At 72.4% G+C, this 115343-nt stretch carries 97 protein-coding genes, 1 tRNA gene and 1 riboswitch (1 of these 99 running past the window's edge); of the genes, 42 read left to right on the top strand and 56 right to left on the bottom strand.

The genetic code is table 11. From position 1 onward, the window contains the following. Positions 1 to 429 precede the first annotated feature (429 nt). Together ACIQTO_RS09500 and ACIQTO_RS09495 are read right to left on the bottom strand one after the other, a co-directional pair. Positions 430 to 1371, bottom strand: coding sequence for an enhanced serine sensitivity protein SseB C-terminal domain-containing protein (locus ACIQTO_RS09500; protein ID WP_360638299.1), 942 nt, complete (start codon positions 1369 to 1371; stop codon positions 430 to 432). A 146-nt stretch (positions 1372 to 1517) separates the two neighbouring features. Then, positions 1518 to 2300, bottom strand: a complete 783-nt coding sequence (locus ACIQTO_RS09495) for an enhanced serine sensitivity protein SseB (RefSeq protein WP_402385125.1) — start codon at positions 2298 to 2300, stop codon at positions 1518 to 1520. Positions 2301 to 2616: 316 nt separating this feature from the next. Beyond that, positions 2617 to 2722, top strand: a riboswitch (glycine riboswitch). Positions 2723 to 2952: 230 nt separating this feature from the next. On the opposite strand from ACIQTO_RS09495, the gene gcvT reads away from it, so the two are divergent. The 5 genes from gcvT to ACIQTO_RS09470 all read left to right on the top strand — a co-directional run bounded on the left by gcvT (position 2953) and on the right by ACIQTO_RS09470 (position 7715). Beyond that, positions 2953 to 4074, top strand: a complete 1122-nt coding sequence (gene gcvT, locus ACIQTO_RS09490; protein ID WP_402385122.1) for a glycine cleavage system aminomethyltransferase GcvT — start codon at positions 2953 to 2955, stop codon at positions 4072 to 4074. An 88-nt stretch (positions 4075 to 4162) separates the two neighbouring features. Next, complete coding sequence (gene gcvH, locus ACIQTO_RS09485) at positions 4163 to 4540, top strand: glycine cleavage system protein GcvH (RefSeq protein ID WP_402385119.1); 378 nt, start codon at positions 4163 to 4165, stop codon at positions 4538 to 4540. Between the two features lie 139 nt (positions 4541 to 4679). Continuing rightward, entirely contained in the window at positions 4680 to 5948 is a 1269-nt protein-coding gene (gene glyA, locus ACIQTO_RS09480; RefSeq protein WP_402385116.1) for a serine hydroxymethyltransferase, read from the top strand. Positions 5949 to 6093: 145 nt separating this feature from the next. Next, positions 6094 to 7461 (top strand): L-serine ammonia-lyase, encoded by a 1368-nt coding sequence (locus ACIQTO_RS09475; RefSeq protein WP_402385114.1) that lies wholly within the window; start codon positions 6094 to 6096, stop codon positions 7459 to 7461. 110 nt (positions 7462 to 7571) lie between these two features. Then, positions 7572 to 7715, top strand: coding sequence for a hypothetical protein (locus ACIQTO_RS09470; protein ID WP_402385111.1), 144 nt, complete (start codon positions 7572 to 7574; stop codon positions 7713 to 7715). Positions 7716 to 7786: 71 nt separating this feature from the next. On the opposite strand, the gene ACIQTO_RS09465 is transcribed toward ACIQTO_RS09470, so the two are convergent. Next, positions 7787 to 9061 carry a helix-turn-helix domain-containing protein gene (locus ACIQTO_RS09465; RefSeq protein WP_402385108.1) on the bottom strand — a complete coding sequence of 425 codons (1275 nt, stop codon included), beginning with the start codon at positions 9059 to 9061 and terminating at the stop codon, positions 7787 to 7789. Positions 9062 to 9259: 198 nt separating this feature from the next. On the opposite strand from ACIQTO_RS09465, the gene ACIQTO_RS09460 reads away from it, so the two are divergent. Then, positions 9260 to 9463, top strand: coding sequence for a hypothetical protein (locus ACIQTO_RS09460; RefSeq protein ID WP_402385105.1), 204 nt, complete (start codon positions 9260 to 9262; stop codon positions 9461 to 9463). 18 nt (positions 9464 to 9481) lie between these two features. Then, a complete protein-coding gene (locus ACIQTO_RS09455; protein WP_402385102.1) occupies positions 9482 to 9685 on the top strand; it encodes a hypothetical protein in 204 nt (67 codons plus the stop codon). Positions 9686 to 10122: 437 nt separating this feature from the next. Here the strand turns inward: ACIQTO_RS09455 and ACIQTO_RS09450 are convergent, their stop codons facing one another. Then, a complete protein-coding gene (locus tag ACIQTO_RS09450) occupies positions 10123 to 11622 on the bottom strand; it encodes an MFS transporter (protein WP_402385099.1) in 1500 nt (499 codons plus the stop codon). Between the two features lie 139 nt (positions 11623 to 11761). Here ACIQTO_RS09450 and ACIQTO_RS09445 point away from each other — a divergent pair, with 139 nt between their 5' ends. From ACIQTO_RS09445 to ACIQTO_RS09410, 8 genes are all read left to right on the top strand, one after another. Beyond that, complete coding sequence (locus ACIQTO_RS09445; RefSeq protein WP_402385097.1) at positions 11762 to 12484, top strand: TetR/AcrR family transcriptional regulator C-terminal domain-containing protein; 723 nt, start codon at positions 11762 to 11764, stop codon at positions 12482 to 12484. A gap of 182 nt (positions 12485 to 12666) precedes the next feature. Beyond that, positions 12667 to 13191: a hypothetical protein gene (locus ACIQTO_RS09440; RefSeq protein WP_402385094.1), complete on the top strand. Its 525-nt coding sequence runs from the start codon at positions 12667 to 12669 to the stop codon at positions 13189 to 13191. Between the two features lie 180 nt (positions 13192 to 13371). Continuing rightward, the gene (locus ACIQTO_RS09435) at positions 13372 to 13602 is read left to right on the top strand and encodes a Scr1 family TA system antitoxin-like transcriptional regulator (protein ID WP_402385092.1); all 231 of its coding nucleotides are present in this window, start codon (positions 13372 to 13374) and stop codon (positions 13600 to 13602) included. Further along, a complete protein-coding gene (locus tag ACIQTO_RS09430; RefSeq protein ID WP_402385089.1) occupies positions 13599 to 13859 on the top strand; it encodes a DUF397 domain-containing protein in 261 nt (86 codons plus the stop codon). The genes ACIQTO_RS09435 and ACIQTO_RS09430 overlap by 4 nt, the downstream gene beginning before the upstream one ends. 228 nt (positions 13860 to 14087) lie before the next feature. Beyond that, positions 14088 to 14966 carry a hypothetical protein gene (locus ACIQTO_RS09425; RefSeq protein ID WP_402385086.1) on the top strand — a complete coding sequence of 293 codons (879 nt, stop codon included), beginning with the start codon at positions 14088 to 14090 and terminating at the stop codon, positions 14964 to 14966. A gap of 66 nt (positions 14967 to 15032) precedes the next feature. Next, positions 15033 to 15392, top strand: a complete 360-nt coding sequence (locus ACIQTO_RS09420; RefSeq protein ID WP_402385083.1) for a type II toxin-antitoxin system RelE/ParE family toxin — start codon at positions 15033 to 15035, stop codon at positions 15390 to 15392. A gap of 62 nt (positions 15393 to 15454) precedes the next feature. Beyond that, positions 15455 to 15865: a helix-turn-helix domain-containing protein gene (locus ACIQTO_RS09415; RefSeq protein WP_402385081.1), complete on the top strand. Its 411-nt coding sequence runs from the start codon at positions 15455 to 15457 to the stop codon at positions 15863 to 15865. Next, the gene (locus ACIQTO_RS09410) at positions 15865 to 16305 is read left to right on the top strand and encodes a hypothetical protein (RefSeq protein WP_402385078.1); all 441 of its coding nucleotides are present in this window, start codon (positions 15865 to 15867) and stop codon (positions 16303 to 16305) included. Before ACIQTO_RS09415 ends, ACIQTO_RS09410 begins: the two co-directional genes overlap by 1 nt. A gap of 425 nt (positions 16306 to 16730) precedes the next feature. On the opposite strand, the gene ACIQTO_RS09405 is transcribed toward ACIQTO_RS09410, so the two are convergent. From ACIQTO_RS09405 to ACIQTO_RS09390, 4 genes are all read right to left on the bottom strand, one after another. Then, a complete protein-coding gene (locus ACIQTO_RS09405) occupies positions 16731 to 17288 on the bottom strand; it encodes an ATP-binding protein (protein ID WP_402385075.1) in 558 nt (185 codons plus the stop codon). 117 nt (positions 17289 to 17405) lie between these two features. Next, positions 17406 to 18659 carry an Ig-like domain-containing protein gene (locus tag ACIQTO_RS09400; protein ID WP_402385072.1) on the bottom strand — a complete coding sequence of 418 codons (1254 nt, stop codon included), beginning with the start codon at positions 18657 to 18659 and terminating at the stop codon, positions 17406 to 17408. A 188-nt stretch (positions 18660 to 18847) separates the two neighbouring features. After that, positions 18848 to 20062, bottom strand: a complete 1215-nt coding sequence (locus ACIQTO_RS09395) for an Ig-like domain-containing protein (protein WP_402385069.1) — start codon at positions 20060 to 20062, stop codon at positions 18848 to 18850. Between the two features lie 252 nt (positions 20063 to 20314). Further along, positions 20315 to 21556 (bottom strand): Ig-like domain-containing protein, encoded by a 1242-nt coding sequence (locus ACIQTO_RS09390; RefSeq protein WP_402385066.1) that lies wholly within the window; start codon positions 21554 to 21556, stop codon positions 20315 to 20317. 252 nt (positions 21557 to 21808) lie between these two features. On the opposite strand from ACIQTO_RS09390, the gene glgX reads away from it, so the two are divergent. From glgX to ACIQTO_RS09370, 4 genes are all read left to right on the top strand, one after another. Beyond that, the gene (gene glgX / locus ACIQTO_RS09385; protein WP_402385063.1) at positions 21809 to 24034 is read left to right on the top strand and encodes a glycogen debranching protein GlgX; all 2226 of its coding nucleotides are present in this window, start codon (positions 21809 to 21811) and stop codon (positions 24032 to 24034) included. 101 nt (positions 24035 to 24135) lie between these two features. Next, positions 24136 to 25956 carry an ABC transporter ATP-binding protein gene (locus ACIQTO_RS09380; protein ID WP_402385061.1) on the top strand — a complete coding sequence of 607 codons (1821 nt, stop codon included), beginning with the start codon at positions 24136 to 24138 and terminating at the stop codon, positions 25954 to 25956. Then, the gene (locus ACIQTO_RS09375) at positions 25953 to 27839 is read left to right on the top strand and encodes an ABC transporter ATP-binding protein (RefSeq protein WP_402385058.1); all 1887 of its coding nucleotides are present in this window, start codon (positions 25953 to 25955) and stop codon (positions 27837 to 27839) included. The genes ACIQTO_RS09380 and ACIQTO_RS09375 overlap by 4 nt, the downstream gene beginning before the upstream one ends. Positions 27840 to 27946: 107 nt before the next feature. Continuing rightward, positions 27947 to 28699, top strand: coding sequence for a class I SAM-dependent methyltransferase (locus tag ACIQTO_RS09370; RefSeq protein ID WP_402385055.1), 753 nt, complete (start codon positions 27947 to 27949; stop codon positions 28697 to 28699). 75 nt (positions 28700 to 28774) lie between these two features. Here ACIQTO_RS09370 and glgP read toward each other — a convergent pair whose 3' ends face one another. Further along, the gene (gene glgP / locus ACIQTO_RS09365; RefSeq protein WP_402385052.1) at positions 28775 to 31501 is read right to left on the bottom strand and encodes an alpha-glucan family phosphorylase; all 2727 of its coding nucleotides are present in this window, start codon (positions 31499 to 31501) and stop codon (positions 28775 to 28777) included. Positions 31502 to 32550: 1049 nt separating this feature from the next. Between glgP and ACIQTO_RS09360 the strand changes: the two genes are divergently transcribed. The 7 genes from ACIQTO_RS09360 to pyk all read left to right on the top strand — a co-directional run bounded on the left by ACIQTO_RS09360 (position 32551) and on the right by pyk (position 45796). Beyond that, positions 32551 to 34506 carry an alpha-1,4-glucan--maltose-1-phosphate maltosyltransferase gene (locus ACIQTO_RS09360; protein ID WP_402385255.1) on the top strand — a complete coding sequence of 652 codons (1956 nt, stop codon included), beginning with the start codon at positions 32551 to 32553 and terminating at the stop codon, positions 34504 to 34506. After that, the gene (gene treS / locus ACIQTO_RS09355; RefSeq protein WP_402385049.1) at positions 34503 to 36227 is read left to right on the top strand and encodes a maltose alpha-D-glucosyltransferase; all 1725 of its coding nucleotides are present in this window, start codon (positions 34503 to 34505) and stop codon (positions 36225 to 36227) included. Before ACIQTO_RS09360 ends, treS begins: the two co-directional genes overlap by 4 nt. A 239-nt stretch (positions 36228 to 36466) precedes the next feature. Continuing rightward, on the top strand, positions 36467 to 37954 hold the full coding sequence (locus ACIQTO_RS09350; RefSeq protein ID WP_402385046.1) for a phosphotransferase: 1488 nt from the start codon (positions 36467 to 36469) through the stop codon (positions 37952 to 37954). Further along, a complete protein-coding gene (gene glgB / locus ACIQTO_RS09345; RefSeq protein ID WP_402385252.1) occupies positions 37951 to 40530 on the top strand; it encodes a 1,4-alpha-glucan branching enzyme in 2580 nt (859 codons plus the stop codon). The genes ACIQTO_RS09350 and glgB overlap by 4 nt, the downstream gene beginning before the upstream one ends. A 346-nt stretch (positions 40531 to 40876) precedes the next feature. Next, entirely contained in the window at positions 40877 to 43063 is a 2187-nt protein-coding gene (gene pta, locus ACIQTO_RS09340) for a phosphate acetyltransferase (RefSeq protein WP_402385044.1), read from the top strand. Beyond that, a complete protein-coding gene (locus tag ACIQTO_RS09335; protein ID WP_402385041.1) occupies positions 43060 to 44274 on the top strand; it encodes an acetate kinase in 1215 nt (404 codons plus the stop codon). Before pta ends, ACIQTO_RS09335 begins: the two co-directional genes overlap by 4 nt. A gap of 94 nt (positions 44275 to 44368) precedes the next feature. Continuing rightward, positions 44369 to 45796: a pyruvate kinase gene (gene pyk / locus ACIQTO_RS09330; RefSeq protein ID WP_402385038.1), complete on the top strand. Its 1428-nt coding sequence runs from the start codon at positions 44369 to 44371 to the stop codon at positions 45794 to 45796. Positions 45797 to 45869: 73 nt separating this feature from the next. On the opposite strand, the gene ACIQTO_RS09325 is transcribed toward pyk, so the two are convergent. The 4 genes from ACIQTO_RS09325 to ACIQTO_RS09310 all read right to left on the bottom strand — a co-directional run bounded on the left by ACIQTO_RS09325 (position 45870) and on the right by ACIQTO_RS09310 (position 50518). Continuing rightward, a complete protein-coding gene (locus ACIQTO_RS09325) occupies positions 45870 to 47351 on the bottom strand; it encodes a hypothetical protein (protein WP_402385035.1) in 1482 nt (493 codons plus the stop codon). Continuing rightward, positions 47348 to 48022 (bottom strand): DUF6114 domain-containing protein, encoded by a 675-nt coding sequence (locus tag ACIQTO_RS09320; protein ID WP_402385033.1) that lies wholly within the window; start codon positions 48020 to 48022, stop codon positions 47348 to 47350. Before ACIQTO_RS09320 ends, ACIQTO_RS09325 begins: the two co-directional genes overlap by 4 nt. Positions 48023 to 48149: 127 nt before the next feature. After that, entirely contained in the window at positions 48150 to 48815 is a 666-nt protein-coding gene (locus ACIQTO_RS09315; RefSeq protein ID WP_402385031.1) for a DUF6230 family protein, read from the bottom strand. A gap of 707 nt (positions 48816 to 49522) precedes the next feature. After that, on the bottom strand, positions 49523 to 50518 hold the full coding sequence (locus tag ACIQTO_RS09310; RefSeq protein WP_402385029.1) for a tetratricopeptide repeat protein: 996 nt from the start codon (positions 50516 to 50518) through the stop codon (positions 49523 to 49525). A 367-nt stretch (positions 50519 to 50885) separates the two neighbouring features. Here ACIQTO_RS09310 and ACIQTO_RS09305 point away from each other — a divergent pair, with 367 nt between their 5' ends. Next, a complete protein-coding gene (locus ACIQTO_RS09305) occupies positions 50886 to 51581 on the top strand; it encodes a TetR/AcrR family transcriptional regulator (protein WP_402385026.1) in 696 nt (231 codons plus the stop codon). 83 nt (positions 51582 to 51664) lie between these two features. On the opposite strand, the gene ACIQTO_RS09300 is transcribed toward ACIQTO_RS09305, so the two are convergent. The 3 genes from ACIQTO_RS09300 to ACIQTO_RS09290 form a co-directional block, all read right to left on the bottom strand. Further along, positions 51665 to 53350 carry a methylmalonyl-CoA mutase gene (locus ACIQTO_RS09300; protein WP_402385024.1) on the bottom strand — a complete coding sequence of 562 codons (1686 nt, stop codon included), beginning with the start codon at positions 53348 to 53350 and terminating at the stop codon, positions 51665 to 51667. A 267-nt stretch (positions 53351 to 53617) separates the two neighbouring features. After that, positions 53618 to 53959, bottom strand: coding sequence for a DUF3817 domain-containing protein (locus ACIQTO_RS09295; protein WP_402385021.1), 342 nt, complete (start codon positions 53957 to 53959; stop codon positions 53618 to 53620). A 100-nt stretch (positions 53960 to 54059) separates the two neighbouring features. After that, positions 54060 to 54587 (bottom strand): MarR family winged helix-turn-helix transcriptional regulator, encoded by a 528-nt coding sequence (locus ACIQTO_RS09290; RefSeq protein WP_402385018.1) that lies wholly within the window; start codon positions 54585 to 54587, stop codon positions 54060 to 54062. A 499-nt stretch (positions 54588 to 55086) separates the two neighbouring features. Here ACIQTO_RS09290 and ACIQTO_RS09285 point away from each other — a divergent pair, with 499 nt between their 5' ends. Further along, positions 55087 to 56727: a M4 family metallopeptidase gene (locus ACIQTO_RS09285; RefSeq protein WP_402385015.1), complete on the top strand. Its 1641-nt coding sequence runs from the start codon at positions 55087 to 55089 to the stop codon at positions 56725 to 56727. Positions 56728 to 57142: 415 nt separating this feature from the next. After that, positions 57143 to 58756, top strand: a complete 1614-nt coding sequence (locus tag ACIQTO_RS09280; RefSeq protein ID WP_402385013.1) for a M4 family metallopeptidase — start codon at positions 57143 to 57145, stop codon at positions 58754 to 58756. 108 nt (positions 58757 to 58864) lie between these two features. Here the strand turns inward: ACIQTO_RS09280 and ACIQTO_RS09275 are convergent, their stop codons facing one another. Next, positions 58865 to 59197 (bottom strand): DUF3817 domain-containing protein, encoded by a 333-nt coding sequence (locus ACIQTO_RS09275; protein ID WP_402385010.1) that lies wholly within the window; start codon positions 59195 to 59197, stop codon positions 58865 to 58867. Positions 59198 to 59461: 264 nt separating this feature from the next. Here ACIQTO_RS09275 and ACIQTO_RS09270 point away from each other — a divergent pair, with 264 nt between their 5' ends. From ACIQTO_RS09270 to ACIQTO_RS09255, 4 genes are all read left to right on the top strand, one after another. Continuing rightward, positions 59462 to 60100, top strand: coding sequence for an AIM24 family protein (locus ACIQTO_RS09270; protein ID WP_380577728.1), 639 nt, complete (start codon positions 59462 to 59464; stop codon positions 60098 to 60100). Continuing rightward, complete coding sequence (locus ACIQTO_RS09265) at positions 60100 to 60750, top strand: AIM24 family protein (RefSeq protein WP_402385006.1); 651 nt, start codon at positions 60100 to 60102, stop codon at positions 60748 to 60750. Before ACIQTO_RS09270 ends, ACIQTO_RS09265 begins: the two co-directional genes overlap by 1 nt. A 257-nt stretch (positions 60751 to 61007) precedes the next feature. Beyond that, positions 61008 to 61814, top strand: coding sequence for an AIM24 family protein (locus ACIQTO_RS09260; RefSeq protein WP_380577769.1), 807 nt, complete (start codon positions 61008 to 61010; stop codon positions 61812 to 61814). Positions 61815 to 61853: 39 nt separating this feature from the next. Then, positions 61854 to 62369 (top strand): MarR family winged helix-turn-helix transcriptional regulator, encoded by a 516-nt coding sequence (locus tag ACIQTO_RS09255; protein ID WP_402385003.1) that lies wholly within the window; start codon positions 61854 to 61856, stop codon positions 62367 to 62369. 93 nt (positions 62370 to 62462) lie between these two features. Here the strand turns inward: ACIQTO_RS09255 and meaB are convergent, their stop codons facing one another. Together meaB and ACIQTO_RS09245 are read right to left on the bottom strand one after the other, a co-directional pair. Continuing rightward, complete coding sequence (gene meaB / locus ACIQTO_RS09250) at positions 62463 to 63419, bottom strand: methylmalonyl Co-A mutase-associated GTPase MeaB (RefSeq protein ID WP_402385001.1); 957 nt, start codon at positions 63417 to 63419, stop codon at positions 62463 to 62465. A 71-nt stretch (positions 63420 to 63490) separates the two neighbouring features. Further along, positions 63491 to 64699: an acetyl-CoA C-acetyltransferase gene (locus ACIQTO_RS09245; RefSeq protein ID WP_402384998.1), complete on the bottom strand. Its 1209-nt coding sequence runs from the start codon at positions 64697 to 64699 to the stop codon at positions 63491 to 63493. 257 nt (positions 64700 to 64956) lie between these two features. Between ACIQTO_RS09245 and mce the strand changes: the two genes are divergently transcribed. The 3 genes from mce (at position 64957) to ACIQTO_RS09230 (ending at position 71545) form a co-directional block, all read left to right on the top strand. Then, complete coding sequence (gene mce, locus ACIQTO_RS09240) at positions 64957 to 65409, top strand: methylmalonyl-CoA epimerase (RefSeq protein ID WP_402384995.1); 453 nt, start codon at positions 64957 to 64959, stop codon at positions 65407 to 65409. A gap of 515 nt (positions 65410 to 65924) precedes the next feature. Next, positions 65925 to 70508, top strand: coding sequence for a hypothetical protein (locus tag ACIQTO_RS09235; RefSeq protein WP_402384992.1), 4584 nt, complete (start codon positions 65925 to 65927; stop codon positions 70506 to 70508). A 107-nt stretch (positions 70509 to 70615) separates the two neighbouring features. Continuing rightward, entirely contained in the window at positions 70616 to 71545 is a 930-nt protein-coding gene (locus ACIQTO_RS09230) for a cellulose-binding protein (RefSeq protein WP_218201876.1), read from the top strand. A 221-nt stretch (positions 71546 to 71766) separates the two neighbouring features. On the opposite strand, the gene ACIQTO_RS09225 is transcribed toward ACIQTO_RS09230, so the two are convergent. Both ACIQTO_RS09225 and ACIQTO_RS09220 read right to left on the bottom strand, forming a co-directional pair. After that, entirely contained in the window at positions 71767 to 72087 is a 321-nt protein-coding gene (locus ACIQTO_RS09225) for a hypothetical protein (RefSeq protein ID WP_380576516.1), read from the bottom strand. Next, entirely contained in the window at positions 72084 to 72878 is a 795-nt protein-coding gene (locus tag ACIQTO_RS09220) for an alpha/beta fold hydrolase (RefSeq protein WP_402384988.1), read from the bottom strand. Before ACIQTO_RS09220 ends, ACIQTO_RS09225 begins: the two co-directional genes overlap by 4 nt. 92 nt (positions 72879 to 72970) lie before the next feature. Between ACIQTO_RS09220 and ACIQTO_RS09215 the strand changes: the two genes are divergently transcribed. Together ACIQTO_RS09215 and ACIQTO_RS09210 are read left to right on the top strand one after the other, a co-directional pair. Further along, positions 72971 to 73990: an ABC transporter ATP-binding protein gene (locus tag ACIQTO_RS09215; protein ID WP_402384985.1), complete on the top strand. Its 1020-nt coding sequence runs from the start codon at positions 72971 to 72973 to the stop codon at positions 73988 to 73990. Position 73991: 1 nt separating this feature from the next. After that, a complete protein-coding gene (locus tag ACIQTO_RS09210) occupies positions 73992 to 74759 on the top strand; it encodes an ABC transporter permease subunit (RefSeq protein ID WP_402384983.1) in 768 nt (255 codons plus the stop codon). 46 nt (positions 74760 to 74805) lie between these two features. On the opposite strand, the gene ACIQTO_RS09205 is transcribed toward ACIQTO_RS09210, so the two are convergent. Beyond that, entirely contained in the window at positions 74806 to 75129 is a 324-nt protein-coding gene (locus ACIQTO_RS09205; protein WP_402384980.1) for an ATP/GTP-binding protein, read from the bottom strand. A gap of 228 nt (positions 75130 to 75357) precedes the next feature. Between ACIQTO_RS09205 and ACIQTO_RS09200 the strand changes: the two genes are divergently transcribed. Continuing rightward, positions 75358 to 76665: an LLM class flavin-dependent oxidoreductase gene (locus tag ACIQTO_RS09200; RefSeq protein ID WP_402384977.1), complete on the top strand. Its 1308-nt coding sequence runs from the start codon at positions 75358 to 75360 to the stop codon at positions 76663 to 76665. Between the two features lie 144 nt (positions 76666 to 76809). Here ACIQTO_RS09200 and ACIQTO_RS09195 read toward each other — a convergent pair whose 3' ends face one another. Beyond that, a complete protein-coding gene (locus ACIQTO_RS09195) occupies positions 76810 to 77202 on the bottom strand; it encodes an SCO5389 family protein (RefSeq protein ID WP_329489629.1) in 393 nt (130 codons plus the stop codon). A 485-nt stretch (positions 77203 to 77687) separates the two neighbouring features. On the opposite strand from ACIQTO_RS09195, the gene nucS reads away from it, so the two are divergent. Continuing rightward, a complete protein-coding gene (gene nucS / locus ACIQTO_RS09190) occupies positions 77688 to 78347 on the top strand; it encodes an endonuclease NucS (protein ID WP_380576510.1) in 660 nt (219 codons plus the stop codon). A gap of 10 nt (positions 78348 to 78357) precedes the next feature. Here the strand turns inward: nucS and ACIQTO_RS09185 are convergent, their stop codons facing one another. From ACIQTO_RS09185 to ACIQTO_RS09165, 5 genes are all read right to left on the bottom strand, one after another. Then, positions 78358 to 80661, bottom strand: coding sequence for an ATP-binding protein (locus tag ACIQTO_RS09185; protein WP_402384973.1), 2304 nt, complete (start codon positions 80659 to 80661; stop codon positions 78358 to 78360). Between the two features lie 216 nt (positions 80662 to 80877). Beyond that, positions 80878 to 81222: an STAS domain-containing protein gene (locus ACIQTO_RS09180; protein WP_402384970.1), complete on the bottom strand. Its 345-nt coding sequence runs from the start codon at positions 81220 to 81222 to the stop codon at positions 80878 to 80880. Positions 81223 to 81588: 366 nt separating this feature from the next. Further along, entirely contained in the window at positions 81589 to 82458 is an 870-nt protein-coding gene (locus tag ACIQTO_RS09175) for a 3-hydroxyacyl-CoA dehydrogenase family protein (protein WP_402384967.1), read from the bottom strand. 187 nt (positions 82459 to 82645) lie between these two features. Beyond that, the gene (locus ACIQTO_RS09170) at positions 82646 to 83296 is read right to left on the bottom strand and encodes a response regulator (protein WP_402384964.1); all 651 of its coding nucleotides are present in this window, start codon (positions 83294 to 83296) and stop codon (positions 82646 to 82648) included. Next, positions 83293 to 84504 carry a sensor histidine kinase gene (locus tag ACIQTO_RS09165; RefSeq protein WP_402384962.1) on the bottom strand — a complete coding sequence of 404 codons (1212 nt, stop codon included), beginning with the start codon at positions 84502 to 84504 and terminating at the stop codon, positions 83293 to 83295. Before ACIQTO_RS09165 ends, ACIQTO_RS09170 begins: the two co-directional genes overlap by 4 nt. A 158-nt stretch (positions 84505 to 84662) precedes the next feature. Between ACIQTO_RS09165 and ACIQTO_RS09160 the strand changes: the two genes are divergently transcribed. After that, positions 84663 to 85253, top strand: a complete 591-nt coding sequence (locus ACIQTO_RS09160) for a hypothetical protein (protein ID WP_402384960.1) — start codon at positions 84663 to 84665, stop codon at positions 85251 to 85253. A 43-nt stretch (positions 85254 to 85296) separates the two neighbouring features. Here ACIQTO_RS09160 and ACIQTO_RS09155 read toward each other — a convergent pair whose 3' ends face one another. The 26 genes from ACIQTO_RS09155 to ACIQTO_RS09030 form a co-directional block, all read right to left on the bottom strand. Then, entirely contained in the window at positions 85297 to 85869 is a 573-nt protein-coding gene (locus ACIQTO_RS09155) for a cob(I)yrinic acid a,c-diamide adenosyltransferase (protein ID WP_402384958.1), read from the bottom strand. A gap of 229 nt (positions 85870 to 86098) precedes the next feature. Further along, positions 86099 to 86599, bottom strand: a complete 501-nt coding sequence (locus tag ACIQTO_RS09150) for a DUF2550 domain-containing protein (RefSeq protein WP_030302766.1) — start codon at positions 86597 to 86599, stop codon at positions 86099 to 86101. A gap of 148 nt (positions 86600 to 86747) precedes the next feature. Continuing rightward, positions 86748 to 87131 carry a F0F1 ATP synthase subunit epsilon gene (locus tag ACIQTO_RS09145; protein ID WP_402384955.1) on the bottom strand — a complete coding sequence of 128 codons (384 nt, stop codon included), beginning with the start codon at positions 87129 to 87131 and terminating at the stop codon, positions 86748 to 86750. Positions 87132 to 87315: 184 nt separating this feature from the next. Further along, a complete protein-coding gene (atpD, locus tag ACIQTO_RS09140) occupies positions 87316 to 88761 on the bottom strand; it encodes a F0F1 ATP synthase subunit beta (RefSeq protein WP_402384952.1) in 1446 nt (481 codons plus the stop codon). 2 nt (positions 88762 to 88763) lie between these two features. After that, positions 88764 to 89678, bottom strand: a complete 915-nt coding sequence (locus tag ACIQTO_RS09135) for a F0F1 ATP synthase subunit gamma (protein ID WP_402384950.1) — start codon at positions 89676 to 89678, stop codon at positions 88764 to 88766. A 32-nt stretch (positions 89679 to 89710) separates the two neighbouring features. After that, positions 89711 to 91285: a F0F1 ATP synthase subunit alpha gene (atpA, locus tag ACIQTO_RS09130; RefSeq protein WP_402384948.1), complete on the bottom strand. Its 1575-nt coding sequence runs from the start codon at positions 91283 to 91285 to the stop codon at positions 89711 to 89713. A gap of 151 nt (positions 91286 to 91436) precedes the next feature. Next, positions 91437 to 92252, bottom strand: a complete 816-nt coding sequence (locus tag ACIQTO_RS09125) for a F0F1 ATP synthase subunit delta (RefSeq protein WP_402384945.1) — start codon at positions 92250 to 92252, stop codon at positions 91437 to 91439. Next, positions 92249 to 92809, bottom strand: a complete 561-nt coding sequence (locus tag ACIQTO_RS09120) for a F0F1 ATP synthase subunit B (RefSeq protein WP_380576496.1) — start codon at positions 92807 to 92809, stop codon at positions 92249 to 92251. The genes ACIQTO_RS09125 and ACIQTO_RS09120 overlap by 4 nt, the downstream gene beginning before the upstream one ends. Before the next feature lie 34 nt (positions 92810 to 92843). After that, positions 92844 to 93086 carry an ATP synthase F0 subunit C gene (gene atpE, locus ACIQTO_RS09115; RefSeq protein ID WP_030302757.1) on the bottom strand — a complete coding sequence of 81 codons (243 nt, stop codon included), beginning with the start codon at positions 93084 to 93086 and terminating at the stop codon, positions 92844 to 92846. Positions 93087 to 93175: 89 nt separating this feature from the next. Then, complete coding sequence (atpB, locus tag ACIQTO_RS09110) at positions 93176 to 93988, bottom strand: F0F1 ATP synthase subunit A (RefSeq protein ID WP_402384940.1); 813 nt, start codon at positions 93986 to 93988, stop codon at positions 93176 to 93178. A 285-nt stretch (positions 93989 to 94273) separates the two neighbouring features. Next, a complete protein-coding gene (locus ACIQTO_RS09105) occupies positions 94274 to 94717 on the bottom strand; it encodes a hypothetical protein (RefSeq protein ID WP_402384938.1) in 444 nt (147 codons plus the stop codon). 310 nt (positions 94718 to 95027) lie between these two features. Continuing rightward, entirely contained in the window at positions 95028 to 96383 is a 1356-nt protein-coding gene (locus tag ACIQTO_RS09100; RefSeq protein WP_402384936.1) for an MraY family glycosyltransferase, read from the bottom strand. Between the two features lie 132 nt (positions 96384 to 96515). Next, complete coding sequence (glyA, locus tag ACIQTO_RS09095; RefSeq protein WP_402384933.1) at positions 96516 to 97820, bottom strand: serine hydroxymethyltransferase; 1305 nt, start codon at positions 97818 to 97820, stop codon at positions 96516 to 96518. Between the two features lie 163 nt (positions 97821 to 97983). Next, entirely contained in the window at positions 97984 to 98628 is a 645-nt protein-coding gene (locus ACIQTO_RS09090; protein WP_380576522.1) for a protein-tyrosine-phosphatase, read from the bottom strand. Positions 98629 to 98657: 29 nt separating this feature from the next. Continuing rightward, positions 98658 to 99305: an L-threonylcarbamoyladenylate synthase gene (locus ACIQTO_RS09085; RefSeq protein ID WP_402384931.1), complete on the bottom strand. Its 648-nt coding sequence runs from the start codon at positions 99303 to 99305 to the stop codon at positions 98658 to 98660. A gap of 160 nt (positions 99306 to 99465) precedes the next feature. Then, on the bottom strand, positions 99466 to 100332 hold the full coding sequence (gene prmC, locus ACIQTO_RS09080) for a peptide chain release factor N(5)-glutamine methyltransferase (protein WP_402384928.1): 867 nt from the start codon (positions 100330 to 100332) through the stop codon (positions 99466 to 99468). Positions 100333 to 100392: 60 nt separating this feature from the next. Beyond that, positions 100393 to 101469, bottom strand: coding sequence for a peptide chain release factor 1 (gene prfA / locus ACIQTO_RS09075; protein ID WP_402384926.1), 1077 nt, complete (start codon positions 101467 to 101469; stop codon positions 100393 to 100395). 125 nt (positions 101470 to 101594) lie between these two features. Continuing rightward, positions 101595 to 101816 carry a 50S ribosomal protein L31 gene (gene rpmE, locus ACIQTO_RS09070; RefSeq protein ID WP_402384925.1) on the bottom strand — a complete coding sequence of 74 codons (222 nt, stop codon included), beginning with the start codon at positions 101814 to 101816 and terminating at the stop codon, positions 101595 to 101597. 159 nt (positions 101817 to 101975) lie between these two features. Then, on the bottom strand, positions 101976 to 103121 hold the full coding sequence (locus ACIQTO_RS09065) for an LCP family protein (protein WP_402384922.1): 1146 nt from the start codon (positions 103119 to 103121) through the stop codon (positions 101976 to 101978). A 126-nt stretch (positions 103122 to 103247) separates the two neighbouring features. After that, positions 103248 to 105356 (bottom strand): transcription termination factor Rho, encoded by a 2109-nt coding sequence (rho, locus tag ACIQTO_RS09060; RefSeq protein WP_402384920.1) that lies wholly within the window; start codon positions 105354 to 105356, stop codon positions 103248 to 103250. Positions 105357 to 105959: 603 nt separating this feature from the next. Beyond that, positions 105960 to 106895 carry a homoserine kinase gene (thrB, locus tag ACIQTO_RS09055; RefSeq protein ID WP_402384917.1) on the bottom strand — a complete coding sequence of 312 codons (936 nt, stop codon included), beginning with the start codon at positions 106893 to 106895 and terminating at the stop codon, positions 105960 to 105962. Positions 106896 to 107233: 338 nt separating this feature from the next. After that, positions 107234 to 108418: a threonine synthase gene (gene thrC, locus ACIQTO_RS09050; RefSeq protein WP_402384914.1), complete on the bottom strand. Its 1185-nt coding sequence runs from the start codon at positions 108416 to 108418 to the stop codon at positions 107234 to 107236. Positions 108419 to 108426: 8 nt separating this feature from the next. After that, entirely contained in the window at positions 108427 to 109719 is a 1293-nt protein-coding gene (locus ACIQTO_RS09045; protein ID WP_402384912.1) for a homoserine dehydrogenase, read from the bottom strand. 137 nt (positions 109720 to 109856) lie between these two features. After that, positions 109857 to 111248 carry a diaminopimelate decarboxylase gene (gene lysA / locus ACIQTO_RS09040; protein ID WP_402384909.1) on the bottom strand — a complete coding sequence of 464 codons (1392 nt, stop codon included), beginning with the start codon at positions 111246 to 111248 and terminating at the stop codon, positions 109857 to 109859. A gap of 87 nt (positions 111249 to 111335) precedes the next feature. Continuing rightward, positions 111336 to 112991: an arginine--tRNA ligase gene (argS, locus tag ACIQTO_RS09035; RefSeq protein ID WP_402384907.1), complete on the bottom strand. Its 1656-nt coding sequence runs from the start codon at positions 112989 to 112991 to the stop codon at positions 111336 to 111338. Positions 112992 to 113064: 73 nt separating this feature from the next. Beyond that, positions 113065 to 113493 (bottom strand): response regulator transcription factor, encoded by a 429-nt coding sequence (locus ACIQTO_RS09030; protein ID WP_402384904.1) that lies wholly within the window; start codon positions 113491 to 113493, stop codon positions 113065 to 113067. 157 nt (positions 113494 to 113650) lie between these two features. On the opposite strand from ACIQTO_RS09030, the gene ACIQTO_RS09025 reads away from it, so the two are divergent. Then, positions 113651 to 113722, top strand: a tRNA-Arg gene (locus ACIQTO_RS09025). 169 nt (positions 113723 to 113891) lie between these two features. On the opposite strand, the gene ACIQTO_RS09020 is transcribed toward ACIQTO_RS09025, so the two are convergent. Together ACIQTO_RS09020 and ACIQTO_RS09015 are read right to left on the bottom strand one after the other, a co-directional pair. Beyond that, positions 113892 to 114887, bottom strand: a complete 996-nt coding sequence (locus tag ACIQTO_RS09020; protein ID WP_402384902.1) for a trypsin-like serine peptidase — start codon at positions 114885 to 114887, stop codon at positions 113892 to 113894. 150 nt (positions 114888 to 115037) lie between these two features. Continuing rightward, on the bottom strand, positions 115038 to 115343 hold the final stretch of the coding sequence (locus tag ACIQTO_RS09015) for a carbohydrate kinase family protein (RefSeq protein ID WP_402384900.1). The gene runs 621 nt beyond the window's last position; the window shows 306 of its 927 coding nt (coding positions 622-927); the start codon falls outside the window, past its right edge; its stop codon occupies positions 115038 to 115040.

Here is a 115343-nt window from a genome sequence, read left to right as displayed (position 1 = left end):
TGACAACCGAGAGATGCCCAACTGTGATCTGTTGGCATGCACCCCCGAATCCTCGGCATATCGCTCTTCACATAGCTGTTACATGCATGTCAAGAGGCTGCGCAGAACCAGCCGGAAATCCGCCCGGAAAACACCAGGTCCGGCTTGACGAATCGTCAAGCCGGACCTGGTGAAGGCTTTTGGGCGCATGTACCCGAACTACCCGTTGTCGCGCCGTGAACACCCGAACTGCCCGTCCTCACGACCGGCGTCCGAAGTGCCCGTAGTTGTGACACGAACGCCCGAAGTGCCCACGATTGCGACCCGAACACCCGAACGCCCGGACTGCCCGTAGTCGTACCGCGAACGCCCGAAGCGCCCGCGGTCGCGCCGGGGCGTCCGATCGCCGCGCCGGGGCGTCCGATCCGCGCGCCGGGTCAGCTCCCCGGGTCAGCGCCCCGGGTAACCGGGCCACGGCTGCTGGGGCGGCGGCTGCTGCCCCGGCCACCCCGGACCGGGCGGCTGGGTGCCGTAGCCGTACGCCGGCCCCGTCTGGGAGGCGTACGGCGGCGGCGGCACCGGCGGGTACGGCGCCGCCTGCGAACGGCCGTGGCCGCCCGCCTCGCGGTCGTAGAACGGCCGCGCGTTGGCCCGCATCCAGAGCGCCACCGGGTCGTACTCGTCCCCCATGGCCACCGTGGACACCGCCAGGCCCTCCGGCGCGACCGCGATCGCGCGCTGCATCAGCGCCCGGACGGCCTCCACCGTAGGTGGCGAACTCTCGTACAGCTCCAGGCCGATGGCCAGGTAGGGCTCCCCCACGGAGGGCTGCACCCAGGCCCGGCGCAGCGCCTTGACCGCCCGCACCTCGACCGCCTGGCGCTCCAGCAGCGCGAAGAACTGCTGGGCCGGCAGCTGCGGTTCGCTCAGCTTCAACGGGCCGGCCGGCAGCCGGTCCAGGCCGGCCGCGATCCGCCGCAGGTCCGCCCAGGGCACCCCGACGCCGCCGCCGGGGGCGTGCGGGTTCAGCCAGAGGCCCCAGCGGGTGCGATAGAGCGAGGCGGCGATCTCGCGCCCCGAGATCACCTCGTGCGCCCGCGCCCAACCGGACGCCGCCAGCTGCTCGGGCGAGGTGACGGCCGGCGCGTAGCCGTGGCCGCTGATCTCCATGTTCCCGTACTGGGCGTCCGCGCTGCCCGGCGTCCCGTGCCAGAGCAGCATCCAGACCTGCCCCGCGGCCAGCGCGTGCAGCAACGCCTCGTACGCCTCCCAGCGTTCCGGCGCGACCTCGCGCAGGGCGTGCTCCAGCGCTCTCGGATCCGCTCCGGGGCGCCCGGCGGGTGCCTGGCCCCAGGGCCCCGGTGCACCGCCCGCTACCGCTCCCGCACTCATGCGCCCACCTCGCTGCGCCTCTTCTTCTCTCACCTGCCGCCGGCCCGGCGGTCATCTGCAGGCACCCTATGGGGCGCCACCCACCACCGCCACGCCGACGTGCCCGGCTGTGCCCTCCGACCCGCTGCCGGGCGGGGCGGAACGCGTCACATCCGGGTGTAGAACGGCTGTACCCGGTTGAGCAACCACTCGACCACGGGATCGTCCGCGAGGTCGAGCAGTACGAGGTGGACGCCGCCGGGCAGCGGGGCGGTTCCCAGCGCGCGGCCCAGGGCCTCGTTCACGGCGGCCGGCTCGGCCGGGCCCACCGGGTCGAGCTGGACGCCGACGAACATCACCGTCGGCTCGCCCTCGACGCTGGCCAGCGCCCGCCTGGCGGTCAGGACGCCGGGCAGGGCGGACAGTTCGTACCGGCAGGCGGCCAGGAAGGCCTCCGGGTCCTCGCCCGGTACCGGCTCGCGCAGCGCCACCCGGCCGCCGGTCGCCGCCTCCGGGGCCTCCCAGCGGTCCTCGCGCGGCCCGCGCCGCAGCTCCGCGACGCCCTGCGGCGGCACCGGGATGCCCACCGGCGCGTCCGGGTTCACCGCGATGCCGACCCCCAGCGGCAGCCCGCGGGCGAACTCCCAGGCCGGTGCGACCGCGAAGGCCATCCCGGGCACCTGCTGCAGGAACACCTCCTGCGAGGAGAAGACCGGGACGTAGGGGTCGCCGGCCAGCTCGATGACCGGCAGGTCCAACGCCTGCCCCTGGGGGTCGCCGCCGGCCGGCAGCGGGATCCACACCTGGCTGCGGGCCAGCACCTCGATCACCCGGGGGGTCGCGCCCGGATCGCCGAGCGCGGCGGTGAGCACCTGCTCCAGCTCGTTCGCGGGCCATCCGCCGCCCGGCGGCGCCGCCTCCGGGCCGCCCCACCCCTGCTGCTGCTCCACCGGGTACCCCATGTGCCGCTGTACCGCCCTCTGCTCGCCGACGCCGAGCAGCCTAGCGGGCCCGCGCGCGGAGCCGCGGCGCGCGCCGGTGCCCGGCCCCGGGCACGGGGCGGGGGTGGGGACGAGGGCTGGGACGGGGCCGGCCCGGGGCGGCCGCGGAGGCGCCCGGGCCCGGCGGCGGGGGCGGCGGCGGGGCCGCCCGACGGACCGGTCGAAGGCCAGGCGCGGGGCCCCTCTCCCGTCTTCCGCCGGGACGTGCCATGATGTCCGCGTCTCGGCGTATTCCCACCGGGGCCCTAACTCCATACCGGCCGCTCGAACCCGCGCGGGAGAGTCCGGAGTGCCCCGAGAGGCGGCACAGCCGGCGCCGAAGGAGCAAGTCCTCCCCGGAATCTCTCAGGCCCCCCTACCGCACGGGTTAGGCATTTCTGGAAAGCGGCGCACGGCCCTGTCGCGCGCCCACCCACGGTGCAAGCCGCCATGCTGTCCTGTTAGCGCTGTCAAGCGCGCGGGTCCGTGTGCGGTGAAGCTCTCAGGTACGACGACAGATGGGGAGACCCAGCCGCCGCATGCCCGCGCGCAGGCTCGGTCCCCGAGCGGGACCGGTCCGGCGTGCGCACACCTGAGTGCCCAGACCGAGGAGTTCCAGGCCATGTCGTCCCTCCGCCTCACCGCGCTCGACGCGCAGCACCGCGCCCTCGGCGCGACCATGACCGACTTCGCCGGCTGGGACATGCCGCTGCGTTACGGCAGCGAGCGCGAGGAGCACCTCGCCGTCCGCACCAAGGCCGGTCTGTTCGACCTCTCCCACATGGGCGAGATCACCGTGACCGGCCCGCAGGCCGGCGCGATGCTGGACCACGCGCTGGTCGGCTTCGTCTCCGCGCTCGGCGAGCTGCGCGCCCGCTACACCATGATCTGTGCCGAGGACGGCGGCATCCTGGACGACCTGATCGTCTACCGCCTGCGCGAGGACGCCTTCCTGGTCGTCGCCAACGCCTCCAACGCCCAGTTGGTGCTGGACGAGCTGATCGCCCGCGCCAAGGGCTTCGACGCCGTCGTCACGGACGACCGCGACACCTACTCGCTGATCGCCGTCCAGGGCCCGGAGGCCACCGCGATCCTGGCCGACACCACCGGGGCCGACCTGCCCGGCCTGAAGTACTACGCGATCCTCCCGGCCCAGGTGGCCGGCCGCGACGTGCTGCTCGCCCGCACCGGTTACACCGGCGAGGACGGCTTCGAGATCTTCTGCAACCCGGGCGACGCCGCGCACATCTGGACCGCGCTGACCGAGGCCGGCACCGGGCGCGGGCTCGTCCCCTGCGGCCTGTCCTGCCGCGACACGCTGCGCCTGGAGGCCGGCATGCCGCTCTACGGGCACGAGCTCTCCACCGACCTGACCCCGTTCGACGCCGGCCTCGGCCGGGTGGTCCGCTTCGACAAGACCACCAACGAGGGCGCGTTCGTCGGCCGCAAGGCCCTGGAGCAGGCCGCCGCCGCGGCCGAGGCCAACCCGCCGCGGGTGCTGGTCGGCCTGGTGTCCGAGGGCAAGCGCGTCCCGCGCGCCGAGTACACCGTGGTGACCACCGACGGCGAGCCGATCGGCCGGATCACCTCGGGCGCGCCCTCCCCCACCCTGGGCAAGCCGATCGCCATCGCCTACGTGGACGCGGCGCACGCCGCCCCGGGCACCACCGTCGCGGTGGACGTGCGCGGCAAGCACGAGCCGGTGCAGGTCGTGGCGCTGCCGTTCTACAAGCGCGCCCGCTGAGGCCCGCTCTTCCCGAAGATCCACGTCGAAGCCGTCCGTCCGGCGGCCCGCTTCGTCGTACCCGCTTCCCATCCTGGAGAATGACGCCATGAGCAACCCCCAGCACCTGCAGTACACCAAGGAGCACGAGTGGCTGACCGCCGCCGAGGACGGTGTCTCCACGGTCGGCATCACCGCCCACGCGGCCGACGCCCTCGGTGACATCGTCTACGTGCAGCTGCCCTCCGTGGGCGACACCGTGACCGCGGGTGAGACCTGTGGCGAGCTCGAGTCCACCAAGTCGGTCAGCGACCTGTACTCGCCGGTCACCGGCGAGATAGTCGAGGTCAACCAGGACGTCCTGGACGACAACTCGCTGGTCAACAGCGCCCCCTTCGAGGGCGGCTGGCTGTTCAAGGTGCGCGTCGAGGCCACCGACGAGCTGCTGAGCGCCGACGAGTACAACGCCCTCACCAACCCGGCCTGAGCCGGCCGTTCGGGGTGGCCGCAGCGCGGCGGCCGCCCCGGCCACCGGGCCGCCCCCGCCCTCCCGTCGCCCACCGCCACCCCGCACCGGGGCGCGCCACGCGCGGCACCTCCTTCTCTCCTCCCGGGAAGACCACACCATGACGGTTCTCAACCAGTCCCTGCACTCGCTCGACCCTGAGATCGCCGCCGCGGTCGACGCCGAGCTGCACCGCCAGCAGACCACCCTGGAAATGATCGCCTCCGAGAACTTCGCCCCGGTGGCGGTCATGGAGGCCCAGGGCTCGGTGCTGACCAACAAGTACGCCGAGGGGTACCCCGGCCGTCGTTACTACGGTGGCTGCGAGCACGTCGACGTGGTCGAGCAGATCGCGATCGACCGGGTCAAGGCCCTGTTCGGCGCCGAGCACGCCAACGTCCAGCCGCACTCCGGCGCGCAGGCCAACGCCGCCGCGATGTTCGCGCTGATCCAGCCGGGCGACACCATCCTGGGGCTGAGCCTGGCCCACGGCGGTCACCTGACCCACGGCATGAAGATCAACTTCTCCGGCAAGCTCTACAACGTGGCCGCGTACCACGTGGACGACAAGACCGGCCAGGTCGACATGGCCGAGGTCGAGCGCCTCGCCAAGGAGCACCAGCCGAAGCTGATCATCGCCGGCTGGTCCGCCTACCCGCGCCAGCTGGACTTCGCCGCGTTCCGCCGGATCGCCGACGAGGTCGGTGCCCTGCTGATGGTCGACATGGCGCACTTCGCCGGCCTGGTCGCCGCGGGCCTGCACCCCAACCCGGTGCCGTACGCGGACGTGGTCACCACCACCACCCACAAGACCCTGGGCGGCCCGCGCGGCGGCGTCATCCTCTCCAAGGCCGAGTGGGCGAAGAAGATCAACTCCGCGGTCTTCCCCGGCCAGCAGGGCGGCCCGCTGGAGCACGTGATCGCCGGCAAGGCCGTCGCCTTCAAGGTCGCCGCCTCGGAGGAGTTCAAGGAGCGCCAGCAGCGCACCCTGGACGGCGCCCGGATCCTCGCCGAGCGGCTGCTCCAGGCCGACGTGGCCGAGGCCGGCGCCTCGGTGCTGTCCGGCGGCACCGACGTCCACCTGGTCCTGGTCGACCTGCGCAACAGCCAGCTCGACGGCCAGCAGGCCGAGGACCGGCTGCACGAGGTCGGCATCACGGTCAACCGCAACGCCATCCCGAACGACCCGCGCCCGCCGATGGTCACCTCCGGCCTGCGCATCGGCACCCCGGCCCTGGCCACCCGCGGCTTCCAGGCCGAGGACTTCCGCGAGGTCGCCGACATCATCGCCGAGGCGCTCAAGCCCGCCTTCGACGAGACCGTCGCCGCCGCGCTGAAGGCCCGGGTCTCCGCCCTCGCCGAGAAGTACCCGCTCTACCCGAACCTGTGATTCGGCTGTAGGTGACCGGCCTCACCCTGCCTGGTCACCTGGGATTCCGGGGCACCGCGCACACTGGACAGTGCGCGCGGTGCCCCGTTCCGTGTCAGCACCCCGCCTGCAAGTCCTTCCACGAGACCAGACAAGGACGTCCTCCGTGGCCATCAGCGTCTTCGACCTCTTCTCCATCGGCATCGGCCCGTCGAGTTCCCACACCGTCGGCCCGATGCGCGCCGCCCGGATGTTCGCCCGCCGCCTGAAGTCCGAGGACCTGCTGACCGGGGTGGCGAGCGTCCGCGCCGAGCTCTTCGGCTCGCTGGGCGCCACCGGACACGGCCACGGCACCCCGAAGGCCGTCCTGCTGGGCCTGGAGGGCCACTCGCCCCGCACGGTCGACGTCGACCAGGCCGACGGGGACGTCGAGCGGATCACCGCCGAGAAGCGGATCCGGCTGCTCGGCACCCACCCGATCGACTTCGACCCGGGCAGCCAGCTGATCCTGCACCGCCGCCGCTCGCTGCCCTACCACGCCAACGGCATGACCCTCTGGGCCTTCGCCGCCGACGGCAGCACGCTGCTGGAGAAGACGTACTACTCGGTCGGCGGCGGCTTCGTCGTCGACGAGGACGCGCTCGGCGCGGACCGCGTGAAGCCCGACGACACCATGCTCAAGTACCCCTTCCGCACCGGCGACGAACTGCTCCGCCTCAGCCGCGAGACCGGCCTGTCCATCTCCGGCCTGATGCTGGAGAACGAGAAGGCCTGGCGGAGCGAGGAGGAGATCCGGACCGGACTGCTGGAGATCTGGCGCGTCATGCAGGAGTGCGTCCGCGCCGGGATGTCCCGCGAGGGCATCCTGCCCGGCGGCCTCAAGGTCCGCCGCCGCGCCGCCTCGGGCGCCCGCGCGCTGCGCGCCGAGGGCATCGGCCCGGCCAACGCCATGGAGTGGGTGACCCTCTACGCGATGGCCGTCAACGAGGAGAACGCCTCCGGCCGCCGCGTCGTCACCGCCCCGACCAACGGCGCGGCCGGAATCATCCCCGCCGTCCTGCACTACTACCTGAACTTCATCCCGGGCGCGGACGAGGACGGCATCGTCCGCTTCCTGCTCGCCGCCGGCGCGATCGGCATGCTCTTCAAGGAGAACGCCTCCATCTCCGGCGCCGAGGTCGGCTGCCAGGGCGAGGTCGGCTCCGCCTGCTCGATGGCGGCCGGCGGCCTCGCCGAGGTCCTCGGCGGCTCCCCCGAGCAGGTCGAGAACGCCGCCGAGATCGGCATCGAGCACAACCTGGGCCTCACCTGCGACCCGGTCGGCGGCCTGGTCCAGATCCCCTGCATCGAGCGCAACGGCATGGCCTCGGTCAAGGCCGTCACCGCCGCCCGGATGGCCCTGCGCGGCGACGGCCGGCACCACGTCTCCCTGGACAAGGCGATCAAGACCATGAAGGAGACCGGGGCCGACATGAAGATCAAGTACAAGGAGACCAGCCGCGGCGGCCTCGCCGTCAACGTCATCGAGTGCTGATTTCAGCAGCCCTGACCTGGGCAAATGAGTTCCTCAGGCTTCCTCGTGGCGGCGTCTTCGCGACGCCACGGTGGACGACGCCGACCGCGTGACCCGACGGAGGGACAGCAGTGGCGATCGAGGCGGAGCTCAAGGCTGTGGTGGGCGACCCGGAAGCGGTCCTCCGATCTGTGCTCGCCTCGCTCGGCATCACGGAGGACGACCTGACCACCGAGCAGTACACGGACGCCGTTGCCGCTGCCCGGCCGGCCTGACCTGAGCACGATGAGCGCCTCGCCCGAATCCGGGCGGGGCGCTCAGGGGCGGAGCAGGGCGATCACCGCGGCTACGAGACTCCTGTCCGTGCGGCGAGCTCCCGCACACCGGCCACGGTCACTGGCGCGTAGAGCAGGTCCGCTGTCAGCGCCCGCAGAGCTGGCCGGCGTACCTCCTCCGGGGCGACCTGCTCGGTGAATCGCAGCGACGCGAACGTACGACGGTGGTCGCCGAGGGAGTGCCACATGCGGGCGCAGTCAGTGCCGTATCGGGCCCGGCGCTCGGCCGTCGGCAACTGCCCCGGCACGGTCCGCGCCGCGTACGGCACACCCTCGTCGGGAGTCCCGAGTGCCGTGTGCACGCCGATCCAATACAGGTCGGCCTGCGCACTGGTGGCATCGACCGTGAACAACTGGGTTCGCGGCCGGGGACCACTCGACGCCAGGCGGACGACCGCGAGCTCCGCCTCCGCCATGAGGTCGAGGGCGTCACCTCGACGCTGACCACACGCGGCCGTGTAGGCGGCCGTCATCAGCAACGTCGTCGCCACCGCCCGGGACGTGTCATCCGGGGTCTGGGTGAGTGCGTCAGCGGTGCGGCGCAGAAGGTCAACGGCAGCGGCCGGACGCCCGGCACGCCGCATCGTGATCGCCAGGACCCGGGCAGCCTCACCCTGGACGACCGGGTCGCCGCTGGCCTGGGCTGCGGCCAGGGCCCGATCCGCCGCCGGCCAGGCGATGTCCGAATGACTTTTCAGTGCCAGCTCGGTCGCCAGCACCCAGGCTCGTGCGACGCAGGCGTGCGCCTCCTCGCGGGCCCGGCCGGACACCGCCTCGCGGGTCGCCTGGGCTGTGCCCAGCAGGCTGGGCAGGGAATCGCCGAGATCCTGGTACCGCGACGCCGTGAACTGATCGCGGGCCAACGCCAGCGCGGTCCTGAGCTGCCGCACCGACGTGGGCGCCGACGCTTCCGGCGAGTACAAGGCCCCGACGATCCGGGACGACGCGTCCGGGCGCCCCGCAGCAATCGCCGTCGACGGGAGCACCCCGGCCCCCGCCGCCGCTACGCCGGCCACGAGCAGCTGCCTGCGGAGCATGGCGTCCTCCTGATCCGGAATCACATCCCGTGCCAGCGTAGCCGGTGCACCCACGCTGACGGCGTCACGCGGCAGGTCCAACGCTCGGGCGATCAACAGGAGTGGCTGCTCGGCGGGCCGCAGCAGGCCGGCCTCAACTCGGCTGATCGCGGACGCCGAGTACCCACACGCCCGGCCCAGTTGGGCCTGGGTCATCCGCTGTGCACACCGGGCGGCCCTGATGACCGTCCCAAGCTGACGCTGATGCACGGGTCCGCCCTTCGCCTGCACGGGCCGGCCACCCTACCGACCCGACGGCACCTGCGGGCAGGGCGTGCACAGGGTGTGCGGGGCACGCACGCGGCGTGCGAGAGCGCCCCGAGGGCCTCCACGGAAGGGCCACCACCCGGTTCGCTGGTGATGCCCGGCCGGCGCACCTCTGCCACACCACACCGAGGAGACGACGCCATGAGCGCCATCCTGCTCGACAAGCCCAGCACCGAGGCCCAGCTCGCCGAGAAGCAGCCCGCCACCACCCCGGCGCCCAGTACCCTGCTGAAGCGGGTCGACGAGGCGAGCGCCCGTACCTGCCCGGTCTGCGGATCGGGCGCCACCTACCAGACGATGGACGGCCGATGGGGCTGCACCCAGTGCGGCGCCACCTGGGCCTGACGCTCCGAGGAGGACCCGATGGCGAACTGCGCGCAGTGCCACACCGCTGAAGCGGCAATCGAGGATCTCGACGTGCAGCCGCCGACACCGTGGTGCCTCGGGTGCGCCACCGCCCTCGTACGCGCCGGCGATCCAGTGGTCAACTACCGCGCGCTCGACGGTCAGGGTGAGTACGGCCGCATCCTGGCCGGTGGCAGCACCGCAGTACTGCCGTTTCGCTGACGGACATGACAAAGCGCCCTCGCCCGGCCATAACCGGGCAGGGGCGTGGTTGCTCGGGGACGGAGCAGGGCGATCACGACGACGACGGTGCCGGCAGCTCGTCGTCGGGGTCCGGGTCGGAGCGGAGCCGGCGTGGCAGCAGTCTGTCGACGGCGGACAGGGCCATCACGCGGGTGAGGCCGGCGGCCACGGCCAGGCCGACGCCGGGCGTCGCCTCCGGGATGCCGGAGGCCTCATGACCGGCCTGCGCGCCACCATGCGGAGTCCGTCCTCGCCTTCTGGCAGACCCCCGTGGAGCAGCTCCCCGTCCACTGGCCCGAGGCCCACCGCCGGCTGACCGGGCAGCAGGTCAGCCGACCCGCCGGCTCCTGGCGACCGCACGACGAAGGCCGGCGCCCCCGATCCGGGGCGCCGGCCTTCGTCGATTCCGGGCGGGGTCAGACGGCCGGCTCGGCCTCCACCGCCGGGACGTCCACCTGGTCGGCCTTCGTGTCCCGCATGACCAGGGTGGCGACGACGGCGGCCGCGAGGACGCCGATCGCGCTGATGGTGAAGGTGGTCGACATCGAGGAGGTGAAGGCCTCCCGGGCGGCGTGGACCAGGGCGGCGTCGCCGTGGGAGGCGGCCAGGGCGTCGCCGATCGAGCGCTTGGCCTGCTCGGAGCTTCCGGCCGGCATCTCCTGGGCGAACCGGCTGGAGAGCAGGGAGCCGAGGATGGCGATGCCGAGCGCGGTACCGGCCTGCTGGATGGTGTCGTTCAGCGCGGACCCGACGCCGGCCTTGTCGGTGGGGATGGTGCCCATCAGGGCGCCGACGGCGGCCGGCATCGCCAGGCCGGCACCGAGGCCGAGCAGGCCGAGGGCGACGGCCGGCACGGTGAAGCCGCCGTCGGCGGAGACGGTGGTCAGCAGGCCGAAGGCGGCGGCCATGATCAGCATGCCGACCAGGATCGGGGCGCGGTGGCCGGTCTTCGCGACGAGCCCGGCACCGGCGCCGTTGCCGATCAGCGCGGCGACGGCCAGCGGGACGAAGGCGAGGCCCGCCTTGACCGGGGAGTAGCCGAGGACGAACTGCAGGTACTGGGTGAGGACGAGGAGCAGACCGCCGTTGCCGATCTGGACGAGGGTCAGCGAGAGCGAGCCGCCGCTGAAGTTGCGGTGCTTGAACAGGACGAGCGGGACCATCGGGGCGTCGGTGACGTTCTCCCAGACCACGAACCCGGCCAGGGCGACGACGGCGATGACCAGGGTGACGAGGGAGCGGCCGCCGAAGGCGCCGTGCTGCGGGATCTCGATGATCCACCAGATCAGGGCGGTCATACCGGCGGCGGACAGCACCGCGCCCAGCGGGTCGGCCTTCTGCCAGGGGCCCTTCGACTCCGGCATCAGGGTGAGGCCGGCGACGACGGCGAGGGCGACGACCGGGACGTTGATGAAGAAGATCGAGTGCCAGGAGAAGTGGTCGATCAGGACGCCGCCGAGCACCGGGCTGCCGACCAGGCCGAGCATCGACACCGAACCCCAGGCCGCCATCGCCTTGCCGCGCTCGTCCTCCTCGAAGACGGTGATCAGGATCGAGAGGGTGGACGGCATGATCAGCGCACCACCGACGCCCATCGTGATCCGGGCCGCGATGACCTCACCGGGGTTGGTGCAGTAGGTCGCGGCCAGCGAGGCGGCCCCGAAGAGCAGCAGGCCGATGATCATCACCTTGCGGCGGCCGAACCGGTCCCCGAGGCTGCCGGAGGTGAGCAGGAGCCCGGCGAACACCAGGACGTAGGAGTCCAGGATCCACTGGATGTCCTGGGTACTGGCGCCGATCGACTCCGTCATGGACGGGACGGCGACGGTGAGCGCCATGCTGTCGATGACCAGGACCAGCGTGCTGAGGCAGAGCACGACGAGGATCCACCAACGACGTGGGTTGCGGGCTTCCATGACTTTCCCCTCCGAGATGCGCACGCTGTTCGTTCGCTGCGCACACTGTACGCAGAGCGGAACAGTGTGCGCAACAACGTGCGCCTGTACGCTTGGCGCGCACGGTGTACGCAGGACAGCCCGCGAAGTGGAGGACCTCATGGCCGCCAAGGCGAACCCGATCCCGTCCGTATGGACCCGGCAGCACCGCGAGGTCGAGCAGCCGGCGCTCAGCCGGACGGCGATCGTCCGCGAGGCGGTCGCGATGCTGGACGCCGACGGCGTCGAGGCGCTCAGCATGCGCAAGCTCGGCGCCCGCCTGAACGCGGGCGCGACCTCCCTCTACCGGCACGTGGCCACCAAGGACGAGCTGATGGAGCTCGCGGTGGACGAGGCCTTCGGCGAGATGACCGTGCCGCCCGCCGACAGCGCCGACTGGCGGGCGGCCGTCACCGCCGCCGCCGAGTCCTTCCGCACGACGACGCTGCGGCACCGCTGGCTGGCCACCGTCCTCGGCCAGGCCGGCCTCGCCTACCTGGGCCCCAATCTGATGGCCTACTCGGAGCGGATGGCCGCCCTGTTCACCACCGCCGGCCTCCCCGAACCGGAGCGCGCGATCGAGACCGTGCTCTCCTACGTGATCGGCATGAGTACGACGGAGGCGGCCTGGCTGACCACCATCGCCCGCTCCGGCGTGAGCGAGGCCGAGTTCATCGCCCGCCTGCTGCCCACCGCCCAGCAGGCCGTCGCCGGCACCGAACACCTCGCCACCGCGTACGACGCCGTCCAGGGCGTCGACCCGGCGGAGCTGCGCGACTCCAAGTTCCACTACGGCCTGGAGGTCGTCCTGGACGGCCTGGCCCTGCGCCTGCCGCGCACGTAGCGGACCGCGAGGCGCGGGGCGGAGTCGGGGCCGGGAACGGAGGGCGGGGTCGGGGCGGGCGCGGCCGGAAGCGGCCAGGACCCCCGCCCCGACGCCGCCACCTGCGGGTTCGGGCCGCACCCCCCGACCGGCTCCCCGAAGCCCTGGAGACAAAGCCGGGAATGGTTCGTATCCTCGGCCGCATGACACTCTTCCGAATCCGCAGGATCGCATCAACTCTCGCGTTAGTCCTGGGAGTTGGTATCGCCATGATCAGCACCCCGGCATCCGCCGCCGAGACCTACGGCCACACCTACGTGGTGGACCGGCACACGGCCGGCAGCGGGGACACGCTGACCGTCACCATCTCCCTCACCAACACCGAGTCCACCGACCTCTCCTTCGCCTACGAGTTCGTCCAGCCCGCCTGGCCGCTGAACGAGACCCACGGCCTCATCCAGGTGACCGCCTGCGGCGGGGACGTCGCCGACTGCACGATCGGCGAGATGACCGCCGCGTTCCACCCCCGCCTGCCGATCGCGCCGGGCGACACCCGGACGATGACCATGACGATCAAGGTGATCGAGCGCGCTCCGGGCACTGGGCAGCTGAAAGTCAACTGGGCCACGTACAGCTACTACGAGTACGGCCCCACCAACCCCCAGCTGCACCGGGAGCTCAACGCCTACGGGTACGGCCCCGAGCTGGAGACCCTGGTCACCTACTAGGAGCGGTCCCGGCTCACGCCGCCGGACCCGCCTGCCCGGGCTCCGGCACGCCCCCGCGCTCCCCACCCCGCCACCTACTGCCGCTCGGCCACCGTGCCCCAGGCCGCGGCCGGCCGCAGCCGCTCTCACCCAGCCGGACAGCTGAGCCGCAACCGGCCCCCTCCTGCTCGCGCGGGCCAGATGACCTCCCACCGTGTGCCACGCCGTGGCACACGGTGTGGCACACGGGTGCTCCTGGAGGGGCCCGACCACGGCCGGCGTGCCTACGTCGAAGCCCAAGACACGGGAGCCCTCTACAGCGACGCCGAGAAGGTGAGCACACTCACCCAGCGCTATGGAATGATCCGCATGCAGGCCCTCGGAGCCGATGAGTCTGTTGCCTTCATCCGAAGAGTGGCGGGAGGGCTATGAGCGCCGAACTCGCGTGGTTCAAGTCCAGCTACAGCAACGACCAGGGTGACGCCTGCGTTGAGGTAGCCGCCTCGTGGACCAAGTCCAGCTACAGCACCACCGATGGCGGCGACTGCGTCGAGGGCGTCGCCTCCCCCCGCACCGTCCACGTCCGCGACTCCAAGGACCAGGCCGGCCCGCAGCTCGCCTTCTCCCCCGCCGCCTGGGCCGCCTTCCTCGCCTTCGCGCCCGAAGCTCAGGCCCCGGCGGTCGAGTGACTCCCTGAAGGAATGGGGGGTAGCCCCTACCCACCCACCCCCAAGTACCGCCCCGGCCAGCCCATATGACTTATCGTCACCGATCGCCACAGCCCGCGCACGCCGTGTAGCGTGCGCAGCAACGAATCAACCCCCGCCGGTGCGACAACACCAACGGGGGTCTGACCGGCACGATCGAAAGCAGTCGATCCTGTGGCTACCCACGACTTTAGCGCTGCCCTGCCCTCGATGGCGTCTCCTGGCTACGGAAAGCGCTCCGCGCCGGACCAACAGCCACACCGCGCCCAGGACTTCGCACACCTGCCCGGCCGTGAGGCGTACCTCGCCAGTCTGATCGACCGGCTACCCGAAGGCGCCGCGATGGACGCCAAGACCCTCGCCCGCGAGCAGCCCCACTACGGCCAGCAGGCCGTCCGCACCGCCCTCAACAGCCTCTCCGTCGCCGGCCATCTGCGCCGGGTCCGCGAGCGCGTCGACGGCGACCGCACCCAGTGGGTGTTCCGCACCTACTTCTCCCGGACGGCCCGGGACGACGCCTGGTGGTCCCGGTTCCTGACCGGCGGCGACATCGACACCGAGAGCGACCCCGACCCGGAGCAGGTCCCCCCGGAGGAGCGTCCGCACCCCCGGGCGGACCGGTCACCCGCCTACCGGACCCTCGCCGCGCTCGGGTTGACCGAACCCCGGCTCGCCCTCTCCGCCCGTGAGTGCGACTCCCTCGAACCGCTCGCCGCCCAGTGGCTCGCGCGCGGGGCCGGTGCCGCCCACCTCGTCACTGCCCTCACCGCCGGTCTCCCGCCCACCGTGCACAGCCCGGCCGCCCTGGTCCGCCGCCGGCTGGTCGACAAGTTGCCGCCCGAGCGCCCCCGGGAGCCCGCACCGGCCCCCGCCACCACCCGCGTCCTGGAGTGCACCGACTGCCGCACCCCGAGCCGCCCGCAGGCGCTCCTCGGCGGCCTCTGCCGGGCCTGCCGTCCGGGCGCCGCCACCGCGGCCCCGCCGCCCGCCCGGCTCTCCCCCCAGGCGGTGCACCGGCACGCCGCCCGGGTGCGCGGCGCGGTCCGCACCGCCGGCCGCCCCAACCGGTCCGCGCTGCACGAGCGTTGATTCCCCCTTGACCTCCGCCCGCCTACACTGCCGATCAGCACACGATCGGAGCGGGGGTGGGCGGCGTTGAACACACGGGAGTGGTCCTTCTACGAGGGCGCGGACGGCTCGACGCCGCTGGTCAAGGACCTGCAGAAGGCCAGGCTCGCCACCCACGAACGGGCCCGCCTGTTCGTCCTGATGAACCGGGTCAAGGAGCGGCAGACCCTGCCGGGGGACGTCAAGGACCTCGGCAACGACCTCCTGGAGGTCCGGCTCACCGGCGATCACCGCACCTTCCGCCTGCTCTTCGCGGAGGAGTCCGAGGGGCTGGTGCTGCTCGCCCTGTCGTTCTTCCAGAAGAAGTCCCAGAAGACCCCGCCGAACGAGCGCGGCGCCGCCGAGCGGCGGCTCAAGGAGTGGCGGAACCGACCGAGGAGCGGGTGAGTTCCCGGTTCGCGATATCGGTTTCGGGCGATAATGTGAGAGCACCCTGAGGGAAGGCGGCCATGGCACCCACGTTGCACGATCTGCTCGACCTCGACCCGGACGATCCCCGCGTCGCCGCGAGCCTGGACGACGCCCGGGCCTACGCCGAACTCGTGGAGACACTGGTCGTGGCCCGCAAGAAGCGCGGCCTGACCCAGCGCGACGTGGCGGAGCTGATGGGCACGTCGCAGTCGACGATCTCCGAGTTCGAGCGGGTGGGCGGCGACGCCCGCTACTCGACCCTCCAGCGCTACGCCCGCGCGGTCGACGCCCGGCTGCACACCATGGTCGACCACACCGCCGCCGACCTGACCCCCGCCTGGAAGCCCGCACCGGTGGCGGTGCAGGTCCGGGTGGCCGTCCGGGAGCGGACGCCGCAGGCCCGCCCGACGGCCTGGGGCGACGACGCCCAGCGGTCGGTGACCGTCTGATGGCCGGCACCCCCACCCGCCGCGCGGTCCGGCGGTTCAGCAGCCTCGACGAGCTCACCGCCGCCACCGAGCTGGAGGACGTCTCCTTCCTGGAGGTGTCCGGCCGCCGCCTCTTCGACCAGCAGGAGCCCCGCACCGAGGCCGACGCCCGGACGACGCTCTCGGTCTGGCTCCGCGAGGGCGACGACGGGACCACCCTGGAAGTACGGTGCCGGCTCGAACTGGGGAGCGTGCAGGCGGACTTCGTGGTGGACGCGGCGGCCGCGTTCACGCTCGGCGCGCCGTTCGAGCTGTCGGCCGAGCTGCAGCAGCAGTTCGTCGACCGGATCGGCGTGACGGTGCTCTACCCGTTCCTGCGGGAGGCGCTCCAGGGCAGCGCGGCGAAGCTCGGCGTCGACGCCCCGCTGCTCTCGCTGCGCGGGCCCGGCCAGAGCACCTGACGGCCGCCGGCCGGAGCGCCCGACAGCCGCCGGGCGGAGCGCCCGGCCAGGCCGCTGTCACATCGCCTACACCACTCGCGCATGAATAATCTCAGGCAACAGCGTTAACCTATGCAAAATCCAAAGGTGAACTAGGTTACAAACCTTGAAATCAAAGCCAGCCGGTTTGCCCACATGCTGAGATCCATGCGATAGTCGAGATGTCCGACGGCGGGCGTCAACGAATCGCCGCGGACACTCGGACTACGGCCCGCCCGACCTGGCACGGCCGTCACCCATCGCGCGGGCACGCACCCCCTTGGCCGGCGCGATGACTTGCAGGGGCCCCCACGCACCGGACCACGGTGGATCGGGGGCCCTGCGTGTTTTCCGGCCGCGGACGCTTGCGAAACGGCCTCGGGAACAGCCCCGGAGGCCGACCCGCCTCAGTGCCGCTCGCGCACCTTCAGCTCGAACCAGACGCCCTTGCCGCGCGGCAGCAGATCGGCGCCCCAGCGGTCGGCGAGGTCGTCGACGACCTTGAGCCCGCGCCCGAACTCGTTGATCGGCAGCGGCTCGGCCAGGATCAGGCAGGGCAGCGCCCGCGAGGAGTCCCGCACCTCGATCCGCAGCCAGCCGGGTTTGCGCGACACCTGGAGGCCGATGGTCCGCCCGGCCGCGTGCCGCACCGCGTTGGCCACCAGCTCGCTGGTGAGCAGCTCGCCGACCTCCAACTGCTGGTGCAGCTCCCAGGACTCCAGTACCGAGAGCACCAGCCGACGGGCCACCGGCCCGGACTCCGGCCGGGACGGCAACCGCATCTCGCCCGGCGTCGACTGGTCGCACAGCCTGCCGTAGTACATCCGCTCCAGCTCCTCGGAGCTGAGCCGCTCCAAGGCCGCCAACGCGTCTTGGAAGCACATCCACGATGCGTCAGCAACCAAGCTGGACCCAGGAAGTGATGACTGATCTGTTTCGCCCCAACCCGCCATGCGGTCCATCATTGCGGAACGCAAGCGGCCGCGTACGGACAATGAACAAACGATCACCACCCGTTCGGCATATGCCGCGTGCAACCCGGGCCGGGTCCGCGTCAAGCCCGGGTTGCCGCAAACCGGCTCCTACCAGGCACTCCAGTCCAGGTTCCAGCCGCTGAGACCGTTGTCCGGAGCGACCTTGCCGCGCGAGGAATTCTGTACGGTGACGATGTCGCCGATCAGCGAGCCGTCGTAGAAGGTGCCCGCCGAGGTGCCGCCGCCGCCGCCCTTCACGTCCTTGAGGCCGACGCAGCCGTGGCTGACGTTGTCCTCGCCGAAGGCGTCGCTCCAGTAGTTGCCGTGCACGTACGTGCCGGACGTGGTCAGCCGCATCGAGTGCGGCACCTGGAGGTCGTACGGGTCCCCGGTCATCCCGGGCATGCTGCTGGACTGCATCCGCACCACGCCCTCCTTGGACATCACGACCATGGTGCCGTTCCAGGTCGGGTGCTCCGGCGAGCCGGAGGTGATCTCGATGACGGAGCTCTTGCCGTCGTTGACCACCGTCATCAGGTGGGTCTTGGCGTCAACCGACGAGATCTGCGATCGCCCGATCGTGAAGGGCTCGTCCCGGTCCACGCCGCCGTAGACGCCGGGGGCGATCTCCACGTTCTTCAGCCGGTAGTGGACGGTGACCTTGGTGCCCGGCTTCCAGTACGCCTCGGGGCGGAAGTCCAGCCGGCGGTCGCCGAACCAGTGGCCCTTCACCACGGTGCCGTTGTCGGACTCGAAGGTGATGCCGGTGGCGACGGCCTCCTTGTTCTTCACGTCCTTGTCGAAGTCGACCGAGACGATCATGCCGACGCCGTAGGTGGCGTTGTCCTCGACGTTGTCGCTCGCCTTCGCCTCGCGCTCGGGCGTCAGCGTGGTGAAGCCGCTGTCGGCCGTGGCGACCACGCCGTTGCCGTCCGCGGCCATCGCGCTCACCTGGTAGGCGGTGCCGACCGCGAGGCCGGCGGACGGCACCCAGCTGGCGCCGTCGGCGGCGATCGCCCCGGCGACCTCCTTGCCGCTCCGGTCGCTCACCTTGACCGTGGTGAGCCTGCCGCCCGCCACCGCGACCTTGAGCGCGCCGCTCGGGGCGACGTCCACCGCGCCGTTCTTCGGCTGGATGTCCAGCACCGCCGTCGACACCTTCGGAGTCGCTGCGGCCGGAGCCGTGGCCGGCGCCGCCCCGGAGCCCGGTGCCGAGGCGCTCGACGCGGCCCCCGCGGCCGCGCCGCCGCCCAGCTCGGCCTTGGCCGCGCTCCCGCCGCCCCCGCCACCGCTGCACGCGCTGGTCAGGACCAGCGCGCCGCCGATCAGACCGGCGGCCACCACTGTGCGTATCGACCTCATGTCGACTCCCCTCCCGTTGATCCCGCACGATCACGACGGGACTCGACAGATACACGCGGCAATCACCGGAAAGGTTGCGCCATTCGAGCGGCTTTCGCCCGGGAACGACGATCGGCCCGACCCCAACGAGTGAGGATCGGGCCGGTCGTCGTCGTACCGGGAGTACGGGGGCTACCGCGGGGTAGGGCCTACCAGTTGGCCCAGGCGATGTTCCAGCCGCTGAGCCCGTTGTCGGGCGCGACCGTCTTCTCCTTCGAGTTCACGACCTTGACCACGTCGCCGATCATCGAGTCGTTGAAGAACTTGCCCGCGACCGAGGCGTCGCTGCCGTCCTTGGTGTCCTGCATCGAGATGCAGCCGTGGCTGGCGTTGGTCTTGCCGAACGGGTTCGCCCAGTAGTTGCCGTGCACGAAGGTGCCGGAGTTGGTCAGCCGCATCGCGTGCGGGACGTCCGGGATGTCGTACTCGCCGCCGAGACCGACGGTCTGCGAGTTCATCCGGGTGACCTTCTCCTTGCTGGAGACCACCATCACGCCGTTCCAGGACGGGTTCTTCTCGTCGCCGAGGGTCACCGGCACGGTGTGCGGCTGGCCGTCCCGGACCACCGTCATCTGGTGCGTCGCGGAGTCGGCGGTGGAGACCTGGGAGCGGCCGATGGTGAACGGCTCGTCCTTGTCCACGTCGCCGTAGACGCCCGGGGCGACCTCGACGTTCTTCAGCCGGTACTTGATGGTGACCTTGGTCCCGGGCTTCCAGTACTCGGCCGGGCGGAAGTCCAGCCGCCGGGCGCCGAACCAGTGGCCCTTGACCTCGGTGGCACCGTCGGCCGTCTCGAAGGTGATCCCCTTGACGACGGCTTCCTTGTTCTTCACGTCCTTGTTGAAGACCACCGAGACGATCATGCCGACGCCGTAGGTGGCGTTGTCGGTGATGTTGTCGTTGGTGGAGATCTTCTTGTCGGGCGTCAGCGTGGTGAACGAGGTGGTGGACGCGGCCACCAGCCCCTCGGCGTCCTTGGCCTGCGCGCTCACCTTGTAGATCATGCCGACGGCGAGCGGCGCGCTGGGCTTCCAGCCGGTGCTGTCGGCCGTCATCGCCCCGGCGACCGGCTTGCCCTCCTTGTCGGTCACGTCGACCGCCGTCAGCGTGCCGCCCGCGACCGACACGTTGAGCGCGTTGGTCGGCGAGACGTCCTGCGCGCCGTCCTTCGGGTCGACGGTCAGCACCGCGGCCGAGGTCTTCGGCGTCGCCGAAGCCTGGCCGGGCGCCGGAGTGCCGCCGGCACCCGCCGTCGCCGCCGCGTCCCCGCCGCCGCTCCCCCCGTCGCTGCCCTTGTCGTCCCCACAGGCCGCAGTGAGCAGCAGCACCCCGCCCATCGCGAGCGCGACCGCAGTGCGGCGCATCCGACGGCTGGTGGTGGTCGTGCGTATCGCGGCGTCGGCCGCCCTAACCGGCTTCACGGTTTCTCCCCTCCCGGTGTCCATCCAGATGGACGCGCGTCTGCCCGGACGGGTTGCACCGGACCGGCGATCTTTCGCGCCGGGCTTCGGCGCGGCAAGCAGGATAGCTGGGCCGAATGAGTGAATCCGGGGGGACGTGCGGCGGATCACAGGTGGAACAACGGTGAAGATCTTCGGGAGGGGGCCGCCCCGTGGTCAGCGCTCGACGGCGCTGCCGGCGATCCACTGGCCCCAGGGCAGGTTCCAGCCGTTGAGCCCGTTGCTCGGCGGGACGACGTCCCCGGTGGAGGCCTTGACCTCGATCACGTCCCCGGGGAGGGAGTGCTCGAACAGCCAGCCCGCCGGGGTCTCCTTGCCCGCCCCACCCTTGGCGTCGGCCAGGCCGATGCAGCCGTGGCTGGTGTTGGCGGTGCCGAACACCCCCGGGTCGGCCCAGTAGTTGCCGTGGATGAAGGTGCCCGAGGTGGTCAGCCGCATCGCGTGCGGGACGTCCTTGATGTCGTACTCGTCGCCCATCCCGACGGTCTGCGAGTTCATCCTGGTCACCCGGTACTTCTCGGAGACCACCAGCACGCCCCGGTAGGTGGTGTGCTTCGGGTCCCCGCCGGACACCTTGAGCGTGCGCACCACCTTGCCGCCCTCGCCGGCCCGGACGGTGAGGGTGTGGGCGTCCAGGTCCACCGTGGAGACCTGGGCCCGCCCGATCGTGAACCGGACGTCCTTGGCCTGGGTGCCGAACTCGCCCGGCGCGCCCTGCACGTCCTTGAGCCGCAGCGCCACCGCGACCTTGGTGCCGGCCGCCCAGTACGTCTTCGGCCGGACGTCCAGCCGCTGGCTGCCGAACCAGTGCGCGGCCAGCTCGACCGGCGGGTCGGCCGTCACCGTCACCGCCTTCTCGACGGCCGCCCGGTCGGTGATCGGCCGGCTGAAGCGCAGCGAGACCGGCATGCCGACGCCGACCGTGGAGCCGTCCTCCGGGGTGAAGAAGGCGACGAAGGTGTGCGCCCGGGCCACCGTCGAGAACGCGGTGTGCTGGTTCGCCCTCTGCCCCTGCTCGTCCTCGGCCACCGAGTCCAGCGTGTACGCGGTGCCGAGCGGCAGCGGGCCGTCCGGCATCCAGGTCGCGCCGTCCTCGGCGACCGTGCCGGCCACCTCGGTGCCCTTGGCGTCGGCCAGCCGGACGGAGATCAGCCGCCCCTGGGCCACCGAGACCCGGACCGGGCCCTCCGGCGGGACGTCCTGGGCGCCGTCGGCGGGCAGCGCGGTGATCGCCGCCCGGGAGGGCGGCGGCGGGGCCGTGTGCCCCGGGGTCGCCGCGTCCTCGCCCGGTCCCTGCGCCGCGCCGCCCCCGGGGCCGCCGCCGCACCCCGTCAGCACGGCCAGGCACCAGCCCAGCGCCGCCGCACGCCGTGCCCAAACCCGTACTCGGGGCCTCATTCCGGGGCCTCCCGCCATTTCCGTCCGATACCCCGGACAACGAGGGCAATCCCGGCGGGACACGCGGACGCCCGGGTGAATCCCACCCCGGCGGCCCACGGCGGCCGGCGGGCGCCCGCCGCGCACGCCCGGTCGCCCCGCCCCCGGCCGCCATCCGCCGGTAAGCCGTCGTTCAGCGGCTTCCGATCAGCAGGATCAGGGAAGGAGAAGGTGAACGGGGTCCGGGACACCCCGCCCAGGGAGGGTGCGGCCATGGCGTCAGGGCAGGAGCTGGGAGCCGGAGTGCGGCCGCGGGGTAATGCCGGCACCGAGCCGCCGAGGCCCGGCACCGAGCCACCGTGGCCCGGCAGCTGGCAGCCGCTCGGCGCCCGCTTCCGCACCGACGCCCAGGGCCGCCAGGGCACCAACTTCGCGCTCTGGGCGGCCGGCGCCGAGGCCGTGGACCTCTGTCTCTTCGACGAGGACGGCCGGGAGAGCAGACACCGGCTGACCGAGCAGAACTTCCAGACCTGGCACGGCTTCCTCCCCGGTGTCCGCCCCGGCACCCACTACGGCTTCCGCGTCCACGGCCGCTGGGACCCGTGGACCGGCGCCCGGTGGAACCCGGCCAAACTGCTGCTCGACCCGTACGCCCGGGCCGTCGACGGCTGTTACACCTCCCACGACTCGGTCTGCTCCGCCGTCCGCAACTGGCCCGAGGCCGATGTCGCCGACACCGTCCGGGACAACCGCGACTCGGCGCGCTACGTGCCCCGGTCCGTCGTCGTCCACGACGACGACGACTGGTACGACGACCACCGCCCCAAGACCCCCTGGGCGGAGACGGTGCTGTACGAGCTGCACGTCCGCGGCTTCACCATGCGCCACCCCGAGGTGCCCCCGGAGCTGCGCGGCACCTACGCCGGCCTCGCCCACCCCGCCGCGATCGCCCACCTCACCGGGCTCGGCGTGACCGCCGTCGAGCTGCTGCCGGTGCACCAGTACGCCGGTGAGGACCACCTCCAGGCCCGCGGACTGGGCAACTACTGGGGGTACAACACCGTCGGCTACTTCGCCCCGCACGCCGGGTACTCCGCCTCGGGCGGCCGCGGCGGCCAGGTCGGCGAGTTCAAGCGGATGGTGCGCGCGCTGCACGCCGCCGGCATCGAGGTCGTCCTCGACGTGGTCTACAACCACACCGCCGAGGGCGCCGAGCTGGGCCCCACGCTCTCGCTCCGGGGCATCGACAACGCCGGGTACTACCGCCTCCCGCTGAACCGCCCCCGCGGCTACGCCGACTACACCGGCTGCGGCAACACCCTGGACACCCGCCGCCCGCAGGTGATCCGGCTGATCACCGACTCGCTGCGGTACTGGGTCACCGAGATGGGTGTGGACGGCTTCCGCTTCGACCTCGCCGCCGCGCTCGCCCGCGGCGGCGACGGCGTCGAGATGGACCACCCCTTCCTCGCCGCCGTCTCCCAGGACCCGGTGCTGAGCCGGGTCAAGCTGATCGCCGAGCCCTGGGACGTCGGCGCGGGCGGCTACCAGGTCGGCGGCTTCCCCCCGCTGTGGGCCGAGTGGAACGACAAGTACCGCGACACCGTGCGGGACTTCTGGCGCGGTGCCCGCCCGGACGTCCGCGAACTCGGCTACCGGCTCTCCGGCTCCTCCGACCTCTACCAGCGCGGTGGCCGGCGCCCCTACGCCTCGGTCAACTTCGTCACCGCGCACGACGGCTTCACCCTGCGCGACCTGGTCTCCTACAACCGCAAGCACAACGAGGCCAACGGCGAGGCCAACCGGGACGGCACCGACGACAACCGGTCCTGGAACCACGGCGTCGAGGGGGAGACCACCGATCCGGCCGTGCAGGCCCTGCGCCTGCGCCAACTGCGCAACCTGATGGCCACCCTGCTGCTCTCCACCGGCGTCCCGATGATCACCGCCGGGGACGAGTTCGGCCGCACCCAGCTCGGCAACAACAACGCCTACTGCCAGGACAACGAGATCAGTTGGCTGGACTGGTCGCTGCTGGCGGACGAGGGCTGGGCCGGGCTGCGCGACCTCACCGCCCGCCTCGTCCGGCTCCGCCGCGCCCACCCGGTGCTGCGGCAGCGGGCGTTCTTCTCCGGCCGGGCCGCCGCGCCCGGCGGCCAGCCCGACCTGGCCTGGTTCACCCCGCGCGGCAAGGAGATGACCGAGGCCGACTGGTTCGCCCCGACGGCCTGCCTCGGGATGCTGCTGTCCGGCGCCGCGATGTCCGAACGCGACCAGCACGGGCGCCCGTTGCGCGACGACAGCTTCCTGCTGCTGCTCAACGCCGGCCCCGATCCGGTGGCCTTCACGCTGCCCGGCGAACCCTGGGCCGCACCGGAGGCGGCGTACGAGACGGTGCTGGACACCGCCACCGAGGAGGCCGGTCCGCTCCCCCCGCCGGACACCGCGCTGCTGGCCGGCCGCTCGCTGCGACTGCTGCGCACACCGGCCCCCCGGTGACCCCGGCACCCCACCGGCCCCCCGCACGAGTGGCCGGTTCTCGCCGACAGGTGCGAAAAACCTGATGAGAAATGACGGGTCCCCGACCTACGCTCACGGCGATGGCCGAGAACCAAGCCCCCGCCCCCACGCCCGCCCGCCGGTCGACGGTCCGCTCACTGCTGCGCCTGTGGCCGTACGCCCGCGTGATCCGCTGGCGGCTCACCACCGCCGTCGGCGCGGCGCTGCTCGCCGCGCTCAGTGTGCTGCTCGTCCCGATCGTTCTCGGCCGAATCGTCGACGGGCCGATCACCGACCACGACCTCGGCGCGCTCTGGCCGCTGATCGGCCTGCTGCTCGCGCTCGGCCTCTTCGAGGCGGCCCTGTTCTACGCGCGCCGGGTCATCCTGGCCAAGCCGCTGGCCGCGGTGGAGACGGCGATGCGCGGCGACCTCTTCGCCCGGCTGCAGCGGCTGCCGATCTCCTTCCACGACCGCTGGGGCTCCGGCCAGCTGCTCTCCCGGGCCACCGCCGACCTGTACACCATGCGGCTGTTCCTGGCCTTCCCGCTGGTCTTCCTGGTCGTCAACACGGCGACCTTCCTCGCGGGCACCGCGCTGATGTTCACCCAGGACTGGCGGCTGGCGCTGATCGTGCTGCTGCCCGCCGTCCCGCTGATCGTGCTGACCCGGCGCTTCGAGGCCGGCTACTCCGGCGCCGCCCGCCGTGCCCAGGACCAGAACGGCGACCTCGCCACCGTCATCGAGGAGTCCATCCTCGGCATCCGCATCCTCAAGGCCTTCGGCCGGCACCGGTCGATGGCCGAGCGGTTCCGCGCCCAGGCCCGTGACCTGCGCCGCACCGAGCTGCGCAAGGCCGGTCTGCTCGCCAACCTCTGGGCGGTCATCGTCGGCCTGCCCGAGCTGGCGCTCGGCTGCGCGCTCGCGGCCGGCTGCTACCTGGTCGCGCACGACGAGCTGAGCACCGGCACCCTGGTCGCCTTCCTCTCCACCGCGCTCGCGCTGCGCTGGCCGGTCGAGTCGCTCGGCTGGCTGCTCGCCTACGCCAACGAGGCCGCCACCGCCACCGACCGCTTCTTCGAGGTGCTGGACGAGCCCGAGCCGGCCGACGACACGGACCCGGACACCACGGCCGCCGCCGCCACCGCGCGGGGCACCACCCCCGACGGCATCCGGCTCACCGGCGTCCGCTTCCGCTACCCGGACGCCCCGCCCGGCACCCCCGACCTGCTCCAGGGCATCGACCTGCACATCCGCAGCGGCGAGACGATGGCCCTGGTCGGCGCCACCGGCAGCGGCAAGACCACGCTCACCGCACTGCTCCCCCGGCTGTACGAGGCCACCGCCGGCACCATCACCCTGGACGGCCGGCCCGTCGCCGAGCTCTCCCGGGAGCGGCTGCGCGAACTGGTCTCGGTCGCCTTCGAGGAGCCGACCCTGTTCTCGGCCACCGTCCGGGAGAACGTCCTGATGGGCGCGCCCGGGGCCGGGCCCGACCGGCTCGGTGCCGCGCTCGCCACCGCCCAGGCCGACTTCGTCGAGAAGCTGCCCGGCGGGGTCGAGACGGAGGTCGGCGAGCAGGGCCTGAGCCTGTCCGGCGGCCAGCGCCAGCGGCTCGCGCTGGCCCGCGCGGTGGTCGGCGCCCCGGCCTTCCTCGTCCTGGACGACCCGCTCTCCGCGCTGGACGTGCACACCGAGGCGCTCGTCGAACGGGCCCTGCGCCAGGTGCTCGGCTCCACCACCGCGCTGGTGGTGGCCCACCGGCCGAGCACCGTCCTGCTCGCCGACCGGGTCGCGGTGCTCGCGGACGGCCGGATCGAGGCCGTCGGCACCCACCAGGAGCTGCTGCGCACCTCGGCGCGCTACCGCGAACTGATGTCGGGCGAGGCCGCCCTGGTACCGGAGAGGGGCCCCGCCCGATGACCACCACGATCGAACCCGCCGAGAAGTCCGGGAAATCCGCGACCGGCCCGAAGGCCACGACGGCCGTGCCGGAGGAGGAGCTCCCGCCGCCACCGGCCGACGAGGAGGACATCCCCGTCCCGCCGGGCGCGCCGCGCGAGCTGCTGCGCTCGCTGCTCGGCCCGCACCGGGCCCGGGTCACCGTCGCGATGGTGGTGATCCTGCTCCAGCAGGCGGCGCTGCAGTCCGGCCCGCTGCTGGTGGCGATCGCGATGGACCGGGGCATCCCGGCCCTGCGCGACCACGACGCCGGCCCGCTGGTCGCGGTGATCAGCGCCTACCTCTCCTTCGCGCTGCTGAGCACCGTGCTGCAGTGGGCCTTCATCAAGATCAGCGCCCGGATCAACCAGGACATCCTGCTGGACCTGCGCGGCCGGATCTTCCGGCACGCCCAGCGGCTCAGCCTGGACTTCCACGAGCGGTACACCTCGGGCCGGATCATCTCCCGCGCCACCTCCGACGTGGACGCGCTGCGCGAGCTGCTCTCCGAGGGCCTCCAGGAGCTGTTGACCGTCTTCCTCTCGGTCTTCTACATCTCGGTGCTGCTGCTCGTGATGGACTGGCGGCTCGGCCTGGTCTCGCTGGCCTCCTTCGTCCCGCTCTTCCTGACCGCCCGGTCCTTCCGGCGCCGCTCGCGCCGGGTCTACCGCCGCTCGCGCACCTCGGCCGCCTCGCTGATCGTGCGCTTCACCGAGACCATGAACGGCATCCGCCCCGTCCAGGCCTTCCGCCGCGAGCGGGCCAACGACGCCGCGTTCGCGGTGGTGAACCGGCAGTCGGCCGCCGCCACGGCGGACGGCCTGCTGGAGATCGCCCGCTACGTCGGCCTCTCCCGCGCCACGGCGAACGTCTGGAGCGCCGGCGTGGTGCTGCTCGGCGCCTTCCTGGTCACCGACGGCGCGGTGGAGCTCGGTGTGCTCACCGGGTTCGTGCTCTACCTGCGCCGGCTGTTCGACCCGATCGACCAGCTGGCGATGTTCCTGAACAGCTACCAGTCCGCCGCCGCGGCGCTGGAGAAGATCGCCGGCCTGCTCGCCCACGAGCCGACCGTCGCCGAGCCCGTCGAGCCGAAGGAGCTCCCCGAGACGCCGGCCGGCTCCCTCGCGAAGGGCCGCGAGGTGCACTTCGACGGGACGCGCTTCGGCTACCGCTCCGGCAAGGAGGTGCTGCCCGCCTTCGACCTGGTGCTGCCGGCCGGCCAGACCGTGGCCGTGGTCGGGGCGACCGGTGCGGGCAAGTCGACCGTGGCCAAGCTGCTGGCCCGCTTCTACGACCCGAGCGGCGGCCGGATCACCCTCGACGGGGTGGACCTGCGCGACCTCGCCACGCCCGAGCTCCGCCGCGGGGTGGTCATGGTGACGCAGGAGTCCTTCCTGTTCTCCGGCACCGTCGCGGAGAACATCGCGATCGGCCGGCCGGGGGCCACCCGCGAGGAGGTCGAGCAGGCCGCACGGGACATCGGCGCGTACGAGTTCGTCGCCGCCCTGCCGGACGGCTTCGACACCGACGTGCGCAAGCGCGGCGGCCGGATCTCGGCCGGCCAGCGCCAGCTGGTCGCCTTCGCCCGCGCGCTGCTGGCCGACCCGGCGGTGCTGATCCTGGACGAGGCGACCAGCTCGCTGGACGTGCCGGGCGAGCAGGCCGTGCAGCGGGCGATGCGCACGGTGCTGGCCGGGCGGACGGCCGTGATCATCGCCCACCGGCTCTCCACCGTCGAGATCGCCGACCGCGTCCTGGTGATGGAGCAGGGCCGGATCGTCGAGGACGGCACCCCGCAGGAGCTGATCGACGGCTCCGGCCGCTTCGCCGAGCTGCACCGGGCCTGGCGGGACAGTCTGGTCTGACAGCCCCGACAGGTAAGAGTCACGAGGCCCTTTCGTCCATTACCGAAAGGGCCTACCGTGGACCTCGGACCCACCGGCCCCCGGGCCGACGACCGAGGGAGCGGGACGTGACCGACCGGACGCACTGGCAGGGCTGGCAGCGCAGCTGGGACCGCCAGCAGGAGTGGTACCTGCCCGACCGCGAGGAACGGTTCCGCACCATGCTGGACGTGGTCGAGGCCGTCACCGGCCCCGCGCCGCGCGTCCTCGACCTGGCCTGCGGCACCGGCAGCATCAGCGAGCGGCTGCTCGCCCGGCTGCCCGGCGCGGTCAGCGTCGGCGTCGACCAGGACCCGGCGCTGATGGCCATCGCCCGCGGCCTCCTGGCCGACGAGCCCCGCTTCACCCTGGTGACCGCCGACCTCACGGACCCGGACTGGGCCGCCCGGCTCCCGCCCGGCCCGTACGACGCCGTGGTGACCGCCACCGCCCTGCACTGGCTGCGCACCGCCGACCTCGTCCGGCTCTACGGGGACCTCGCCGAACTGATCCGCCCCGGCGGGGTCTTCCTCAACGCCGACCACGCCCCCGAGTCGTCGATCCCGCTGCTCACCGCCGCCGACGAGGCCTTCCAGCAGCGCCGCCAGGAGCGCGAGCGGGGCGAGGGCGTCCTCGACTGGGCCGGCTGGTGGGCGGCGGCGGCGGCCGACCCGCTGCTCGCCGAGCAGGTCGCCGCCCGCGACACGATCTACGGCTCGCACGCCGCCGGCGCGTCGCACCCCGCCGACTGGCACACCGCGCGGCTCGTCGAGGCCGGGTTCCGCGAGGCCGGGGTGGCCTGGCGTTCCGTCACCGACGCCCTGGTCGCCGCCGTCCGGTAGGACCCGCCGGGCCGCCCGCGCCCCGGGCGGCCCGGGGTGGTGGGGAGAGCCGGACCGACCGGCCCTCCCCACCGCTCAACGCAGCAGCCCCGCGTCCATCCCCACCGACTCGGCCGGCAGGGCCACCAGGCCCAGCTCGGCCGGCGAGGCCAGCAGCGGATGGGCCGGCAGCACCCGGACGGTGTACCCGAACGGGCCGGTCCGGCAGAGCTCCAGCGAGCCCTCGTACCGGGTGCGCCCGTCGAGGTCCGGCCCGCTGACCGGCTTCAGGGCCAGCAGGCAGGCGTCCGAGATGCCGTCCGACTCGTCCACCCGCCCCGAGACCGCCTGCACCTCGACGTCGCCGGGCTCCAGCGCGCCCAGCGCGACCTGCACCCGCAGCGCCAGCGAGCTGCCCAGCTCCTGTGCCTCGTCCGGACACTCCGCCTCGACGTGCTCGACCCGGACGGCCGGCCAGGCCTCCCGCACCCGGGCCTTCCAGGCGGCCAGCGCGCGCGCCCCCGCGTACGGGACCGCTACTCGCCCGCTCGCCTCCGGTCGCTCGGCTCCGGCCGCCGCGAGCTCCCGCTGGGCCAGCGCCGCCGGGGTGTACAGCCGCTCGACGTACTCACGGACCATCCGCCCGGCCAGCACCTTGGGCCCGAGGGTGACCAGGGTGTGCCGGACCATGGCGATCCAGCGGTGCGGCAGCCCGTCCGCGCCCCGGTCGTAGAACCGGGCGGCCACCTGGTGCTCGATCAGGTCGTACAGCGCGGCGGCCTCGATGTCGTCCCGCCGCTCGGCCTCGCCGCTCTCCGGGTCGAGGACACCGCCGGTCTCGTCGGCGGTGGGGATCGCCCAGCCGTTCTGGCCGTCGTACCACTCGTCCCACCAGCCGTCCAGGACGGACAGGTTGAGGCAGCCGTTCAGCGCGGCCTTCATGCCCGAGGTGCCGCAGGCCTCCAGCGGGCGGAGCGGGTTGTTCAGCCAGACGTCGCAGCCCGGGTAGAGGTGGCGGGCCATCGCCATGTCGTAGTCCGGCAGGAAGACGATCCGGTGCCGGACGGCGGGGTCGTCGGCGAAGGCGACCATCTGCTGGATCAGCCGCTTGCCGCCGTCGTCGGCCGGGTGGGCCTTGCCGGCGACCACGATCTGCACCGGCCGGGTGGGGTTCAGCAGCAGGGCGCGCAGCCGCTCCTGGTCGCGCAGCATCAGGGTGAGCCGCTTGTAGGAGGGCACCCGGCGGGCGAACCCGATGGTGAGCACGTCCGGGTCGAGCACCGAGGAGACCCAGCCGAGTTCGGCCTCGCCCGCGCCGCGCTGGCGCCAGGAGGCACGCAGCCGCTGCCGGGCCTCGTCCACCAGCTGGGCGCGCAGGCTGCGGCGCAGCTCCCAGATCTCGGAGTTGCCGATCCGCTCCAGGCCCGTCCAGCGCTTGGCGTCGCCGGTGGTCATGGCGTCCTCGGCGCGGTCGGCGCCGATCTCGGCGGCGCCGAGCCGGACGACCGCCGGATCGATCCAGGTCGCCGCGTGGACGCCGTTGGTGACCGAGGTGATCGGCACCTCGGCGGCGTCGAAGCCCGGCCAGAGCCCGTTGAACATGGACCGGCTGACCTCGCCGTGCAGGGTGGAGACGCCGTTGGCGCGCTGGGCGAGCCGCAGGCCCATCGCGGCCATGTTGAACAGCTTCGGATCCCCGCCGCGCCAGGTCTCGGCGCCGAGCGCGAGCACCTGCTCGGCCGGGACACCGGGCAGCGCGGCGTCGCCGCCGAAGTGCCGGGCGACGAGCTCCCGGTCGAAGCGGTCGATGCCGGCCGGGACGGGCGTGTGGGTGGTGAACAGGGTGCCGGCCCGGACGGCCTCCAGGGCGGCCGCGAAGTCCAGGCCGGGCTCGGCCGGACCGTCGGCGATCAGCTCGCGGATCCGCTCGACGCCCAGGAAGCCGGCGTGGCCCTCGTTGGTGTGGAAGACCTCGGGGGCGGGGTGGCCGGTGAGCCGGCAGTAGGCGCGGACCGCGCGGACGCCGCCGATGCCGAGCAGCATCTCCTGGAGCAGCCGGTGCTCGCTGCCGCCGCCGTACAGCCGGTCGGTGACATCGCGCTCGGCGGGCGAGTTGGCCTCGATGTCGGAGTCGAGCAGCAGCAGTGGCACCCGCCCGACCTGGGCCCGCCAGACGTGCGCGGCGAGCGTGCGGCCGCCGGGCAGGGCCAGGTCGATCCGGCAGGGCGCGCCGTCACTCTCCCGGAGCAGCGTGACGGCGAGTTCGTCCGGGTCGAGGAGCGGGTAGCGCTCCTGCTGCCAGCCGTCCCGGTTGAGCGACTGCCGGAAGTACCCGTGCCGGTAGAACAGCCCCACCCCGATGATCGGGACGCCGAGGTCACTGGCCGCCTTGAGGTGGTCGCCGGCCAGGATGCCGAGCCCGCCGGAGTACTGCGGCAGCGCCGCGGCGATGCCGTACTCGGGCGAGAAGTAGGCGATGGCGGCGGGTTGCGAGCCACCGGCGACCGGTTGGTCGAGGCCGTGCTGGGCGGCCTGGTACCAGCGCGGGCCGGCCAGGTACTCCCGCAGGTCGTCGGCGAGGTCGCCGAGTCTGCGCAGGAACCGGCGGTCGGCGGCGAGCGCGGCGAGCCGGGCGGCCGGCACCTCCCCCAGGAGGCGCACCGGATCCTCCCCGGTGGCCGCCCAGACCTCCGGGTCCACGGACCGGAAGAGGTCCCTGGTCTCGGGGTGCCAGGACCAGCGCAGGTTGAGGGCCAGCTCGTGCAACGGCTGGAGTTGTTCGGGCAGGACGGTGCGGACGGTGAATCTGCGGATTGCCTTCACGGCGTGAAGCGTAGCCCCGGCGACTGTCATGATGGTGCGTCAAGTGGGCTATTGAGCCTCCGTTCGGCCTATTGATGAGATCGCATTCGGCGCATTGGGCTGCACAGGGGGCGCGCGCGGCGCACGTTCCGGCGGAACGCGCTACCAATGCGTGAACACTGCGGAACAGATCCATTTCCACCGGTGGAGCCGCCCCGGACAAAGCCCGAAACTACTGTCGTACCGCTGCAAAAGTCTTGTCGCCGGTGCGACTATGAACCAAGGTCGTGGGAGCTGCGGGGAGTGCGGCGACGGGTGGCGCCCTCCTTGAAGCAGCACGTCCGAATCCTTTTCGCGTTGATCGATTCCCAACCTTCTTAGCCCATTCGGCGCTCACCGCGCACCGACGCGTGTCCTCGAACTCGGCCTGCTCGTTCACGGGTGGGTTGGGTCGCCCAGGGGCGTGCCCCGAGAGGCGCGCGCCGGGACGCGCGCGGGCTCTCGGGCGCCCCTCCAGGGGCTCGGCGGGAGCGGGGCAGGTTGCCGGGGACGGCGGCGCGGGCAGGCTTCCGGTCGCACGTCCTCCCCACCCAGCAGTCCTCCCGGTACTCCCCCCGGCCGGCCGGCCCGCGGGAGCTGCCGCCGATCTCGGGCAGGAGTTTGGCATGCACGGCGACACGCGGGACCAGTCCACACCGGTGGCCGACAGCCACGACGCAGCGGTCGCGGAATCCGCCGGACGGATGGATTCTGACACTCGGACAGACGCGGCGATGCCGGGACCCCGGGGGGCCGGGGCTATCCGTACGGAGCAGCAGACCGAACCGGCCCGACAACCCGGGGCCGAGGAGGACCGGCCGGCGGCACCCCGCGGCCGCGCCACCACGCGCCGCACGACCGCCGCCACCGCCGCCGACACCGAGGCCACCGCCACCGCGAAGGCCGGCCCGACGACCCGCCGGGCACCCGCCCGCACCACGGCCGCGCGCGGGGAGACCGGCCGGAAGCCGGCCGCCCGCAAGACCGCTGCCCGCAAACCCGCCGCCCGCAAGACGACAGAGAGCGACACCGTGATCGGCCGCATCCCCGTCCTGGACGTCAGCCCCCTCGTCGACGCCGGCCGTCGCCCGGCCAAGGCGGTGGTCGGCGAGACCTTCGTGGTCACCGCCACCGTGTTCCGGGAGGGCCACGACGCGGTGAACGCCAACGTCGTCCTGCGCGACCCGCGCGGCCGCAGCGGCCCGTGGACGCCGATGCGCGAACTCGCCGAGGGCACCGACCGCTGGGGCGCCCAGGTCACCCCGACCGCGCCGGGCCGCTGGTCCTACCTGGTGGAGGCGTGGAGCGACCCGCTCGCCACCTGGCGCAAGGTGGCCGCGGTGAAGCTGCCCGCCGGGATCGACACCGCGCTGGTCCTGGAGGAGGGCGCGCTGCTGCTGGAGCGGGCCGCCGGCGGCGTGCCGAAGAAGGAGGGCCGGGCGCACGTGCTGGCCGCGCTCGACGCGCTGCGCGACACCGGCCTGCCGCCGCTGTCCCGGCTGGCCGCGGCACTCGCCCCCGAGGTGCTCGACCTGCTGGCCCGCTTCCCGCTGCGCGAACTGGTGAGCGCCTCCCGCCCGCTCCCCCTGCAGGTGGACCGCGAACGCGCGCTGTACGGCTCCTGGTACGAGTTCTTCCCCCGCTCGGAGGGCGCGGTGGTCGACCCGGCCGGCGTCGAGCCGCCGCGCTCGGGCACCCTGCGCACCGCCGCCGAGCGGCTGCCCGCCGTCGCCGCGATGGGCTTCGACGTGGTCTACCTGCCGCCGGTCCACCCGATCGGCCGAGCCTTCCGCAAGGGCCCGGACAACACCCTGACGGCCGGTCCGCACGACGTCGGCTCACCCTGGGCGATCGGCTCGCCGGAGGGCGGCCACGACGCCGTTCACCCCGACCTCGGCACCATCGAGGACTTCGACCACTTCGTCGCCGAGGCCGAGGCGCTGCACCTGGAGGTGGCCCTGGACTTCGCGCTCCAGTGTTCGCCGGACCACCCCTGGGTGAACAAGCACCCGGAATGGTTCAGCCACCGCGCCGACGGCACCATCGCCTATGCCGAGAACCCGCCGAAGAAGTATCAGGATATTTATCCGATCAACTTCGACCAGGACATGGACGGAATCGTCAAGGAAACGCTCCGCGTCCTCCGGTTCTGGATGACCCACGGCGTGCGGATCTTCCGGGTCGACAACCCGCACACCAAGCCGGTGCTGTTCTGGGAGAAGGTGCTCGCCGACATCGCCCGCACCGACCCGGACGTCGTGTTCCTGGCGGAGGCGTTCACCCGGCCCGCGATGATGCAGACGCTCGGAAAGATCGGTTTCCACCAGTCGTACACGTACTTCACCTGGCGCACCACCAAGCAGGAGCTCATCGATTACCTCACCGAGCTCGCCGGTGACGCCGCCGCCTACATGCGGCCGAACTTCTTCGCCAACACCCCGGACATCCTGCACGCCTACCTGCAGACCGGCGGCCGGGCCGGGTTCGCGATCCGCGCCGTGCTGGCCGCCACCCTCTCCCCCAGCTACGGCGTCTACGCCGGCTACGAGCTGTACGAGGACGAGCCGGCCCACCCGGGCTCGGAGGAGTACCTGCACTCCGAGAAGTACGAACTCCGGCCCCGCGACTGGACCCGCACCGACAGCCTCGCCCCGCTGCTCACCGTGCTGAACCGGCTGCGCCGCCGGCACCCCTCGCTCCAGCAGCTGCGCGGCCTGCGCTTCCACTCCACCGACAACGACCAGGTGCTCGCCTTCTCCAAGACCGCCACCACGGCCGACGGCCTGACCGACCACGTCATCACGGTGGTCAACCTCGACCCGCACCACGCCCAGGAGGCCACCGTCACCCTCGACGGGGACGGCCCGTTCGCGGTGCACGACGAACTCACCGGCGCCGCCTACACCTGGGGCCGGCACAACTACGTCCGGCTCGATCCCTCAGCCGAGCCGGCTCACCTCCTCACGGTTCGGAGGAACCCAGCGTGACAGTGAACGAGCCCGTGCCCGACACCTTCCCCGAGACCTCGAAGAAGAACCTGGACCCGGAGTGGTTCAAGCGTGCGGTCTTCTACGAGGTCCTGGTGCGGTCCTTCCAGGACAGCAACGGCGACGGGATCGGGGACCTCAGGGGGCTCACGTCCAAGCTCGACTACCTCCAATGGCTCGGGGTCGACTGCCTCTGGCTGCCGCCGTTCTTCGCCTCGCCGCTGCGCGACGGCGGGTACGACGTCGCGGACTACAAGTCGGTCCTGCCGGAGTTCGGCGACCTGGCCGACTTCATGGAGTTCGTGGACGCCGCGCACGCCCGCGGCATGCGCGTGGTCATCGACTTCGTCATGAACCACACCAGTGACCAGCACCCCTGGTTCCAGGCCTCCCGGGAGGACCCGGACGGCCCGTACGGCGACTTCTACATGTGGGCCGACGACGACAAGCAGTATCCGGACGCCCGGATCATCTTCGTCGACACCGAGACCTCCAACTGGACCTACGACCCGGTGCGCAAGCAGTACTTCTGGCACCGCTTCTTCTCCCACCAGCCGGACCTCAACTACGACAACCCCCGGGTCCAGGACGAGATGATCGCCGGGCTGCGGTTCTGGCTCGACCTCGGCATCGACGGCTTCCGGCTGGACGCCGTGCCGTACCTGTTCGCCCGCGAGGGCACCAACTGCGAGAACCTGCCGGAGACGCACGAGTTCCTCCAGCGGGTCCGCAAGGAGATCGACGCCAACTACCCCGACACCGTGCTGCTCGCCGAGGCCAACCAGTGGCCGGAGGACGTCGTCGACTACTTCGGCGACTTCGCCTCCGGCGGCGACGAGTGCCACATGGCGTTCCACTTCCCGGTGATGCCGCGCATCTTCATGGCGGTCCGCCGGGAGTCCCGCTACCCGGTGTCGGAGATCCTCGCCAAGACCCCGCGCATCCCGCACGGCTGCCAGTGGGGCATCTTCCTGCGCAACCACGACGAGCTGACCCTGGAGATGGTCACCGACGAGGAGCGCGACTACATGTACGCGGAGTACGCCAAGGACCCCCGGATGCGTGCCAACGTGGGCATCCGCCGCCGGCTGGCCCCGCTGCTGGAGAACGACCGCAACCAGATCGAGCTGTTCACCGCCCTGCTGCTCTCCCTGCCGGGCTCCCCGGTGCTCTACTACGGGGACGAGATCGGGATGGGCGACAACATCTGGCTGGGCGACCGGGACGGCGTGCGCACGCCGATGCAGTGGACCCCGGACCGCAACGCGGGTTTCTCGTCCGCCGACCCGGGCAGGCTCAGTCTGCCGCCCATCATGGATCCGGTGTACGGCTACCAGGTGACCAACGTCGAAGCGCAGCAGACCAGTTCGAGTTCACTGCTGCACTGGACGCGTCGCATGATCGAGATCCGGAAGCTCAACTCGGCGTTCGGTCTCGGCACGTACACCGAACTGCCCTCCAGCAATCCCGCGGTCCTGGCCTTCGTGCGCGAGCACGAGGGTGACCTGGTCATGTGCGTGAACAACTTCTCCCGCTTCGCGCAGCCGACCGAACTCGACCTGCGGCAGTACGGAGGGCGGTACCCGGTCGAGCTGATCGGCGGGGTGCGCTTCCCCTCGATCGGCGAGTGGCCGTACCTGCTCACCCTCGCCGGACACGGCTTCTACTGGTTCCAGCTCCGGCAGCCCCCGCGCCTGAGCGGCGCCAGGCGATCGAAGTAACGATCCGCCAGGAGCACCCGCCTCACCAAACCCTCCGGGGGCGCGAGAGTTGAACCCCCCGCGCCCCCGGAGGTCTCTGCACCACCGCGTACGGAGAACAGCCCAACGGCCACCCACACGAAGGCGTGACACCTGAGCCCCGCTCGCGTGCCGTCGCCGCCGCGCCGCCGAAATCCGGAAGACTGACGGACCCGGCCAGACCCGTCGGGCAGTCCGCCCGCTTCCGGGGAAAGGGAGTCATGTCCGAAACCTCCCGTTCTCAAGCCCATGTGCACCGCGACACCCCCACCGGCCCCGCGCCGGTGGGCACCCGCGGCGCCGCGGCCCGGAGAACCGCCCTGGGGGTCAGCGAACTCGTCCAGGCGGCCCTGCCGCTGATCGCCGAGTGGCTCCCCACCCAGCGCTGGTACGCCGGCAAGGGGCGGCCCATCACCGGCCTCACCCCCGTGGTCGGCACCCCGCTCCAGGTCGGCGACCCGGCCCTGCTGCACCTGCTGCTGCGGGTCGAGCACGCCACCACCGCCGGGGCTCCGCACGGGGACATCTACCAGCTGCTGCTCGGCATCCGCTCGGAGGGTCCGGCCGACATCGAGCCGACCGCCGTCCTCGGCCGGCTCAACCAGGGCCCGTACGACGGCGCGGCGCTCTACGACGCGGTGCACGACCCCGAGCTGACCGGGCGGCTGCTGGAACACCTGGCCACCGGCGACCGGTTCGGCTCACTGTCGTTCCGCCGCACCCCCGGCTCCGGGCTGCCCACCAACCTCCCCGGGCGCGCCTCCACCGCCGAGCAGTCCAACAGCTCGGTCATCTACGGCACCTCGTACATCCTCAAGCTGTTCCGCCGCATCCACCCCGGCACCAACCCCGACCTGGAGCTCTCGCTGGCGCTCTCCCGGGCCGGCTCCACCCGGATCCCCCGGGTCGCGGCCTGGTTCGAGAGCCGGCTGGAGCGCGCCGAACCGGCCACCCTCGGGCTGCTCCAGCGCTACCTCCCGGAGGCCGAGGACGGCTGGGAGCTGGCCCTGGACCAGGTGGGCCGGCTCAAGGGCGACCCGTCGCCGGGCAACTTCGCGATCGAGGCGCACCGGCTCGGCCGGGCCACCGCCGAGGTCCACCGGGTACTGGCCCGCTCGATGCCGGTCACCCGGCTGGACCGCACCCAGACCCGGCAACTGGCCACCGCGATGGCCGACCGCCTCGACAGCGCGGTGGCCGCCGTGCCCGGACTGCTCCGCTACCGGGCCGCGCTGCGCACCGCCTTCCAGCAACTCGCCGACGCCCACCCGGACGGCATGCCGGTCCAGCGGATCCACGGCGACCTCCACCTCGGGCAGGCCATGCGCACCCCGCACGGCTGGGTCCTGCTGGACTTCGAGGGCGAGCCGGCCAAGTCCGTCGCCGAACGGCGCGAACCGCAGACCGCGCTGCGCGACGTCGCCGCGATGCTCCGCTCCTTCGACTACGCGGCCGCCCACCTGCTGGCCGGCGCGCCGGCCGACCCCGAGCTGGCCCACCTCGCCGCCGCCTGGGCACAGCGCAACCGCACCGCCTTCTGCGCCGGCTACACCGCCGGCGGCGGCACCGACCCGGCCGCCTCGCCCGAGCTGATGCGCGCCCTGGAGATCGACAAGGCGGTGTACGAGGTGGTCTACGAGGCCCGTCACCGGCCCGGCTGGCTGCCGATCCCGCTGGCCGCGATCAACCGGCTGGCCCTGACCGTCTGACGGCCCGCCGCCCGACCCGCTCCGCGCCCGCCCCGCGGAGAACGCCCGCCCCGCCACCGACGCCCCCGGCCACCCCGATTCCGCAGGAGGACCACGCCGTGACGCCGCTCGACCCGCCCGGCCGCACCCCCCGTACCGTGCCTGCCACCTTCCTGGCGGGCCCGGACTCCCCCCAGCGCGAGCCCTCGGCGGCGGCCCGGCGGGCCGAACCGCGCCGCCCGGCGGCCGACGCCGGCCCGGCCCCCTCCGCCGACACGTCCGCCGGCCCCCTTGCCGACACTCCTGCCGACGCCCCGGCCGAACCCTCCGCCGGACCCCTGACCGACCTCCTCCCCGGCCCGGACAGCGCCGGCGACGGCCCGCCCGCCCCGCCCGGAGCGCTGCGGCTGCCCGAGGCGCCGCTGCCGCCGGCCGAGGTGGACCGGCTGGTCGCCGGCCTGCACCACGACCCGCACGCCCTGCTCGGCGCCCATCCGGTGCACGGCGGCACCGCGATCCGGGTGCTGCGCCCGTTCGCCGAGCGGGTCGTGGTGGAGACCGCGCACGGCCCGGCCGAGCTCACCCACCAGCAGAACGGCCTCTTCACCGGCCTGCTGGCCGGCACCGAGGTGCCCGACTACCGGCTGCTGGTGACGTACCCCGGCGGCGAGCCGCTGCGGCAGCACGACGGCTACCGCACCCCGCCCACCCTCGGCGAGCTGGACCTGCACCTGATCTCCGAGGGCCGGCACGAGCAGCTCTGGCAGGCGCTCGGCTCGCACGTGCGCACCGTCGACGGGGTGCCCGGCACCGCCTTCGCGGTCTGGGCGCCGAACGCGGTGGGCGTCCGGCTGATCGGGGACTTCAACCACTGGGACGGCACCGCGTACCCGATGCGCTCGCTGGGCTCGTCCGGCGTCTGGGAGCTGTTCGTGCCGGGCCTGGCCGAGGGCACCCAGTACAAGTACGAGATCCACACCCGGCAGGGCTGGGTGCTCGACAAGGCCGACCCGCTGGCGCGGGCGGCGCAGTGCCCGCCGGGCACCGCCTCGGTCGTCACCTCCTCCTCCTACCGCTGGCAGGACGGCGAGTGGATGGCCCGCCGGGCCCGCGCCGCGCACCACCGGGCGCCGATGTCGGTGTACGAGCTGCACCTGCCCTCCTGGCGGCCCGACCTCACCACCTACCGGGCGATCGCCGACGAACTGCCGGCCTACCTCAAGGAGTTGAACTTCACCCACGTGGAGTTCATGCCGGTGATGGAGCACCCCTTCGGCGGCTCCTGGGGCTACCAGGTCTCCGGCTACTACGCGCCCACTGCCCGGCTCGGCGGCCCCGACGACTTCCGCCACCTGGTCGACACCCTGCACCGGCACGGCATCGGCGTGATCGTCGACTGGGTGCCCGCGCACTTCCCCAAGGACGACTTCGCCCTCGCCCGGTTCGACGGCGAGCCGCTGTACGAGCCGGCCGACCCGCTGCGCGCCGAGCACCCCGACTGGGGCACCCTGGAGTTCGACTACGGCCGGACCGAGGTGCGCAACTTCCTGGTCGCCAACGCGGTGTACTGGTGCGAGGAGTTCCACATCGACGGCCTGCGGGTGGACGCCGTCGCCTCGATGCTCTACCTCGACTACTCCCGTGAGGGCGGCGAGTGGACGCCCAACCAGCACGGCGGCCGGGAGAACCTGGACGCGGCCGCCTTCCTCCAGGAGATGAACGCCACCGTCTACCGGCGCTGCCCCGGAGTGGTCACCATCGCCGAGGAGTCGACCGCCTGGACCGGCGTCACCCGGCCCACCGACAGCGGCGGCCTGGGCTTCGGCCTGAAGTGGAACATGGGCTGGATGCACGACTCGCTGGTCTACATGTCCAAGGAGCCGGTGCACCGCAAGTACCACCACAACGAGATCACCTTCTCGATGGTGTACGCCTACTCGGAGAACTACGTCCTGCCGATCTCGCACGACGAGGTGGTGCACGGCAAGCAGGCGCTGGTCTCCAAGATGCCCGGCGACTGGTGGCAGCAGCGCGCCAACCACCGCGCCTACCTGGGCTTCATGTGGGCCCACCCGGGCAAGCAACTCCTCTTCATGGGGCAGGAGTTCGCCCAGGGCGCGGAGTGGGACCACGAGCAGGGCCCGCAGTGGTGGGTGCTCGACGAGCGGACCTGGCCGGCCGCCCCGGACCACCTCGGGGTGCGCCGCCTGGTCCGCGACCTGAACCGCCGCTACCTCGACGCCCCCGCGCTCTGGGAGCAGGACACCACGCCGGACGGCTTCCGCTGGCTGGACGGCGGCGCGGCCGAGGACAACCTGCTCTCCTTCGTCCGGTACGCCGCCGACGGCACGCCGCTGGTCGCCGTCTGCAACTTCTCCCCCGTCGTCCGGCACGGCCACCGGGTCGGCCTGCCCGCCCTCGACGGCCGCGACCAGCTCTGGGAGGAGGTGCTGAACACCGACGCCGAGAGCTACGGCGGCGCCGGCATCGGCAACTCGCACCCGGTGAAGGCCGAGAGCGTCCCCTGGAACGACCAGCCCCGCAGCGCCGAACTCGTCCTGCCCCCGCTCGCCACCCTCTGGCTCCGCCCGGCCTGAGGACACCCCCGCCGGTGCCGGGCCGTCGTGCCCGGCACCGGCGGGATCCCGGGCTCCCCCTGGCACCGGTCACCGGCCGGCGGGGGCCTCGCGGGTGTGGTGACTCCTGGGATTCCTCCGTCTCCCGCTGCCGGCGGGCTGCCGGGCCTTCCCGGTCCGGCGCGGGCGCGCGGGCGATCGCCGGAGCCGTCCGGCCCGGAGCCCGCTCGCACCCTGATCCACCCCCTCCCGGCATGACCTTCGCCCCTTGCCCCGGGCGGGGCCCTCTGCTCGCGGACCTCCGGTCGCGGTGCGAAGGTATGGTCGATATGACCATCCTTTGAGACGACGGGACGGAGAGACCCACGTGGCGCGCAGCGTGTACGTGACCGGGATCGACCGGGGGGACGGCCGGCAGGCGGTCGAACTCGGGGTCATGGAACTGCTCACCCGCCAGGTGGACCGGGTCGGGGTGTTCCGGCCCCTGGTGCACGCCCACGCGCCCGGGGAGCGCGGCTCCGACCACGTCGTCGAACTGCTCCGCACCCGCTACCGGGTGGAGCTGCCCGCCGCCGAGCTGTACGGGCTCACCTACGAGGAGGCGGCCGCCCTGCAGGCCGCCCAGGGCCAGGACGAGCTGGTCTCCACCCTCGTCGACCGGTTCCGGGCGCTGGAGCGGCGCTGCCAGGCGGTCCTGGTGCTCGGCACCGACTTCGCGGACACCAACATCCCCGACGAGCTTGCCTTCAACGCCCGCCTCGCCAATGAGTTCGGCGCCGCCGTGCTGCCGGTGGTCGGCGGCCACTCCGAGGATCCGGCGGCGGTGATCGCCGAGGTCCGCAACGCCCACCGGGCCTACACCGACCTCGGCTGCGAGACGCTGGCGATGGTCGCCAACCGGGTCGCCCCCGGCGCCAAGCAGCGGATCCAGCGCACGCTCACCGAGAAGCTGCCGATCCCCGCGTACGTCATCCCCGAGGAGCCGGCGCTGGCCGCCCCGACCGTCGCGCAGCTGGTCGAGGCCACCGGCGCGGAGGTGCTGATCGGCGACGCGGCCGGGCTGGCCCGCGACGTCCGCGGCTTCGTCTTCGGCGGCGCCATGCTGCCGACCTTCCTGGACGCGCTGACCGAGGGCGCCCTGGTGGTCACCCCCGGGGACCGCGCCGACCTGGTGATCGGCTCGCTGGCCGCGCACGCCGCCGGCGCCCCGCCGATCGCCGGCGTCCTGCTGACGCTCGGCCAGCACCCCGGGCCGAACGTGATGGCGCTGGCCGCCCGGCTGGCCCCCGGCACCCCGGTCGCCGTCGTCCCCGAGGGCAGCTGGCTCACCGCCGCCGCCCTCACCCATCTGGAGGGCAAGCTCTCCGCGGCCAGCCCGCGGAAGGCCGAGATCGCCCTCGGCCTCTTCGAACTCCACGTCGACACAGCCGAGTTGACCAATCGGATCGAGGTCGGCCGGTCCGGGCGGGTCACCCCGATGATGTTCGAGCACGCGCTGCTGGAGCGGGCCAGGGCGGCCCGCCGGCACGTGGTCCTCCCCGAGGGGGCCGAGGAGCGGGTGCTGCGCGCGGCCGAGGTGCTGCTCCGCCGCAACATCTGCGACCTCACCCTGCTCGGCGACGCCGACGCCGTCCGCCGCAAGGCCGCCGCCCTCGGCATCGGCCTCCCGGAGGCGGGCCAGGCCGACGGGGACCCGGCGGCCGACCGGGCCCGGGTCCGGATCGTCGACCCGGCCACCAGCCCGCTGCGCCGGCAGTTCGCCGAGCTGTACGCGAAGCTGCGCGCCCACAAGGGGATGACCGTCGAACTGGCGCTGGACGTCGTGACGGACGTCAGCTACTTCGGCACCCTGATGGTCCAGGAGGGCATCGCCGACGGCATGGTCTCCGGCGCGGTGCACTCCACCGCCGCCACCATCCGGCCCGCCTTCGAGGTGATCAAGACCGCGCCGGGCGCCGCGATCGTCTCCTCGGTCTTCTTCATGTGCCTGGCCGACAAGGTGCTGGTCTACGGCGACTGCGCGGTCAACCCCGACCCGAACGCCCAGCAGCTCGCCGACATCGCCATCCAGTCCGCCGCCACCGCCGCCCAGTTCGGTGTGGAGCCCCGGGTCGCGATGCTCTCCTACTCCACCGGCACCTCCGGCTCCGGCGCCGACGTCGACAAGGTCCGCAAGGCCACCGAACTCGTCCGCGAGCTGCGGCCGGACATCCTGGTCGAGGGCCCGATCCAGTACGACGCGGCGGTGGACGCCCACGTCGCGGCCACCAAGCTGCCGGGCTCGCCGGTCGCCGGCCGGGCCACCGTACTGATCTTCCCGGACCTCAACACCGGCAACAACACCTACAAGGCGGTCCAGCGCTCGGCCGGCGCGGTGGCGGTCGGGCCGGTCCTCCAGGGGCTGCGCAAGCCCGTCAACGACCTGTCGCGCGGCGCGCTCGTCGAGGACATCGTCAACACCGTCGCGATCACCGCCATCCAGTCGCAGGAGCGCGGCCTCCCGCAGACGCCCGCCGCCCCGTCGCAGGACCGCACCGAAGGAGCCCCGGCATGAGTGAAGGCACCCGCGTCCTGGTCCTGAACGCCGGTTCCTCGTCGGTGAAGTACCAGCTGATCGACATGCTGGACGGCGCCCGGCTGGCCGCCGGCCTGGTCGAGCGGATCGGCGAGGCGAACGGCCGGCTGGCGCACACCCCGCGCACCGGCGGGAAGCGCGAGACGATCCAGGTCTTCCCCGACCACTCCGCCGCCCTGAAGGCCGTCGCCGAGGAGCTCGCCGCCGACGGCGTCGGGCTGGACTCCCCCGAGCTGGCCGCGATCGGCCACCGGGTGGTCCACGGCGGGCTGCGGTTCACCGAGCCGACCGTGATCACCGACGAGGTGCTCAAGGAGATCCGCCGGCTGATCCCCGTCGCCCCGCTGCACAACCCGGCCAACATCACCGGCATCGAGGTGGCCCGCGCGCTGCGCCCGGACCTGCCGCAGGTCGCCGTCTTCGACACCGCCTTCCACGCCTCGATGCCGGAGTACGCGGCCCGGTACGCCGTGGACAAGGCGGTCGCGGACGAGCACCGGGTGCGCCGCTACGGCTTCCACGGCACCTCCCACCAGTACGTCTCGCGGGCCACCGCCCGGCTGCTCGGCAAGGACCCGGCCGAGGTGAACGTGATCGTCCTGCACCTGGGCAACGGTGCCTCCGCCTCGGCGGTCGCCGGCGGCCGCTGCGTGGACACCTCGATGGGCCTGACTCCGCTGGAGGGCCTGGTGATGGGCACTCGTTCGGGTGACATCGACGCGGGCGTGGTGTTCCACCTGCACCGGGTCGGCGGGCTCTCGATCGACGAGATCGACAACCTGCTCAACCGCCGCAGCGGGCTGCTGGGGCTGTGCGGCGACAACGACATGCGCGAGATCATGCGGCGGGCCGAGGAGGGGGACGCGGACGCCCGGCTGGCGTTCGACGCCTACATCCACCGGCTGCGCAAGTACATCGGCGGCTACTACGCGGTGCTCGGCCGGGTGGACGCGATCGCGTTCACGGCCGGCGTCGGCGAGAATGCGGCTCCGGTAAGGGCCGCGGCCATCGCCGGGCTGGCCGAGCTGGGCATCGCGGTGGACCCCGAGCTGAACTCGGTGCGCTCCGGCGAGGCCCGGATCATCTCGCCCGCGTACGGCCGGGTCGCGGTCGCCGTGGTGCCCACCGACGAGGAACTGGAGATCGCGCGACAGGCCTTCGCCCTGGTGCACCGGCAGTCCGGGGGCTGACACACCGTCGTCTCGCCCCTCGGAATCCTTCGTCGGCGATTCCTCACGCTTCGTGCCGAATGCACCTATAACACGAACGGATAGACTGATCCATATGCGCCGAGCGAAAATTGTCTGCACCCTGGGTCCGGCCACGGACTCCTACGAACAGCTGAAGGCCATCGTCGAGGCGGGCATGAACGTCGCCCGACTGAACATGAGCCACGGCACCCACGCGGACCACGAGGAGCGGTACCGAAAGGTCCGCCAGGTCTCGGAGGACACCGGCAAGGCCATCGGCGTCCTTGCCGACCTCCAGGGCCCCAAGATCCGCCTGGCCACCTTCGCCAACGGTCCGGTGACCGTCGACAACGGTGACGAGTTCATCATCACCACCGAGGACGTCCCCGGTGACCAGCACATCTGCGGGACCACCTACAAGGGCCTGCCCGGCGACGTGAAGCCCGGCGACCCGATCCTGATCAACGACGGCGTCATCGCCCTGGAGGTCGTCAGCGTCGACGGCCCGCAGGTCAAGACCGTGGTCGTCGAGGGCGGCGTGCTCTCGAACAACAAGGGCATCAACCTGCCCGGTGCGGCCGTGAACGTGCCCGCCCTGTCCGAGAAGGACAAGGACGACCTGCGCTTCGCGCTGGAGCTGGGCGTCGACATGGTCGCGCTCTCCTTCGTCCGCAACGCGGCCGACATCAAGGACGTCCACGAGGTCATGGACGCGGTCGGCATCCGGCTGCCGGTCATCGCCAAGATCGAGAAGCCGCAGGCCGTCGAGGCCATGGAGGAGATCGTCCTCGCCTTCGACGCCATCATGGTCGCCCGCGGCGACCTGGCCGTCGAGTACCCGCTGGAGCGGGTGCCGCTGGTCCAGAAGCGGCTGATCACGCTGGCCCGCCGGAACGCCAAGCCGGTGATCGTCGCGACCCAGATGATGGAGTCGATGATCCACGCCTCGCGCCCGACCCGCGCCGAGGTCTCCGACGTCGCCAACGCGATCCTGGACGGCACCGACGCGGTCATGCTGTCCGCCGAGTCCAGCGTCGGCAAGTACCCGATCGAGACGGTCCGCACCATGAGCCGGATCGCCGAGAAGGCCGAGGAGGAACTGCTCTCGCAGGGCCTCCAGCCGCTGAACCCGGGCCGCAAGCCGCGCACCCAGGGCGGCTCGATCGCCCGCGCCGCGTGCGAGCTGGGCGACTTCCTCAACGGCAAGGCGCTGGTCGCGTTCACCAAGTCCGGTGACACCGCGCGCCGGCTCTCCCGGTACCGTTCGCCGATCCCGGTGATCGCGTTCACCCCGGACAACGCCACCCGCAACCAGCTCTCGCTGAGCTGGGGCGTCGAGGCGCACGTCACCGAGCAGGTCGGCTCCACCGACGAGATGGTGGCCCAGGTCGACCGCGAGCTGCTCAAGATCGGCCAGCTGGACCAGGGCGACACCGTCATCGTCACCGCCGGCTCGCCCCCCGGCGTCCCCGGCAACACCAACATGGTCCAGGTGCACCACCTGGGCACCCGGAGCGAGTAGACCCCGGTCCGGAACAACGCCCGTGTGGCGGCCCCTCCTCAGCGGAGGGGCCGCCCCACGGGCGTCTTGCGGGCTACTTGTCGCTGTACGGCTCGTCGTCGTTGTAGAGGTGCATGCCGGGGATCTTGAGCGTGCCGCCGAACTGGCCGGCCTGCTTGGCGGTGACACCGGTGAGTTCGAGGTCCAGCGGGATCGGGATGGCGCCGATCAGGTCGTACAGCCAGCGCGGCAGGGTGTCCGGGGTGAGGGTGATCTCGCCCAGGTCGATCGGGATCGGCAGACCGAGCAGCTTCGAGAGGTGCCCGGAGAGCCGCTCCACGTACATGGTCACCGGCCCCTGGCGCATCGTCGAGGTCGAGCCCGGGGCGCCCTTGACGTGGAAGGTCTTGCCGTTGCCCTCCAACGTCGACATGTCGAGGTTCTCGATGTCCACGCTGTCGACCACGAACTTCAGCACCCGCTTGGTGCCGGTGGGCGTCCGCACGTCGTAGACGCCGTGGAAGACCGCGCCGTGCAGGCCCAGCCGGCTGGTCCTCAGCGTCCAGTTCTGCTCCGGGACGACGTGCCCGGGGGCGGGCGCGCCGGCGGTCAGACCGCGCGCGTCCACCTCGCAGTTCGGGTTGGCGGACGGCGAACCGGACGGCGAGGGCGTGCTGCCGGCACCCGCGGTGGGCGCCGCCTTCGGGCTCGCCTTGCCGCTGGTGGACGCCTTCGGGCTCGCCTTGCCACTGGTGGCCGCCGGGGGCTGCGTGGCGGCGGTGGTCGCGGCCGGGGCCTGCGGCGCGGCCGGGGACGGCGGTGCCTGGGGGTCCTGGGACGGCTGCGCCGCCGGGGCGGCCGCACGGGCGCCGGGGGCGGGCGCGCCCGCGGCGGACGGTGCCGTGGCCCCGGCCTGGCCGGTGCTCGGGCCCGGGTTCTGGCCGGCGCCCGGGGTCTGGCCCTGGCCCGCCGACGGGCTGGGCGAACCGCTCGGGTTGATCAGGTGGGTGATGCCGCCGACGAGGTCGTCGATGAGCCCGGCCTGCGCCACACCGCCGGAGCCGCCGGTGGCGGATCGGGCGGCGGCGGGCTTCGCGGCCCCGGTCGTCGGTGCGGGCGCCGCCGGCCCGCTCGGCGCGGCGGTGGTCGGCACGGCACCGGTGGGCGCGGCGGTGGTCGGCGCGGCGGTGGTGGGCGCCGCCGTCGTGGGCGCGGCGGTCGGCCCGGGCGTCGGCACCGTCGTCGGGACGGTGGTGGGCGCCGTGGCGGCCCCGGTCGGGGCGGTGGACGGGCCGGGCAGCGGCGTCAGCTCGTCCTTGGGGACGGGCGTCTCCTCCACCGGCGCGACGTCCGGGACGGTCTCCGGCGCCGTGGCGCACGGCTTGCCCGCGGAGGTCTCGGCGATCGCGGTGTTCGGCGTGTAGGCGGCGGCCATCAGCAGCGCGGTCGGCACGGCGGCCATCGCCAGCGCCCGCCCTCTGAGCCGGATCCGGACGGGCGTACGGGGCGCCGCGTGCCGCGCGGAGCGTTGCTCCGGCAGCGAGGGCCCGGCCTGCGGCTCCTGCGACCCGGTCACCGTGCCTCCTTCTGGTCACCGGTCTGCCGCAGCGGGACACCGGCCCCGGCGGCGGCCGGGTCGGTCCCCGGGGCCGGCGGCTCGGCCTGCGCGGGGACCACCGGCAGCGGCGCGGTGGCGCCCTCGGCGGCGGTCTGCGTGGCGGTCCCGGTCCGCGCGGCGGAATCGGCGGTCCCGGACTTCACGAGGGTCGCGGCGGTCCCGGCCCGCGCGAGCGGCTCGGCGCCCGTCGACCCGTCGGCGCCGGCCTCGGCGTCCTCGGGCCGGTTCGGCGCCCAGGCGAGCATCAGCCCACCACCGATCAGCCCCGGCAGCAGGGCCAGCCCGAACCCGGAGAGGTTGGAGACCGGGATCGAGACCAGGGTCAGCAGCGAGGTGGCGACACCGGCGAAGAAGCGGACGGCCGGCTGGAACCAGGCGGTCAGCCCCAGCACGATCAGCAGGACCCCGATGATCAGCGACCCGGCGCCACCGGTGGTGGCCATCTGCACGGTCATGCCGCTCAACGAGAGCTTGGCGTACGGGAAGTACATGATCGGGACGCCGGCGATCATGGCCAGCAGGCCGCCGTAGAACGGCCGGGACCGGCGGAAGGTACGGAACACCCGACGCACCCACTGGGCGGGGTTCTCGTGCTCGGCGGGCCGGTACTCGGCAAGGGCGCTGGACACGATGCAGCTCCTCGATGGTGTGAACGAGGCGAAAACGGGAGGGGGAGGACCGGGAGCGGCACACGCCGCCCCGGCCCCCCGGGTACCGCGGTCGGCGGCGGGCCGGGGCCCGCCGCCGGTCAACGGCCTAGAAGCACTCGTGCCCGCCGTCGGTGTGCAGGTTGAGCTTCAGGCCCTGGAGCTTGAAGGTGCCGGCCGAGGTGGCCCAGGCGGTCTGCTGCACGTGGGACAGGTCGGCCTTGTCGGCGGCCTGGGCGAAGCCCGTCCCGCCGGAGGGCAGGCCGGTGCCGAGGCGGGACTTCCAGCCCTGGGTGGCGGTGCCCTTCAGGGTGGAGGCGTCCTGGCCGATGTTGATGTTGGTGAAGGTGGCGTCCGCGTTGAGCTGGTCGAGGTCGATCAGCAGGTTCTTGGCGCTGACCTGCTTCTCCGGGTCATCGCTCTGACCGGCCTCCAGGCGGAGGGTGATCTTCGGCAGCTTCCACGGCAGGCCGGGGATGATGTTCGGGTCGGTCACCACCGACTGGCAGAGGCCCTTGATCCGGGCCTCGTCGAACGCCGAGACGGCAACCGGGTGCGGCGTGCCGTTGGACTCGGCGTCGATCGAGCCGAACTGCGCGAAGTTCGTACCGTGCAGTTCCTCCGTGGAGACCTTGAAGTTCTGGCCGGAGACGCTGAACGAAGCCGCCAGCGCGTTGTTGGCCAGCGCGACGCCCACCGCGGCGGTGGCCGCGAGGCTGGGCACCATCACCAGGGCGAAGCGCTTCCAGCGGGTCTTGCCGTAGGTCTGGGACATGCGAGTCCTCCTTCTAGGACGTACATCTCCGGCGCCCCGGCGGTGCACCCGCACCGGTGGGGGCCTGGGATGGGAGAGAGCTACGTCCTCGGTAGCGGAGAGCGCCGTGGGCGTCGTCGGACGCGGGAGCGGCCGGCACACAGCGGCACTCCCGTCCCTTCACCGACCGCCCTTGCGGGGCGGCGGGCAGGACCGACGACATCGGCGATCACCCCCGAGCGACAACCAGCGACCGCGCGGGCCGCGCGGCCGGATCGAAGGACAGGAACCGCTGTGGGACCGCGGACACCCCCCTGCCCTCCCGCCGTCGGCCAGGGCCGACGGCTCACCCGGTGGGGATCCCTCGCTCCGCCCGCCGACCGGCTGTCGGGGGTTGGAGTCTGGGACCGGGCGTCGCCGATGCTGCTCGAATCCCGGGCGAAGCACAAGGGGTTCATTACTGACGGGTAATCCAACATCGGATGGCGGCGATCATGGAATTGGCCACCCGCGCACCCAGAGTGATGAATTGAAGGAACCGTGCGGACGAAATCCGCCGGAAACGCCAGCGAAACACCCGTGGACGGTCACATGAAGTGACCGTCCACGGGTGTTGTCAAGATTTGGTAAACCTCTGACACGATGACCGGATTGTCGCCAAATCGCCAGCGACACCGCAGGTCATCCGCCGTGCCAGAAGAGGGCCGGACGAGGGCCGGCGAAGGCCCTCAGAACAGGACGCGGGCCAGCGCGCCGCGCGCCGCCGTCACCCTCGGGTCATCGGTGCCGATGACCTCGAACAGCTCCAGCAGCCGCAGCCGGACGGTGTCCCGGTCCTCGCCGAAGGTCCGTCCGACGGTGGCCACCAGACGCCCGAAGGCGTCCTCGACATGACCGCCCACCAGATCCAGGTCGGCCGCCCGCAGCTGGGCCTCGACGTCCTTCGGGTCGGCCGCGGCCGCCGCGCGGACGGTCGACAGGTCCTGCCCCTCCACCCGGCTCAGCAGCTGCGCCTGGGCCAGGCCGAGCTTGGCCTCGGTGTTGCCCGGCTCCTCGGCCAGCACGTTCCGGTACGCCTGGACGGCGCCGCCGAGGTCCCCCCGGTCCAGCGCCTCGTGCGCGGCCGCCAGGGCCGGGTCCTCCGGCGGGTACGGGTCGGCCTCGCCCGAGGCCTCGGCCGGCGCACCGGCGCCGCCGACCACGCCGAAGCGCTGCTCGGCGACCAGGATCAGCTGGTCCAGCACCTTGCGGACGTTGGCCTCGTTCTCGGCGCCCTGGAACAGCGGCACCAGCTGGCCGGCCACGACGGCCATCACGGCCGGAACGCCCTGGATGCCGAACTGCTGGGTGAGCAGCTGGTTGGCCTCGACGTCGATCTTGGCGAGCACGATCCGGCCCGCGTACTCCTCGGCCAGCCGCTCCAGCATCGGGCTGAGCTGCTTGCAGGGCTCACACCACTCGGCCCAGAAGTCGATGACCACCGGCACTTCGGTGGAGCGCTGGACGACCTCGGTCTCGAAGGTGTCCTCGGTGACATCGATGACGAGCGGGTACGCGGACTGGACCGGGGCGACACCGGCCGCCTCGGCGGCCGCCGCCTGGCGGGCCCGCTCGACCCTGGCCTGCTCGGCCTTCTGGGCGGCCTCACCGGCTGCCTTCACTGCGGCGAGGTCGACCGCACCGCGCAGAGCGGAGCTGTTGAGACGCGAATTCCGTGGCTGCATGGCACTATCCTCCCCCGTCCGTGCTGCTGACGGGCACCAACCTCCGGAAAGTCGCACCGCGCGGGCTGCGCGGCGCCGATTCCCGGGGTGGACGACCCGTCCCCCGGTAGCCTGAACCGTTCGGCGCGGATCCCCACCCGCACCCGCGCCGCCCCCGTCCCACGGGGTCGCGGCGCCTGGTTGTCACTGCTTTCGCTACGAGTCGTAGCGTAACTGGACCGAGGGCCCCCGCCGCAACCCCCTCCGGGCGCCCCGGGACGTGAGCTGCCCCACTTTCCCGCGCACCCTGGCTGACCGGGACGGCGAACAGTCGCTACCGTTACCTGCCCCACCCATGTTACTTACCAGTACATCGCAAGGAGGTCCGGTGCCGGCCCCCCAGTCCCCCGTGACCCCGGCGCGTCCGGCGGGCCGTGCAGACCCCCCGGACGCCCGGGAGAACCCCGCCAGCACCACCACCCGGGCCAAGGGGCGGCCGCGCAGCGCGGCCGCCGACACCGCCATCCTCGACGCCACCCGCGAGGCCCTGGCCGAACTCGGCTGGGGCGGACTGACCATGGGCCACGTGGCCACCCGCGCCAAGGTCGCCAAGACCACCCTGTACCGCCGCTGGCCCTCCAAGAACGAGCTGGTGGTGGACGCCGTCGCCAGCCTCTTCGACGAGCTGGAGATGCTCGACCTCGGCAGCCTGCGGGCCGACATCGAGGCCGTGGTCGCCCAGTTCGCCGATCTGCTGGCCCGCCCGGAGACGCAGGCCGCCCTGCTCGCGCTGTTCGCCGAGGGCACCCGGGACGGGCAGCTGCGGCGGCGGATCCGGGAGGCGATCGTCGACCCGCAGAAGCGCCTGGTCCGACAGGGCCGCGCCGCCGCCCAGGCCCGCGGCGAACTCGCCCCGGACGGCGACCCGACGACGGCCGCCGAGGAGATCGACATCATCTTCGACACCATCGCCGGCACGGTCGAACACCGGGTGCTGGTCAGCGGCGAGCCGATCACCCCGGAGTGGATCCGCCGCTTCACCGATCTGCTGCTCGGGCCGTTCCCCCGGCTCACCGGCGACTGAGCGGACGCCGAGAACCGCCCCGCGCACCAGGAGCGTGCGGGGCGGTTCTCGGTGTCGTCGACCGGCCGGGCGCCGGGAGCGGCTCAGAAGGAGGCGGTCTCCCGGTAGATGCCCCACTCGTCGCGCAGCGCGTTGCAGATCTCGCCCAGGGTCGCCTCGGCCCGCACCGCGTCCAGCATCGGCGGGATCATCGACGCACCCGAGCGCGCCGCCGCCAGCATCGCGTCCAGCCCTGCTCGCACCGCCGCCTCGTCCCGCCCGGCCTTGCGCTCGGCCAGGACGCGCACCTGCTCGCGCTCGACCTCGTGGCTGACCCGCAGGATCTCCAGCTCGGGAGTGACGCTGCGCGGGTGGCAGTTGACCCCGACGACCCGCTTCTCGCCCTTCTCGACGCCCTGCTGGTACTGGAAGGCCGCCTCGGCGATCTCGCCGGTGAAGAAGCCCTCCTCGATCCCGCGCAGGATGCCGGAGGTGATCGGGCCGATCTCGTGGTCCTCGCGGCCCTTGTCCAGGATCCTGCGGAAGATCGCCTCGGCCTGCTCCTCGATCCGGTCGGTGAGCGCCTCGACGTACCAGGAGCCGCCCAGCGGGTCGGCCACGTTGGTGATGCCGGTCTCCTCCATCAGCACCTGCTGGGTGCGCAGGGCGATCTCGGCGGCCTGCTCCGAAGGCAGCGCCAGGGTCTCGTCCAGGGCGTTGGTGTGCAGCGAGTTGGTGCCGCCGAGCACCGCCGAGAGCGCCTCGACGGCGGTCCGCACCACGTTGTTGTACGGCTGCTGGGCGGTCAGCGAGACGCCGGCGGTCTGGGTGTGGAAGCGCAGCCACTGCGCCTTGTCCGTCCGGGCGCCGAAGCGGTCGCGCATCCAGCGGGCCCAGATCCGGCGCGCGGCGCGGAACTTGGCGATCTCCTCGAAGAAGTCGAGGTGCGCGTCGAAGAAGAAGGAGAGACCGGGCGCGAAGACGTCCACGTCCAGACCCCGGGAGAGGCCCAGCTCGACGTAGGCGAAGCCGTCCGCCAGCGTGTACGCCAGCTCCTGCGCGGCCGTCGCCCCGGCCTCGCGGATGTGGTACCCGGAGACCGAGAGCGGCTTGTACGCCGGGATGCCCTCGGCGCAGTAGGCCATCAGGTCGCCGATCAGGCGCAGGTGCGGCTCGGGGGCGAAGAGCCACTCCTTCTGGGCGATGTACTCCTTGAAGATGTCCGTCTGCAGCGTGCCGTTGAGCACCGCCGGGTCGACGCCCTGGCGCTCGGCGGCCACCAGGTACATGCAGAAGACCGGGACGGCCGGGCCGCTGATCGTCATCGAGGTGGTGACCTCGCCGAGCGGGATCCCCTTGAAGAGGACCTCCATGTCGGCGGCCGTGTCGATCGCCACACCGCAGTGCCCGACCTCGCCGAGCGACTTGGGGTCGTCGGAGTCGTAGCCCATCAGGGTGGGCATGTCGAAGGCGACCGAGAGGCCGCCGCCGCCCGCCTCCAGGATCATCCGGTAGCGCTCGTTGGTCTGCTCGGCGTTGCCGAAGCCGGCGAACTGGCGGATGGTCCACGTCCGCCCCCGGTAGCCGGTGGCGTGCAGGCCCCGGGTGTACGGGTACTCGCCCGGCCAGCCGATCCGTTCGAAGCCCTCGACCGGCTGCCCCGCGGGCGGGCCGTAGACCGGGTCGACCTCGTCACCGGAAAGAGTGGTGAAGTCCGCGTCCCGCTTGCGGGCGCTGTCGTACCGCTGCTGCCAGCGCTGCCGGCCGCGCTCGATCTCCTCGGCGTCCATGACCCCGAACTCCGCTCCGTACGGCCGCCACGGTACGTGGACGGCACAGCTGTTAGGACGTCCTACCAATTTACTCGGACGTCCTAGTAATTGTCGATGGAGCGCCGGTCGACCGGGGGCGAACGCGCCGGGAACCGCCGAAAAGCACCGGCCCGGGGTACGGAACGGGCCGGTCCGGGCCCGGCATACACACCCGGGCCGCCGGAAACCGAAAGGGCGCCCCTCCCCGGTGCGGGGAGGGGCGCCCTCGAAGGCTCCGCGGGTGGATCAGACGCCGGCGGCCTGCCGGGCGGCGCCACCGGCGGGGAGCTGCTCGGCGGCCTCGCGGACCACCCGGCGCTCGGCGACGAAGGAGGCGAACGGGATGCAGCCGGCGGCCAGCGTGAGGATCATCCGGCCCAGCGGCCACTTGAGCTTCTGGCCGAGCAGGAAGGTGACCACGAAGTACCCGATGTAGAGGTAGCCGTGCAGCATCGCGACGTAGGTGGTCACGTCCTCGGCCGTGTCGAAGCCGTACTTCGCGACCATGAAGCCGCAGAACACGAGCAGGGCCACACCGGTCGCGACGGCCAAAGCCCGGTACCAGCCCAGCAGGGGGTTCGCCTTCATACTCTTCATCGCCTCGCTCGCCAGAAACGGCCGGTACGCCCGGATCCGCGCACCGCTCCCACGAGGGTAGCCGCCGCTTACGGGTACGCCGCGCAGCGCCCTACTCCGCGGCCCCCGCGTCCGGCTCGGTGAAGTCACCGGCGGCGACCCGCAGCGGCCTGAGCAGTTCGAACACCTCGCGGCACTGGTCGGCGCCGTACTCCTCCAGGCCGAACTCCATCGCCATCAGCTCACGGGTGGCGTCCTCCACCACCTCGCGGCCGCGGGCGGTGATGGTCGCGAGCACGCCGCGGCCGTCCAGCGGGTTGGGCCGGCGGGCGACCAGACCGGCCCGCTCCAGGCGGTCGACGGTGTTGGTGACGCTGGTCGGGTGGACCATCAGCCGCTCGCCGACCTTGGAGAGCGAGAGCTCGCCGGTCCGGCTGAACGTGAGCAGCACCAGCGCCTCGTAGCGGGCGAAGGTCAGCCCGTACGGCTTGAGCACGGCGTCCACCCGCGCGAGCAGGATCTGGTGGGCGCGCATGATCGAGGTGATCGCCGCCATCGAGGGGACTCCGCCCCAACGGCGGGTCCAGAGCTCGTCGGCGCGGGCGATCGGATCGAAGTCGAGTGCGAGGGGCTTGGCCACGCCCCTTACCGTACCGGCGGGTGGGCCGGGTGTTACCAGGCGTCCTGATGGTGGACAAGCGCGACACGTGGCGGGATCACGCCAGCGGGGCGCCCAGGTCCGTACCAGGAGATTGCGGGGGCGTGAACCACCGCCACGTGCCGTTCGCCGGACGCCGATCGGCCGCCGAAGGGGCGTTCGGCCCGTGAGCAGGCCTCGGTTCGGGCGGTAACCCGCTGCAAGGCCGGGTGGTTCGACCGCTTTTGTCGCCCTGTTTACCTTCCGCCGGGCTGGCGAGACCTGGCCAATCGATGAACAAGACCTGTCATTTCACTTGTTGGATTGTCATGCTTTCGCCCAGCCCCGTCCGGCAGCCACCGCCCCACTCACCGGTGGCCCCGCCGCTCGACCGCACGGAGCAGCAGCACGTCAGCGCCCGTCCCGCCCCACAGGTGCCAACCCCGGCACCCCGGGACGCGGCGCGACCGCGCACCCGCGGTTTCCCCGGAAGGACCTGTACGTGAAGCGAAAGCTCGCAGCCGGCGCCGTACTCTCCGCCACCGCCCTGCTCACCGGCGTCATCCAGGTGAGCACCACCGCCGCCCAGGCCGCCCCGACTCCCGCCGCCCAGGCGCAGGCCGCGCAGCAGCGCGACGCGGCGATCGCCCTGGCGAGCGGTCAGGTCGGCCCGCTGGCGAAGGCACTGGCCCTGGGCGGCCAGGAGCAACTGGTCGCCAAGGACGCCGTGGTGGACGCCGACGGCACCCGCCACCTCCGCTTCGAGCGCACCTTCGCCGGCCTGCCCGTCCTCGGCGGCGACCTCGTGGTGCACGAGGCCGCCGACGGCGCGGTCAAGGCCGTGGACAAGGCCGTCGGCGCGTCCATCGACCTGCCGAGCCTCACCCCGTCGATCCCGGCCGACAAGGCGGCCGCGCAGGCCTCCGGCGCGGTGCGGGCCACCGTCGGCATCGCCGCCGACAAGGACGAGTCGCCGCTGAAGGAGGTCCACCAGGCGGGCGCCGCCAAGCTCGTGGTCTGGGCCGCCGACGGCAACCCGCGCCTGGCCTACCAGACGGTCGTCACCGGCCAGCGGGCCGACTCCACCCCGAGCAGCCAGCTGCTGGTCACCGACGCGGCCACCGGCGAGGTGCTCTCCACCCACGAGCAGGTGCAGACCGCGACCGGCACCGGCAAGGGCGTCTTCGTCGGCAACGTCCCGCTGACCACCACCCAGAGCGGCTCGACCTACCAGCTCAAGGACGCCACCCGCGGCAACCAGTCCACCAGCGACCTCAAGGGCCGCACCTCCGGCTCGGGCACGCTGTACACCGACGCCGACAACGCCTGGGGCACCGGTCTCGCCTCCAACACCCAGTCCGCCGCCGTGGACGCCCAGTTCGGCGCGGCGGCCACCTGGGACTTCTACAAGAACGCCTTCGGCCGCAACGGCATCAAGAACAACGGCGTCGGCGCCACCAGCCGGGTCCACTACGGCAAGAACTACGTCAACGCGTTCTGGGACGACTCCTGCTTCTGCATGACGTACGGCGACGGCTCCGGCAACACCCACCCGCTGACCGAGATCGACGTGGCCGGCCACGAGATGACGCACGGCGTCACCTCCGCCACCGCGGGCCTCAACTACTCCGGTGAGTCCGGCGGCCTCAACGAGGCCACCTCGGACATCTTCGGCACCATGGTCGAGTTCTCCGCCAACCTCGCGACCGACACGCCGGACTACCTGATCGGCGAGGAGATCGACATCAACGGCGACGGGACGCCGCTGCGCTACATGGACAAGCCCTCCAAGGACGGCGGCTCGGCCGACTCCTGGTCCTCCGGCGTGGGCAACCTGGACGTCCACTACTCGTCCGGTGTGGCCAACCACTTCTTCTACCTGCTGGCCGAGGGCAGCGGCGCCAAGACCATCAACGGCGTCAGCTACAACAGCCCGACCTCCAACGGCTCCACCGTGACGGGCATCGGCCGGGACAAGGCCGCCGCCATCTGGTACCGCGCCCTGACCGTCTACTTCACCTCCACCACCAACTACAAGGCCGCCCGCACCGCGACCCTCAAGGCCGCCGGCGACCTCTACGGCACCACCAGCACCCAGTACGCGGCGGTCGCCGCCGCCTGGAGCGGCGTCAACGTCAACTGACGTCCGCACCGCGGACGCCCGGGGCCTCACTGGGAGGGGAGGCCCCGGGCGTCCGCGCGTCCGCGGCCGGCGGCGCGCTCCGTAGCAACGCGCGCGGCGGGCGGCAAGGGCGGCCGCTGGCGGGATCCCGCCAGCGGGACAAAGCACCCGAACCGGTCACCCGACGCACCCGGACCACCCGTACCGGCGCTGGCGAGACCTGGCCAATCGCCGGCGGCGCCCTGTCCTTTCACGACCTGCATTGTCATGCTTCTGCCCAAGCCCCGTTCGACGGCCGTCGCCCCACCCACCGACCGGCCGTCAAGGACCGCACGGGAGCAGCACGTCAGCGCCCTACCGCCCCACGGCGCCAACCCCGGTGCCCCGGTATGCGGCGTGACCGCGCACACGCGGTTTCGTGGAAGGAACCCCGTACGTGAAGCGAAAGCTGACAGCCGGAGCCGTACTCTCCGCCACCGCCCTGCTCGCCGGCGCCATCCAGGTCGCCGCCGCCCCGGCGCAGGCCGCCGCGCCGTCGGTGGTGCAGCAGCACGACGCGCTGATCACCCTGGCCGGCAGCGAGGCCGCGCCGCTGGCGCGGGCGCTCGCCCTCGGCGGCCAGGAGCGGCTGGTCGCCAAGGACGCCGTCGTCGACGCCAACGGCACCCGCCACCTGCGCTACGAGCGGACGCTGGGAGGCCTGCCGGTCCTCGGCGGCGACCTGGTGGTGCACCAGAAGGCCAACGGCTCGATCACCTCGGTGGACCGGGCGTTCAGCGGGCAGCTCTCACTGCCGAGCCTCACCCCGGCGCTCTCCGCCGACAAGGCCGGCGCCCAGGCGCTCGGCGCGGTCCGGGCCACCGTGGGCATCGCCGCCGACAAGGACGAGTCGGCGATCAGCCGGGTCGACGGCGCCGGCACCGCCACCCTGGTGGTCTGGGCGGCCGACGGCAGCCCGCGCCTGGCCTACCAGACGGTCGTCACCGGCCAGCGGGCCGACGGCACGCCGAGCAGCCAGCGACTGGTCACCGACGCGGCCACCGGCGCGGTGCTCTCCACCCACGAGGAGTTCCAGACCGCGACCGGCAGCGGGAAGGGCGTCTTCGTCGGCAGCGTCCCGCTGACCACCACCCAGAGCGGCTCGACCTACCAGCTCAAGGACGCCTCCCGCGGCAACCAGTGGACCGGCAACGCCGCCAGCGGGAACGCCCTCTACACCGACGCCGACAACATCTGGGGCAACGGCCTCGCCTCCAACACCCAGTCCGCCGCCGTGGACGCCCAGTACGGCGCCGGCGCGACCTGGGACTACTACAAGAACACCTTCGGCCGCAGCGGCATCCGCAACGACGGCGTCGGCGCGAGCAGCCGGGTCCACTACGGCTCCAACTACGTCAACGCGTTCTGGAACGACTCCTGCTTCTGCATGACGTACGGCGACGGCTCCGGCAACACCCACCCGCTCACCGCGATCGACGTGGCCGGCCACGAGATGACGCACGGCGTCACCTCCGCCACCGCCGGGCTGGTCTACTCCGGCGAGTCCGGCGGCCTCAACGAGGCCACCTCGGACATCTTCGGCACCTTGGTCGAGTGGTACGCCAACCTGCCCACGGACACGCCGGACTACCTGATCGGCGAGCTGCTCAACCTCAACGGCAACGGCACCCCGCTGCGCTACATGGACAAGCCCTCCAAGGACGGCGCGTCCAAGGACTCCTGGTACTCCGGGGTCGGCAACGTGGACGTCCACTACTCCTCGGGCGTGGCCAACCACTTCTTCTACCTGCTGGCCGAGGGCAGCGGCGCCAAGACCATCAACGGCGTCAGCTACAACAGCCCGACCTCCAACGGCTCCACCGTCACCGGCATCGGCCGGGACAAGGCCGCCGCCATCTGGTACCGCGCCCTGACCGTCTACTTCACCTCCACCACCAACTACAAGGCCGCCCGCACCGCGACCCTCAAGGCCGCCGGCGACCTCTACGGCACCACCAGCACCCAGTACGCGGCGGTCGCCGCCGCCTGGAGCGCGGTGAACGTCAACTAGTCGCCACCCGGACCACACCTGGAAACGGCGACAGGCTGCCGGGGCCCACTGGGAGAGGAGGCCCCGGCAGCCTGTCGGCCTGTCCGCGGGAGGTTCGCCCGCGAGGGATCAGGCGGCGGCGGGCTCGCGCGTGGGCGCGAGCTCGCCGCGCTCCTCCTTGGCGAGGGTCCGCTCCGCGAAGAAGCCGCCGGTGGGCAGTACCGAGAGGACGAACAGCAGGGCGCCGCGCTTGACGTCCCACTTCTGCGTCTGCCAGGCCATGATCCAGAACACCACGTACAGGATGAACAGCACGCCGTGGATCGTGCCCATCACCGGCACGGCGTCGAAGCTGGTGGTGCGCTTGAGCACCGAGCAGACCAGGAGCAGGAGGAAGGAGAGGCCCTCGGGGCCGGAGACCAGACGCAGGCGGTGGACGGCGCTGCTGTTCACGATGGGCACCTCAGTCAGGAGTCGAAGATCGCTTGTGAACCGGCTCACAAGCATCCCGGCCATTATCGCCGAGCACCCGTCCGGGCCCGCGCCCGGGGTCCGGCCCGGGTGAACCCGGGGGGCAGCCCCGGTGATCCGGGCGGCCCGCCCCCGCCGGGGCAGGAGTACGGCCCCGGTACGGAACGTGTCCAGCGGGCCGGTTTTGTCGCAGACCGGTACCAGAACGACGCCGCCCCCTCCCCCGGAGCCGCCGGATCCCGCTACATTGCGGCGGTGGCACAGTTTCGACTCCAAGGATCCAAGACGCTCGCCGTCGACATGACGGGCGACGCCGTGAAAGCCCGGAACGGCTCGATGGTCGCGTACGCCGGCCAGATGAGCTTCAAGAAGCTCAGCGGCGGCGGTGACGGGCTGCGCGGCATGGTGACCCGACGCCTCACCGGTGAGCAGATGACGGTCATGGAGGTGAAGGGGCAGGGCACCTGCTACTTCGCCGACAAGGCCACCGAGATCAACCTGGTGCGGCTGAACGGCGAGACGCTCTACGTCGAGTCGGACAACCTCCTCTGCACCGAGGGCACCCTGAAGACCGGCACCACCTTCACCGGTCTCAACGGCGTCTCCTCCGGCAACGGCCTGTTCACCACCAAGGTCGAGGGGCACGGCTGGGCGGCCGTCACCTCCAAGGGGCCGGCCATCATCCTGCGGGTCTCCCAGGGCATGCCGCTGCGGGTGGACCCGGGGGCCTACGTCGCGCACACCGGCAACCTCAGCCGCAGCCTCAAGTCGGGCGCCGGCTGGTCCACCTTCATCGGCGAGGGCGGTGGCGAGGCCGTCCAGGTGGAGTTCTCCGGCGAGGGCCTGGTCTACGTCCAGCCGTCCGAGAAGATCACCGTCGGGGGCGACGTCTGATGCCGTTCACCAGGATCAACAACAAGATGATCGAGGCCCGGGTCGTCCCCGGGCAGCGGATGTTCAGCCAGCGCGGCGCGATGCTCGCGTACACCGGCGAGGTCCGGTTCACCCCCAACATCACCGGTGGGCAGGGCGGGGTCATGTCGATGATCGGCCGCCGGGTGGCCAACGAGGACACCCCGCTGATGACGGTCGAGGGCCAGGGCACCGTGCTGTTCGGCCACGGCGGCCACCACGTGCACGTGATCGAGCTGGCCGGCGACACCCTGTACGTCGAGGCGGACCGGCTGCTGGCCTTCGAGGGCTCGCTCCAGCAGTCCACCATGTTCATGGGCTCGCAGGGCGGCGTGATGGGCATGGTCCGCGGCCAGGTGACCGGGCAGGGCCTGTTCACCACCAAGCTGGAGGGCCACGGCGCGGTGGCGGTGATGGCGCACGGCGGCGTCTTCGAACTGCCGATCACCCCGCAGCAGCCGGTCCACGTCGACCCCCAGGCCTACGTCGCGCACCGCGGCCAGGTCCAGAACAAGCTGTCCACCGCGCTGGGTTGGCGCGACATGATCGGACGCGGCTCCGGCGAGGCCTTCCAGCTGGAGCTGTCCGGGAACGGCACGGTGTTCGTGCAGGCGAGCGAGGAGAAGCTCTGATGTCCTACCCGCCGCAGCCCCCCTACGGGCAGCCGCACGACCCGTACGGCCAGCAGCAGCCGTACGGCCAGCCGTCGCCGTACAACCAGCCCACCCAGCCCGGCTACCCGGCCGCCCCGCCGCCGCCCGGCTACGGCCCGCCGCCCGGACAGGGCTACCCGCAGCAGGGCTACCCACCGCCCCCGCCGCAGGGCTACCCGGCCCAGCAGCCGCCGCAGCAGTACGCCCAGGAGCAGTACGGCGGCGCCCAGGCCCCGCTGCCCAAGGCGCAGGACGGATCCGGCCCGGTGGTGCACGACGCGCACAGCCTGCCGGTCAACGACAACGTCAACCCGTACGCCTTCTCGGTGGACCTGAACGGGTCGTACTTCCTGCAGAAGGGCAAGATGATCGCCTACTACGGCGACATCTCCTTCAAGGGCGTCGGCGCCGGCGCGATCGACCGGATGCTCGGCCAGCACTTCAACTCACCCATGCACGCCGCGGACTGGGTGGTCGCCGAGGGCCGGGGCAAGCTGCTGCTGGCCGACCGCGCCTTCGACCTCAACTCCTACGACCTGGAGGAGGGGAACCTGACCGTCCGCTCGGGCAACCTGCTGGCCTACGAGCCGACGCTGCGGCTCAAGCAGTCGATCATCCCGGGGTTCCTCACCCTGATCGGCAGCGGCAAGTTCGTGGCCGCCTCCAACGGCCCGGTGCACTTCGTCGAGCCGCCGATCCGGGTGGACCCGCAGGCACTGGTCGGCTGGGCGGACTGCCCGGCGCCGTGCCACCACTACGACCACGACTACATGCACGGGGTGATCGGCGGGATCCGCCGGCTGACCGGCCTGGGCGGGGCGTCCGGCGAGGAGCACCAGTTCGAGTTCATCGGCGCCGGACAGGTGCTGCTGCAGTCGACCGAGGTGCTGATGGCCGAGCGCGCGGTCGGCCAGGTGCACGCCGAGGCGGGCGTGCCGATGGGCGGGGTGCCCTCGCAGCCCGCGGCGGGCCACGGCGGCGGCAACCTCAACGTCCCCGGGCTCGGTAACCTGGGCGACCTCGGGCGACGTTTCGGTCTGTAAACTCGTACAAGATTTAACTAAATGCGTTATGCTCGGACCATGGATACGCGCACGCTCGACGCCGCCGACGTCCCCCCCTCGCAGCCGGAGGAGGGGACTCCCTGGCTCACCGCCGGCGAGCAGCGGCTGTGGCGCGCCCATCTGGAGGTGGCCAAGCTGCTGGACTACCAGCTCAGCCGCGAACTCCAGCCGCACAACCTCGCGATCAACGACTACGAGATCCTGGTCGTGCTCTCCGAGGCGCCCGAGCGGCGGATGCGGATGACCGACCTGGCCACCGCCACCCTGCAGTCGAAGAGCCGGCTCTCGCACCAGATCACGCGGATGGAGACGGCCGGGCTGGTGCTGCGGCAGGAGTGCCCGGGAGACCGGCGCGGCCTCTACGCCCACCTCACCGATCAGGGCTGGGAGACCATGCAGAAGGTCGCCCCGGACCACGTCCGCAGCGTCCGGGCGCACTTCATCGACCGCTTCACGCCCGAGCAGCTGGACGCGATGTACGAGGCGCTGGCGCCGGTCGCCGAGCACCTGCGCGGACTGCGCGGCCGGGGCTGAGCCCCGACCCGTTCGCGGAGCCCCGGCGCTTCGGCTCGCAGCGCGCAGAGGGCCGGTCCCCGTCCAGGACGGGGACCGGCCCTCTCGCCGTGTTCAGCCCCGGGTGAGCCCGGCCACCAGCTCGTCGGCGGCGCCGTAGGGGTCGAGCTCGCCGGTCGCCACCCGCTCGGCCAGGGTGGCCAGGTGCCGGTCACCGTGCAGGTCGCCGATCCGGGCCCGCAGGGCGGACAGCGCGATCGCCTCGATCTCGTCGGCCGCCCGGCGACGGCGGCGCACGGCCAGCTCGCCGTGCTCCTCCAGCCAGGCGCGGTGCTTCTCCAGCGCCTCGACCACCTCGTCCACACCCTCGCCGCGGGCCGCCACGGTCTTCACGATCGGCGGACGCCAGTCCGCCGCCCCGCGGGCCTCGCCGAGGCCGAGCATGTGGTTCAGCTCCCGGGCGGTGGCGTCGGCGCCGTCCCGGTCGGCCTTGTTGACCACGAAGACGTCGCCGATCTCCAGGATCCCGGCCTTGGCGGCCTGGATGCCGTCGCCCATCCCGGGGGCGAGCAGCACCACGGTGGTGTCCGCCTGGGCGGCGATCTCCACCTCGGACTGGCCGACGCCGACCGTCTCGACCAGGATCACGTCGCAGCCGGCCCCGTCCAGCACCCGCAGCGCCTGCGGGGCCGACCAGGAGAGGCCGCCGAGGTGGCCGCGGGTGGCCATCGAGCGGATGAACACCTCGGGGTCGGTGGCGTGGTCCTGCATCCGGACCCGGTCGCCGAGCAGCGCGCCGCCCGAGAACGGCGAGGACGGGTCCACGGCCAGCACCCCGACCCGCTTGCCGAGCCGGCGGTAGGCGGAGACCAGGGCGGAGGTCGAGGTGGACTTGCCCACACCGGGCGAGCCGGTCAGCCCGACGGTGTAGGCCCGGCCGGTGTAGGGGGCCAGCGCCGCCATCGCCTCGCGCAGCTGCGGGGCGGCGTTCTCGACCAGCGAGATCAGCCGGGCCACCGCGCGCGGCCGGCCCGCGCGGGCCTGCTCGACCAGGGTCGCGACATCGATCATCAGGAGCTCCTAGCGCCGAAGGGCCGCGGACCGCTGGTGGCGGTCCGCAGCCCCGAAGGTATGTCGGACGATCAGGCCTTGGCGGCCGGCTCCTGCGGGACGCGGACGATCAGCGCGTCGCCCTGACCGCCGCCGCCGCAGAGCGCGGCCGCGCCGATGCCGCCGCCGCGGCGCTGGAGCTCCAGCGCCAGGTGCAGCACCACGCGGGCACCGGACATGCCGATCGGGTGGCCGAGCGCGATCGCGCCGCCGTTGACGTTCACGATGTCGGAGGAGACGCCCAGGTCCTTGGTCGACTGGTGGGCGACGGCCGCGAACGCCTCGTTGATCTCGATCAGGTCGAGGTCGCCGACCTCCAGGCCCTCCTTGGCCAGCGCGTGCTTGATCGCGTTGGACGGCTGCGACTGCAGCGAGTTGTCCGGGCCCGCGACATTGCCGTGCGCGCCGATCTCGGCGATCCAGCTCAGGCCCAGCTCCTCGGCCTTGGCCTTGCTCATCACGACCACCGCGGCGGCGCCGTCGGAGATCTGCGAGGAGGTGCCGGCGGTGATCGTGCCGTCCTTGGCGAAGGCCGGGCGCAGCTTGGCCAGGCCCTCGACGGTGGTGTCCGCCCGGATGCCCTCGTCCTGGCTGAAGACCAGCGGCTCGCCCTTGCGCTGCGGGATCTCCACCGGGGCGATCTCGGCCTCGAAGACGCCGTTCTGCTGGGCCTTGGCGGCCCGCTGGTGGGAGGCGGCGGCGATCTCGTCCTGGACCTCGCGCGGGATGCCGAGGCGGGTGTTGTGCTTCTCGGTGGACTCGCCCATCGGGATGTTCTCGTAGGCGTCGGTGAGGCCGTCGTGCGCCATCGCGTCCAGCAGCTCGATCGCGCCGTACTTGTAGCCCTCGCGGGACTTCGGCAGCAGGTGCGGGGCGTTGGTCATGGACTCCTGGCCGCCGGCCACCACGATGTCGAACTCGCCGGCCCGGATCAGCTGGTCGGCCAGCGCGATGGCGTCCAGACCGGAGAGGCAGACCTTGTTGATGGTCAGCGCCGGGACGTTCATCGGGATGCCCGCCTTGACGGCGGCCTGGCGGGCCGGGATCTGGCCGGCGCCGGCCTGCAGCACCTGACCCATGATCACGTACTGGACCTGGTCCCCCGTGACGCCGGCCCGCTCCAGGGCGGCCTTGATCGCGACGGCCCCGAGGTCGGCGCCGGAGAATCCCTTGAGCGAACCGAGCAGGCGACCCATCGGGGTCCGCGCACCGGCAACGATCACAGAGGTGGTGTTGGTCATGGGACGAGCCCCTTCGCACGTCGTGGCCAGGTGAGGATTCCGCTCAATGTACTGACCCGCTACCCGTCCGTCACCGGACCGACGGTGTGATCGAGCGCACTGGCACGATCCAGTCAACACCGTGTCAACCCGGTCCGGGTGAACCCCGCCCGTGTGAGCAGGCTCGCACCCGGATCGCTGGCGCACCCCGGCCGCATGCGCTGCACTGTTGCCGTCCCGTTGCCCGTCCCGTTGCCCGCCCAGACCCGGAGGCCACCGTGCTCACTCGTATCGACCACATCGGCATCGCCTGCCGCGACCTCGACAAGACGGTCGAGTTCTACCGCGCCACCTACGGCTTCGAGGTGTTCCACAGCGAGGTCAACGAGGAGCAGGGGGTGCGCGAGGCCATGCTCAAGATCAACGACACCGGTGACGGCGGCGCCTCGTACCTGCAGCTGCTGGAGCCCACCCGCCCCGACTCCACGGTCGCCAAGTGGCTGGAGAAGAACGGCGAGGGCGTCCACCACATCGCGTTCGGCACCGCCGACGTGGACGGCGACTCCGAGGAGATCCGCGCCAAGGGCGTCCGGGTCCTCTACGAGCAGCCCCGGATCGGCTCGATGGGCTCCCGGATCACCTTCCTGCACCCCAAGGACTGCGGCGGCGTCCTCACCGAACTGGTCACCTCCGCCGAGCCCGCCGAGCCCGCCGAGCACGACGAGCACTGACCCGTGCCCGGGTGCCGTCGGGCTCCGACGGCACCCGCCGAGGGGCCCGTCGGGGGCCCGCCACCCTCATGACCCGTCAGTAATGTCGCCCGATGCCCGGAAAACCCCTACGCGGCCATTCCCCCGCAGGACGCTCCCACTACAATGCCCAGGTGCGCGAAGACTCCGGGGGACGGGGACGACGGGCACGGCCGATGACAGGCCTGTCCGCCCACCGGCGGGTCGGCCCGTCGCAGGGGAGTCCATTACGCGGGCACGGCTGAACAGTCGCAGTGCGGATCTGTCACCATATTCTCCACAAGGCAAGAGTTCGCCCAGGAGTCCACCCGGACGGGGGAACGCGGCACGACCGCGCTCCCATGCCCAGGACTTCGACGACCGTGGCGGACGCCCCCGACCAGAAGGGGCCGTCCACCGGCTGCGGATGCAAGGACCAGTCGGACCGGGGCCCCGGACACGGGAGCCCGGGAACGGCCGGGTCGAGGACGCGACCAGGAGATGGATGGGACCGCGGAGTGCGGGGCTACGACCGCTACGAGGCTGACGATCACCTCTCCCAGTTCGAGGCCGAGATGGATCGGACTCGCAAGGAGCGGGACAAGGCCGTCGAGCATGCCGAGGACCTCGCCTACCAGGTGGAGGTGCTCCGGGCCAAGCTGCACGAGTCCCGTCGCATGCTCGCCCAGCCGCGTGCCTTCGACGCCGTCTCCGGCCAGGCCGAGCAGATGCTCCGCACCGCCGAGATGCAGGCCCAGCAGCTGCGTGCCGACGCCGAGCGGCAGCTGCGCGACTCCCAGCAGGCCACCCAGCGGCTGATGGCCGAGGCCGCCGAGCGCACCGCCCGGCTGGAGGCCGAGCTGGCCGCCCGCCGCCGCCAGCTGGAGGACGAGCTCACCGAGCTGCGGCGCAGCGCCGAGCAGCACGTCAACGAGAACGTCAACTGGGCCGAGCAGACCCGGGCCGGCACCGAGCAGGAGGCCCAGCGCCTGCTCCAGGAGGCCCGCAGCGAGGCCGACCGGATGATGGCCGCCGCCCGCGCCGAGGCCGCCGCCCTGTCCGACCAGGCCCGTGCCCAGACCGCCGCCGACGTCGACGCCGCCCGCGGCGAGGCCCAGGCGGCCGCCGAGGCCGCCATCCAGCGCGCCCACAGCGACGCCGAACGCCTGCTGCGGGCCGCCTCCGAGCAGGCCCAGCAGGCCGGCGCCCAGGCCGCCGCCGACGTCGACGCCGCCCGCGGCGAGGCCCAGCTGCAGCTGGCCACCGCGCACGCCGCCGCCGAGCAGCAGCTCGCCGCCGCCCAGGCCGAGATCGGCCGGCTCAAGGAGCACACCACCGCCGAGCAGGCCCGCGCGGAGGAGGCACTCGCCCACGCCCAGGCCGAGATCGAGCGGCTGCGCGCCGAGGCGATCGCCGAGGCCGAGCGCACCCGGCGGGAGGCCACCGAGCTGCGCGCCCAGGCCGAGGTCGCCGCCGAGCAGCTGCAGGCGGACGCCGAGGCCGCCGCCGAGCGCAAGGTCGCCGACGGCGAGGCCGCCAGCGAGCAGCGCTCGCAGACCGCCCGGGCCGAGGTCGCCCGGATGGTCGCGCACGCCACCAAGGAAGCCGCGGCCATCAAGGCCGAGGCCGCCACCAAGCAGGCCGAGGCGGAGGCCGCCAAGGCGGCCGCCGCCGAGGAGAGCGAGCGCCTGCGCGCCACCGCCGAATCGGTGGCCGGCCAGTTGCGCGCCGAGGCCGAGGCCGCCATCGCGGACCTGCGGGCGCGGGCCGAGCGCGATGTCGCCGAACTGCGCGCCCAGGCCGAGGCCGCCGCCGAGCAGCTGCGCAGCGAGGCCGAGGAGGCCGGCCGGGCGGCCGGCGCCAAGGACGCCACCGTCCACCTCGCCAAGGCCGCCAAGACGGCCGAGGAGGTGCTCGGCCGGGCCAACCAGGACGCCGAGACCGCCCGCGCCGAGGCCACCACGGAGGCCGAGCGGATCCGCACCGAGGCCGCCGCCGAGGCGGAGCGGCTGCGCGAGCAGGCGCAGGCCGCCGTCGAGCAGGCCCAGAACGCCGCCCTGGACGACGCCGCCGGCATCCGCGAGCGGGTCCGGCAGATGCAGGACGAGGCCGCCCGGCTGCGGGCCGAGGCCGAGGAACTGCGCGCCCAGGCCGCCGCCGAGGCCGACCGGGTCCGCGGCGAGGCCCGTCGCCAGGCCGTCGTCCAGATCGAGGAGTCGGCGAAGAGCGCCGAGGAGCTGCTGACCAAGGCCAAGACCGACGCGGACGAGCTCCGGGCCGGCGCGGCCGCCGAGATCGAGCGGCTGCGCGAGCAGACCAAGCAGCAGGCCGCCGAGACCCAGGGCCGCGCCGAGCAGACCCTGGAGCGGGCCCGCGCCGAGGCCGAGAAGATCGTCGTCTCCGCCGAGCAGCAGGGCCAGGACGCGCTCGCCGCGGCCAAGGCCGCCGCGGCCGAGAACCGCACCGCCGCCGAACGCGAGACCGGCGAACTGCGCCGCGAGGCAACCGAGTTCGACCAGCGGGTACGGGCCGAGGCGAGCGCCGGGGCACAGGCCGTCCGGGCCGACGCCCAGGCCGAGGCCACCGCCGTCCGGAACGCCGCGATCGCCGACGCCGAGCGGCTGCGCACCGAGGCCGACGCCGAGCTGGCCCGTACCCGGGCCGAGGCCGACGCCGCCGCCGAGGCGCTGCGCGAGGAGAGCCGGCGCGAGCGCGAGGAGGCCTCCGCCGGGCTGCTCCGCGAGCGCGAGGAGACGGCCGAGCGGTTGGCCGCCGCCCGGGCCGCCCACGAGCAGGCCGAGACGGCGGCCGCCGAACTCACCGAGCGCACCGCCACCGAGACCGCCGCACTCCGCGAGGCCGCCGAAGCACACGCCGACCGCCTGCGCACCGAAGCCGAACAGAGCGCCGCCGAACTCACCGAGCGCACCGCCACCGAGACGACCGCACTCCGCGAGGCCGCCGAAGCACACGCCGACCGCGTACGCACCGAAGCCGAACAGAGCGCCGCCGAACTCACCGAGCGCACCACCGCCGAGACCGCCCGGCTGCTGGCGGAGGCCGAGGAGGCCCTGGAGGCCGCCCTCGCCACCGCCGCGCAGCGGACGGCCGAGGCCCAGGCCGCCGCTTCGGCCCTGCGCGAGCGGGCCGAGGCCGATCTGACCCTGGCCGCCGAGCAGGCCGGGACCGTCCGGGCCGAAGCCGGCCGGGAGCTCTCCGAGGCCCGCGCCACCGCCGACGCGATCCGTGCCGAGGCGCGCGCGGTGCTGGAGCAGGCCGGCGTCGACGGCGACGAGCTGACGGCCGCCGCCAAGGCCGAGGCCGCCGAGCTGATCGCCACCGCCGAGGAGGAGGCCGCCGAGGTCCGCCAGTCGGTGGCCGGTATGCACGAGTCCGCCTCCCAGCAGATCGCGGAGCTGCGCGACACGGCCGAGCGCGAGGCCGCCGAGGTCCGCCGGGAGGCCGACCGGGCCGCCGACGCGCTGCGCGACACCGCCGAGCGGGAGACCGCCGAGCTGCGGGCGCTGGCCGACCGCGAGACCGGCGAGCTGCGCGAGCGGACCGACCGCGCCGTCGCCGAGCTGCGCGACACCGCCGAGCGGGAGACCGCCGAGCTGCGGGCGCTGGCCGACCGCGAGACCACCGACCTGCGGGCCCGCACCACGGCCGAGACGGCCGCACTGCGCGAGCAGACCGCGCTGGAGCTGACCGCCCAGCGGGAGGCCGCCGAGGCCGAGCTGGCCCACCGGCGCGCCGAGGCACAGGCCTACGACGAGCAGCTGCGCACCGAGGCCGAGGCCGAGCTGCGCGCCGCCCAGGAGGCCGCCGAGCAGCAGCGCGCCGCGGCCGACGAGCGGGCCGCCCGGACGGTGGCCGCCGGCGAGGCGCGGGCCGCCGCCACGATCGCCGAGGCCGAGGAGTTCGCCGCCGCGCTGCGGGCCGAGGCCGAGGAGTACGCGCTGGCCACCCGGAGTCTCGCGGACGACTACGACGCGGACACCCACGCCCGCGCCGACGCCTTCGACACCGAGACCCGCGAGGCCGCCGAACACTTCGACAAGGCCACCCGCGACCAGGCCAAGTCCGTCCTGGAGCGGGCCTTCGCCGACGCCGAGGCGCTCGGCGAGGACGCCCAGACCACCGCGCTGGCCACCACCGCGGCCGCCGAGGAGCAGGCGGACGCGATGGTCGCGGCCGCCCGCAAGGAGGCCGACCGGCTGGTCGCGGCCGGCGAGGCCGCCGGGCAGGCCGAGGTCGAGAAGGGCCGGGCCGACGCCGACGCCCTGCTGTCCGAGGCCCGCCGGGACGCCACCGCGATCCGCGAGCGCGCCGAGGAGCTGCGCGAGCGCATCGACGCCGAGGTGGAGGCCCTGCACGAGCGCGCCCGCAAGGAGAACGCGCAGGCCATGAAGTCGGCCGGCGAGCGGGTGGACGCGCTGGTGACGGCCGCCCAGGAGCAGCTGACCGAGGCCGAGGAGCAGGCGGTGGCCGCCGTCGCCGAGGCCGAGGACCGGGCGGCGGCACTGGTCGCGGCCGCCGAGGACCGCGCCAACGAGCTGACCTCGCAGGCGTCCGCCGAGGCCAGCAAGGTCCGGATCTCGGCCGTCCGCAAGGCCGAGGGCCTGCTCAAGGAGGCCGAGACCAAGCTCGCCGACTCGACCGACCGCGCCGAGGCCCTGATCATCAAGGCCGAGGCCAAGCTGAAGTCCGCCCAGGACGAGTCCGAGGAGCGGATCGAGACGGCGGCGGCCGAGGCGGAGAAGCGGCTGCGCACCGCCGACGAGGCCGCCGACGAGCAGATCGAGCTGGCGAAGGCGGAGGCCGAGCGGGTGCTCGCCGAGGCGCGGACCGAGGCGAAGCGGGTCACCGACGAGGGCCGGCGCGAGCTGGACGAGCTGGTGCGCCGCCGCAAGGACATCAACACCGAGATCTCCAGGGTGCAGGACGTGCTGTCCGCGCTGGAGGCGTTCGAAGCACCGTCACCGGTCGTGCAGGCAAACGGGGGAAGTACCAGTAAGAAAGACGGGGGGGCCAAGGCCGGCGCCGGAGTCGGTTCCCCCCGGTCGGGTGGCAATCGCCCCGGTGGCGCACCACCCGATTGAGCGGACATTCTCCGCGAGACAACGGCATTTCGCCGACGACACTCCGGTACCGTGTCAGGATTCCCTCAACCACCTCAGCGGTTTGACGACAGGAAGCCCAGAACCCCATGAGCGACAGTCACTCCCCTCACGGCTTCGACCTGGTGCGCCGTGGGTACGAGCGCGCCCAGGTCGACGAGCGGATCACCAAGCTGGTGGCCGACCGTGACAGTGCCTTGACCCGGATCAGCGCGCTGGAGAAGCGCATCGAGGAACTCCACCTGGAGACCCAGACCGCGCAGGCGGCGGTCACCGAGGCGGAGCCCTCCTACGCCGGTCTCGGCGCCCGGGTCGAGAAGATCCTGCGACTCGCCGAGGAGGAGGCCAAGGACCTGCGCGACGAGGCGCACCGCGCCGCCGAGCAGCACCGCGAGCTGGCCGAGGCGGCCGCCCAGCAGGTCCGCACCGAGGCCGAGAACTACGCCAAGGACCGCAAGGCCAAGGCCGAGGACGAGGGTCTGCGGATCGTCGACAAGGCCAAGAGCGACAGCGCCCAGCTGCGTGCCGAGGCCAACAAGGACGCCCAGAACAAGCGCGAGGAGGCGGACGCCCTCTTCGAGGAGACCCGCACCAAGGCCGCCCAGGCCGCGCTGGAGTTCGAGACCAACCTGGCCAAGCGCCGCGAGCAGTCCGAGCGGGACCTGGCCGCCCGTCAGGCCAAGGCCGAGAAGCGCCTGGCCGAGATCGAGCACCGGGCCGAGCAGCTGCGCCTGGAGGCCGAGAAGCTGCGTACCGACGCCGAGCGCCGCGCCCGCCAGACGGTGGAGACGGCCCAGCGCCAGTCCGAGGACATCGTGGCGGACGCCAACGCCAAGGCCGACCGGATCCGCAGCGAGTCCGAGCGCGAGCTGGCGGCGCTCACCAACCGCCGCGACAGCATCAACGCCCAGCTGACCAACGTCCGCGAGATGCTGGCGACGCTGACGGGCGCGGCCGTGGCCGCCGCCTCGCTGCCGAACGACGACACCATGGGCGTGCCCGCCCAGCAGTCGCGCTGACGCCGCGTCCGACGGGCCCCCACCCTCCGGGGTGGGGGCCCGTCGTGCTGTCCCGGCCCGGCACCCCGGCACGGCCGGCCGCCGGACCCCCACGGCCCGCCGGGGGCCCGCCGAGCCCGTTGGACCCCGCCCCGGGCCCGTGACGCCTCTGGAGGCCGCTGGGACTCCCCGCGGCGACCCGGAGCGGGAAGCCGGCCGGTCCGACCTCCCGCCCCGCGCGTTCAGCGCGGATAGGCCCCGTCCGGCCGCTGGTGGCCACAGCTCAGCTGGTTGCCGTCGTCGTCCGACACGGTGCCGAACCACGACGTGCACCAGACCGAGACCGAGTCCCGCCAGTACTGCACCTCGAAGGGGTGCCCCGACCCGTAGTCGCCGTACGAGGTGACGATGAAGGTCTCCCCCGGGCGCATCCAGTAGTCCTCGCCGAGCGGCTCCAGGGTCAGTTCGAGCAGCCCCTCACCGCGGTTGGTGACCGGCACCCGACCGGTCACCTCCAGCGCCGAGAAGTCCCAGCCGCCGGTCTCCGCCCGCTCCTCCCTCATCGCGTCACCCGCGCCAGCAGCCCGCGCACCGCCGCGTCGAACGCCTCCGGCGCCTCCAGCGCGCTCAGGTGCCCCACCCCGGGGATGACGGTCAGCTCGGCGTCGGGCCGCGCCCGCACCATCAGCTCCGCCTCCTCCAGCGGCACCAGGCCGTCCTGCGCCCCCGCCACGACCGCGGTCGGCACCCGCACCCCGGCCAGCACGTCCAGGCTCTGCGGCCGGGCCGCCATCGCCCGCTGCGCCCAGGCCACCGCCGCCGGCGGCGCGGCGGCGATCAGCGACCGCACCCGGTCGGCCAGGTGCCCGGAGTCCGGGCCGAGCTGGGCCGCCGCCGTCCCCTCGTCGAGCAGCAGCTGGACGCTGTCGCGGGCCAGCACGGCGGCGGCGATCCGCTCGCGGTTGGTCCGGGCGGCGTCGGTGTCGGCGGTGGCCCTGGTGTTGGCCAGCAGCAGCCCGGCCAGCCGCTCCGGGTGGCGACGGGCGAAGGCGAGCGCCACGTACCCGCCCATCGAGATGCCGCCGATCACCGCCCGCCCGATCCCGGCCGCGTCCAGCAGCAGGGCGACGTCGTCGGCCACCGCGTCCAGCGAGGGCTCGCCCGTGCCCAGCTCGGTGCCGCCGAAGCCGCGCTGGTCGGGTGCGAGTACCCGGGCCTCGTGACCGGTCGTCCCGGGCAGCCCGTCCAGTTGGGCGGACCACATCGAGGCGTTGAGCGGAAAGGCGTGCAACAGCACGAGGGGCATTCCGGTACCGCTCTCGCGGACCGACAATGCGGAGGGGAGCTGGGTCATGGGCCCACCGTAGTTCGGTGCGCCCGGCGGGCGCACTCAGCGGGCCGCCCTGTCCGCTTTGTCATAGCCTGACGGAGAGTGAGGGAGCGCCAATGATCGAGTTGCACGAACTGACAAAGCGTTACGGGAAGACCCTTGCCGTCGACCGGCTCAGCTTCCAGGTGCCGCAGGGCGTGGTCACCGGGTTCCTCGGCCCCAACGGCGCCGGCAAGTCCACCACCATGCGCATGATCCTGGACCTCGACCGGCCCACCGGCGGCCGCGTCACCATCGACGGCAAGAGATACGGGCAGCTCAGCGAGCCCCTGAAGTACATCGGGGCACTGCTGGAGGCCAAGGCCGTCCACCCCGGCCGCACCGCCCGCGACCACCTCCTCTGGCTCGCCCAGAGCAACCGCATCCCCACCGGCCGGGTGGACGAGGTGCTCGCCCTGGTCGGCCTCACCCCGGTCGCCCGCAAGCGCGCCCGCGGCTTCTCTCTCGGCATGGGCCAGCGGCTCGGCATCGCCTCCGCCCTGCTCGGCGACCCGGAGATCGTGATGTTCGACGAGCCGGTCAACGGGCTGGACCCGGAGGGCATCCTCTGGATCCGCAACCTGATGAAGCGCCTCGCCGCCGAGGGCCGGACCGTCTTCGTCTCCTCGCACCTGATGAGCGAGATGGCCGTCACCGCCGACCACCTGGTCGTCATCGGCCGGGGCCGGCTGCTGGCCGACCTGCCGATGGCCGAGTTCATCCGGCGCAACTCCCGCTCCGCCGTCCGGCTGCGTACCCCCCAGCCCGAGCGGCTGCTGGACGCCCTGGCCGGCGCCGGACTGCGCGGCGAACCGGGCCCGGACGGCTCCTACGAGGTGGTCGACGGCGAGCTCGCCGCGCTCGGCGACCTCGCCGCCGCCCACGGGGTGGTGCTGCACGAACTCAGCCCCCAGCAGGCCTCGCTGGAAGAGGCCTTCATGCAGATGACGGCCGACTCGGTGGAGTACCACGCCGGGAGCGCCGAGGGTCGCGACGCGGCCGGCGCCGCCGGCACCTGGGGCGCGTCCTGGCAGGGCGCCGCGGCGCAGCAGACGCCGGCCGCGCAACAGCCGGCCGGACAGCAGAAGGAGAACTGAGATGGCGTCCTTCCCGGCGGTGCTGCGCTCCGAGTGGACGAAGATCCGCAGCGTCCGGTCGACGGTCTGGACGCTCGCGCTGGCGTTCGTGGTCACCCTCGGCATCGGCGCGCTGCTGTCCCTGCTCACCAACAACAACTTCAACGAGTTCCGGGGCGACACGGACATCCCGTTCGACGCCACCGGGACGGCCTTCTCGGGCATCATCCTGGGCGAACTGGCCATCATCGTCTTCGGCGTGCTGGCGATCGGCAACGAGTACAGCAGCGGGATGATCAGAGTCACCCTGGCCGCCGTTCCGCAGCGCGGGACCCTGCTCGCCGGCAAGGCGGTGGTGCTCGGCGCGCTGGCCTTCGCGGTCTCCCTGGTCACCGCGTTCATCACGTTCTTCGTCGGCCAGGCGCTGCTCGGCGACCACTCCACCAGCCTCGGCGAGCCGCACGTGCTGCGCGCGGTGTTCGGCGCGGCGATGTACCTGACGCTGCTCTGCCTCTTCTCGGCCGGGGTCACCGCGATGCTGCACAACCAGACGCTGGCGCTGGGCGTGCTGGTCCCGTTCTTCTTCCTGCTCTCGCCGATCCTCTCGGCGGTGCCGAAGGTCAAGACGCTGGCGCACTACTTCCCCGACTACGCCGGCTCGCGGATGATGCTGGTCTACGAGCAGCACGGCCAGCCGTACGGCCCGTGGGCCGGCTTCGCGATCTGCCTGGCCTGGACGGTGGCCGCGCTGGCCGGCGGCGCGCTGGTGCTGAAGAACCGCGACGCCTGACCCGCACCGCACCGCACCGACGCGGTCGCGGCGCCCCGGACCCGGTCTAGTACCGCGGGGCGCCGCGGCCGCGCTGGACGTTGGAGGCCCGCCGGTCGCGGGCGCCCCAGCAGGCCCGGTGCCAGTGCCGGCGATCGTCCACCCCGGCGCCGTACATCGGCCAGGCCACCACATGGCCGACGCCCGGCGGGATCTCCTGGTCGCAGCCCGGGCAGCGGTAGTGGCGGCCGGCGGTGCCGGCCACCGTCTGCACCACCCAGTCGTCGCCCTGGTAGCTCTCGGTGCGGCGCAGGGCACCGCCGAGCGGGGCGGCCGGCGCCGAGTCCTCGTGATCGGCTGCACTCTTGATCCGGTTGCGGCGGGGCGACACGTCTGGCTGCCTCTCTACGGGGTGCTCGGGACCGTTCCAGGTTACGGCCGGCGCCCACCCCTCAGAGCCACTATCACGGCACCGCCCGACGCTCCGGCGTTTCCCGTGATATCCACCCGTTCTTCTGTGAAATTCGTGGTTCGGCGTGCCATTGGCACATGACATCGGTTACTCACAAGGGGACAGGCGGGGCCCGCAGACCCTGCGCGCACCCGAGGAGGCCCAAGGATGACCAAGACCAGCGCCCGCGCCGAGACCCGCCGACCCGTCGGAGTCCGGCCGCCCGCGGTCGGCCCGGCACCGACGACCGCCGGCCCGGCCACCGCCGCCGGCACCCCCCTGCCGGCGCCCCAGCGCTCCGGCACGCGCCCGGCGGACACCGCACCGGTCCGGGTCGGTGCCTTCCTGCTCTCCGCGCAGTTCCCCGGCCAGACCCACGGCGAGGCCCTGGACCGGACGGTCCGGGCCACCGTCGAGGCCGAACGGGCCGGCCTGGACAGCGTCTGGCTGGCCGAGCACCACTTCGTCCCGTACGGGGTCTGCCCGAACGCCGCGACGCTCGCCGCGATGCTGCTCGGCCGCACCCGCCGGATCGGCATCGGCACGGCGGTCAGCGTGCTCTCCACCGCCCACCCGGTGGCGCTCGGCGAACAGGCCGCGATGCTGCACCTCGTCTCCGGCGGGCGGTTCACGCTCGGGGTGGGGCGCGGCGGCCCGTGGATCGACCTGGATGTCTTCGGCGCCGGTGTGGAGGCCTTCGAACAGGGCTTCCCGGAGCGGCTCGACCTGCTGCTGCGCTGGCTTCGCGGCTCCCGGGTGGGCGCGGACGGGCCGCAGTTCAGCTTCCCGGAGGTGGCCGTGGTGCCACGGGCCACCGAACCGCCCCGGCGGCCCGACCTCGGTGCCTGGCTCGGTCTCGGCGACCAGTCCGGGCTGCTGCGCTTCCCGCGCCAGCGGGTGGAGACGGACGGGCCCGGCGAGGAACTCACCGCCTCGGGGCGCCCGGTCACGGGGCCGCCGATGGTGGTGGCCTGCACCTCGCCCGGCGGGGTCCGGCTCGCCGCCGAACGCGGCCTGCCGATGCTGCTCGGCATGCACTCCGGGGACGACGACAAGCTGAGGATGCTGGAGCTCTACCGCACCGCCTGGCTGGCCGCCGGCCGGAACGAGGAGCAGCTGCGCCGGATCGGCCGCCAACACGTCGCGGCCGGGGTGGCGCAGGTCGACGACCGCACCTCGGCGGCGCGGGCGACGCTGCTGCGCGCGATGCCCGGCTGGTTCGAGTACGGGCTCGGCGCGCACCGCACCGTGGACGGCCGGGAACGCAAGATGCGCGACCCGCACGAGTACACCGAACTCCTCTGCGACCTGCACGCGGTGGGCACCCCGAAGCAGTGCGCCGACCGGCTGCTGGCCACCGCCGAGCGCACCGGCATCAGGCGCTTCGCCCTCCTCGCCGAGGGCAGCGGGGACCGCGAGGCCACGCTGCGGAACATCGCCCGGCTCGGCTCCGAGGTGCTGCCGCAACTGAGCTGACGCCACCGGCCCGGTCCGGACGGCGGACGCCGCCGGGCCGCCCCTCCCCCGCGACGGGGTGGGGCGGCCCGGTGGCGTTCCGGTGCCGCCGGAGCGGCACCGGCGCTCCCTGCGCCGTCGTACCGACGCAACAGGCCCGCGCGATCAGCAGTCCCGGAGTTCCTCGGACTGGTTGAGCAACTGCTCCCGGACGGACGTGAAGCGATCGAACCGCGCCTCGTTGGAGTCCGACGGCAGGAACACCGCCACCCGGTGACAGTTCTGGAAGGCCAGCCGGACGCCGAAGTGACGCTGCAGAGCGCCCCTGATGGCGTCGCTGGCGAGGGCCCGGAGGAGCTGGCCGCGGGCCTGCTCGCTGGGCGGCGGTACGTGGTTGTCGGCGAAGTCGGTGCCGTCGACCTTCGCCTGGGCGACCAGCGAACTGATCAGCTCCCAGGCGTACGGCAGGGAGACGCGGACGCAGTCGACGAATTCCCGCTCGTCGACCTCGCCCCGCTCGGCCTTTTCCAGCAGGGCCGGTGAGACGTCGAGCGACATGGATTCTCCTCTCGCGGTCCACCCGCGCGGCGCCCGGGTGGTGATGCGTAGTCCAAGCTGAGGGTGAGGGTGGGCGAATTCACGCGTGATGTCCGGAACGCCGTCGGACGGCTGTTACCGGCACCGTGCGGAGGCGTCGGCGCCGAGGCCGCGTCGGGGACGCGCCGGGGCACCGGCCGCTCAGAACAGCGTGGCAGCCAACGGGGAGCAAGGCCGGGGATTCCTGTGGATTGCTCCGTAAATACGCCCCGCTGCACCAGATTGGCCGGATCCTGTTGGATCGTTCATCTGAAGTCTCCGTCCCCGTTGACAGCTCTGCTGCAAGCGAGCCGTCACACACCGTAGCTGCCCGTGGGAATGGGCGCCAGAGTGCCGACAGGCATTCGCGGGATCGCCGAACCTCCATGGTCGCGGGGTTCGCGGATTCTTCACCCGGCCGTCGCGGAATCGCATCAACTGGCCCCGGTGGGCTAGCGTGGTCGACCGTGCGTCTCGTAATTGCCCGCTGCTCAGTCGACTATGCCGGTCGGCTCTCCGCCCATCTGCCCTCCGCCACCAGGCTCATCCTGGTCAAGGCCGACGGCAGCGTCAGCATCCACGCCGACGACCGCGCCTACAAGCCGCTCAACTGGATGTCCCCGCCGTGCACCCTCAAGGAGGCCGACGGGGTCTGGACAGTGGTCAACAAGGCCGGCGAGAAGCTCATCATCACGCTGGAGGAGGTGCTGCACGACACCTCCCACGAACTCGGGGTGGACCCCGGTCTGATCAAGGACGGCGTCGAGGCGCACCTCCAGGAGCTGCTGGCCGACCGGATGGAGGTGCTCGGCGCCGGCTGGTCGCTCATCCGCCGCGAGTACCCGACCGCGATCGGCCCGGTCGACATCCTCTGCCGCGACTCCGACGGCACGACCGTCGCCGTCGAGATCAAGCGCCGCGGCGAGATCGACGGCGTCGAGCAGCTCACCCGCTACCTGGAGCTGCTCAACCGGGACCCGCTGCTCGCCCCGGTGAAGGGCGTCTTCGCCGCGCAGGAGATCAAGCCCCAGGCCCGTGTCCTCGCCACCGACCGCGGTATCGGCTGCGTGGTGCTGGACTACGACGGCCTGCGCGGCATCGACGACGACAAGCTCAAGCTGTTCTGACCGGTCAGCCCTACGGGGTGGCCGTGGCGGTCGCCGACGGCGAACCGGTCCCCGGGGTGCTCGGATCGGCACTCGGGGAGGACGGCGTCGAAGGCGCGGTCGTCGGCGGCGTCGTGCTCGGACCGGAGCCGCTCGGCACCGGGGACGGCACGGTCGGCTGAGCCGGCGGCTGCACGGGCGGCACCACCGGTGGCTGCGACGGGCCCGGGGAGGGCGGCTGCGAGGCCGTCCCGGTCGCGGTCGGCGACTTGGTGGGCTTCTTCGACGCCGACCCGGACGCCGACGGCGAGTGCGACGGCCCGCCGCCGCTCGCCGACTCCTCCGGGGCCGCCGTCTCCGGAGACGAGGCCTCCGGGCTCTGCGCGACGTCGGAGGGCGTCGCCGCGGGGCTCAGACTCGGCCGGGGCGTCGGCAGGCCCGCCGGCACACCGGAGCCGTCGTCCGTGCTGCTGTGCGGATCGTTGCCGCGGGGCTCGTCCGGGCCGGTGACGGTCAGCCCGACCGCCGTACCGAGCACGCCCAGCGCGAGGACGGCCGCCGAGGCGGCGATCACGGTGCGCCGGGTGCCGCCGGCCGTGCCCGGAGTGGTCTTGAACCGCCACGGCACCTGCGCGATCGCCCGGATGACGGGCCGTCGCACGGGTATCGGCGCGGTCGACCCGGCAGCGGGCAGCTGCCGGCCGTCGGCGCGCAGCAGGTCGAGCATCCGGCGGGCGCCGGCGGCCCCGCGCGGCTCGCCGAGCGCGGCCCGCAGGGTCAGCGCGGACTCCAGTTCGGCGGCGGCCCGCACGGGCTCCCGGACGCAGATCGCGTGGACGCCCAACTCGTGGTGGAACCAGGCCTCGTCGGCCCGCGAGCCGGTGGCGCGGGCGGCCTCCAGACCGAGCAGCAGGGCACGCTCCCAGGCACCCCAGCGCAGCGCCAGCGCCAACGCCGGCCCGGCCGCCCGGGCCAGTCGCAGGACGGCGGTGTGCCGGCCGGCGGCGCGGTCGGCCAGCAGCGCCCCGATCACCACCTCCGCCTCGGCCGCGATCTGTTCCGTGGAGACCGAGCTGTGCCCGACCCACCAGGCGAAGTGCTGGGCGGCACCGTCGACGCTGCCGCGGGCGGGCCAGTGCGGGGCGAGCAGCTCCTGCGCGCCGGCGGTCAGCCGGTGGTGGCCGCCGATGGACACCGCCAGCCCCGCGTCGGCGAGTTCGTGCAACGCGCTCTCGCCCTGCCCGACGTCGATCAGCGCCGGCAGGTGCGGGGCGGTCGGGCACTCACCGCCGAGCGCCACCGCGAGCCGCAGTACGGCCTGGGCCGGCTCACTGAGCCCCTCGGCGAGCCGGACGGCGGGCGAGGCGCTCTCGGCCACGGACGGCAGCGGCACGGTCCCGCGCAGCTCGCTCTCGCGGACCGCCGGGTCGGGGTGCCGGTCGGGCTCCTCGACCGCGCCGAAGACGTCCAGCCGGTCCTCCTCGGCGGCGACCAGCGCGTCCACCGCGACGTCCCGCTGCCGCAGCAGCGCGGCGGCCTGGACGAAGCGCAGCGGCAGCCCCTCGGACTCGAACCAGAGGTCGACCGCCCAGGCCTTCTCGGCGGCGTCCAGGGGCCGTCCGGCCAGCCGGGCGGCGAGCGCCAGGCAGGCGGACCGGGAGAGCCCGGCGACCAGGTGGTCCCGCAGCCGGGAGTCGGCGGGCAGCGGCGGGCTGTCGGGGGCGACGGAGATCAGGAAGGCGCAGTCGGGGGCGGCGGCGAGCAGGTGCTCCAGCTCCGCGCCGGCCGGTTCGACCTCGTCGACGACCACGATCGCGCCGACGAGGGCGAGGTGCTCGGCGAGTTGGCCCGGATCGGGACGGAAGCCGGGCGCGTGGTGCGTCGCGGCGAAGAGGTCCTGGAGCAGGTCGTCGCCGGTGCGGCGGTGGCCGCACAGCTGGACGACGCCGCCGGGCGCGAGGTCGCCGGCGGCCTCGGCGACGGCCGACAGCAGCGCGCTGCGGCCCGAGCCGGCCTGGCCGACCAGGCGTATCGAACGCCCCTCGGCGAGCAGGCCGAGCAGGTGTGCGATGTCGGCCTCGCGGTCGAGCAGCGGAAGGTCGGCGGGACCGGCGCCGAGGGCGAGCGGTCCGACCGCGCGGCCGGGGCCGCCGAGCGGGCCGCGGGCGGGTTCGGTGCGCCCGGTCCGACGCGGGCGGGGCCGCCACTCCTCGGGGCAGGGCCGGACCTCGGACCCGTCCGGGGTGCCGACGGTCACCAGCAGGGTGCCGGAGACCAGCTCACCGCCCCGGATCCGTACGGCTTCCTGCCGGAACTCACCGGATGGCTGTCCCACGATCTGCTCCGCCCCTGGTCGGCCGACGACTCGGTACGGCCGTCCGGGCCGGGGCACACCCCCTGCCTCCGGCCGGGGGGACCCCCGCCCGGCCGGAGGCAGGGAGGAGCCGGTCCCGTCCCCGGCGGCCGTCTTCTGACGGCAGACTCTTGCACATCCGGCCCGGCCCGCGCAGGGCGGACCCGCCCCGAGGGGCGCGGGAGCGCGGCGCGGGGCCTACAGCGCCGGGCCGAGCGCGGGCAGCGTCGTGCCGCGGGGCTCCGAGACACCGCCCTCCACGGCGAGGATGCGGTGCAGTCGGGTGGCCACCAGCAGCCGCTGGAGCTGGGCCGGGACGGAACGCAGCACCAGCCGGCGGCCGATCCGGCCGGCCCGGCGGTGGGTTCCCATGATCACGCCGAGGCCGGTGGCGTCCCAGAACTCCAGCCGGGCGAGGTCCAGGACGAGGTCGCCCCGGCCGCCGTCGACGGCGGTGTGCAGTCGGACCCGCGCGTCGGCGGCGGTGCGCACGTCGAGGCAGCCCTCGATGGCCAGCGCCGCGTGGTCGCCCGTGATGCGCATGGTCTCCTCCTCCGCCTGGCGGTCACTGATTCGGGTCGTTCCGCCCCGGCCGCGCGGGTCCGGGATCGGGTGTCCATCCGGGCGGGCCTGAAGCCCCGCGCCCGGGACCGGCCGCAGCATCGTCGGCGTGGACCGGGTCCCCCTCATCTGACGGTGAACCAGGTCCGCAGGTTGCTGGTTCCGGCCAGATCTGAAGCAACTTCACTCGTCCGAGGGAATATACGCAGGAACTCTCCACACCTACGCTCGATTACCGCCCAAATCACCCGTCTGCGGCACCCGGCGTGAGGAAACTCACCCGCCCCGGCCGGTGGGCCGTACGGTGCTCCGACCGCACGGCCCGGCCCGGTCACCGGCCCCGGCGCGTCACTTGGCGGGGTACGGGTAGAAGCCCCGGCCGCTCTTGCGTCCCAGGTCACCGGCGGTGACCATGCGCGCCATGATCTCCGGCGCGGCGAACTTCTCGTCCTTGGTCTCGGCGTAGATGTTCCGGGCGGCGTGCAGCAGGATGTCGACGCCGGTCAGGTCCGCGGTCTCCAGCGGGCCCATCGCGTGGCCGAAACCGAGCCGGCAGGCGGTGTCGATGTCCTCGGCGGTGGCGACGCCCGACTCGTAGAGCTTGGCGGCCTCGACCACCAGGGCCATGATCAGGCGGGTGGTGACGAAGCCGGCCACGTCGCGGTTGACCACCACGACCTCCTTGCCGACGCCCTCGGCGAAGGCCCGCGCGGTGGCGAGCGCCTCGTCGCTGGTCTTGTAGCCGCGCACCAGCTCGACCAGACGCATCAGCGGCACCGGCGAGAAGAAGTGCACGCCGACGACCGACTCGGGGCGGCTGGTGACGGCGGCGATCCGGGTGATCGGGATGGCCGAGGTGTTGGAGGCCAGCACCGCGCCGTCCTTGGCGATCCTGTCGAGCTCCCTGAAGACGCCCTCCTTGACGTCCAGCTGCTCGAAGACCGCCTCGACCACGATGTCGGCCTCCGCGACCGCGCCGAGGTCCGTCGTGGTGGTGATCCGGCCGAGCGCCGCCTCGGCGTCCTCGGCGGTCAGCCTGCCCTTGGCGACGAACTTCTCGTACGAGGCGCGGATGCCGTCGAGGCCGCGCTTCAGCGCCTCCTCGGTGACGTCCCGCAGCACCACCGGGTGGCCGGCCTGAGCGGAGACCTGGGCGATCCCCGCCCCCATCAGGCCGGCACCGATCACGGCGATCTGCTGGCTGGACGCGTTGCTCATGGCTGGGTCTCCCGGATGCCGTCGCCGCCCTGCGGGCGGGCCCTGAAGGCGGCTCAGCGCAGGGATCACCCGCTTGTGAGCCGCGCCGCTCATGCGCCGGACTCTAATGCCCTTCCGCCCGCCGTGGTGTCATCCGGGAGTGTGATCTGCGACTGACTGACCTGCCCCGATACCGGAGGGCCGCCGCTCAGATCGTCAGACCGAGGTCCTGCGCGAGGATCGCCGCCTGCACCCGGCTGCGCAGCCGCAGCTTGGCGAGGATCCGGCTGACGTGCGTCTTGGTGGTCCCCTCGGCCATCTCCAGCCGCCCGGCGATCTCGCCGTTCGACAGCCCGGCCCCGATGCACGCCAGCACCTCCCGCTCACGCGGGGTGAGCCCCGACACCGACTCCCGCACCTCGGGCCCGACCGTGCGCCCGGGGCGGGCGAAGGTGCCGATCAGCCGCCTGGTCACCGAGGGCGCCAGCATGCCGTCCCCGCGCGCCACCGTGCGGATGCCCTCGACCAGGGTGTCCGCCTCCAGGTCCTTCAGCAGGAAGCCCGCAGCGCCGGCCCGCAGCGCGCCGTAGACGTACTCGTCCAGGTCGAAGGTGGTCAGCACCAGCACCTGGGCGGCCCCGGCGGCCACCACCTGGCCGGTCGCCGAGACGCCGTCCAGCCGGGGCATCTGCACGTCCATCAGGACGACGTCGGGCCGCAGCTCCAGGGCCAGCCGCACCGCCTCCTCGCCGTCCGCGGCCTGCCCGACCACCTCCAGGTCCGGCTCGGCCCCGAGGATCATCACCAACGCCGCCCGGACCGCCGCCTGGTCCTCGGCCACCAGCACCCGAATCGTCATGTCCGCCGTTCTCCTTCCCCGGTCATCAGTTCCCGCGGCAGCACCGCGCGTACGCTCCAGCAGTCCCCGTCCGGGCCGGCCTCGAAGCTGCCGCCGAGCAGCCCGGCCCGTTCCCGCATGCCGACCATCCCCGCCCGGGCGCCGGGCAGCCCCCGGGCCACGTCGGTGCGGTACGGGCTGTCCACGGCGATCCACAGCTCCCGCGGCCGGTACTCCAGCAGCACCCGGACCTGCCCCGGGCCGGCGTGCTTGAGCGCGTTGGTGAGCGACTCCTGCACGATCCGGTACGCCGCCAGCCCGACCGGCACCGCCAGCTCCCCGCGCTCGCCACGCTCCGTGAGGTCGAAGTCCAGCTCCACGGCCCGGCCCGCCTCCCGGGCCTTGGCCAGCAGCGCGTCCACCGCGTCCAGGTCGGGCGCGGCGTACGACTCGTCGGCCTCGCCGCCGCCGCTCTCGCGCAGCAGCCCGATCATGCGGCGCATTTCGGCCAATCCCTGCACGCTGTTCTCCCGGATCACCCCCAGGGCCGCCACCAGCGGATCCTCCTCGGAGCGCCGCTGACGCCGGGCCACCGACTGGGCTCCGGTGGCGTGGATCGCGATGGCGGACAGGTGGTTGGCCACCACGTCGTGCAACTCCCGCGCCATCCGCGCCCGTTCACCGACCACCGCCTGACGCCGGTCCATCTCGGAGAGCAGCGCGGTCTGCTCGGCGCGCAGCCGCTGGGTCTCCGCCTCCTCCCGGTGCTTGCGCACCACGTCGCCCGTCCAGACCGGTCCGAGGAAGATCAGCGTGGTGATGACCACGACGGCCAGTGCCGTCGGGGCGTCGCTGTACAGGAAGGACAGGCTGCTCAGCACGACCACCGAGCCGGCACCGGTCAGGTGCAGGACGCGGGACATCCGCGGACTGCCGTAGAGCACCGCGGCGTACAGCAGATCGGTGTACATGATGGTGGTCGCGATCAGCGCACCGGTGAAGATGCTCACCGCGAAGACCACTCCGCCGAGCGCCACCGTCAGGATCGGACGGCTGCGCCGGAACAGCTCCAGCCCGGCGATGACCAGCAGCGGCGGCAGCACCATCCAGCGCGGCACGCCCTCGGAGTGGTCGTAGACCTTGGAGGCGATCAGGACCAGCCCGCCGGCCAACCCGGCCAGCGCGATCGCCCGGTCCTCCTGGCGTGGGGTGAGGGTGGGTCGGCGCACAGCCCCATCAGATCATCTCCGGCCGGGCCCCCGACTCCGGTCCGGGGAGGAGCCCCCGTACATCGAAAGGTGCAGGCCCGGTTCGGCTCCGGCGACGACGACCGGCGCGCCCCGACCGGGCAGGCTGGAGGCACCGCTGACCGACCCGGGAGCACTCCATGATCGTCACCCTGATCCTCGCGGCCGAGGTCGCGTTCTGGATCCTCCTCGGCCTCGGCCTCGCCGCCCGCTACCTGCTGCGCCTTCGCACCCTGAGCACCGTCCTGCTGGTCGGCCTGCCGGTGGTGGACCTCACCCTGTTCGCCCTGACCGTGCTCGACCTGCGCGGCGGCGCCACGGCCGGCTGGACCCACGCGCTGGCCGCCGGCTACGCGGGCTTCTCCATCGGCTACGGGCCGTCCCTGGTCCGCTGGGCCGACCGGCACTTCCAGTACCGCTTCGCCGGCGGTCCCAAGCCCATGGGCGCGCCCAAGTACGGGCCCGAGCGGACCCGCCACGAGTGGCGGATCTGCCGGCGCACCGTGGTCTCGGCCGCCGTCACCCTGGGGCTGATCACCGCCCTCGTCCCGCTCTCCGACGGCGCCGCCCAGTTCGGCACCTTCACCGGCTGGTACCTGCGGCTGGGCATCACGGCCGTGGTCAACGTGATCGTGGCCGGCTGCTACTCGCTCTGGCCCAAGGAGGCCCCGGCCGGTGCGATCGTCGAGGCCGGCCGTGTGGTCGGCCGGACGACCCCCCGGCCGCGGTAGCGGCCCGCCCCGGCGGCCCGGCCGACCGGCCGGGCCTGCCGCCTCAGCGGTTCTCGCCCGGTACCCAGAGCACGTCGCCCTGCTCCTTGTTGGCCGACCGGGCCAGGATGAACAGCAGGTCGGAGAGCCGGTTGAGGTACTTGGCGGTCAGCGGGTTCACGGTGTCCCCGTGCTCCTCGATCGCCGCCCAGGTGGCCCGCTCGGCCCGCCGCACCACCGTGCAGGCCAGGTGCAGGTGGGCCGCCCCGACCGTGCCGCCGGGGAGGATGAAGCTGCGCAGCTTCTCCAGCGACTCCAGGTAGTGGTCGCAGTCCGACTCCAACTTGTCGATGTAGGACTGCAGCACCCGCAGCGGCGGGTACTTCGGGTCCTCCACCACCGGGGTCGCCAGGTCGGCGCCGACGTCGAAGAGGTCGTTCTGCACCCGGACGAGCACGGCGGCGATGTCCTCGGCGAGGCCCCCGGCGGCGATCGCCACGCCGATCGCGGCGTTGGCCTCGTTGGTGTCGGCGTACGCGACCAGGCGCGGGTCGGTCTTGGTCGTCCGGCTCATGTCACCGAGCGCGGTGGTGCCGTCGTCGCCGGTACGGGTGTAGATGCGCGTCAGATTGACCATGACGCCCAGACTAGCGAGCCGGGTTAGGCGGCGTTAACCCCCCGGGGGACCGGGGTCCCGTCGGCCCGCGACGCGCGCCCTCCCGCACTCCGGGGCGCCATCGCTACGCGACGTTGACCTCCCCCAGCCTCCGGCCGGGGGGACCCCCACCCCGAGGGTCTCGTCGCTACGCGACGTTGACCTCCCCCAGCCTCCGGCCGGGGGGACCCCCACCCCGAGGGTCTCGTCGCTACGCGACGTTGACCCTCTGCCCGGGCGGGGCGGCTTCGAGCCAGGCGAGGAAGCCGGTCAGGGCGTCGTCGCTCATCGCCAGCTCCAGCGGGGCGCCATTGTGCAGGCAGCGGAGCACGACCGAGCCGGAGAGCAGCGCGAGCTCCTCCTGGCCCTCGGGATAGCGCCGGCCGAGCACCTCGATCTCCCGACGCGGCAGGACCTTGCGCGGGCGCGGGGCGTAGGAGAAGACCCGGAACCACTCGATCGAGTCACCGCTGTAGCGGCCGATACCAAAAACCCACCCCTTGCCGTCGGTCTGCGGGACCGGGGCTGAGGTGGGTTTGCCGTTCTCGTCGAGGTCGGGCTGCGTCGAGGCGTCGGCGGGCATTTTGAGCCGGTAGCTGCAGTCGAACGTTCCGCCGACCCGCTGGATCACACGGCGTCGTACCGCGAATGCCACCAGGCCGATCACACCCAGCGCAACGACCGCCGCGCACACCACAAGGGCGAGGACCATGCTCACCTACCTCCTCGCTACCCGCGTTCCCCGTATCGGTCGTATGAGGCGACCGCGTTGACCTACCAACTGAGACGACAGTCCCGGGGTCACGCTCACGCGTCCCCGGGACCGTCGGTCGACCCCGCTAAGCCAGGGTCCGGCGCACTCAGGCGTGGGCCTTGAGACCGCGCGCCGCGAACAGACGCACCTCGGCGCGTCGCTCGGCGTGCTCGTCCAGGTCCGACTGCGCCTGCTCCAGTGCACGCTCGGCGCGCGCGACATCGATCTCGTCCGCCAACTCGGCGATCTCCGCGAGCAGAGACAGCTTGTTGTCGGCGAAGGAGATGAAGCCGCCGTGCACAGCGGCGATCACGGTGCCGCCGTCCACGGTGCGGATGGTGACCGGACCGGTCTCCAGCACGCTCAGCACCGGGGTGTGACCCGGCATGATGCCGGTGTCACCGGAGGCCGTACGGGCGACGACGATGGTGGCCGCACCGGACCACACCTTGCGGTCGGCTGCGACCAGCTCGACGTGCAGCTCAGCCAACGTGGGCTCCTAGGCTCATGCAACGCCCGATTACTCGGGAGTTTCGGTAAGAATAACGGGCCCGCGCCCCCGGCATGAAACCGGCGGCACGGATTTGACCGGAATCACAGCCGATGCGACGTGAGGGGTGGGTCCCAGGGCTGGGGCCCACCCCTCACGGTCACGCTGCTGCTACCGGACGCGACTACTTCTTCGCGAGCTCGGCGGCGTTCTTCTCGAGGTCCTCGATGCCACCGCACATGAAGAAGGCCTGCTCCGGAACGGCGTCGTACTTGCCGTCCGCGATCGCGTTGAAGGCCTCGATGGTCTCCGAGAGCGGCACGGTCGAACCCTCGACACCGGTGAACTGCTTCGCCACGTAGGTGTTCTGCGAGAGGAAGCGCTCGATCCGACGGGCACGGTGGACCGTGACCTTGTCGTCCTCGGACAGCTCGTCGATACCGAGGATCGCGATGATGTCCTGCAGGTCCTTGTACTTCTGCAGGATCCCCTTGATACGGATGGCCGTCTCGTAGTGGGTCTGCGCGATGTACCGCGGGTCGAGGATGCGGGACGTGGAGTCCAGCGGGTCGACGGCCGGGTAGATGCCCTTCTCCGAGATCGGGCGCGACAGAACGGTCGTCGCGTCCAGGTGGGCGAAGGTGGTGGCCGGGGCCGGGTCGGTCAGGTCGTCCGCGGGGACGTAGATCGCCTGCATCGAGGTGATCGAGTGACCACGGGTCGAGGTGATGCGCTCCTGCAGGAGGCCCATCTCGTCGGCCAGGTTCGGCTGGTAACCCACCGCGGAGGGCATCCGGCCGAGCAGGGTCGACACCTCGGAACCGGCCTGGGTGAACCGGAAGATGTTGTCGATGAAGAGGAGCACGTCCTGCTTCTCGACGTCACGGAAGTACTCCGCCATGGTCAGCGCGGAGAGCGCGACGCGCAGACGGGTGCCCGGCGGCTCGTCCATCTGGCCGAAGACCAGCGCGGTCTTGTCCAGAACGCCCGAGTCGACCATCTCGTGGATGAGGTCGTTGCCCTCACGGGTACGCTCACCGACGCCGGCGAAGACCGACACACCACCGAAGTTCTCGGCGACGCGGTAGATCATCTCCTGGATCAGAACGGTCTTGCCGACACCGGCACCACCGAACAGACCGATCTTGCCACCGGTGACGTACGGGGTGAGGAGGTCGATGACCTTGATGCCGGTCTCGAACATCTCGGTCTTGGACTCGAGGTCCTTGAACTCCGGGGCCTTGCGGTGGATCGGCCAGCGAACCTTGACCTCGGCCTCGAACTCGGCCTTGTCGACGTTCAGCACCTCACCGAGGGCGTTGAAGACCTTGCCCTTGGTGATCTGGCCGACCGGCACCGAGATGGCGCTGCCGGTGTCGGAGACCTGCGCGCCACGGACCAGGCCGTCGGTCGGCTGCATCGAGATGCCGCGGACCATGCCGTCGCCGAGGTGCTGCGCGACCTCGAGGGTCAGGATCTTCTTGCCCGAGCCGTCGGGGTTCTCGACCTCGACCCGCAGGGCGTTGAACATGTTGGGAATCGCGTCGACGGGGAACTCCACGTCGACGACCGGGCCGATGACCCGCGCGACGCGGCCCGTCGCCGTGGTCGGCTCAACAGTGGTGGTCATTCTCATTCGCTCCCGCGGCTAGCGTCGGCGAGGGCGTTGGCACCGCCGACGATCTCGCTGATTTCCTGGGTGATCTCGGCCTGACGGGCCGAGTTGGCAAGCCGCGTGAGCGACTTGATGAGCTCTCCGGCGTTGTCCGTCGCGCTCTTCATCGCGCGCCGGCGAGCGGCGTGCTCCGAAGCGGCGGACTGCAGCAGCGCGTTGTAGATCCGGCTCTCGACGTACCGCGGCAGCAGTGCGTCGAGGACGCCCTCGGCCGACGGCTCGAAGTCGTACAGCGGGAAGATCTGGTTCGTGGCCTTCGACTCGTCGCTGAGCTCGACCTCGTCGAGCTTGAGCGGCAGCAGCCGGGCGTCCACCGCGGTCTGAGTCAGCATGGACTCGAACTTGGTCGACACCAGGTGCAGCTCGTCCACGCCGCCGGTCTCGGCCGTGAAGGCCTCGATCAGATCGGCCGCGACGGCCTTCGCGTCACCGTAGGTCGGCTTGTCGGAGAAGCCCGTCCACGACTCCGCGACCGTGAGGTCACGGAAGTTGTAGTACGAGACGCCCTTACGACCGACGATGTACGTCACCACGTCCTTGCCCTCGGCGCGAAGCTTCGCGCTGAGCGCGACCGCCTGCTTGATGGCGTTGGTCGAGTAACCGCCCGCCAGGCCGCGGTCCGCCGTGATCAGCAGGACGGCGGCACGCGAGGCGCCCGGGTTCTCGGTGGTGAGCGGGTGCTTGGCGTTGGACCGGGTGGCCACCGCCGTCACCGCCCGGGTGAGCTCGTCGGCGTACGGAGTGGAGGCGGCCACCGCGCGCTGCGCCTTGACGATGCGCGACGCGGAGATCATCTCCATCGCCTTGGTGATCTTCTTCGTCGCGGTGACAGAGCGGATCCGGCGCTTGTAGACCCGAAGCTGTGCTCCCATGGGTCGTTACGTCCTTTCCCTCGTTACCGGACTCAGGCCTGCTCGGAGAGCAGCTTGCCGTCAGCCGTGGTGAAGCCCTGCTTGAAGGCGCCGATCGCGGTGGTCAGCGCGTCGATGGTGCCGTCCTCCAGCTTGGAGGTCTCGACGATGCCGGCCAGCAGGTTCTTGTGCTGCAGGCGCAGGTGGTCCAGGAACTCGCGCTCGAAGCGGCGGATCTCCGCGACCGGGACGTCGTCCAGCTTGCCGGTGGTACCGGCCCAGATGGAGACGACCTGCTCCTCGACCGGGAACGGCTGGTACTGGCCCTGCTTGAGCAGCTCGACCATGCGCGCACCGCGCTCCAGCTGAGCCTTGGAGGCCGCGTCCAGGTCGGAACCGAAAGCGGCGAACGCCTCCAGCTCACGGTACTGGGCGAGGTCCAGGCGCAGACGGCCGGCGACCGACTTCATGGCCTTGATCTGGGCCGAGCCACCGACGCGGGAGACCGAGATACCGACGTTCACGGCCGGGCGGATGCCGGCGTTGAACAGGTCGGACTCCAGGAAGCACTGGCCGTCGGTGATCGAGATGACGTTGGTCGGGATGTACGCCGAGACGTCGTTGGCCTTGGTCTCGATGATCGGCAGACCGGTCATCGAGCCCGCGCCCAGCTCGTCGGAGAGCTTCGCGCAGCGCTCCAGCAGGCGGGAGTGCAGGTAGAAGACGTCACCCGGGTAGGCCTCGCGGCCCGGCGGACGACGGAGCAGCAGCGACACGGAGCGGTACGCCTCGGCCTGCTTCGACAGGTCGTCGAAGATGATGAGGACGTGCTTGCCGTCGTACATCCACTCCTGGCCGATGGCCGAACCGGTGTACGGGGCGAGGTACTTGAAGCCGGCCGGGTCGGAGGCGGGAGCAGCCACGATGGTGGTGTACTCCAGCGCGCCGGCCTCCTCCAGGGCGCCACGCACGGACGCGATGGTGGAGCCCTTCTGGCCCACGGCGACGTAGATGCAGCGGACCTGCTTCTTCGGGTCGCCCGAGCGCCAGTTGTCGCGCTGGTTGATGATCGTGTCGATCGCCACCGCGGTCTTGCCGGTCTGGCGGTCGCCGATGATCAGCTGACGCTGGCCGCGGCCGATCGGGGTCATCGCGTCGATGGCCTTGATACCGGTCTGCATCGGCTCGTGGACCGACTTGCGGACCATGACGCCGGGGGCCTGCAGCTCCAGGGCGCGACGGCCGGTGGAGGCGATGTCGCCCAGACCGTCGATCGCGTTGCCCAGCGGGTCCACGACGCGGCCGAGGTAGCCGTCGCCGACCGGCACGGAGAGGACCTCGCCGGTGCGCCGCACCGTCTGACCCTCCTCGATGCCGCCGAACTCACCGAGGATGACGACACCGATCTCACGGGTGTCGAGGTTCAGCGCGAGGCCGAGCGTGCCGTCCTCGAACTTCAGCAGCTCGTTCGCCATGACCGAGGGCAGACCCTCGACATGCGCGATACCGTCCGCCGCGTCAGTGACCGTGCCGACCTCTTCACGCGAGGCGGCGTCCGGCTGGTACGACTGGACAAAGTCGGCCAGCGCGTCCCGGATTTCCTCCGGACGGATCGTAAGCTCCGCCATCAGGCTTCCCTGCTCTCCTAGTTTGCGATCCTCGGCCCGCCATTGAGGGCCGCAAGTATTCGACTCTCGGCCGGGTCTCTCGAACCGGCCGTACGATTTGCCGGCTCCGGTGGAGCCGGTTCCCGACCGAGGGTCGGATGTGCTTCGGTACTCAGCCTTCGAGCGACTGGCGAGCGCCTTCGAGGCGGCTCGACACGGTGCCGTCGATGATCTCGTCACCGATCTGGACCCGGACACCGCCGACGACCTCGGGGTCGACGTCGATGTTCAGGTGCACCCGGCGGCTGTACAGCCGGCCGAGAGCACCCTCCAGGCGCTCCTTCTGGCCGTCCGACAGCGGCACCGCGGTGGTGACCAGGGCCACCACGCGCCCGCGACGTGCGGCGGCGAGCTTCGAGTAGGACTCCAGGCCCTGCTCAAGGCTACGGCCACGCGGGTTGTTCACCAGGGCGGTGACCAGCCGGACGCTGCCCGGGTTGGTGCGGCCGCCGAGCAGCTTCTTGATCAGCTCGGCCTTGGCCACTGCACCGGCCTTGGGCTCGGTCAGGCCGGCGCGCAGCTCCTGCGAGCCGCTCACCACCCGTCCGAACCGGAACAGCTCGTCCTCGACGTCGTCCAGGACACCGGCCTTGTCGGCGGCGATGACCTCGGCGTACGCGGCCAGCTCCTCGACGGCGTCCACCAGGTCACGCGAGCCCGACCAGCGGGAGCGGACCAGGCCGGAGACCAGGTCGAGGGTCTCGCCGGAGACCTGACCGGTCAGCAGCGAGGAGACCAGCTGAGCCTTGTCCTGACCGGACCGGGACGGGTCGGTCAGGACGCGGCGCAGCGACACCTCACGGTCCAGGAGGACCGTGACGGCGGTGAGCTCCTCGGCCACCTTGACCGGGTCCACCGAGGTGGAGTCGGTCAGGGCTTCGAGGTTCTGCCGCCCGGCGGCGAGCGCCTCGCGGCTGGCGCCGATCACTTGGCCGCACCCTGAGCAACGGCGGCCTTGGCCTCCAGCTCGTCCAGGAAGCGGTCAATCACGCCGCTCTGCCGGGCGTGGTCCTCAAGGGACTCACCCACGATGCGGGAGGCCAGCTGCGAAGCGAGCGAACCCACGTCCTGGCGCAGGGCGGCAGTCGCCTGCTTCTTGTCGGCCTCGATCTGGGCGTGACCGGCGGCGACGATGGCCTCGCGCTGACGCTGGCCCTCCTCGCGCATCTCGGTGAGCTGGGCAGCGCCCTGCTCACGGGACTGCTCGACGATGCGGGCAGCCTCGTGACGCGCCTCGGCGAGCTCGGCGCGGTACTGCTCAAGCAGGGCCTGGGCCTCAGCCTGAGCGGCCTCGGCGCGCTCCATACCGCCCTCGATCGCATCCCGGCGCTCCGACAGCACCTTCTCGATGCTGGGGAGGAGCTTCTTGCCGAGGATCCCGAAGACGATGAAGAAGCAGAGCAGGCCGATGATGATCTCGGGCCATGCGGGGAGGAGGGGATTCATGATCTCCCCCTCTTCCGCGAGGTGAGCCACGATGCTCATATCTGGACCTTCCTCGAAGGGTCTACGGCGGGGGTTACTTGGGGCCCTGGCCGAAGACGAACGGCATGACGATGCCGATGAGGGCGAGCGCCTCGGTCAGCGCGAAGCCGATGAACATGTTGGAACGGATCAGGCCGGCGGCCTCGGGCTGGCGGGCCATGGCCTGCACGCCGTTACCGAAGATCAGACCGACGCCGATGCCGGGGCCGATCGCGGCGAGGCCGTAACCGATCGAAGCGACGGAACCGTAGACGCCGACCTCAGCGAGCATGCTCATTGCAGTGTGTCCTTTGCGGGGATGGTGTACCGGTGGTGATTGGCCACCGGGCGTTCCGGGAGTGGTTCAGGAGGGCCGAGGCCCCTGGCTCAGTGCGCCTCTTCGAGGGCACCGGCGATGTAGCTGCTGGCCAGCATCACGAAGATGTAGGCCTGCAGGAACTGGACCAGCAGCTCGAAGGCGGTCAGGCCGATGGCGACGATGAACGAGGCCGAGCCGTAGAGCGCGCCCAGGGTCGGGCTGAGCAGGTACCAGGAGGCGATGGAGAACATCACGATCAGCAGGTGGCCGGCGAACATGTTCGCGAAGGCTCGGACCGCGAGCGTGAACGGACGCACGAAGATGTTCGAGAAGAACTCGATCGGCACCAGGATGAACATGACCCAGCCGGGAATGCCCGAGGGCCAGCACAGGTTCTTCAGACCGCCGACGAAGCCGTGCTTCTTGAAGGTCAGCGTCATGTAGGTGACCCAGACGACGGCCGCGAGGCCGGCCGGGAACGCGATCGCAGCCGTCACCGGGAACTGGGCGAACGGGATGACCGACATGATGTTCATCAACCAGACGAAGAAGAACATCGAGACGAGCATCGGGACGTACTTCTCGCCCTTCTTGCCGATCGTCTCCAGCACGATGGACCGCTTGACGAAGTCGTAGCCGATCTCACCGACCAGCTGCAGCTTGCCGGGCACGAGGCGCGGCTTCGCGAAGGCGGCCCAGAAGAAGACGATGACCAGCAGCGAGACGATGATCGACAGCAGCATCGGCTTGTTGAAGTCGACGCTGCCGATCGAGAAGATCGGCTCGAACTGGAACTCGTTCAGACCCGGGGCCGGGAAGCCGCAGCCAGCGTCCCCGAAGTGGCAACTGCCTGAGGCGAGGGACGTGAGTTCAGCACTCACCACGGACTCCTTCGTCGTGACGCATGGTTACGGCAACCTCGGTGTGTCGGCGTGGCCTGCGGCCACGGTGCGGCACTGGAACTTGATGGGTTTCTCGCCGACCCCGCGCGGAAGTGTTCTGCACCGCAGCGGGATCATCGAAGACTGCAAGGATCCGGGGGGCGATCCGTCCATCGTGCGGACAGACCTGGCCTCTTCCCGTACTCCGTTGTTGCGACGGACGATAGCAGCCCGTCAGGACGGCATAAACACCGCCCCCCTCGTTGGGGGGACAGTTGGGCCTCGTCACTGTTGACGCCCCGAGTCGGAGGGCTTGTCGCCCTTGTTTTCGGAGGCGTCGGTGTCGACGTAGAAGGTCTTGGCCTTGAGCGCACCGCGCACCTGGAAGGCCGTCCAGATCAGGGCGCAGCCCAGCAGCGTGAAGGCGAAGGCCTGCCGGTTGAAGAGCTCGGTGTTCTTGAAGACCGCGAGCACGATGCCGACCAGCAGGATCTGCGTGGTGTAGACCAGGAGCCCGGCAGCCATCATGATCTGCGGGTTCGACCTGGTCAGCCGGTCGAGCGCGACCTGGCCGAAGCTGAAGAAGGCCATCACCAGCAGCGCTCCGAAGAGGGCGCCGAGTGCTCCCTTGCCACCCGCGACGGCAAAGGAGATCGCCATGGCGATGATCCCGGCGGCCGCAGTGGGAATCGCGGCGCCGCGGAGGATCCGCGCGTCGTTGGACGGCATGTCGGCAGCTCCGGCGGCATGTCGATGTGGCGGGGGGACGGGCACAGAACGTGGTGGGTGGCACCGGACCGAGGGACCGCCGCAGGCCGGCCGCTCTGCGGCGAGCCCGTCGAGGGAGACCGACCGGGGACGGAAGTCCTCCACCTGTCAGGTCTTTCGGCGTGTTCTCGGTACTCGTGAACGGTATCACAAACTATTTGATGAGAGCTTTACCATGATTGTGTGGCACCTGTCACACTGACGGCCCAACCGTGCCGCCGTACGGGTGAACGGCCTTGACGGCGTATCAGTGACGGCTTTCCGCCCGGTATTACCGGCCTCGACCGCTGCCGTGACCACTGCGGTGGCCCCGGCCGCCGACCGCCGACGAGCCGCCCTTGTCCACGCCGCCGAGCAGTTCCTTGTCCTTGGCGGACAGCTCGGCCATCGGTGCCGGGGCCGCGACAGCGGCGGCCGGGGCATCGCCCTCGGCGGCCTGCGGGACGGCCCGGCCCGGGTTGCGGCGCCGGTAGCGCGGCGGCACGAAGGCCTGCACCGCCCGCGGCGCCCGCGGGCGGAAGCGCGGGGTGAGCAGCACCACCAGGCCGACCAGGCAGAGCCCGGCCAGCGTGAGCACCACCGTGCGGCCGGTGTTGGTGACCGAGAAGGCGACGGTGCCGAAGGCGATCAGCGCGGCCCAGAAGTACATGATCAGGACCGCCCGGCTGTGCGAGTGGCCGACCTGGAGCAGCCGGTGGTGCAGGTGCCGCTTGTCGGCGGCGAACGGCGACTGGCCGGCCCAGGTGCGGCGGACCACGGCGAGCAGCAGGTCGGCCAGCGGCAGCGCGATGACGGTCAGCGGCAGCAGCAGCGGGATGTAGATCGGGACCAGGGCGTGCACGGTGGCGGTCTGCGAACCGGTCTCGCTGGTGATGAGGTCCGGGTCGACGCGGCCGGTGATGGAGATCGCGGCGACGGCCAGCATCAGGCCGAGCATCATCGAGCCGGAGTCGCCCATGAAGATCCGGGCCGGGTGCAGATTGTGCGCCAGGAAGCCCAGGCACATGCCGATCAGCAGCACGCTGAAGAGCACGGCGGGGGCGGCGTCGGTGATCGTGTAGCCGTACCAGAGGCGGTAGGAGTACAGGAAGAAGGCCATCGCGGCGATGCAGACCATGCCGCCGGCCAGACCGTCCAGGCCGTCGATGAAGTTCACCGCGTTGACCATGACGACGACCATGGTGACCGAGATGACCATGCCCTGGGTGGGGCTCACGGCCACCGCGCCGACACCGGGCACCGGCAGGGTGATCACGGTGACCCCCTGCCAGACCATCACACCGGCGGCGATCATCTGGCCGCCGAGCTTGACCAGGGCGTCCACGCCCCACTTGTCGTCGAGCACGCCGAGCAGCCACATGATCCCGGCACCGGAGAGCAGCGCGCGGATGTCGGTGCCCTGGGAGAACACCTTGCTGAGGTTGTCCAGCTGGGAGGCGACCAGGATGCCCGCGCAGAGGCCGCCGAACATGGCGATGCCGCCCAGTCGCGGCGTGGGCTCGCGGTGCACGTCACGGGCGCGGACCGGCGGCATCGCGCCGGCCGCGATCGCGAACTTCCGGACCGGGCCGGTCAGCAGGTAGGTGACGGCCGCCGTGCAGAACAGCACCAGCAGATACTCACGCACCACTGGCCTCCTGCGTCACTGTCCGACGGGTCGGTACCGAAGGTACTCCCGTGCCTGTCCGGGGTTCGAGGTGCGTCGCCACGGCACACACCTTATTGAGTCGGACGCCCGGCGCGTGCATCGCGGTTCGCCCTACCGGGTAGGAGAGTGCGATACCCCCGTGCCGGGTGCGGCGAAGGCCCGCGCGATCTCACGGACCCGCGCGCCGATCCGGACGTCCGTGCCCTGGGCGAGCAGCCGTCCGATCAGCGCGGCGATCTCGGCCAGTTCGGCCTCCCCCATGCCCTGCGTGGTGACGGCGCCGGTACCGAGCCGGATGCCGGAGGCCTCCGACGGCGGCGCGGAGTCGTACGGCAGCGCGCACTTGCCGAGCAGCAGCCCGGCGGCGGCGCAGCGCCGCTCCGCCTCGGCTCCGCTGACCCCGAGCGGTCGGACGTCGGCCGTCACCAGATGGGTGTCGGTCCCGCCGGTCAGCGGGCGCGTCCCGGCCTCCGCGAGCCCTGCCGCCAGCACCCGCGCCCCCGCCACCGCGCGGTGCGCGTAGGCGCGGTACCCGGGGGTGGCCGCCTCGGCGAGGGCGACGGCCTTGCCGGCCACCTCGTTCATCGCGGCGCCGCCCTGGCTGAACGGGAAGACCGCCCGGTCGATCCGCTCGGCCAGCTCGGCGGTGGAGAGCAGCAGGCCGCCGCGCGGGCCGCGGAGCAGCTTGTGGGTGGCGGCCACGGTGACGTCCGCGTAGGGCACCGGGGAGGGCGCCACGCCCGCCGCGATCAGACCGGTGGTCTGCGCGACGGAGGCGATCAGGTAGGCGTCCACCGATTCGGCGATCTCCCGGAAGGCCGCCCAGTCCGGGTGCCGGGGGTAGGAGATCGAGCCGGCCACGATGGCCTTCGGCCGGTGCCGGCGGGCGAGTTCGCGGACCTGGTCGAGGTCGAGCAGGCCGTCCTCCTGGCGCACCCCGTAGCCGATGAACTCGAACCAGCGGCCGGAGAAGTTGGCGCGCGAGCCGCAGCTGAGGTGGCCGCCGTGCTCCAGTGACATCGCCAGCACCACGTCACCGGGGCGCAGCAGCGCGGCATACGTCGCCAGCATCGCCGAAGTGGCCGAGCGCGGCTGGACGTTGGCGTGCGGGGCGGCGAACAGCTCGCGGGCCCGGTCGATCGCCAGCAGCTCGGCGGCGTCCGCCGGCGCGCAGCCGGTGTGGTGGCGCCGGCCGGGGTAGCCCTCGGCGTACTTGTCGATCAGCGGGCCGCCCAGGGCGGCCAGCACGGCCGGGCCGGTGAGGTTCTCCCCCGCCAGCAGCTGGATCGTCTCGGCGCGCCGCTCGGCCTCGGCGGCGAGCAGGTCGGCCAGCTGCGGGTCGGCCCGGCGCAGCGCTTCGGACGCCCACCGCCCGGTCGTCTGGGAGGAACCGGTCGCGGCATCGGTGACGGTCATGGCGGAGCTCCCGGGCAGCGTCGGGCAGGTGTCTCCAGCGTAGGACCGGGTCCCGCGACCGGCCTGCCGACGCGGGAGCGATGCACCCGGCCGGGCGCGCCCTTGCTCCGGCACGGTGGCGGGAGGGTGCCGCGGTGCCGGGCGCCGGCGCCCGGCACCGCGCTCAGACGCGCGGCGCGGGCACCCCGGTGAGCGCGGTGACCACCGGGTCGACCGCGTGGAATATCTCCTCGCCGCAGTTGCGGAACATGCCGATCGGCGCGCCGTACGGGTCGTGGACCTCGTCCGACTCCGGGCTGGCGGCGAGCAGCCAGCCGCGCAGCGCGGCCGCGGACCGGACCAGGGCCCGGGCCCGCTCGGTGACGTCGGCGCCGCGGCGCGGGTCGGGCAGGGTGCCCGGGTCTATCGTCCGGACCAGGCGGGTGAACTCCTTCAGGGTGAAGGTGCGCAGCCCGGCCTCGTGGCCCATCGAGATCACCTGGGCGCGGTGGTCCAGGGTCGCGGTGAGCACCAGGTCCGCCTCGACCACGTGCTCGTCGAGCAGCTCGCGGCCGGCGAAGCCGCCGCTGTCGGCGCCGTACTCGTCCAGCACCGTGGCGGCGTGGTCCTCCATCGGCGCGCCCTCGTGGCCCCAGGTGCCGGCGCTCTCCACCAGGATCCGCCCGGCCACCCGGGGGCTGAGCCGGGTGTCCAGCTCACGCCGGGTGAGCCGCTCGGCGATCGGCGAGCGGCAGATGTTCCCGGTGCAGACGAACAGGATCCGGAAGTGGTCCAGCGGCCTGGGGCCCACGCTCAGGTACGGCGATATGCCGGGCCCGGCATGGAGGGAGGCGGTCGTCAACTGCCGGCCTCCAGGTCGGGGACGACCTCCCTCAGCTGCTCGGCGCTGATCGCGCCGGCCCGCAGCAGGACCGGGACCTTGCCCGTGACGTCGACGATGGAGGAGGCGGTGGCGTGATCGGCCCGGCCGCCGTCCAGGTAGACGGAGATGGCGTCGCCGAGCTGCTGCTGGGCCTCGTCACAGGTGGACGGGGACGGGCCGCCGGTCAGGTTGGCGCTGGAGACGGCGAGCGGGCCGGTGGTGTTCAGCAGCTCGATCGCGACCGGGTGCAGCGGCATCCGGACGGCGACCGTGCCGCGGGTCTCGCCGAGGTCCCAGCGCAGCGACGGCTGGTGCCTGGCGACCAGGGTGAGCCCGCCCGGCCAGAAGGCGTCGACGAGCTCCCAGGCCTGCTCGGAGAAGTCCGTGACGAGGCCGTGCAGGGTGGTCGGCGAACCCACCAGGACGGGCGAGGGCATGTTGCGGCCCCGGCCCTTGGCGGCCAGCAGCGCGGCGACGGCCTCCGGGGAGAAGGCGTCGGCACCGACCCCGTACAGGGTGTCGGTGGGCAACACGACGATTTCGCCGCGGCGGATGGCCGAAGCGGCCTCGCGCAGACCGGTGGCGCGGTCCCCGGCATCGGCACAGTCGTAGCGGCGGCTCATCGGTGCGGTCCCCTTCCGAGATGACTCATGACGGCGTTCACAGCACGGCCTCACGCCCGGTGGTGCTGCACCGGGCGCTCACGACGACGCCCTGCGGGCCGTCGTGCTGTGCTTGTCGTTCACAACGACGCCCTGCGGGCGGTCGTACTGTGCCGGTCGTTCACAACGACGCCCTGCGGGCGGTCGTGAAGCGAGGCCGGTTGTTGAGGTCACGGTGGTCGGCGGTGTCCGTCCAGCCACGTTCCTCGTTGAAGATCCACGGCACCTGGCCGCCCTGCTGGTCGGCGTGCTCGATCACCACCGCGCCGCCCGGGCGCAGCAGCCGCGCGGCCACCCGCTCGATGCCGCGGATGGTGTCCAGCCCGTCCTCGCCGGAGAACAGCGACATCTGCGGGTCGTGGTCGCGGGCCTCGGGGGCGACGTACTCCCACTCGGTGAGCGGGATGTACGGCGGGTTGGAGATCACCAGGTCGAAGCGGCCGTCCCAGGAGCGGTCGTCCTCGAAGGCCCTGGTGGCGTCACCCGCGTGCAGGGTGACCCGGGCCCGGTCGGAGCTGGCCTCGATGTTGCGCCGGGTGTAGTGCAGCGCGCCCTCGTCCAGCTCGAAGGCGTGCACGGTGGAGCGCGGCAGCTCCTGGGCGAGGGCGAGCGCGATGGCCCCCGAGCCGGAGCAGAGGTCGACCACCAGCGGCTCGGCGACGTCCATGTCGCGGACGGCGTCTATGGCCCACTCCACGACCGACTCGGTCTCCGGGCGGGGCACGAAGACCCCCGGGCCGACCTCCAGCTCCAGGTAGCGGAAGAACGCGCGGCCGGTGATGTGCTGCAGCGGTTCCCGCGCCTCACGGCGGGAGACCGCCTCCCAGTACCGGGCGTCGAAGTCCGCGTCCTTGACCGTGTGCAGCTGGCTGCGCTTCACGTGGTGGACGTGTGCGGCGAGCTCCTCCGCGTCGAAGCGCGGCGACGGCACGCCGGCCGCGGCCAACCGCTGGGTGGCCTGGGCCACCTCGGCAAGCAGCAGGTTCACGAACGACCTCTTGTTTCTGCGCGGCGGCTTCTCTGGTGCATTCGGGCCCGGACGCCGGTGTCAGTTCTGCTGGGCCGCGGCGAGCTTGGCCGCGGCGTCCGTGTCCACGCAGGACTGGATCACCGCGTTCAGCTCACCGTCCAGGACCTGGTCCAGGTTGTAGGACTTGAAGCCCGTGCGGTGGTCCGAGATGCGGTTCTCGGGGTAGTTGTACGTGCGGATCCGCTCGGAGCGGTCCACCGTGCGGACCTGGCTGCGACGCGCGTCCGAGGCCTCCCGCTCGGCCTCCTCCTGCGCGGCGGCCAGCAGCCGCGAACGCAGGATGCGCATCGCCTGCTCCTTGTTCTGCAGCTGGCTCTTCTCGTTCTGGCAGGAGGCCACGATACCGGTCGGGAGGTGGGTGATCCGGACCGCGGAGTCGGTGGTGTTGACCGACTGGCCGCCGGGGCCGGACGAGCGGTAGACGTCGATCCGCAGGTCGTTGGCGACGATCTCGACCTCGACCTCCTCCGCCTCGGGGGTGACCAGCACGCCCGCCGCGGAGGTGTGGATGCGGCCCTGCGACTCGGTGGCGGGGACGCGCTGCACCCGGTGGACGCCACCCTCGTACTTCAGCTTGGCCCAGACGCCCTGGCCGGGCTCGGTGCTGCCCCTGGTCTTCACGGCCACCGAGACGTCCTTGTAGCCGCCGAGGTCGGACTCGTTGGCGTCGATGAGCTCGGTCTTCCAGCCGATCCGCTCGGCGAAGCGCAGGTACATCCGGAGCAGGTCGCCGGCGAACAGCGCCGACTCCTCGCCGCCCTCACCCGCCTTGATCTCCAGGATGACGTCCTTGTCGTCATTGGGGTCGCGCGGCACGAGCAGCAGCCGCAGCTCCTCGGTCAGCTCCTCGCGGCGGGCCTCGGAGTCCTTCACCTCGGCGAGGAACTCCGGCTCTTCCGCGGCGAGTTCGCGCGCGGCCTCGATGTCCTCGCCGGCCTGCTTCCAGGCGCGGTAGACCCGGGTGATCGGGGTCAGCTCGGCGTACCGCTTGGCGAGCTTGCGCGCGTTGGCCTGGTCGGCGTGGACGGACGGGTCGGCCAGCCTCGTTTCGAGGGCGGCGTGCTCGACGAGGAGCTCTTCGACTGCCTCGAACATGAAGGGGCCTTCTTCCCTGAGATCCGGTGGAGATGGCGCGGATGCGCCGTGGGACGCGAACGGCGCCGGTCTCCAGCGCCCCCGGAACGAGTACGGGGGCACCGGAAACCGGCGCCGAGGGAGCGCTAGGCCTTCGCGCTGTGCGACTTGCCGAAGCGGGCCTCGAAGCGGGCCACGCGGCCACCGGTGTCGAGGATCTTCTGCTTGCCGGTGTAGAACGGGTGGCACTGCGAGCAGACCTCGGCGCGGATCTCGCCACTGGTCTCGGTCGAGCGGGTCGTGAACTCGCTGCCGCAGGTGCAGGTCACACGGGTGACCACGTACTCGGGGTGAACGTTGGGCTTCAAGGGGTTCTCCTAGGTTCGGGAGGGCACCGGGTCGGCGGCTTGAATGCCGCACGTGAACCGGGACCGACGGACCAGTCTGCCAGGACCGGCCGCTTCTTCCCAAACCGGGTCGCGTTCCGGGATATTCCGGGCCGCTCCGGCGGGCCCGCCGGAGCGGGCCTAGCGCCTCGGGGAGGAGCTCGCCACGCTGCCGGCCGTGGCCTTCGCCGTGGCCTTGGCGGTGGCCTTCGGAGGGGCCGTGGGGGCCGCGGGAGTCGTCTGGGCCGGGTTCTGCGGCTGCTCCGCCAGTACCGCCCCCGGGAGCGGCGCGTCGGCCTTCAGGGCCGCCCAGAGCTGGTCGGCCTGGGGCTGCTGGGCGACCACGCGGTTGGCGTCGCCGGGCGCCGTCACCACCGGCAGGGTGACCATCGTGAGCTGGTCCGGGCCGATCCCCTTGAGTTCCTCGGCCAGCCCCACCAGGGAGTTCACCGAGGCCAGCGCCGAGTCGGTGGTGACGCTGCGGGTCAGGGTGTCGCCGACCGACCAGAGCTTGACCGGGTTGCCGAACAGCCCGATCCCGCCGGCCTGTCCGAGCAGCGACTTCACCATCTGCTTCTGCAGCTCGATCCGCCCGAGGTCGCTGCCGTCGCCGACGCCGTGCCGGGTCCGGACGAAGGCCAGCGCCTGCTCGCCGTCGAGGTGGTGCTCACCGGCCGCGAGGTCCAGCCCGCTGTCCTTGTCGTGGATGGGGACGGTGGTCGTCACGGTGGCCCCGCCGAGCGCGTCCACCACCCGGGCGAAGCCGGCGAAGTCGATCTCGACGTAGTGGTCCATCCGCAGGCCGGTGAGCTGCTCGGTGGTCTTGACCGCGCACGCGGCGCCACCGGTCTCGTACGCGCTGTTGAACATCGCGCGCTTGATCCCCGGGACGACCTTGCCGCCGCCGTCCGTGCAGTCGGGGCGGGTGACCAGGGTGTCCCGGGGTATGGAGACCACCTCGGCCCGCGAGTGGCCCTGGTCGACGTGCACCACCATCGCGGTGTCCGAGCGGGCGGTGTCGCCGGTGTCCCCGCCGGCCAGGGCGCCGTTCCCTCCGGCCCGCGAATCCGAGCCCAGGACCAGGATGTTGAAGGAGCCGTCGGTGGCGGACGGCGGCCGGGCCGAGCCCAGCCGGGCGTCGATGTCGACGCTCTTGATGTTGCCGTTGAGCTTGAGGTACGCGTAGCCGGCCGCACCGGCGCCGAGGACGACGAGCGCGGCGAACGCACACGCGGCCACGCGCAGGATCCTGCGGCGGCGGCTCGGAACCCTCTTGTGGTCGGCCATACGATCCAGAGTAAATCGGACAACATGATCCAAAGGGCTCCAAATGTCCCAACTCTGGAACAAGCAGAGAACCCTGGTCCGCGCGCGCGGACCAGGGTTCTGTGCTCACAAGCCGTTCGATCGCGGTCAGTCGCCGGACCCGGGGGTCGTCTTGGCGATCTGCATCAGGAACTCGGCGTTGCTCTTGGTCTGCTTCATCTTGTCCAGCAGCAGCTCGATCGCCTGCTGCGAGTCGAGCGCGTGCAGCACCCGGCGGAGCTTCCAGACGATGGCCAACTCCTCGCTGCCCAGCAGGATCTCCTCCTTACGGGTGCTGGAGGCGTCGACGTCGACGGCCGGGAAGATGCGCTTGTCCGAGAGCTTCCGGTCGAGCTTCAGCTCCATGTTGCCGGTGCCCTTGAACTCCTCGAAGATGACCTCGTCCATCCGCGAGCCGGTCTCGACCAGCGCGGTGGCCAGGATCGTCAGCGAGCCGCCGTTCTCGATGTTGCGCGCCGCGCCGAAGAACTTCTTCGGCGGGTACAGCGCGGTCGAGTCGACACCACCGGACAGGATGCGGCCGGAGGCCGGCGCCGCCAGGTTGTAGGCGCGGCCCAGACGGGTGATCGAGTCCAGCAGGATCACCACGTCGTGGCCCAGCTCCACCAGGCGCTTGGCGCGCTCGATGGCGAGCTCGGCGACGGTGGTGTGGTCCTCGGCCGGGCGGTCGAAGGTCGAGGAGATGACCTCGCCCTTCACCGACCGCTGCATGTCGGTGACCTCTTCCGGACGCTCGTCCACCAGGACGACCATCAGGTGGCACTCGGGGTTGTTGTGGGTGATCGCGTTGGCGACCGCCTGCAGCACCATCGTCTTACCGGTCTTCGGCGGCGCGACGATCAGACCGCGCTGGCCCTTGCCGATCGGCGACACCAGGTCGATGATCCGGGTGGTCAGCACGCCCGGGTCGGTCTCCAGGCGCAGCCGGTCCTGCGGGTAGAGCGGGGTCAGCTTGTTGAACTCGGGGCGACCGCGGCCGCTCTCCGGGTCCATGCCGTTGACGGAGTCCAGCCGCACCATGGCGTTGAACTTCTCGCGGCGCTCGCCGTCGCGCGGCTGGCGCACCGCGCCGGTGATGGCGTCGCCCTTGCGCAGGCCGTTCTTGCGGACCTGGGCGAGCGAGACGTAGACGTCGTTCTGGCCCGGCAGGTAGCCGGAGGTCCGCACGAACGCGTAGTTGTCGAGGATGTCGAGGATGCCCGCGACCGGGATCAGCACATCGTCGTCGCCGACCTGCGGCTCGGCGGGGCCGACCTCGAAGCCCTCGCGGCGGGTGCCGCGGCCCCGGCGGTCGCGGTAGCGACCACGGCGCCCACGACGGCCGTCGCCGAACTCGTCGTCGTCGTAGCCGCCCTGCTGCGCCGGCGGCTGGGCCTGCTGGCCACCGCTCTGGCGGCTCGGCTGGGCCTCGGCCTGGCCGCCCTGCTGCTGGCCCTGGCCGCCCTGGCCCTGGCCGCCCTGGCGGTCGGCACGGTCCCGGCGGTTGCGGCGGTCACGGCGCGACTCGCGCGAGTCGCCGTCCTGACCGGCCTGGGCGTCGCCGCCCTCCTGGCGGCCCTCGCGCTCGCCGCCCTCGCGGCGGTCGCGGCGGTCCCGGCGGTCGCGGCGGGTCTCGGTGCGACCCTCCTCGCGGCCCTCGAAGCCACGGGTCTCGGCCGGGCGGGCCTCGGCCTGCTTGGCCTCGGTGACGACCGCGGCGGGCGCCTCGGCGACGGCGTCGGCGGTCGGCGCGCCGGCGGCCGAGGTGGCCCGGCGGCGGGTGCGCTCGGCACGGGCCGGCGCGGCGGTCTCGGCGGCGGCCTGGACCGGGATGTCGATCTGGCCCTGCTCGTCGGCGGCCGGGGCCTCGGCCTGGGCGGCCTTGGTCCGGCGGGCGGGCTTCTCGGCCGGCTCGGCGGCGGCCGCCTTGGCGGCGGTGCGCTTGGCGGCCGGCGCGGCGGCGGGCGCGGCACCGGCGGCGAGCAGCGGGTCCCCGCCGCTCTTCTCCTTGATGGCCTCGATCAGCTGGCTCTTGCGCAGGCGTCCCGTGCCGCTGATACCGAGCGTCGAGGCGAGCTTCTGCAGCTCGGCCAGGACGAGGCCGTCCAGGCCCGCGGCAGCGGTGCGACGGCGCCGGGCCGGGGCCGCGGGGGCGGCGGCTGCGTCCGACGCCTCGGCGTCCGGGCGCGCGCCCATCAGATCGGTGGTGTCGCTCACTAAGGGTCCTTCCCTGGAGCGGACGTCGGCCTGTCTGGCTCGGCGACCGGTTGTGCTGTCCTGACCAACGCTCGACTGCGTCGGTCCGAGGCGGTGATCCCCCGGATGGCGGTAGCCAGTCGGGAGAGAGCTGCGAGGTGCGGTGCGTGAAGCACGGTGGTGCTGATTGGCGCGGTGGGACGGTCGCGTGCCGACCCTCCCCCAGCCGGCCTTGGCCGGGTGGTACCCCCACGCTGCCTGCGAATCCCGGGCCCCCGTCGCGTGACGGCGGCCCGTGCTCCGCCCGTCGTTACCTCAAGGTGGGAGGCCGCGGGTGGGAGTCAGGTGCCGTCACGGCTTCGGGACGCGGCCGCAAGTCGCGCAGGCAGGCTGCGTACGCGCTGCGGTGGGCTCCCGGAGAATCGTCGCCCCGAATATCGCCGGGACTCCGCCTGGGCGGAGTGCTGGGATCGGGACGCGGCGCACCGAGCCCCGGAGGGCACCTGGTGCAGCAATGAGGTTAACACTACCGACCCCCTCAGACATTCCCCAGCCTTGCGCTTGCCAATCGTGTCCGGACGGTCCGGTCCGGCGGGCCCGGATCCGGGCCCGCCGGACCGGCACTCAGACGTCGAGCGGGAGCACCGAGGCCCCGGTCCGGTCGAGCTCCAGCCGGTGCGCGGCGAACACCGGACCGCCCTGACCTGCGTCGTCGGCGAAGGCCAGGACCTTGTCGGCACCGGCCTCGTCGGTGAGCGCGAGGACGGTCGGACCGGCCCCGGAGATCACCGCGGGGATGCCCTCCGCGCGCAGCGCGCCCACCAGCGCGGCGCTGTCCGGCATCGCGGAGGCCCGGTAGTCCTGGTGCAGCCGGTCCTCGGTGGCGGCGAGCAGCAGCTCGGGCCGGCGGGTCAGCGCCTCGACCATCAGCGCGGCGCGGCCCGCGTTGACGGCGGCGTCGGCCAGCGGCACGGTCCGGGGCAGCAGGCCGCGGGCGGTCTCGGTGAGCACCTCGGTGGCCGGGACGAAGACCACCGGGACGACCCGGTCGGACGGCTCCAGGGCGACGGCCTTGGCCGACTCCTCGTCCGTCCAGGCCACCGTGAAGTTGCCGCGCAGGCAGGCCGCGACGTTGTCGGGGTGGCCCTCCAGCTCGGAGGCGAGGGCCAGCAGCGCGTCGTCGTCCAGCGCGGACGGGCCGCCGATGGTGACGGCGCGGGCGGCCACGATGCCGGCGCAGATCGCGGCGGACGAGGAGCCCAGGCCGCGGCCGTGCGGTATCCGGTTGGCGCACACCACTTCGAGGCCGCGCGGCTGACCGCCGAGCCGGTCGAAGGCGGCGCGCATCGCGCGGACCACCAGGTGGCGCTCGTCGCGGGCGAGCGTCTCGGCGCCCTCACCGGCGATGTCGACGGAGAGCCCGGAGTCGGCGACCCGGACGACCACGTCGTCGTACAGACCCAGTGCGAGTCCGAAGGCGTCGAAGCCCGGACCGAGGTTGGCGCTGGTCGCGGGAACCCGGACCCGGACGGCGGCGGCACGGAACGCGGGACCGGCCATGCGGTGGACTCTCCTGGGGAAATCGGGCGGCGCGAAGCGCGTCGGTGCGAGGGTGGGAGGGGGCCGCGGGCCCCGATCGGGGTGGGCGGTCACAGCCGTCGGCGCGACCCGTGGACGGGTCGGACCCGGGGCATGTGCCACACGGCCGGACCCAGAGTATCGAAGAGAGGTTCCACAGTGGTACACCCCGTGGGCCTTCGATCTGGTGTGTTGCCGGTTCTGGCCGGAATGCATGCCGGAATGGCATCGGAATGAGCGCCGGAATTGACACAAAAGTGTCAGCGGAGAACGGACACGGGCCGACCCCCGAAAGGGTCGGCCCGGGGGGCGGAATCCGGTCAGTCGAGCAGACCGAGGCGCTGGGCCGCGGCCTCGGTGTCGATCGGGACGACCTGCGGCTGCGGCGCGCCGGCCACCGCCCAGTCCGGGTCCTTGAGGCCGTTGCCGGTCACCGTGCAGACGATCCGCTGACCCGGGTCGACCAGGCCGGCCTCCGCCTTGGCCAGCAGACCGGCCACCGAGGCGGCCGAGGCGGGCTCCACGAAGACGCCCTCCTGCGCGGCCAACAGCCGGTAGGCGGACAGGATCTGACGGTCCGTCACCTTGTCGATGAGGCCGCCCGACTCGTCCCGCGCGGCGAGCGCGAAGTCCCAGGAGGCGGGGTTGCCGATCCGGATCGCGGTGGCGATGGTCTGCGGCTTGAGCACCGGAGCGCCGTCCACGATCGGGGCCGAACCGGCGGCCTGGAAGCCCCACATCCGCGGCGTCCGGGCGGCCAGCCCGTCCGTGGCGTACTCGCGGTAGCCCTTCCAGTACGCGGTGATGTTGCCCGCGTTGCCGACCGGCAGGACATGGATGTCCGGCGCGTCACCGAGCATGTCCACGATCTCGAAGGCGGCGGTCTTCTGGCCCTCGATCCGCACCGGGTTCACCGAGTTGACCAGCGCCACCGGGTACTTCTCGGACAGTTCACGCGCAAGAGTGAGGCAGTCGTCGAAGTTCCCGTCCACCTGAAGGATCTTGGCGCCGTGGACCAGTGCCTGGCCCATCTTGCCGAGCGCGATCTTGCCCTGCGGCACCAGCACCGCCGACACCATCCCGGCACGCACCGCGTAGGCGGCGGCGGAGGCCGAGGTGTTGCCGGTGGAGGCGCAGATGACGGCCTGGGCGCCGTCCTCCTTCGCCTTGGAGATGGCCATCGTCATACCGCGGTCCTTGAAGGACCCGGTGGGGTTGGCACCCTCGACCTTGAGGTAGACCTCGCAGCCGGTGCGCTCGGAGAGCACCTGGGCGGGCACCAGCGGCGTGCCGCCCTCCAGCAGGGTGACCACGGGTGTGGCGTCACTGACCGGCAGGCGGTCCCGGTACTCCTCGATCAGCCCGCGCCACTGGTGGGTGCGCGCCGCGACCCGCCCGCCCGCCGCCGGGCGCTCGGACCCGGCGCCCGTGCCCCGCTTGTCGCTCGTCGCTTCCGGCACCGGCGCGCCCTTCGGCTCGGGGCGCCCGGCGATCACGTCGTTCATGGCTCTTCCTACTCCCCTTCGACCCGCATGATGCTGGCCACGTCCCGCACGCTGTCCAGCGCGCGGAGCTTGTCGACCGTCGCCGACAGCGCGGCGTCGGTGGCACGGTGGGTGACCACGACGAGCGAGGCGTCGCCCTCGCGGCCCTGCTGGCGCACGGTGTCGATGGAGACCCCGTGCTCGGCGAAGACGGACGCCACCTGGGCGAGCACGCCCGCGCGGTCGTCCACGTCCAGGCTGACGTGGTACCGGGTGATGACCTCGTCCATCGGCTTGGCCGGCAACCGGGTGTACACCGAGTCACCGGGGCCGGTGGCGCCGGCGAGCTTGTTGCGACAGACCGCGACCAGGTCGCCGAGGACCGCCGAGGCGGTCGGCGCGCCGCCCGCGCCCGGGCCGTAGAACATCAGCCGGCCGGCCGCCTCGGCCTCCACGAACACCGCGTTGTACGCCTCGCGGACGGAGGCCAGCGGGTGCGACAGCGGAATCATCGCCGGGTGCACCCGGGCGGTGACGGACGCGCCGTCGGCCGCCCGCTCGCAGATCGCCAGCAGCTTGACGACACAGCCCATCTGCTTGGCGGAGGCGATGTCGGCGGCGGTCACCTCGGTCAGGCCCTCGCGGTAGACGTCCGCCGCGGTGACCTTGGTGTGGAACGCGATGCCGGCCAGGATCGCGGCCTTGGCGGCGGCGTCGAAGCCCTCCACGTCGGCCGTCGGGTCCGCCTCGGCGTAACCGAGCGCGGTGGCCTCCTCCAGCGCCTCCGAGTAGCCGGCGCCGGTGGTGTCCATCTTGTCGAGGATGAAGTTGGTGGTGCCGTTGACGATCCCGAGCACCCGGTTGACCTTGTCGCCGGCCAGAGACTCGCGCAGCGGACGGACCAGCGGGATCGCGCCGGCCACCGCGGCCTCGTAGTACAGGTCCACCCCGGCCTCGGCGGCCGCGGCGTGCAGTTCCGTGCCGTCCTGGGCGAGCAGCGCCTTGTTGGCGCTGACCACCGAGGCACCGTTGCGCAACGCCGACAGGATGAGGTGTTTGGAAGGCTCGATGCCGCCCACCACCTCGATCACCACGTCGATGTCGCCCCGGGTGACCAGGGCCTCGGCGTCCGTGGTGATCAGGTGCTCGGGCACCCCCGGGCGCACCCGCCCGGCCCGACGGACCGCGATGCCGGCGAGCTCGACCGGCGCGCCGATGCGCGCGGCGAGGTCGGCGGCGTCTGTCGTCATGATGCGCGCCACCTCGGAGCCCACCACACCACAGCCCAGCAACGCCACCTTCAGCGGCCGCGTACGCATCATCCGACTCCGCTCTCATTCTTCGTGCTTCGGTTTTCCGGCGGGTATTTCGGGGATCCGCCGGAACTTCGGTCCGTACCAGTCTCCGGGACTTTCCGTACGGATCTACGGTCGTTCCATGATCTGAGACAAGAATTTCGTCATCCGATATCGAGACGCAGAAGATCCTCCTCCGTCTCACGCCGGACGATCACCCGGGCCGAGCCGTCCTTGACGGCCAGCACGGGGGGCTTCAGGGCGTGGTTGTAGTTGCTCGCCATCGAGCGGCAGTACGCGCCGGTGGCGGGCACCGCGATCAGGTCGCCCGGGGCCAGGTCGGCCGGCAGGAAGGCGTCCCGGACGACGATGTCGCCGGACTCGCAGTGCTTGCCGACCACCCGGACCAGCATCGGCTCGGCGTCGCTGTCGCGCGACACCAGGGCCACCGAGTACTCCGCGTCGTAGAGCGCGGTGCGGATGTTGTCGGACATGCCGCCGTCCACGCTGACATAGGTGCGCAGACCCTCCAGCGGCTTGACGGTGCCCACCTCGTACAGCGTGAAGGCGGTCGGGCCGACGATCGCGCGGCCGGGCTCGACCGACAGCCGGGGGGCGCTCAGGTTCGCGGCGGCGCACTCCCGGCGGACGATCTCGGCCAGCGCGGCGGCGATCTCGGCCGGTTCGCGCGGGTCGTCCTCGCTGGTGTACGCGATGCCGAGGCCGCCGCCGAGGTCGATCTCGGGCAGCTCGACGCCGTGCTCGTCACGGATCTCGGCGAGCAGGCCGACCACCCGGCGGGCGGCGACCTCGAAGCCCGCCGTGTCGAAGATCTGCGAACCGATGTGCGAGTGGATGCCGCGCAGCTCCAGGCCGGGGTGGCCGAGCACCCGGCGGACCGCCTCGGCCGCCGCGCCGCCGTTCAACGAGAGGCCGAACTTCTGGTCCTCGTGGGCGGTCGCGATGAACTCGTGGGTGTGCGCCTCGACGCCGACCGTGATCCGGATCAGCACCGGCTGGCGCACGCCCTGGCGGCCGGCGATCGCGGCCAGCCGCTCGATCTCCTCGTAGGAGTCGAGCACGATGTGCCCGACACCGGTCTTCACCGCGTGTTCGAGCTCGTCCACGGTCTTGTTGTTGCCGTGCAGCGCGATCCGCTCCGGCGGCATCCCGGCGGCCAGCGCCACGGCCAGCTCGCCGACGCTGCAGACGTCGAGGTTGAGGCCCTCCTCGTGCAGCCAGCGCACGACCGCCTTGGAGAGGAAGGCCTTGCCCGCGTAGTAGACGTCCGCGCCGGCGCCGAAGGCCTCGCGCCAGGCGCGGGCCCGGGCCCGGAAGTCGGCCTCGTCCATGACGTAGGCCGGGGTGCCGAACTCGGCGGCGAGCCGCTTGACGTCCAGGCCACCGACGGTGACCACGCCGTCGGCGCCGCGGGTGACGGTCCTGGACCAGACCTTGGGGTCGAGCGCGTTCAGGTCGCTCGGCGGCGCCTGGTAGTGACCCTCGGGCAGCACGTCGCCGTGACGGGGGCCTGCGGGGTGTGCGGAGCGGCTCATCTCTGCTTACTTCCTTGGCTTATGGCGAGGGGCGGCGACGGTCCTCGTTGACCGTCCGCCGCCCCCGCTGTGCGCTTGGGGGTGGTCCTACATCCGCTCGGGCGCCGTCACGCCCAGGAGCGTGAGGCCGTTGGCGATCACCGTGCGCGTCGCGTCGGCGAGCCAGAGCCGGGCGTGCGTGAGGTCCGTGACCTCTTCGTCGCCCTTGGGCAGGATCTGGCAGTTGTCGTAGAACCGGTGGTACTCGCGGGCGAGCTCCTCCAGGTACACGGCGACCCGGTGCGGCTCGCGCAGCTCGCCGGCCGAGGCCAGCACCCGCGGGAACTCGCCGAGCTGGCCGAGGAGCGTGGACTCCCACTCGGTGGAGAGCAGCTCCGGTTTGAAATCGTCGCTGCGGACGATGCCCTTCTCGACGGCGTTGCGCTGCACCGAGCACATCCGGGCGTGCGCGTACTGGACGTAGTAGACCTTGTTCTCGTTGGTCTGGCTGGTCAGCACGTTGATGTCGAGCGTGATGGTGGAGTCGGTGGAGGAGCGCGCCAGGGTGTAGCGGGCGGCGTCCACCCCGATCCAGTCGACGACGTCGTCGATCGTGATGATGTTGCCGGCCCGCTTGGACATGCGGACCTCTTCGCCGTCGCGAAGCATCTTCACGAACTGGCCGATCTTGACCTCGATGTTGCGGTTCATGTCGTCGCCCGCGCAGGCCGCGATGGCCTTGAGGCGGTTGACGTAACCGTGGTGGTCCGCGCCCAGCATGTAGACCGAGACCTCGGAACCGCGGTCCCGCTTGGAGAGGTAGTAGGCGGCGTCGGCGGCGAAGTAGGTGGTCTCGCCGTCCGCCTTGATCAGGACGCGGTCCTTGTCGTCACCGAAGTCGGTGGTGCGCAGCCAGATCGCGCCGTCCTGGTCGAAGACGTGACCCTGCTCGCGCAGCCGCTCGATGGCCTTCTCGACGGCGCCGGAGTCGTGGAGCGACTTCTCCGAGAACCAGACGTCGAAGTGGGTGCCGAACTCCTCCATCGAGCGCTGGATCTCGGCCACCATGAGCTTGAGGCCCTCGGTGCGGAAGGTCTCCAGCTGCTCGCCCTCGGGCAGGTCGAGCACGCCCGGGACGCCGTCCACGATCGCCTTGGCGATGTCGGCGATGTACTCGCCGACGTAGCCGTCGGCCGGGACGGGCTGCCCGTTCGCGGCGGCCTTCAGCGAGCCGGCGAACTTGGAGATCTGCACACCGGCGTCGTTCAGGTAGTACTCGGTGGTGACGTCGGCCCCGGAGGCCCGCAGCACGCGCGCCAGCGAGTCGCCGACGGCCGCCCAGCGGACGCCGCCGATGTGGATCGGGCCGGTCGGGTTGGCGGAGACGAACTCCAGGTTGATCCGCAGGCCCTTGAGCGCCTCGTTGCGGCCGTAGGCCTCGCCCGCCTCGACGATGCCGCGTGCCAGCTCACCCTGGGTGGCGGCGTCGAAGGTGATGTTCAGGAAGCCCGGCCCGGCGATGTCGACCTTGGCGACCCCGGGCAGCTCTCGCAGACGGGCGGCCACCAGCTCGGCCACGGCGCGCGGCGGCTTGCCGGCCGGCTTCGCGAGCTGGAGGGCCACATTGGTCGCGTAGTCGCCGTGGTCCCTGTTCTTGGGTCGCTCGACCGTCACGTGCTCGGGCACGGCGACGGCCAGCTCGCCCGCCTCGACGGCGGCGCTCACTGCGGCCTGGACTGCCTGGGAAAGCTCTGCGGGGGTCACGACGCCAAGCGTAGGCGAGACGGGGTACCCGCTCGCCACCCGGTTTGCCCGTTGAGACGCCCGCGCGCCGTGCTCAGCCGCGATCCGTCCGCTCTGTTCGCTCAGGGCGAAACCTGTCGGGCCCCGCCGCCCGGGCCATCAGCCGCCACACCAGCGCCACCAGGTCCGCCGGGTCGAAGGGCTTGCCCAGGTACCCGTCCACTCCGACCGTCTCCCCGAGATCCAGGTCGGCCGGCGTGCAGGCGCTGACGATCGCGATCGGCAACCCGCTCGTCCCCGGCGCCGCCCGCAGCCGGGCCGCCGTCCGCAGACCGTCCAGCCTCGGCATCATGACGTCCAGCGTCACCACGTCCGGCCGCACCCGGCGGACCACCTCCAGGCACTCGGCGCCGTCGGCGGCGGTCACCACCTCGAAGCCCTCGAGCTCCAGGTTGACCCTGATCAGCTGGCGGATCACCTCGCTGTCGTCCACCACGAGGACCCGCCCGGACACTCCCGACACCTCACCGAGGGTATCGGCGCGCCCGCCGCCGCGTCCGGCCTTTCCGCACTTCCGCTCCCCCGCCGCCGGGCAGCTCCCGGAAACCCGTGCACGGAGCACGCCCCGGGCCTGGTAATGTTCTCCACGTCGAAGCGAACGCGACGACAGCACCAAGTAGGCCCCCGTAGCTCAGGGGATAGAGCACCGCCCTCCGGAGGCGGGTGCGCAGGTTCGAATCCTGCCGGGGGCACTTCGCGAGAAGTGCAAGACAGGCCCAGATCAGTGGAGTTCATCCACGGATCTGGGCCTTCGTCATGTCGGCGGCGAACCTGGCCGACCGGGCGGACCGGTGGGCCGGACCGTCGACGGGGCGCCCCGCGCGCGGCGGAACGCCGGTCGAACCGGTGCCCGACCCCCGCTCAGGAGGCCGACGCCACCGCCTCCTTGTAGAGGGCCGCGATGGTGTGGTCGAAGTAGGCGCTGTAGGAGGTGTCGGGACTGTCGCCGCCCTCCTGGTAGCCGCCGATGGTGCCGACCACGTGCCCGGTGACGGTGCTGATCCAGGGCCCGCCGCTGGTGCCCCCGGGGTAGTCCGGGCAGTCGACGACGCGCTGGTAGGCGCTCCGGCGGCCGGTGGTGTTGGCGCACAGGATCGGGGCCTCGGTGCCGCTGGGGTAGCCGTAGAGGCGGACGGTGACGCCGAAGGGCTCGTCGGTGCCCAACTGGTTGGCGCCGACCACGTCCTCGATCCGGCGGCCGCCGCTGGGGGCGGTCTCCAGGATGGCGAAGTCCTCGTCCTGGTCGCCGTCCTGGGACCAGCCGGCGGCGGTGTGGATCGCGGTGACCCGCCAGGTGCCGTAGGGGGCGGTGCCGTCCCGGTAGCCGGGGGCGAAGGTGACGCCGTCGGTGCCGCTCAGGCAGTGGGCGGCGGTGAGCAGCAGGTTGCCGGTCGGGCTGTGCAGCACGCTCGCGGTGCAGAAGTGGTTGCCCGCCGCGACCGCGCCGCTGAACAGGGCGCCCACGGTGGCGGATTCGGGCGTGGCCGGGGCCACCGCCGTGGTGCCGAGCGGGGCCGTGGCGGTCGGGGCGGCCGTCGCGGTGGCGGTCGGGGTGGCCGTCGCGGTGGCGCTGTCGGTCGCGGTGGCCGGATCCGTGGCAGCCTCGGTGGCGGCCGGAACCGGGGTGTCGGTGGCGCCGCCCGCCACCTGGACCGCGGACTCCGGCGGCGACGAAGCGGCGGCGGACGGCGCGGCGGACGCCGGGGCGGTCACCGACGGGCTGCCCACCGCCGTCGCCACCGAGGTCACGCTGTGCGTGCCCGCGACGACGGCCACCACGGTGAGCGCCGAGAGCGTGGTGAAGAGGGTGGGGGCCAGAAAACGGCGGCGGGGCGATCGGCGGCGGTGCTGGCCCATACCTGGTCGGCTCCTGACCTGGGTGTCGGTGCGAGTACGGTCCGACTATGGCCCAGGGAGCTGGGAGGGCTGTGATGCCCGGCTGGGAGCTGGATGAGAAATCCGCCGTAGAGCGGCCCGCCACCGCACCGGGCCTCCGGGCCGGTGCGGTCAGCCCGCCAGGACCGCGGCCAGGTCCCCCGGGCCGACGAACGCGGTGTGCGTCCCCGCCTCGGTGCAGGCGAACGCCCCGGCCACCGAGCCCGCGCGGGCACAGTCCACCGGCGGGCGGCCGCGGAACCAGGCGTAGAGGAACCCGGTGACGAAGGCGTCGCCGGCGCCGTTGGTGTCGACGACCGGGTGGCCCGGGTCGACGGCGGGCAGCCGCCGGAGCGGGGCGTCCCGGGTCAGCAGGTAGCAGCCCTCGGCGCCCGCCGTGGCGATCACGGCGGTGGCCCGGCCCTCGGCGAGGATCGC

The sequence above is a fragment of the Kitasatospora sp. NPDC091207 genome (assembly GCF_044768625.1).
GTDB lineage: Bacteria > Actinomycetota > Actinomycetes > Streptomycetales > Streptomycetaceae > Kitasatospora.
This window is presented reverse-complemented; position numbering and strand designations above follow the sequence as displayed.

Coding starts and splice junctions, on each gene's coding strand:
- ACIQTO_RS09500 (WP_360638299.1), bottom strand. CDS start 1,371: ATGAGTGCGGGAGCGGTAGCGGGCGGTGCACCGGGGCCCTGGGGCCAG.
- gcvT (WP_402385122.1), top strand. CDS start 2,953: ATGTCGTCCCTCCGCCTCACCGCGCTCGACGCGCAGCACCGCGCCCTC.
- gcvH (WP_402385119.1), top strand. CDS start 4,163: ATGAGCAACCCCCAGCACCTGCAGTACACCAAGGAGCACGAGTGGCTG.
- glyA (WP_402385116.1), top strand. CDS start 4,680: ATGACGGTTCTCAACCAGTCCCTGCACTCGCTCGACCCTGAGATCGCC.
- ACIQTO_RS09460 (WP_402385105.1), top strand. CDS start 9,260: ATGAGCGCCATCCTGCTCGACAAGCCCAGCACCGAGGCCCAGCTCGCC.
- ACIQTO_RS09455 (WP_402385102.1), top strand. CDS start 9,482: ATGGCGAACTGCGCGCAGTGCCACACCGCTGAAGCGGCAATCGAGGAT.
- ACIQTO_RS09450 (WP_402385099.1), bottom strand. CDS start 11,622: ATGGAAGCCCGCAACCCACGTCGTTGGTGGATCCTCGTCGTGCTCTGC.
- ACIQTO_RS09445 (WP_402385097.1), top strand. CDS start 11,762: ATGGCCGCCAAGGCGAACCCGATCCCGTCCGTATGGACCCGGCAGCAC.
- ACIQTO_RS09440 (WP_402385094.1), top strand. CDS start 12,667: ATGACACTCTTCCGAATCCGCAGGATCGCATCAACTCTCGCGTTAGTC.
- ACIQTO_RS09435 (WP_402385092.1), top strand. CDS start 13,372: ATGACCTCCCACCGTGTGCCACGCCGTGGCACACGGTGTGGCACACGG.
- ACIQTO_RS09430 (WP_402385089.1), top strand. CDS start 13,599: ATGAGCGCCGAACTCGCGTGGTTCAAGTCCAGCTACAGCAACGACCAG.
- ACIQTO_RS09425 (WP_402385086.1), top strand. CDS start 14,088: ATGGCGTCTCCTGGCTACGGAAAGCGCTCCGCGCCGGACCAACAGCCA.
- ACIQTO_RS09415 (WP_402385081.1), top strand. CDS start 15,455: ATGGCACCCACGTTGCACGATCTGCTCGACCTCGACCCGGACGATCCC.
- ACIQTO_RS09410 (WP_402385078.1), top strand. CDS start 15,865: ATGGCCGGCACCCCCACCCGCCGCGCGGTCCGGCGGTTCAGCAGCCTC.
- ACIQTO_RS09405 (WP_402385075.1), bottom strand. CDS start 17,288: ATGATGGACCGCATGGCGGGTTGGGGCGAAACAGATCAGTCATCACTT.
- ACIQTO_RS09400 (WP_402385072.1), bottom strand. CDS start 18,659: ATGAGGTCGATACGCACAGTGGTGGCCGCCGGTCTGATCGGCGGCGCG.
- ACIQTO_RS09395 (WP_402385069.1), bottom strand. CDS start 20,062: ATGCGCCGCACTGCGGTCGCGCTCGCGATGGGCGGGGTGCTGCTGCTC.
- ACIQTO_RS09390 (WP_402385066.1), bottom strand. CDS start 21,556: ATGAGGCCCCGAGTACGGGTTTGGGCACGGCGTGCGGCGGCGCTGGGC.
- glgX (WP_402385063.1), top strand. CDS start 21,809: ATGGCGTCAGGGCAGGAGCTGGGAGCCGGAGTGCGGCCGCGGGGTAAT.
- ACIQTO_RS09380 (WP_402385061.1), top strand. CDS start 24,136: ATGGCCGAGAACCAAGCCCCCGCCCCCACGCCCGCCCGCCGGTCGACG.
- ACIQTO_RS09375 (WP_402385058.1), top strand. CDS start 25,953: ATGACCACCACGATCGAACCCGCCGAGAAGTCCGGGAAATCCGCGACC.
- ACIQTO_RS09350 (WP_402385046.1), top strand. CDS start 36,467: ATGTCCGAAACCTCCCGTTCTCAAGCCCATGTGCACCGCGACACCCCC.
- ACIQTO_RS09335 (WP_402385041.1), top strand. CDS start 43,060: ATGAGTGAAGGCACCCGCGTCCTGGTCCTGAACGCCGGTTCCTCGTCG.
- pyk (WP_402385038.1), top strand. CDS start 44,369: ATGCGCCGAGCGAAAATTGTCTGCACCCTGGGTCCGGCCACGGACTCC.
- ACIQTO_RS09315 (WP_402385031.1), bottom strand. CDS start 48,815: ATGTCCCAGACCTACGGCAAGACCCGCTGGAAGCGCTTCGCCCTGGTG.
- ACIQTO_RS09310 (WP_402385029.1), bottom strand. CDS start 50,518: ATGCAGCCACGGAATTCGCGTCTCAACAGCTCCGCTCTGCGCGGTGCG.
- ACIQTO_RS09300 (WP_402385024.1), bottom strand. CDS start 53,350: ATGGACGCCGAGGAGATCGAGCGCGGCCGGCAGCGCTGGCAGCAGCGG.
- ACIQTO_RS09295 (WP_402385021.1), bottom strand. CDS start 53,959: ATGAAGGCGAACCCCCTGCTGGGCTGGTACCGGGCTTTGGCCGTCGCG.
- ACIQTO_RS09265 (WP_402385006.1), top strand. CDS start 60,100: ATGCCGTTCACCAGGATCAACAACAAGATGATCGAGGCCCGGGTCGTC.
- ACIQTO_RS09255 (WP_402385003.1), top strand. CDS start 61,854: ATGGATACGCGCACGCTCGACGCCGCCGACGTCCCCCCCTCGCAGCCG.
- meaB (WP_402385001.1), bottom strand. CDS start 63,419: ATGATCGATGTCGCGACCCTGGTCGAGCAGGCCCGCGCGGGCCGGCCG.
- ACIQTO_RS09245 (WP_402384998.1), bottom strand. CDS start 64,699: ATGACCAACACCACCTCTGTGATCGTTGCCGGTGCGCGGACCCCGATG.
- ACIQTO_RS09230 (WP_218201876.1), top strand. CDS start 70,616: ATGAGCGACAGTCACTCCCCTCACGGCTTCGACCTGGTGCGCCGTGGG.
- ACIQTO_RS09225 (WP_380576516.1), bottom strand. CDS start 72,087: ATGAGGGAGGAGCGGGCGGAGACCGGCGGCTGGGACTTCTCGGCGCTG.
- ACIQTO_RS09220 (WP_402384988.1), bottom strand. CDS start 72,878: ATGACCCAGCTCCCCTCCGCATTGTCGGTCCGCGAGAGCGGTACCGGA.
- ACIQTO_RS09215 (WP_402384985.1), top strand. CDS start 72,971: ATGATCGAGTTGCACGAACTGACAAAGCGTTACGGGAAGACCCTTGCC.
- ACIQTO_RS09210 (WP_402384983.1), top strand. CDS start 73,992: ATGGCGTCCTTCCCGGCGGTGCTGCGCTCCGAGTGGACGAAGATCCGC.
- ACIQTO_RS09200 (WP_402384977.1), top strand. CDS start 75,358: ATGACCAAGACCAGCGCCCGCGCCGAGACCCGCCGACCCGTCGGAGTC.
- ACIQTO_RS09195 (WP_329489629.1), bottom strand. CDS start 77,202: ATGTCGCTCGACGTCTCACCGGCCCTGCTGGAAAAGGCCGAGCGGGGC.
- ACIQTO_RS09180 (WP_402384970.1), bottom strand. CDS start 81,222: ATGCGCATCACGGGCGACCACGCGGCGCTGGCCATCGAGGGCTGCCTC.
- ACIQTO_RS09175 (WP_402384967.1), bottom strand. CDS start 82,458: ATGAGCAACGCGTCCAGCCAGCAGATCGCCGTGATCGGTGCCGGCCTG.
- ACIQTO_RS09170 (WP_402384964.1), bottom strand. CDS start 83,296: ATGACGATTCGGGTGCTGGTGGCCGAGGACCAGGCGGCGGTCCGGGCG.
- ACIQTO_RS09160 (WP_402384960.1), top strand. CDS start 84,663: ATGATCGTCACCCTGATCCTCGCGGCCGAGGTCGCGTTCTGGATCCTC.
- ACIQTO_RS09155 (WP_402384958.1), bottom strand. CDS start 85,869: ATGGTCAATCTGACGCGCATCTACACCCGTACCGGCGACGACGGCACC.
- ACIQTO_RS09150 (WP_030302766.1), bottom strand. CDS start 86,599: ATGGTCCTCGCCCTTGTGGTGTGCGCGGCGGTCGTTGCGCTGGGTGTG.
- atpD (WP_402384952.1), bottom strand. CDS start 88,761: ATGACCACCACTGTTGAGCCGACCACGGCGACGGGCCGCGTCGCGCGG.
- ACIQTO_RS09135 (WP_402384950.1), bottom strand. CDS start 89,678: ATGGGAGCACAGCTTCGGGTCTACAAGCGCCGGATCCGCTCTGTCACC.
- atpA (WP_402384948.1), bottom strand. CDS start 91,285: ATGGCGGAGCTTACGATCCGTCCGGAGGAAATCCGGGACGCGCTGGCC.
- ACIQTO_RS09120 (WP_380576496.1), bottom strand. CDS start 92,809: ATGAGCATCGTGGCTCACCTCGCGGAAGAGGGGGAGATCATGAATCCC.
- atpE (WP_030302757.1), bottom strand. CDS start 93,086: ATGAGCATGCTCGCTGAGGTCGGCGTCTACGGTTCCGTCGCTTCGATC.
- ACIQTO_RS09105 (WP_402384938.1), bottom strand. CDS start 94,717: ATGCCGTCCAACGACGCGCGGATCCTCCGCGGCGCCGCGATTCCCACT.
- glyA (WP_402384933.1), bottom strand. CDS start 97,820: ATGACCGTCACCGATGCCGCGACCGGTTCCTCCCAGACGACCGGGCGG.
- ACIQTO_RS09085 (WP_402384931.1), bottom strand. CDS start 99,305: ATGAGCCGCCGCTACGACTGTGCCGATGCCGGGGACCGCGCCACCGGT.
- prfA (WP_402384926.1), bottom strand. CDS start 101,469: ATGTTCGAGGCAGTCGAAGAGCTCCTCGTCGAGCACGCCGCCCTCGAA.
- ACIQTO_RS09065 (WP_402384922.1), bottom strand. CDS start 103,121: ATGGCCGACCACAAGAGGGTTCCGAGCCGCCGCCGCAGGATCCTGCGC.
- thrB (WP_402384917.1), bottom strand. CDS start 106,895: ATGGCCGGTCCCGCGTTCCGTGCCGCCGCCGTCCGGGTCCGGGTTCCC.
- thrC (WP_402384914.1), bottom strand. CDS start 108,418: ATGAACGACGTGATCGCCGGGCGCCCCGAGCCGAAGGGCGCGCCGGTG.
- ACIQTO_RS09045 (WP_402384912.1), bottom strand. CDS start 109,719: ATGATGCGTACGCGGCCGCTGAAGGTGGCGTTGCTGGGCTGTGGTGTG.
- lysA (WP_402384909.1), bottom strand. CDS start 111,248: ATGAGCCGCTCCGCACACCCCGCAGGCCCCCGTCACGGCGACGTGCTG.
- ACIQTO_RS09020 (WP_402384902.1), bottom strand. CDS start 114,887: ATGGGCCAGCACCGCCGCCGATCGCCCCGCCGCCGTTTTCTGGCCCCC.